Source organism: Aequorivita xiaoshiensis (genome assembly GCF_022008395.1).
Lineage (GTDB): Bacteria > Bacteroidota > Bacteroidia > Flavobacteriales > Flavobacteriaceae > Aequorivita > Aequorivita xiaoshiensis.
Window position 1 is genome coordinate 1 of the sequence record NZ_JAIRBB010000009.1, and the last position, 113,583, is coordinate 113,583.

The window sequence follows — 113,583 nt, forward strand, 5'->3', positions numbered from 1 at the left end:
TGCTTTTACGCACCAAAAAAAATCAGTTTCTTTTCGGCCTTCCATTTCGCCTAATTTTCAGGTTTTCACGATTTTTCTTAAATGCACCACAACGGCTCGTATAAGAAACGTAAGTGAATTCGACGCACTTACCTGTCAATATGCACTGAGCCAAATATGCGATTAGACACAAATTTAGTGTTATAAAACAAACCGTCAAATCGCAGATTTGGCGGAGCTGATTAAATGCACAAATGTTACGTAAACCGCTGAACCACTTATGTTTTTTATACATTGTTACCACACGTTATTCCTTTCCACGTCATATTTATAAGGATTTTCAGAGTCTTGTTGTCCATCGTGATAAATTAGAAATTCAGCGTGTTTGTCGTCAAGCTTAACTGTCTCAATTCTGTTAATTCCTATTAAGCATAAATTGTTAATATGGAAAACTTGTTTGTCAAAAATACCCAATCTTGTTTGTGTGATATTAATGATTTCTCCGCACGCTAAAAATCCACCTGTCGTAACAGATATTTTATTGGTTTCATCAATTTTCTTTTCATATACAACTTGTCCGAGTATAAGTGTCAAAATACTCAAGATAACTAAAGGTGTCAGAAGAAAGCCTGTCAAAATTTTCTTTTTTGTGTTTCTGAATAAGGCAAAAAATAGGATTGTTGAAATTATGAATGTCCAACTGATTGTCGAAAAGGTATGAAGTCCTTTTAGTTTGTATCCGCTAAATTCAAATACAACAAATATCAAAAACAAAATTGTCGTGACGATTAATAATCTAAGAACAATTTTCTCAATTCTCGGAAATGTCATCTTAGTCAGAAGTGGAATGCAATTCAGTCCAATTATAAGTCCTATGAATATTATTATCGCTGTCATTTTTTTAATGTGTGGTAACGGTTTGGCTATGGTTTCGTTGCGTGAAAATCCGCAAGGATTTTCCGCCGTAAACCGAAGATAGCAAATTTGCGAGGATTTTCCGTGAGGAAAATCAGAAGCAATGAACTATAGCCGGTGTTGTACGCTGGCTTTTTATTTTTTTTCCGTGTTTATTGATTCCAATATTTTTTTCATTTCAGAGTCCAATTCGTTCATCACAATTTCTTTGTTCAGTTCAGTTGCGTAATCCGATTTAATTCGACAAAATACTCTGTCATTTTCTTTATAAAAATCAAATTCTAAATGTTCATTTTTCGGGTCAGCTTTGTAAAGAACTAATTCTGTATAAACCAGATTTTCCAAGTAATTAATGACCAATGTGTAAATTCCTTTTTCTTTTGGAAAGTTATTTTCTACAATTTTATTTTCTCGGAATAAGTCATAAAATGTAATATTCCAGCCAAATCCTTCGACAAGTTTTATTGTCAGCTTTTCTGTTTCTATATTTTGGTCAGTCGTAATATTTATCATTTCGCTTTTAAATTCCGTTTGTGTTTGGGCAATCAGATTAAATGTCAAAAATAAAGTCAGAATTATTGTGTTGAGTTTCATTTGTTAGCTTGCGTACAACACGTAAATATACGCAATTTTAAAGACGCCTCTCCAAAATGTAAAAATTTTTAAAAATCCCCGTAAATACAAGGCATAACAGCGTATTCTTATTAATCATTTTGTATATCATTTGGTTGTATATCACTAATTTTTACAATTACTGATATACAAAATGACGAGTGTAATACATCACACTACTAATTATAATTTACACTTATAATTAAAAGGAATCATGCTTTAAAGATAAAATCGTCTTACTAGCTATACACTACAATAGTAACAAAATATTTAGAAGAAAGAGAGCATTATAATTAGTAATATTTTAGAATAGTTTATATTCCTTACTACATCTTTGTTTAGTTGAATAAAAGTATGTTACATAGGATAAGTTGGTTAATTGACTTATCTCATAGTCTTGATGGGGATATAGGCTTATATTGCATCTATAGGTATTAATACTTGCAAATAGAGGGTAAACCCTGAAAAGATTTGATATATTGAATAGAGTTGTTATTTTTAGAAAACGCTCTATTTTAAAGACATATAAATAGATTTAGAATTTTTAAAAGCTAATATAAAAATGAAGGAAATGAAAAATATGGCCAATTTACTCGCAGTTAACACTGAGGTAGATATACTCATTGTGGGTTCAGGAACTGGAATTTCTGCAGCCCTATCTGCGCATGAACAAAAGTTAAAGAGTCTAGTTATAGAAAAAACTGAATACGTGGGTGGTTCTACGGCATTGTCGGGAGGTGCTTTTTGGATTCCTGCAAATCCTGTACTAACCGAAAATGGGTCTACCGATACACTTGAAAAGGCAGAAGAATATCTTAAAACTCTTGTGGGGAATGATGCGCCGCGAGAAGTCTGGCAATCTTTTTTAAACAATGGATCGGAAACTGTAGAAATGCTCCGCCGCACTACGCCAATGAAATTTTTTTGGTCCAAAGGGTATTCCGATTATCATCCAGAGCAAACAGGAGGAGATCCTTTAGGTAGAACGTGCGAGTGCGAACCTTTCGATTTAAACACATTGGGCGAGGAAACCCAAAGATTTAGACCAGGATTGATGGAAGCCTCATTACCCATGCCTGTAACAGGTTATGATTATAAATGGGTAAACTTAATGATGCGTAAGCCTACTAAGGCTTTTCCTATTATTTTTAAAAGACTATTTCAAGGAGTGGGAGGTAAAATAATTGGAAAAAATTTGGTTGCCGGAGGGCAAGCCATCGCTGCAGGTTTATTTGCAGGGGCAATTAAAAATAATATTCCCATAGCAACCAACACCAAGTTAGTGGAATTGCTTATGGATGGTGAGCGTGTCGTGGGTGCAGTAGTAGAACATCAAGGCAAGAATATAGAAATAAATGTTAAAAAAGGAGTGGTATTGGCTGCGGGTGGATTTGATCATAATATGCCCATGCGTCAAAAATACCAATCAAAATCGTTAGGTAATTATAGCCTAGGGGCAGAGGGAAATACAGGAGATGCTATTTTGCTGTCACAAAAAATTGGAGCCAATATAGATCTGATGAAAGAATCTTGGTGGTTCCCCGCGATTGCTCCGGTTAGAAAAGGTGAAAAGCCTATGGTACTCCTAGCAGAGCGCTCCTTGCCAGGAAGCTTTATGGTTAATTCTAAAGGGAAAAGATTTATAAACGAAGCTACCGATTATATGAGTTTTGGACAAAAATTATTAGAAAATGAAGAAAATGGAGATCCTATAGGGGATATGTGGTTGGTGTTCGATCAAACGTATCGCAACAGATATATTTTAGGAGGTTCAGTTTTCCCGAGAGCCAAATTACCGCAAGAATGGTATGATGCAGGAATTGCTTTTACTGCAGATTCGGTTGAAGAACTTGCAAAATTAACAGGCTTACCCGTAAACGATTTTGCAGCCTCATTTAACCGATTTAATATGATGGCCAAGGCTGGGAAGGACGAAGACTTCCATAGAGGAGAAAACGCTTACGACAGGTATTATGGCGATCCAACAGTTAAACCAAACCCTAATTTATCCCCCCTTAACGGTAAACTATACGCCGTAAAAGTTGTGCTTTCAGATCTAGGAACTTGTGGCGGTTTGGTAGCAGATGAACTGGGGAGAGTATTGGGTGAGAATAATACGCCAATAGAAGGGTTGTACGCTATAGGAAATACTTCAGCAAATATTTTTGGAAGAGTATATCCAGGAGCTGGAGGTACTATTTGTCAAGGATTAGTATTTGGCCATATCGTAGCCAAACATGCCGCAAATTCAAAACCTGTAGAGGCCTAAAATTTATTGTGCATGTGGTAGCGACGCTAGTATTATATTAGCGTCGCTATTTATTTTAACAATAGCTACAACCACATTCTCCTTAAAAAAAATTCATTGTGTTATTCTAAGGTGAATTGTTTTTACCTTATTTAAACAGCCTAATGGACTTTTTACAGTATTCTAAAAAATTACGAACTGTTTTTTAAACTCTTTTAATAGTGTGTAATTTCGGGGTTGTATGATTATTGTTATCTTGTTAGCATAACAATGCTAATAGCTGAAGTAAGAAATTCAGAATTTATTTTAATACATTTTTTAATTAAGAAAAAGATTCAACCTACTTCCCAAAAACATCATGCCAGCCAAGTATGGTTGCAACCGATTTAATTGAAGTGCCATCAGCTTTAATCGCAGAAAAAAACTAAAAAAAGCTTTTGGTGCATTATGCAAAAAGAAGAAAGGATATTACACCAATGAAGCCGTACTTCACGCACCAGAAAGTCGAACATTATAAACTATTAGCGTGCCTAGAAGCCAATAATTTTAAAAACACGCCGAGGTTAGATGATAGAACCAAGAATCAAGAGCCAAGAGCCAAGAATCAAGAGCCAAGAGCCAAGAATCAAGAGTCAAGACCTAGAACCTAGACTCTCACCACTCACGTTTAAAAACTTAACATTTGACATTTATCATTCTTAATTAATTACCTAAGGCTTATTTTTGCATTTATAAACAAAAAAATATGAAAACATTATTAGAAAAGTCGATAAATAAAGCAATGGATTATACACAGTATAACCTGCTTTTCAAACAATTGGTGAAAGAAGAAAGAACTACTGGTGAATTCTCCCAAATGAAGGTCGATTACACAAAACTAAACTTCAGCCGAACTAAAAGATTGGATAAAACTGCTAAGGTTTCAGAAGAGGCTATGGAGGTATTTAAAAGTGTTTCTGATAAACAAACTTGGCTGGTTATTTCCGAACCATGGTGTGGAGATGCAGCGCAAACGCTTCCTTTCTTAAATAAAATTGCTCAAGAAGCAGATAATATCGATTTGAAAATTGTGCTTAGAGATGATAATCTTGAATTGATGAATCAGTTTCTTACTAATGGTTCGCAATCTATTCCTATAGTAATTATGATTGATGAGGATATGAATGTGTTGCAAACCTTTGGTCCGCGTTCAAAAGCAGCTACTAAACTTGTTTCAGATTATAAAGAGGAGCACGGAAAAATTGACGATGCTTTTAAAGAAATTATACAAGTTTGGTATAATAAAGATAAAGGTATTTCAATAGTAAACGACCTTGTAAATAGTTTGACTGTTAAAGCTTAAGATAAGTAGGGACATCTTAGAACCAAGAGCCAAGAAACTAGAACCAAGAACCAAGAGCCAAGAAACTAGAACCAAGAAACTAGAGTCTAGAATCTAGAGTCTAGATGGAATGGAATAAGACAAAGTATGCTTTGTCGAATTAATTTAACAGTTAAGCGGTCTAGGATTTTTAGAAAAAAATCTGACCTATATCATATCAAAAATCCATTACATTCTCAATCTTTGTAACAAAATAAAAAACCATGCAAATTGTATCTGCTCAAGAAGCTGTATCCATAGTAAAATCTAATAATCGCGTATTTTTTCAGGGCGCAGCAATGACGCCTAATTTATTGATAGACACTTTATGTGAGCGATACCACGAACTTAATAACGTTGAAATTGTTCAAATTCACACTCACGGTGAGGCAAAATACACCGTTGAACCTTATACGCAAGCCTTTCGCCTTAATAGTTGTTTTGTAGGTGATAATGTTCGCAAAGGAGTAAATACTATGTATGGCGATTATACTCCAGTATTCTTAAGTGAAATACATTTGTTGTTCAGAAGAGGTATTCTTCCTTTAGACGTAGCGTTTATCCAAGTATCTCCTCCAGACAGACATGGGTATTGCTCTTTGGGAGTTTCAGTAGATGTTACCTTACCCGCTATTCAAACTGCAAAACACGTGGTAGCCCTAATTAACCCAAATGTTCCAAGAACTCATGGAGATGGGATTATTCATATTAAAAAAATAGATTATGGCGTAGAGGTAAACACTCCAATTTATGCCGCTACCATAGGCGAGCCCTCTAAAATTGAATCTATTATAGGTAGAAATGTAGCCGAATTGGTGGAAGATGGAGCAACCTTACAGATGGGAATTGGCAATATACCGAATGCTGTGCTGCACAATCTAACCAATCATAAAAGACTAGGAATTCACACCGAAATGTTTAGCGATGGAATACTTCCTCTAGTTGAAAGAGGAATTATTACAGGCGAAGAAAAAGAAATAAAAACAGGCAAGATTGTTACGTGCTTTGCAATGGGGACTAAAAAATTGTACGATTTTATAGACGATAACCCGAATATCCACTTCAAAGAAGCTGCATATACCAACGATACAGCTATTATTAGAAGGAATCCAAAAGTGACAGCTATTAATAGCGCGATTGAAATTGATTTAACAGGTCAAGTTTGTGCCGATAGTATTGGGATGTATCAGTATTCTGGAGTTGGAGGACAAATGGATTTTATTCGCGGGGCATCACTCTCGGAAGGAGGGAAGCCAATTATAGCTATGCCTTCAATTACTACCAAAGGAATTTCAAAAATTACTCCATTTTTAAAAGAAGGCGCTAGTGTAACAACCACTCGGGCCCACGTGCATTATGTAGTCACCGAGTACGGGGTAGTTAATTTATTCGGAAAAGGTATCGAACAACGCGCCAAAGAACTTATTTCAATTGCTCACCCAGAGCATAGAGAAGCTTTAGAAAGAGAAGCTAGAAAAAGATTTAATCATTAAGAATGAGATGATTAAATAAATTTAATTTAATATTTTTAATATATTTTTATAGAATAATCAGTTTATATTAACTAAATTAGGGGAAATAATAAAAAATATGTTTTCCAAGGCTTGTGAATATGGAATTCGTTCGGTTCTTTTTATCGCTGAGCAATCTGAACAGGATAAAAGATCGAATGTTACTGAAATATCCAAAGCAGTAGACTCCCCAGAACCATTTACTGCAAAGATATGTCAGCAAATGGCGCGCTCTGGAATCATCCTTTCCAAAAAGGGGCCTAGAGGTGGGTTTTATATTGAAAAAGATTCTAAACTTACTCTAGCCGACATTGTGAGTTGTATTGATGGAGACAAAATTTTTAATGGCTGTTGCTTAGGTTTGCAATTTTGTTCATCTGAAAATCCTTGCCCAGTTCACGATGAATATTTGGTGATTCGCGAGGGTTTAACCAGTATGTGTAAAAATAATACCGTTATTGAACTTGCTAGCAAAATACGAAATGGCGAAACTTTCTTAAAGATGTAACTTTCTACTTCCCATACATCAACCGCAAATAAGAGATATTATATTTAAATTCTGATAGCTTTATCAGAATTTAATTTTTTCTATACCTTTGCATTTCTAAAAATCAACAATGTTTTCAAAAGCCTGTCAATACGGAATTAAAGCATCAGTTTTTATTGCTTCACAATCTGCCATTGGTAATCGTGTAAGTTTAAAAGAAATAGCGGCTGAAATTGATTCTCCAGAAGCATTTACAGCAAAAATTTTGCATCAATTAGCTAAAAATAATATTCTTCAATCCCTTAAAGGTCCTACAGGTGGCTTTGAAATTCCAGAGGGGAAAGTACAGACTATTAAATTGAGTGATGTGGTTTCAGCGATAGATGGAGATTCAATATATAAAGGTTGTGCGCTTGGTTTTGAACAGTGCGATGCACTTCAACCATGCCCAATTCATGATAAATTTGTTGATATTAGAGACAACCTTAAAGACATGCTCGAAACCACCAGCCTGCACGAACTGGCAAATGGAGTAGACGTAGGGTTGTCGTTTTTAAAACGTTAGCTTTTTTAAAAAACTTGGTTGAAAAAAGCATTTGTTTATTTAAAATAAAATCGGTTTTACACCTATCAAATATTGATTACCTGAGGGTTGTAGCCGACTGTAACTATTAAAAAATTTTGGTAAAGACGTTATTGTCTTTAAACTCCTTAATTATATGGAAAAGAAAAAACCTATAAAACGTCATATTGCTTTGCAACCTTTAAGTAGACAACATCATTTTGGCTTGTTGTTTAGTTGGAAAATTCGAAAAGGATTTCAAAAAAATATTGAAATTGAACGGATGCAGGAATATGCAAAATGGTTTTATAAACACGAGATAACACCACATTTTAATGATGAAGAAAAATACGTTTTTCCTATTCTAGATAAAGAAAATGAACTTGTTGAACGGGCTTTAAAAGAACACAGACGAATTAAACGTTTGTTTAATGATACAGAAGATCCTGAAAAATCACTCAGTAAATTAGAGGAAGAGCTAGATGCTCATATTCGTTTTGAAGAACGAATTCTATTTAACGAAATTCAAAAAGTGGCGACAGAAGCTCAACTTGCTAAAATTGAAGAAATCCATAGCGATTTAGAAAAATCACGCGACTATCACGACCCCTTCTGGGAGTAAAAAATCACCCAGTAACTATCAATGATACAAGAAATTATAGCTTTATTTTATATTCTGATAAATTTGTCATAATTATGATTTAAGTCATACTTTCTTCATTTTATTCTACTGAAATTTGTTTTATTAAATAAACATAAATAACAATGCCATGACAACACTTCAAGATAAAACAGTAGCAGATGTAGTTACGGAAAATATTAAAGCCGCTCACGTTTTCAAAAAGTATGGAATAGACTTTTGCTGCGGTGGAGGAGTAAGTATTAAAAAAGCATGTGAAAAAGCTGAAATTGATCCTGTTTTAGTAGAAACAGAAATACTTAACCTAGAAAATATAAAAGACCGTGCATTAGATTTTAACAGTTGGAAACTTGACTTTCTAACCGATCATATTATAAATGTTCATCACGGTTATGTGGAAGAAAATAGTCCTTTATTACTTCAGTATTCGCAAAGAGTAAACCACGTACACGGGCATCATTACACCGAATTGGCCGAAATAGAATCCTTGGTAAAACAAGTGGTTCAAGAATTGGCAGCACATATGAAGAAGGAAGAATTAATTTTATTCCCATTTATTAAAAAACTTGTAAAAGCAGAACGTGAGGGTACAGTAGTTCCTCCAATACATTTTGGAACTGTTGAAAACCCGATTAAAATGATGGAGGCAGAACACGAAGAAGCAGGTGAAATTCTGCGTAAAATAGCTAAACTGAGTAACAATTTTACCCCGCCGCAAGGGGCTTGTAATACCTATAAAGCGTTTTATTCAAAACTTGAAGAATTTGAACAAGACTTACACCAACACGTACATTTAGAAAATAATATCCTTTTCCCAAAAGCCTTAAAATTGGAAAAGACATTAAAAAATTGATTGAGAAATTAGTAAAATAGAACTATCACTAAAAAATAATTAGTTTGTTTTTAATACAGTTCGGAAGATTGACAAATAAGAATACTTAACGTCAAACTCCGAACTGTTTTTTCTTAATTTTACAGCTTGATAAATTTAAAAAAACATATTAGCGTTGCGCTTGCTTATTTCCTACTGGTAGCTCTAATGGGAGTATTGTTGCGGCTATTCTTTGTTACCCCTGTTCAGCTTAATTTTAAGTACATACTTCACGCACATTCTCATACAGCTCTGTTAGGTTGGATTTATTTAGGATTAACAACTTTAATCTATAAAATTTTTCTTTCCGAAGCCGATAAATCTAAATTGTATAAGCGCATTTTTATTTTTACCAATACTTGCATTTTAGGGATGCTTGTAACCTTTCCCTATCAAGGCTATGCATTGTATTCAATTATATTCTCAACACTATTTTTGTTTGCTTCCTATTGGTTTACCTGGTTTGCGATAAAAAACATCCCCGAACATTTTAAGCATCGTTTTTCTTGGAAACTTGTTAAAGCTTCCCTTTGGTATTTGGTGTTTTCAAGTGTAGGTCCATGGGCTATCGGTGGCGTTATGGCAACCTTAGGTACAGAATCTATATGGTATAAAACATCCATTTATTTCTACCTCCATTTTCAATATAACGGTTGGTTTATCCTAGCCCTTTTGGGAATTTTATTCTATATACTTGAAAAAAATGGTGTCGTATTTAGAAGGGAACAGTTGAGATCATTTTTTTTCCTCCTGAATTTTGCTGTGATATTTACCTTATTCCTTTCAGTACTTTGGTTTGGGCCGCCTACAATTATTTACGTGTTGGGCTTAATTGGTGCTGTGGCCCAAATCCTAGCCTTTTATGAGTTGTATATACTTCTTAAAAAGCCGTGGAGTTTCTTAATTAAAAGCATTTCTCCTCGAGGTCTGTTGCTTTTTAAAATTGCAGGAGTTTTATTAGTTGCAAAAGTATTAATGCAATTCTTTTCTGCTTTTCCCTATATGGCAGATTTGGCTTATCGGCTTAAGGATTTTGTAATCGGCTATTTACACTTAGTTTTCTTGGGGATCGTAGTTCCTCTGATGCTCGCTTTTTTAAATTACTTCCGTCTGCTTACTATTCCTAAAAGCTTTTTGTGGTTTTTCCTCTTGGCTTTTATCACAACAGAGGCTTTAATATTTTATAAAGCTTTTGCATTTTGGCTGGGCTTACCTTTTTTTCAGAATTATTATATTCTACTAGCCGCCTTCAGTTGTCTTTTTCCAATAGCCGTTGGGATTTTATTTTATAATCAAATTAAAAATTTTTATCTTTCTACCTAAATCTTTCAAAATTGAATGATAATATGTATCAAGCCATAATTATTAAGCTGATAATTATCATTTAAAGAGAGATAAGGCTTTGCGATATTTGCACCTATAATTAATTCGTAAATTTTTATCCTAATGGTTAACTGTTTCCACTGTGGCGATGCGTGTCGCGACGACGTGATTACATACGACGAAAAGCCCTTTTGTTGCCACGGATGTAAGACGGTTTACGACATTCTACACGAAAGCGACTTAGGTTACTACTACGATCTTGAAAAAACTCCAGGAATTTCTCCCAACGAAATCGCGGGAAAATTCGATTTTTTAGACAACGAAACCATTGTTGAAAAACTACTGGAATTTAACGATGGTAACATGCAAATTGTCTCATTTGTAATTCCTTCAATACACTGTAGTAGCTGTATCTGGATACTGGAAAATTTAAATAAACTCAGCCCATCTGTAATTTCATCTCAGGTTAATTTCCCTGAAAAAACAGTGCGAATTTCTTTCTCTTCTGGGGAAGATGCCCTTAAAAATCTGGTGATTTTATTAAGCCGAATTGGCTATGAACCCTATATCTCTTTAGACGATTCGGATAAAAAAGATAAAAACGTAGACCGCAGTTTAATTTTTAAACTCACAGTGGCTGGTTTCGCATTTGGAAATATAATGTTTCTTTCACTTCCTGAATATTTTGAAGGATCTGAATTTTGGTTAGACAGATTTAAACCCTTCTTTCGATGGTTGATGTTCGCTTTCTCGCTTCCAGTAGTCTTTTACTCAGCAAGCGGATACTTTATTTCAGCTTATAAAGGACTTCGATCTAAAATCTTAAATATCGATGTACCCATTGCTCTAGGTGTTGCCGTGCTTTTTATTAGAAGTACTATAGATATTGTAATGGACTGGGGAACTGGTTTCTTCGATAGCTTGGCAGGACTTCTTTTCTTTTTATTACTAGGGAAATTCTTTCAGCAAAAAACCTATAGCTACCTTTCCTTTGAACGTGATTATAAATCGTACTTTCCAATAGCAGTTACCCGATTGTTTAAAAACTCAAAAGGGAGTACTGTTGAAGAACAAGCCGAAGTATATAAAGTTGAAAAAGGGGATCGCTTGTTGATTAGAAACAATGAAATTATCCCTGTAGATGCCATTTTAATAAAAGGAAATGCCCTAATTGATTATAGTTTTGTTACGGGCGAAGCCGAACCAATTTCCAAACAAAGTGGCGACAAGCTTTTCGCTGGAGGAAAACAACAGGCAGGAATTATTGAAGTTGAGGTTTTAAAACCTGTTTCTCAAAGCTACCTAACGCAATTGTGGAGTAACGATGTTTTTAGTAAGGATAGAACAGGAGTTTTTGAATCGCTTACAGACAGTATAAGTAAACGCTTTACAGTAACGCTATTAACTATTGCATTTATTGCAACCATTTTCTGGATGGTTGTAGATCCTTCAAAGGCGTTTAATGTGTTTACTGCTGTGCTAATTGTAGCTTGTCCTTGTGCTATTGCCCTGGCTGCACCATTTACATTAGGGAATGTGTTGCGTATCTTCGGAAGAGAAAAACTGTATTTAAAAGAAGCTTCAGTAATCGAACAAATGGCAAAGTTGGATACCGTAGTATTCGATAAAACGGGTACGCTAACTACCAATCAAAAAAACTTAATCACCTATGAAGGTGTAGCGCTCACTGAGGAAGAACAAAAATTACTTACAAGTACACTTCGAGCTTCTAGTCATCCCTTAAGTCGTTCCCTATACAGCATTCTAGATAAAAACGATATTCAAACCTTAGAAGAATTTGAAGAAGAAGTAGGCAAGGGAATTTCAGCGTCGTATAATGACAATTCTATAAAAGTAGGCTCTTATGAATTTGTTGGTGATTCTAGCGATTCTATAGACGAGATTAAAAATAAAACTACTGTTCATATAAGCACAAACAAAGTCTATAAAGGCTGCTATGTTTTTAATAGTGAATACAGAACTGGAGTAGCCGATGTATTTAAGCAAATAGGAAGGGATAAAGAAGTGATTGTTCTTTCTGGGGATAATGAAGGTGAACGTGAACGTTTGGAAGCCATGTTGCCGCAAGGTGTTAAGTTGTATTTTAACCAAAAACCGAACGATAAATTAAATTTTATAAAAGCATTACAACACCAAGGCAAACGAGTGTTAATGATTGGCGATGGATTGAATGATGCTGGAGCGTTAAAACAGAGTGATGTAGGCTTTGTAATATCCGAAAATACCAACGTTTTTTCACCCGCTTGTGATGGTATCATCGATGCATCTAAATTCGATAAAATTCCAGACTATCTTAATTTTTCGAAAAAAGGAGTGCAAGTGATTAAATGGGCCTTCGTGCTCTCCTTGTTTTACAACCTTATAGGAATTTCATTTGCAGTAACCGGACATTTGCTTCCCGTTGTTGCAGCTATTTTGATGCCTTTAAGCTCTATTAGTGTGGTAGTTTTTACAACCGTTACCACCCAATCTATAGGGAAGAAATTAAGAATGAGTATAAATAAGAAAAGCTGACGATTGTCATATTTTCGTGATGATTGTGATAATATTTTTGAATTTGATAGTTAAAAAATGACGATAATTTACATGCTCTTGGCGCTCAGTCTTTTAGTTGCGATTATCTTTTTTGTACTGTTTATTTTTTCAGTAAGAAAAGGGCAATACGACGATACCTATACGCCATCTGTACGAATGCTTTTTGACGATGAACTTGTAAAAGAAGATGCCGAACTAACAGGAGATAATACCGGAAAAAAACTGAATAAAACTAAAGTAAATTTAACCAATCCAGAAAAATAATTCTTTTACCATTATGCAAACAGAACAGTTTTACTATGACAATCAGATTGTCAAAAAGTTTATCTATGCTACCATCTTTTGGGGGCTTATAGGTATGAGCGTTGGCTTACTACTGGCTTATATGTTTATGTTTCCGAATATGACAGACGGAATTTCTTGGCTAAGTTTTGGTCGTTTAAGACCATTGCATACCAATGCCGTAATTTTCGCTTTCGTAGGAAATGCAATCTTTGCAGGGGTTTATTATTCCTCTCAACGTTTGCTTAAAGCTAGAATGTGGAGCGATTTTTTAAGTAACCTTAACTTTTGGGGATGGCAGGCAATTATAGTTGCAGCAGCCATTACCTTACCTTTAGGGTATACCACTTCAAAAGAATACGCAGAGCTAGAGTGGCCAATTGATGTTGCAATTGCAATAATTTGGGTGGCTTTTGGTGTAAACTTAATTATGACCATGGTAAAAAGACGTCAACGTCACTTGTACGTTGCACTTTGGTTCTATTTAGGAACATGGGTAACTGTGGCAGTATTGCATATTGTAAATAGTATGGCAATTCCTGTAACAGCATTAAAGAGTTATTCAATGTATTCTGGAGTGCAAGATGCCCTGGTACAATGGTGGTATGGACACAACGCAGTAGCGTTTTTCTTAACTACACCTTTCCTTGGATTGATGTACTACTTTGTTCCTAAAGCTGCAAATAGACCTGTGTATTCATACAGACTTTCTATTGTTCACTTCTGGTCTTTAATTTTCATTTATATATGGGCAGGACCTCACCATTTGTTGTACACATCACTTCCAGAATGGGCGCAAAACTTAGGAGTTGCATTCTCTGTAATGCTACTTGCTCCATCTTGGGGAGGTATGATTAACGGGCTTCTAACCTTGCGTGGTGCTTGGGATAAAGTACGAGTTGATCCTGTACTAAAATTTATGGTAGTGGCAATTACCGGTTACGGGATGGCGACTTTTGAAGGACCAATGCTTTCACTTAAAAACGTGAATGCTATTGCTCACTTTACCGATTGGATTGTAGCGCACGTTCACGTAGGTGCACTAGCGTGGAATGGGTTCTTAGCCTTTGGTATGATTTATTGGTTGGTACCACGACTGTTTAAAACCAAACTTTTCTCAGTTCAATTGGCAAACGCGCATTTCTGGATAGGTACCTTAGGTATCATTATGTATGCGTTACCTATGTATGTAGCTGGATTTATGCAAGCTTCTATGTGGAACCAGTTTAACCCCGATGGAACGCTTACTTATGGTAACTTCCTTGAAACTGTTACCCAAATCATGCCAATGTATTGGATGAGAGCAATAGGGGGTAGCTTATATATTACAGGGGCTTTCATTTTGCTTTACAATATTATAATGACTGCGAGAAAAGGTAGTAAGGTTACAGACGAACTTGCTGAAGCGGCTCCATTAACTCCAGTTACTAAAAGACAAACTTCAGGTGAAGGATGGCATACTTGGTTGGAGCGTCGCCCAATTAAATTGACGATTTATGCAACAATTGCAATTTTAATTGGTGGAATGGTGCAGATTATTCCTTCATTAATGGTAGACGATTATGTTCCTGCAATTTCTAGTGTAAAACCGTATACACCTTTAGAGTTAGAAGGTCGTGACATTTACATCCGCGAAGGTTGTGTGAACTGCCATACACAAATGATTAGACCATTTAGAAGTGAAGTAGAACGTTATGGTGAATATTCAAAATCTGGTGAATTTGTTTACGACCATCCATTCCTTTGGGGAAGTAAGCGTACGGGGCCAGACCTTCACAGAGTAGGAGGTAAGTATTCTGATAACTGGCACTTAAACCACATGTACGACCCGCAGAGTACTTCATCAGGATCTATTATGCCTTCGTATAAATGGTTGATTACATCAGAACTAGATAAATCTGATACCGAATCAAAAATGCGTGCCCTATCTAAAATAGGTGTTCCGTATACAGACGAAGAAATAGCAAGAGCACAAGAGTGGATGACGGAACAAGGAACTCAAATAGAAAAGAACCTATATAGCGACCCAGATTTTGCTTCATCATATGAGGCAGATATGAAGTATGCTCAAGAAAACGGGGAAGAATTTATTGAGATGAAAGACCGAGAAATTGTTGCGATAATTGCTTATCTACAACGATTAGGAACCGATATTAAAGTACAAAACGCCGAAGATGCATCGGCATTAAACGACTAGTTATGTTGAAATTTGTAAAAGGAAACCTAGAGAACATAGACGATGTTCAAATATATCCATTGATATCACTATTAATATTCTTTTTCTTCTTTGTTGGGCTCTTTTATTGGGTGATTACAGCTAAGAAAGAGCACATTACCGAAGTGAGTAATATTCCATTGGAAGACGATACTAATAACCAAAACGACCAAATACTATGAAAAACGTAATGTCATATTTAAGAGTCATAGGCTTTATGATTCTCGCCTTTTTCCTACTAGAGTTTATAGTAGATTCTGGAGAGGAATGGGCAATCGTAAAATATCCAATTATCTGGGCTGTTTTAGGCGTGGTGTTTTTCTTTGCTGTTGCTTTCGAAATAGTTGCAGCTGCGCTACAGCGTGTTTTATACACAGGGTTAGACGATGAGGCTAAAAAGCGATATGCAACTATAGAAGAAAACCAATTCGGTTGGATTAAGAAAAAGTATAAGGAAATGCTCGATTCTAAACCGATAGAAAAAGAGCAAGAAATAGTTTTAGATCATAACTATGATGGCATTCGCGAGTTGGATAATAACCTTCCGCCATGGTGGAAATACTTGTTCTATGCAACAATTGTTTTTGCAGGTGTATATCTAGTTTATTATGAAATCTTTGATGGTCCAAATCAAATTGATGAACTTGAAACTGAAATAGCACAGGCTAAAATTGATATTGCGAAATATAAAGAAAACAACAAAGACCTTATCGATGCTAGTACCGTAGAGTTTTTAGATTCTCCTTCAGATCTTGCTGCGGGTAAAGCTATATACACCGATAACTGTGTGGCTTGTCATAAAGACAGTGGAGGTGGCGGTATTGGCCCCAACCTAACCGACGATTATTGGATTTTAGGCGGAGGTATTAAAAACATTTACAATACCATTAGCGAAGGAGGTCGTGCAGGAAAGGGAATGATTGCTTGGAAAACAGATTTAAAACCAAGTGAAATTGCCCAAGTATCAAGTTATGTAATGACCCTTCACGGTACAAATCCAGCAGATGGAAAAGAACCTGAAGGTGAAATTTGGAAAGAAGAAGACACATTGGAAGAGGCTGTTAAAGAGAATGAAACAGCAGACAATACTGAAGTCTAATTAGAGAAATTACTTGTGTCTATAGCTAGTAACTTAGGGGTAGCATTTAACCTAAACTCTAAGTTACTAGTAGCAATATTACGTTTCACATTAAAATATAATACCATTGGAAACTCCAGAGAACGAAAGCTTTAGAGACAGCATCGGTACGATGAATGAAGAAGGGAAAAGAGCTTGGGTGTATCCTAAAAAACCTTCCGGTAAGTATTACGATTACAGAAAGTATGTAAGTTATGTTTTGCTTGCCTTTCTATTTGCTGCCCCGTTTATAAAAATTAATGGCAACCAGTTTTTACTTTTTAATGTATTAGAACGACGCTTTAATATATTTGGTTTTCCATTTTGGCCACAAGACTTTTACCTGTTTGTTATAATGATGGTAATTGGGGTAGTTTTTATCCTATTGTTTACCGCCGCTTTCGGCCGAATATTTTGTGGGTGGATTTGCCCACAAACTATTTTTATGGAAATGGTTTTCCGCAGAATTGAATACTGGATTGATGGCGATAGAGGGGCTCAAATACGTTTGGATAAACAAAAGTGGGATGCCGAAAAAATTAGAAAGCGCGTTTTAAAGTGGACTATATTCTTTATTATTTCATTCTTAATAGCCAACATATTTCTAGCCTATCTAATAGGAAGCGATCGATTAATACAATACATTTTTGAAGGACCTTTTGAACATTTAAGTACCCTAATTTCGTTATTAATTTTCACAGGTGTTTTCTACTTTATATTCGCTTGGTTCCGGGAACAGGTTTGTATTATTGCTTGTCCGTATGGAAGACTTCAGGGTGTTTTACTAGATAACAAGTCTATAGTAGTAGCCTACGACCACAAACGTGGGGAAAAAGAAAAAGGCCGTGCTAAATTCAGAAAAAATGAAGATCGCGAAGCCTCTGGAAAAGGTGATTGTATAGACTGTTTTCAATGTGTTCATGTGTGCCCAACTGGAATTGACATCCGTAACGGTACACAGCTCGAATGCGTGAACTGTACCGCTTGTATGGATGCTTGCGACAGTATGATGGAAGCAGTTAATCTTCCAAAAGGATTAATTAGATATGCTAGTGAAGAAAATATTGAAAAGAAAGCTCCTTTTAAATTCACACCCAGACTAAAAGGATATACAGCTGTTTTAGTAATTCTTATAGGTGTTCTTACAGGGATGTTATTCTTAAGAAGTGATGTAGAAGCAAATATTTTACGATTGCCAGGACAGCTCTATGAGCATAAAGACAACAATATTATTAGCAATGTATTTACATACAAATTGTTGAATAAAACTACCAGAGATATTGAAGACATTCACTTTAAACTAAAATCGCCTAAAGGGGAAATTAAGAGTGTAAAACAAGGGGAAATTATAGTTCCTGCTCAAGATTTAGCTGAGGGCACATTGTTTATCGAAATTAATGGCTCAGCCCTAAGCGGTGATAAAAACCGAGCAGTGATTGAAGTGTATAGTGGTGACAAATTGATAGAAACAACAAGTGTTACCTTTTTAGGCCCGCGTAGTTATAAGTAGTTCTTTTATTAGAAAAGGAAATTGAAATATAGAATTAATCATTAAATAATAATCGTAATGAAGATAAATTGGGGTACAGGATTGGTGATTGGGATGGTGCTTTTTATATCATTCATACTGTTTTTCGTTATAAAAATCAGTACTCAAAATAAATACGATTTTGATTTGGTAACTGAAGATTACTATCAAAAAGAATTGGTATTCCAAAAAGAAATGGACGATCAAACCAATTCACATACTTTAAAGTCTAAAGTTAAAGGAAAAAGAACAGCCGAAGGATGGTTAATTACCTTTCCCGAGGAAGTTGATTATTCAAAGGTTTCTGGAACAGTATTGATGTATAGACCTTCCAACAAGAAATTAGATTTTAAGATGCCATTAAAGCTATCGAGTTCAACCCTACTTATTCCGGATGAAAAGTTGGTAGGAGGCCGATGGAACACTATCGTACATTGGAGTATCGATGGTGAAGATTATCTGTTTAAAGATGAAATTATTTATTAATAAGGATTGATTTTTTAAATAGTAAACCCTATTTAAATTGATTTATAAACTCAGAATCGAGTTCTTAAAATGTTATACACCGCACTTTTATTTGGATTATTAGGTAGCTTCCACTGCGTGGGAATGTGCGGCCCTATTGCATTTTTATTACCTGTAGATAGAACTAACAACTTCAAGAAAATTGGGCAGATTTTTCTGTATCACTTTGGAAGGATACTAGCATATAGTATTATAGGCTTGGTCTTTGGGCTAGTAGGAAAAAGTTTAAACTTATTTGGGTTTCAGCAACAACTTTCAATTTTGATTGGAGTATTAATGATTGCTGTTATCTTCATTCCTATAAAAACCTTTAATAAATACAACTTCTCAAAACCTATATATAAAGCTGTTTCAAAAGTAAAATCTGCATTAGGGAAAGAATTAAAAAAGAAAACCCCTGATACGTTTTTAACTATTGGGTTTTTAAATGGCTTTTTACCTTGTGGTTTAGTATATATGGCTGTTTTCGGAGCAATTGCTTCAGGAAACCCGCTTCAAGGAAGTTTGTATATGGCAATATTTGGGCTGGGTACAATCCCGCTAATGACCTCTGCTATATATCTTGGTAATTTCTTAAATGGGCAAGTGCGCCAACGAATTCGTAAAGCAATTCCTGTATTGGTAGTTATTATAGGATGTCTCTTTATCGTTAGAGGATTGGGCTTAGGAATACCCTATATTTCACCAAAACCAATGACAGATACTGTAGATTCAAATATAGACTGCGCGCCTACGCTATCAGAAAATAAACTAATTAATAACCAAAATAATATTTAAGCAATGACAAATTCAATCTTACCATTAGCTAATTGGGGCATGGGTACCGCAATCATCATTTTCTTTGCAGTACTATGTGTTGTAATGGCTGCTATTGTACTAAACTTTGTTCTTAGAGGTAAAGGCAGTGGTGACCATAATAACAATACACACTCAGATAAAGAATAACAGCAGTAGGTAAATCTGCTTGCCGACGCATTTAAAATTTCTGGTTTCTTCTTTTGAAAATTACTACCTCGCTAATTCAATTATAGCTTGGATAGTTTCTTTGTTATCTACACCAAGACCTTCTTGTTGATGTACAAGTTCACCCCCTTGATTAAAAACACTTATAATATTTGAGTGCGAAAAATCTATAGGGGAAATTTGTTTGTAATTAACTGCTAAAACTGCAGCAAATTCACGAGTATCTTCTTCGCTACCACGCAGGAAAAGCCATTTGTCATCTTCCATCTGGTTTTCTTTTGCGAAAGCTTTTAATCGCTCAGGAGTATCAGTTTCTGGATCTATACTTACAAATACATATTGAACATCATCCTTTTTATCATTAGGAATTTGTTTTTCAATATTTCTCATATCGGCAACCAACCTGGGGCAAGCAGCTTGACACGAGGTATAAATCATAACCATAGCCAATACTTTTCCTTCGAGCTCCTTTAGTTCAATGCCTGCACCGTCTTGCGTTGTCCAATGGGAAGGAAGGTTATAGATAGACATATCTGAAATAACATTACGCTTAGATTCTTCGGCGTTGTTTTCAGAAATATCTTTAGAATCATTAACTGCATTATTACAGGACATTGCAACAAGTGAAATTGCAATTAAAATATATTTTAAGTTTTTCATAATCATGTTTAATTTTTATCATGATGAATTAAGAAGTAGAGCCTATTCTTCTATATCCTTAACACATCTAAATCCAAGGTTTTGTGAACTGTAACGGGCCTTCATACTTCCGCGAAATGCATATCGCATAAATGCAGCATAATTCATTAAATCTGAAGCGCCAATAGCTGCACTACCGCAGAAAAGATTAGAGTCTTTATCCTGATCTTTTCGTGATTCTCCCGAAATTAGAACCGTATTAAAATCTTGTGTCCACTCCCATACTAGGCCGTGTAAATCGTATATTCCATAATAGTTTTTATAGGATTCTCCTATTGGATTTACATAGGTTTTAGGGGTTTCGTACCAACTTAAAATATATTGATTATAAGATTCAATTCTTCTAGCGTCGGGAACGTCTTCATTTGCCATGGCGGCAAACTCCCATTCGTCTACTGTTGGTAATCGTTTTCCTTGGCATTCGCAATATTTTTTTGCTGCAAACCAAGAAACACTTGTTATTGGAGCATTAGGAAGACCACTATAAGTAACATCATCCTCCCATTTATTAAGATAGCTTTTATCTGCAAACAGACTTATAACGTTGCTTTTTTTCCATTTTGGATTTTCCTTTACAAAATTTAAGTATTCCTCATTTGTAACAGGATATACGTCCATCATAAACGGATCAACTTTTACCAATTGGTCTGCCGTTCCATAGAGCGGTAAAAAAACACCGCCCTTTACTTTGGCCATTTTATCATTTTGAGCAGTAACCTTAACAAATAATAGTGAACAGAATAAGAAAAGGGCGATGTGATATAATTTCATTTTATATAACTTTATTATCTATTTCTTACAGCTTTTACCATCTCTGGAGTTACATCTGTCTTATTATTGCCCCAGCTGTTATATACATAGGTCAACACATTTGCAACATCTTCATCACTAAGAGCCTGAGCCGTCATCACACTATTGTATTTTTTTCCATTAACTGTAATTTCACCAGACTTACCATTTAATACGATATCAATTGCGCGATCTACGTCTTCGTTTAAGTAGTCTGCTTTAGCTAAAGGAGGGAAGGCACCTTCAATTCCCTGCCCATTGGCTTGGTGACAAGCAACACAAGTAGCCATATATTTATCTTTACCAAACTTCATTTTTTCCTCAAAGCTCAAGGCTTTAACTTCTTCTTTTTTATCATCTTTTTTACCTAAACTAGGCATGGATTGGATTACACTCCCTTCTGGAAGGTAAATTCCTTCGTAAATCTCTCCTGCAAATACTTTTTCATTTTCTTCGCCCTCAACGTTTAATACGGCAAGCGCTCCTTTGTTGAATGCTCTAAAAATAGAGTGATCTACCAATATAAATGAACCTGGAACATCTACTTTAAATTCAACGATTGCTGCACCTCCGGCAGGAATTAAAGTGGTTTGAACATTGTCGTTTACCAAATCGCCACCCTCAACGTGAACTTTGTCAAAAATTTCTCCAATTACGTGAAAGGATGAAACTAGGTTAGGACCCCCATTCCCTACGAATAATCTTACAGTTTCACCTACCTTTGCAGTAAGCGCATTATCGCCTGTCATTGCTCCTACGTGACCGTTAAACACTACATAATCTGCTTTTTCATCGATTGCTTTCTGCATATCGAATGCTTGTAAACCACGCTCACCGTACTTTCCTTCGGTGTAAAAATCACCCTGCATTATGTAATACTCTCTGTCTACAGGTTCTAAACCACCTTCTGGCTCAACTAGAATTAAACCATACATCCCGTTCGCGATATGCATCCCCACTGGAGCGGTCGCACAATGGTAAACATATAACCCCGGGTTGAGGGTTTTAAATGAAAAGATTTTTTCGTGACCTGGAGCAACAAATGAAGATTCTGCTCCACCTCCTGGACCATTCACCGCATGAAGGTCGATGTTATGAGGAAGCTTATTGTCTGGGTGATTTTTTAGTTTAAACTCAATTTCGTCACCTACACGAGTTCTAATAAAACTTCCAGGTACAGTACCCCCAAACGTCCAATAAACGTATTTTACTCCGTTTACCATTTCGCCTTCTCTTTCTTGAATTTCAAGATCGACGATTAGCTTTTTAGCTTTACGTTTTCCCACTGGAGTAGGAACAAATGGTGGGTCTGTTAATTCAGCTATCATTTCTTGACTCACAGGGATATCCAAGGCATTTTCATAAGTTTTGCTGGATTGATCGTTAACGCATGCAGTTAGGAAAGCTGCAGCTCCAAAACTAAATAACAGTTTTACTACATTTTTTCTCTTAAACTTAATAATCATAATGGTTGGTTTTTAAAAATTGATTTATAATTTGGTTGTTTCATTTTTATTATAAGTGAACAGTGTAGGATTTATTGTAACCATTGCCCAAGCCCAATAATTCGAATTGCCATCAAAGTTGTTTTTTACAATTTCGATACCTTTCGTAGCGAAATATTGAGAATAACCAAGATTTAACCCTACAAATTCATTCAATTTGTACGAAGTTAACAAATCCAATTCAAATCCTAAATTATTTGAATCATAGTTATTTATGTCTGCAGCAGCATAAAATTGATGAAGTGCTAAACTAAAATTTGTTGTAGTATTTAGGATGTACTTTACATTTCCGTAAATGTCTAATAGCCCTACATTATTTATGTGGTTTCCTACGTAATAGTAATCCATGAGCCCATTAAACTTATGATTTGTTCCATAAAGAGGGGTAAAGGCTTTATTCTCCCCATTTGCTGGCGCACCATAAGTATTTCCACTTTGTAACTCGCTGCCTAATCCCAGATTTAGATTTGAAGTCGCAGCATAATTCGCTTCCAATGAGAATAAATATGCGCTTAAATCATTATCGGCTACATCTTTACCAAATTGATAGTAGAGATTTGAAGAAAAGTTGAAGTTATCAATTCTAGTTTTTAAGTGCATTCCAACAGTTTGGCTGTATCGAGTGTCATTATTAGCCGCATCAATTTCATCAATATATTGAAGTCCGTTGTTCAAAAACATAAAACTTGCAGATAGCTGTTCCCAATTCTTATTTACCCAAATATATTGAAGGCTTTTATAGGTATTTACTGTAAGGAAGTTTCCAGTAAGGCTTTCATTGTCCTGATTATAAGCTGCACCAAAATGAAGTTTAAAATAACTTGGTTCATATTTCAAAATTGCAGCGTCGTGACTTCTTCCTTGTTGGGCCCAGCCAACATTCCCAAAGAAACGCTGATCGTCGTATACTATCTCCTGACGTCCAATTTTAAAATTAAAATCTTTAACCAAAAGTATTTCTGCCCAGGCCTGATGTAGTGAAAAGCCATTATTGTCTGCTACATTAAGTTGTGGCACATCTCCCCAAACTCGTACATCTTGCGGACTTAAATACAAGTGAAGTTTTTGAGTTTTATATTCAAAATTTAATCGTGTACGTTGTGAAACAAAGGCCGCAGGATCAACATTATTTGGGTAAAGTGTTTTATAACCGTGTCTAAGCTCAAATCTAGGACGTAGCTCTGCATCTAAAGTGAATTGCGAATAAACATTTACAACCCCCAACATCAGGATAACAAATAATAGCTTTTTAGCAATACTCATAACCGATAAAATTATTTTCTGACACAAATGTCTGAATATAAAATAAAAAGAAATATGACGGTTGTCACAAAAACCTTATTAATAACTACTTTAAACAGTCATTGAAAACAGTTGTCTATCTGGTTGATTCCGTTGCAATAATACATCAAATGCCATGCAGATATTACGCACAAAAGGACGGCCTTTTTCTGTTATATGTAGTTCTTTAGCGCCAATTTTCAACAAACCATCAGTCTCCATTTCCTTTAGGTTGTGAAGTACTTCTGGTAATTCTGGAAATTGAAGTGAGATGGCTTCCCAAGAAGTTTCTAAACTACACATCATATTTAAAATGTGTTTTCTAATAATTAGATCTTCTTCATTTAACATATGACCTCGATATACAGGAAGAACACCTTGTTCAACCAAATGTTGGTATTCCTCTACGTTTTTAGCATTTTGGGCAAAACTGTACCAGCTATCACCAATGGCAGAAATTCCAAGCCCAACCATTAACTGAGTTTTACTTTCGGTATATCCCATAAAATTTCTATGCAATTCTTTTTCTTCCACTGCTTTGTATAAGCTATCCGATTTTAAAGCGAAATGGTCCATACCTATTTCAATATATCCAGCTTCTTCTAGCATTTTCTTACCAGCTTCATACATATCTCTTTTTTCTGCAGGAGTAGGTAAGTCTGCTTCTTTAAAACCTCTTTGTCCGTTTCCCTTTATCCACGGCACGTGAGCATAGCTGTAAAACGCTATACGGTCTGGCATTAATTCTTTTGTTTTTTCTATTGAATAAATTACGTGCTCTTTTTTCTGAAATGGGAGTCCAAATATAATGTCGTGTCCTACCGAGGTATAACCAATTTCCCGAGCACTTTCGGTTACTCGTTTTACATTCACAAAGGGTTGAAGTCTGTTAATCGCCACTTGAACCGTAGGATTATAATCTTGAACCCCATAGCTCACTCTTGTAAAACCACAGTCGTAAAGAGTTTGTAAATGATCGCCTTTGGTGTTGTTTGGATGACCTTCAAAGCTGAATGATGGATTTTCTGCCATTGTTGCATCTCGAAAAATACCTCTAATTAGAATTTTTAAGTTTTCTGCTGAAAAAAAAGTAGGTGTTCCTCCTCCTAAATGCAATTCCTTAATAATTGGTCTCTCATTAAATAGCGCAAGGTAAAGACGCCATTCTTTTAAAACAGATTCTAAATATGGGGTTTCAACAGCGTGATTTTTGGTGATGCGTTTATTACATCCACAAAAAGTACACAAGCTTTCACAAAAAGGCAGGTGTATATACACACTTATTCCTTCTTTCGAATTGCTTTCAGAAAAACTTTGTGATACATTTTTTTTCCATTCTTTTAATGAGAAGTTAGCCTCATTCCAATATGGAACAGTTGGATAACTTGTGTATCTAGGACCAGGAACATTATATTTTGAAACTAAATTGGAGGTCATAATTATTGTATTTGAGTTCAAAATTAGAGCTGTTTGTTTGTTTCCTAAATGATTAATATCAGTTTTTATTTTTTTAAACCTTTTATCTTTAATTCTGTAAACCTAAAGTTCTACGTAACATTTGTTACTATATGAAATAATTTATTATTTTAATTTTGGTTTTAGCGATTTAAGAATCATAGGTTATGAAATTATCACTATTATTTATTGCCATACTTTTATTATCGGCTTGTAAAAACAATCGAGACGAGTATTTAGGAACAGCACAAATGCATGCTGTGGAAGGTATGCCTACACAGGAACATCCTGGAAAGAAGTTGATGGAGAATAACTGTAATATCTGTCATAATCCAAAAACTGCAGAAGAAAGCATCATTGCTCCACCAATGGTAGCCGTGAAAATGCATTATATTTCTGAAGAAACTACCAAAGCGGAATTTGTAGATGCGATGGTAGCGTGGACAAAAGAACCTTCGGTAGCGAAGTCGAAAATGCCTGGTGCTATTAAAAAATTTGGTTTAATGCCTTATCAATTTTATCCCGAAAAAACCATTAGGCAAATTGCTGATTATATGTTTGATAATGAAATTGAAAAACCCGTTTGGTTTGATGCACATTATAAGAAAATGCACGGTGACCGACCGAAAATGAAAGGTAAAAAAAGTAATAGTAGGGGTAAAGGGAAGCAAAAAGGAATAGGAGAAAACAATCTATTTGAACAACATTCTTCCAAAGAGCGAGGTATGCAAATTGCGCAAACCACTAAAGCTGAGTTAGGTAAAAATCTCATGGGACAAATACAAAAAAATGGCGTAATAGAAGCCTTAAATTTTTGCAACGTGCAAGCTATGCCCATTACAGATAGTATGGCAACAATACACAAAGCAACGATAAAGCGTGTAACAGATAAACCTCGAAATCCTAAAAACACAGCAAACTCACAAGAACTAGAATTTATTAATCAATTTAAGACTCAAATTGCAACAGGGAGGGAAGTTGAGCCTATACTTGTGAAAAAAGGTAACAATACAGAATTTTATTTACCAATTGTTACTAATACTATGTGCCTTCAATGTCATGGTACTCCAGGAAAAGAATTAGAAACTATTACATTAGCTAAAATAAAACAATTGTATCCTTTAGATATGGCCACAGGTTATTCCGAAAATGAGGTGCGCGGTATCTGGAGTATAAACTTTAATAATTAAAATATGAATAACAATCAGTCGTATTGGGATGAACGCTATAAACAAGGTAAAACAGGTTGGGATATAGGTTATGTTTCCACTCCGATGGAAGATTATATCGACCAACTTACCGATAAAAATTTAAAAATATTGATTCCCGGCGGAGGGAATAGTTATGAGGCGGAATACTTATTTGAAAATGGTTTTAGAAATGTTTATATAGCAGACATTTCCTCAATTCCACTTAACAATTTGGCTGAGCGCGTTCCATCATTTCCAAAAGAAAATTTACTACACATAGATTTCTTTGATTTAGACGATTCGTTCGATTTAATATTAGAACAAACATTTTTCTGTGCGTTAGAGCCCATTTTAAGGAATCGATACGTCGATAAAGTATACGATTTGCTTAAACCTAATGGAAAAATAGTGGGATTGCTTTTTAATATTCCATTAAACAGTGACGAGCCACCATTTGGTGGAAATAAAGATGCCTATATTCCTTTGTTTGAAGATAAGTTTATAATCGATAAAATGGAGATGGCGTACAATTCTATCCCTCCCAGAGAAGGAAACGAACTGTTTATTAAATTGCAGAAAAAGTAAATTTAAAAGCTATAACTTTTCGCCATAAGCTAAATCTCCTGCATCACCTAAACCTGGAATAATATAGCCACGACTGTCTAAACTGTCATCTACAGCAGCTATCCATAGATGTGTATCGGCCGGGAAAATTTTTTCAACGTATTCAATCCCTGGTTTAGCACCTATAACAGATAATATGTGTATTTGCTTAGGTTTTCCGTGATTTTTTAAAGCTTCTAATACATTTTCCAAGGTTTTTCCAGTTGCAAGCATAGGATCTACAAGTATCAAGGTTTTTCCTTCTATAGAGGGTGAAGCTAAATAACTTACGATAACTTCAAAGTCGTCGTCATCATCATTTGGATGTTCTCTGTAAGCAGAAATAAAAGCGTTTTCAACCGAATCGAAATAATTTAAAACTCCGTTGTGAAGTGGAAGTCCGGCACGTAGAATTGAGCATAATACTATTTTGTTGTCAGGAACATATACTTCTTTTTCACCTAGTGGAGTAGTGACCTTAACGGTTTCATAGTTTAAAGTTTTACTAATTTCATAACTCATTATTTCCCCAATACGCTCTATATTCCGTCTAAAACGCATTGAATCTTTCTGAATTGAAACATCGCGAAGCTCAAAAATGTATTTACTGATTAAAGAATTCTCTTTGCTGAAATCGTTTATTATCATAATAATTTAGATATGAGTACTAAGATAAAGCATCTCAAAAAAACAAAGATACTAATCTAAGAAAAAGACCATCTACTTTTACGCGGATGGTCTTTTAAATTGGATGAATAATAAATGGTTTAAAGGCTATTCAAGAAATCCTTAAAATCTTGCCTATCGTAGTCGGCCATTCCTTTATGCGTAAACACCAATTCTCCTTTTGAATTTATAATATAGGTAGTAGGGATGCTTTGTGACTCATACATTCTTGGCATTGCGGCTATTGGAGCATAAACTTCAAAGTCAAAATTGTTTCTCTTTTTGTAAGCTATTGCCTTTTCAAACTTACGATCAAAAGAAATCATAAGCACTTCAACTTTATCCTTATCGATGTCGTTGTACATTTTGTTTATGCTAGGCATTTCTGCTACACATGGCGGACACCAAGTAGCCCATAGGTTTATAAATATTACCTTCCCACGAAATTGTTCCATAGAAACCTTTTCCCCTTTAGAATTTACCAACTGTAAATTGAAATCGGCTTTGGTTGCCGTAGGGCCATTGTCTGTAATAGCTTCCTCTACTTTTTCAATATCTGGATTCATTGCGCCTGTAGCTAATAAACCGCGTTGAGCGAAACCGATAATTTCAGTGTGAATCCCAGAAAAGTAAATTCCAAGTATTACCACTGCAAATACTCCGTATTCGATTAAATTTTTCTTTATTTTTTTGTTCATATTCAATTTCTTTAAAAGGTTGTATTTTATTTAAAAATGTAGTCTGTACCTGGCACTGTAGAAAACGAATTCACACCCAAATACTCACAATAGGCGCGACCGTCCATTTTAGGTGTGATAGGGGAGTGAAGCTTTAAGTATTCTTCTACCACTTCGTGAATGGTATAATCCTTAGTTTCAACATCAATCACATTAGGCATTCTACACAGTACGTGGTCTGGATCTCCAGGACGCTCACATGCAGAAATTGTGTAATATCTATTTTCATCAAGTGGTTCGCCATTTACTTCTATAGATATTATTCGTTCATTTTTATCATTCTGACTGTTAAACTCAACTTTCATCCCTGAAAATCGCACCAGCCATCCGCCAAATCGTTCAATAGCATTTTGTGCAAAAGCATTATGCATCTCTTTTTCCAACCACATTTTAATTTGCTTCCCTGTGGCTTTCCCTGTTTTTACCGGTTCGTTAACAGGCATTAAATTCCAAAGGTTTGCACGAGTTATCGCTGCTGGTTTACCATCTTTTGGAACGATAGGATTTCCAAATCTAAATCCGTTAGAAATTGAAATATCTGCCCCAGTTTTCCATCGTGCCGCGTCGGTTATTAAATTATCCATAGGATTTTCAACTGTAAGATATCGATACAATGGCTCCGTTGTGTACCCTACAATAGTTTCGAGATTTTCTTGATACGGAGCTTTGTTTTTGTTAATTATAGCTTGTAGTTCAGGATCTGCTTTATATACTTCAGGATCTACATCTATAAGTTCATAATCGTCTTTTACCAACTTATTATTTACAAAATATAAGTTTAGCTTTCCTACAAACGATCCAAAAGCTCCCGGCTCGGTAACTTTTGCATAAGTACCTTGTATGGGCTGCCTAACGCGTTCGTGGGTGTCATTTCCTAGAATATAATCTACGTTTTCAGCAATTGGGCTATTGGCCAAGGTAACCTGCTTATAGATACCGATATGCGTAACTAAAAACATTACGTCAATTTTCTCATCTACCTTTACCTTGTCTATAAACTTTTTTACACTGTCGTCTATTTGACTAAAATTAATTCCTTTACTGAAAATAGGGTTCTGTCTTATAGGAACATCTGGGTCGTTTATGCCGATAAAGCCAAGACGAACGCCATCAATTTCCTTTACTAAATATGAAGGGTAAAGATTTTCATTACTCTCCTCATGTTTCATATTCTGAACAATGGTAGGGGTTTCAAATTTTTCATAAACTTCAAGCATTTTTTGCTTGCCGTAAATTACTTCCCAATTGCCAGGAATTAACACATCGTAGTTCATGTTTTTAATTACTTCAGACATTACTTCACCCTCAGAGAAAGCCACATAACCACTTCCTTGTATTAAATCACCGCCATCAACAATAACAGTCTTTCCTGGGTTTTTCTTTCTTTCTTCGTCAAAAAGCGTTTTTATATGCGCTAAACCGCCACGCTTTTTAAAGACAATCTCATTGTTTTCCCAAAATAACTCAGGGTGTGGGTCCAATTGCCCGTGAATATCTGCAGTTTGTAAAATTGTGATTTTTAAAGTGTCTTGGATGTCACTGTTTGCTTGGGGACTTTTGTTAAAAGTAGGGCTGTTCCACGCTATAAAAGTTGCAATACCCACAATTAAAGTTATATATGTATAAAAACGATTTGGTTTCATTTTAGATATTTTAAAGGCTTAATAATTTATATCCTTTTTTCTGAAGTTGAAAAGCAGTTAAAAAGGCATTATCTACAACTTCCACTTCTTCAGGTAAATCTTTAGGGTCTACTTTTAGACGGTCTAAAGACATTTGGCACACATTCAGACTTACGTTTTGCTTTATTGCCTGTATGCGGCTTTCTTCAGTTTCGGAAGTGGCTATCGGCAATACATTATTTCCGTAAAGAACAATTTTAAAGTCGCCAGAGGTATTTAATTCTTTAGCTGCGAGTAAGATGGGTTTTAGCTGTTCAGGGTTTGAAGTGAGCACCACAAAATCATCTGTAATTTGCTTTTGTTGAGCTGATACACTAAAACTTACTAGGGCGACAAGTACTATAAATATATTTTTCATAATTTAAATTTTTAAAGTCCTAAGCTTAAATATCCTTTTTGTTGAAGCTTTAGGTTGTGTAAAATTCCATTATCTATTATTTCCACTTTCTTCGGAAGCTTTTTCGGATCGACATTAAATTTCTTTAATGAAAATCCACAGGCAACGATGTTTGCACCTACCTTTTTTGCTTCTTTCAGATGAGGTTTCATAGTTTCCAAATCGGTTAAATTGCCAATTTCCTTTCCACAAACAATTATTTCAAAATTCCCGAAGTTTTTCCCGTCTTCTTTTGAAAGTTCTTTCGCAGCCAAAAGGATTGGCTTGAGTTGTTGTACTTTTTTTGTGAGTACTACATAGTTTTGTTTTTCAGTTTCTTGTGCTATTGTGTTTTGTATATTCCCCAAAAGCATAAATAGGGAAAGCATAAAAGTTGAAAAGAGTGTTTTCATAGTTGTTGTATTTTGTTGTTATTAAAGTCGTTTAGAATAAAAAAGAGTAGGCCTCCAGCAATTGCTATATTTTTAAAAAGTGGCCCTAAACTGTTTATTTGTCCTATCTGAATGGTAATAGTTATAGGAATAAGCACAGCGAGCAATACTATTGCTGCCCATCGGGTTTTAAAGCCAATTAAAAAGCTAATCCCCGCCGCCAACATTACAATTCCTGATAGAATCACTAATAGTTCAAGGTGGCCAAAAAACTCGGCAAATCCCTTAAATTTAGCCATCTGAATGCGGTTTACTGTTTTTTCAATTTCAATTAAGTGATTGGCTCCCGCCATTAAAAATATTCCGCTTACCATAATGCGTAATATCTGCACAGAGCGTTTGCCAACAGTTAGCGTTGGATTCATAAATATGTATGTTAAAGATTGATAGATGTTTTATCGATAGCAAAATCTATTCACCTATAGAATCGGGTTTTCCTAAATCGATAAAAAATAAAATGCCTGAATATAATTATGAAAGGCGAGGAGGAAGGTAGTTTCGTTCGTCAAACAAATTTAATTTGAGGAACTCTTTAAAAGTAATATTTTCATAATTGTCTTCACTGTAAACCAAGGTAAATTCAGGGTTTATAAAATCGACAAATGATGTGCACATAAGTGAAATTTGAGCCTGTTGTTCGTGCTGATGGTCGATAACTTCAGCCTTTGAATCGGCAGCAGTAGAAATTTTGTTTTTACAATAAGGCTTTACAAAAGTGATGTTATCGGTAACGAAATGCGCGAAACCACTATAACTATTAAAAACCAGACTCATCAAGATAAGTCCGGCGAAGATATATGCTATTGTGCTCTTAGGTTTCATTACAAGCAAATCTAAATATTACTTTATAATTAGAGTGTAACTTGGGTTACATTGATTAGTGAAAGTTCAGATTAATCGACGGAATTTTATAATCCCCACCCAAATAACTCATAACTCTTAACTCATAACTCAAAACTCTGAACTCATAACTCACAACTCATAACTCCCAACTAATCACCCGCCACTTCCGAAGTTTTGTTTTTCTTAAAAACAGGAATTAAATAGGAAATAGAATAGCCATAACCTACGCCAAACTCGCTATAATCGTAGGTTCTGTTGTAACCTGGGATGTACAAATTGTCGAAGTTGCTGGGCTTGTCTTCGGCTACTTTTCTTTTTAGCTGAAGGTTTATAGACAGGTAGAGGTTGTTTAACACTTCGGTTTTTACTCCTACAATTAATTCTGCCCAATGTGCTGTTAGGCCAGTAAATTCTTGAGGGTCGTAAATAGTTTCGTTGGGGTATGCTGGATTGTCGGTATAGATTCTGTAGCTGATTAACTTCTGCTTAAATGTTGAAAATCCGTAGCGTAAACCAATAGTAATAGCGTTTTCCATTCCAAGCCAATTTTCGTAGGCGTTGTAATCGAACCCAAGTTTGGCATAGCTACCGCTTGTTTTGGAAGATACATAAGGTTCTACCCAATCTTTCTTTTCGTTTCCTAATTCTGCGGCTGCATAGAATTTATCCGTAACCCTAAAATCTCCTATAATTTCAAAGCCAGAATATCCGTCTTCGAGTAAAGTTCTTATAGGTTTAGATAAATCTGCGCCAACACGCAATCCGTATTTTTCAATTTTCGGAATAGTATCGTTAGCATTTTTATTTTTCTGCGCCACCATAGATTGAGTGCCGCAAAATAGACTAATGCAGCAAAGTAAGGTGAGCGCTATTTTCATCTTTTACAGTTTCTCGTTTTGGTATTACTTGTTCAATCCAATTCTCGTTGCCTTCTTCTTCTAAAGTAGCATTCAAATTATCGAATTCTGTTCTAAAGCCACAAGCACGATTTACGTAGCCATTCTCTCTACTATACGTAAACATCATTCTGTCAATGTTTACAATAGTATCTGTTTCAGTAATTGTGGTATTTATAAAAAGGTATTTTGTGGTATCTCGGTTTGTATTAAGCGGTAGTACTATAGAATCTGTACTGCTTCGCGGAATAACTTCGATGGAATCTGAATTATTTGTTTTTACAGTCAAAAACTTAACTTTCTTAAGCACCGTAGGGTTTGCGATATCGTTAAACGTGATCACTAAATTTGCCGTTGTCGCTGTGTCTGGTGGGCAGATATCATCTTTTGTACACCCTTTAAAGGCATATATTATAAGAAAGAGAAGTATAATTCTTTTAAACATAGTTTTTTAAAATTGTCCTAAACACTTTTTTTGACACAGAATCTAAAATTAAAGTAATCAAAATAGAAATCGAAAGTTTAAAATTGTTCTGCGTCTAATTTATTTAGCGTTTCTCCAAAAGTACAACATTTTCTACGTGATGTGTTTGCGGGAACATATCTACTGGCTGTACTTTAATTACTTTATACTTTTCATCTAAAAGTGCCAAATCGCGAGCTTGAGTTGCGCTATTACAGCTTACATATACTATTCGCTGCGCTTCTAAATTCAATAACTGCTGTACTACATCGGCGTGCATTCCGTCTCGTGGTGGATCGGTAATTACAACGTCTGGCTTGCCGTGAGTATTAATAAACGCTTCATTGAATACCTTTTTCATATCGCCTACATAAAACTCGGCGTTATCGATATTATTTAAAAGTGCGTTTTCTTTAGCAGCTTCAATAGCATCAGGTACAGCTTCAACTCCAACAACTTTCTTAGCTTTTTTTGCCACAAATTGCGCTATAGTTCCCGTTCCAGTATATAAATCGTAAACCAATTCATTCCCGCTTAATCCAGCAAAATCGCGGGTAATTTTATACAATTCGTAAGCTTGTTCGCTATTCGTTTGGTAAAAAGACTTTGCATTAATCTTAAACTTTAAGCCTTCCATCTCTTCAAATATATGGTCTCTACCGTAGAAGAGTCCAATTTCTTGATCGTAAATGGTATCGTTTCCTTTTGAATTGATAACGTATAAAAGAGAGGTAATTTCGGGGAATTCTTCAGCAATTGCTTTTAGTAATAACTCCCTGTTTTCCTTATCCTCGTAGTAAAACTGAATCAAAACCATTACTTCTTGCGTAGAAGAAGTACGAATCATCAAGGTTCGTAATAGCCCTTCTTGATTTCTGGTGTTGAAGAAAGGCAGATTTAACTCTTCGGCCTTTTCCTTAACAAAATCTCGAATAGCATTACTTGGGTCGGCTTGTAAAAAACACTTATCTAAATCTAAAATCTTATCCCACATTCCAGGAATATGGAAGCCTAAAGCATTGCGGTTTTCAATTATTTCGCCACTTCGTATTTGATCGAGGGTAAGCCATTTGCTATCACTAAATGAAAATTCCATTTTATTGCGATAGAAATATTGCTTTTCTGAACCTAAAATTGGTTCAAATTCGGGGAGCTCAATTTTGCCAATGCGCTTAAGGTTTTGTTCTACTTCTTTATGTTTGTAAAACAACTGATGCTCGTAGCCCATATTTTGCCATTTACACCCTCCACAAGTACCGAAATGCGGACAAACGGGTTCAACTCTTTTTTCAGAATATTTTGAAAAAGAAATTGCCGAACCTTCAAAAAAGCCTTTTCTCTTTTTGGTAGTTTGCACATCTACAATATCGCCGGGAACTGCATTGTTAATAAAAACGATTCTGCCGTCCTCTGCCTTAGCAATTGCCTTGCCTTTAGCGCCAGCGTCTGTCACCTCTAAATTCTCAAGGATTACCCTTTTATTTTTTCTCGCCATAGGCGCAAAAATAGCACAATTGTAAGGTTTAAATCCTGTTAAGGCACTAAAAAAAGTGGTAATTATTTAGTAATTTGCGCTCCAAGGATGATTTCTCTCCATTAAGTAGGAATCAAATCTATTTTATTTCAAAATATTACAAATTTATGTCAGTTTTAGAACAAACAGCTTCACAGAAAGCAATCGAATTAGAAAACAAATATGGAGCCCATAACTACCACCCACTTCCAGTAGTTTTAAACAAGGGAGAAGGTGTTTATGTTTGGGATGTAGAAGGCAAGAAATACTACGATTTTCTTTCGGCTTATTCTGCAGTAAACCAAGGACATTGCCATCCAAAAATTGTTGGTGCAATGGACGAGCAGGCTAGAACTCTTACACTTACATCACGTGCATTTCACAATGATATGCTAGGTAAATATGAAAAATTTGCTTGTGAGTATTTTAACTTCGACAAATTATTGCCGATGAATACAGGTGCCGAAGCAGTGGAGACAGCTTTGAAAATTTGTAGAAAATGGGCTTACGAAAAGAAAGGCATCGATGAAAATGAAGCCGAAATAATAGTTTGTGAAAACAACTTCCACGGAAGAACAACTACAATTATTTCGTTTAGTAACGACCCAGTAGCTCGTGAAAATTTCGGTCCTTATACTAAAGGATTTATAAAAATTGAATACGACAATCTTGAAGCACTAGAAAAGCATTTAGAAAGCAATAAAAATATTGCTGGTTTCTTAGTAGAGCCAATTCAAGGTGAAGCAGGAGTTTATGTGCCTTCAGAAGGATATTTAAGCAAGGCGAAAGCTCTTTGCGAAAAGCACAATGTACTGTTTATTGCCGATGAGGTACAAACAGGAATTGCACGTACAGGAAAACTTTTGGCTGTAGATCACGAAAATGTTAAACCAGATCTGTTAATCTTAGGGAAAGCGTTAAGTGGTGGAGCTTATCCAGTATCGGCTGTTTTGGCAAACGATGAAATTATGAATGTAATTCAGCCAGGAAACCACGGGTCTACGTTTGGTGGAAACCCTGTAGCTGCTGCTGTAGCAATGGCCGCCCTAACCGTTGTAAAAGAAGAAAACCTTGCCGAAAATGCTGAAAAACTTGGAAAACTATTCCGTGACGAATTAAACAAGTTTATTGAAAACAGTAATATCTGTAAACTAGTACGCGGAAAAGGATTGCTTAATGCTATCGTAATTAACGATTCTGAAGATGGTGATACGGCTTGGAATATCTGCTTAAAGCTTCGCGATAACGGACTTCTAGCAAAACCAACCCACGGAAACATCATCCGTTTTGCACCGCCACTTGTTATGAACGAAGAGCAATTACTAGACTGTGTGTCAATTATTACTGAAACTTTAAAAGAGTTTGAAAAATAATATACAACCTTAATAGGATTAAAAGTAAACCTAAACGGCTCCGGTATTTATCGGGGCCGTTTTTTTATGGGGTTAATTTGAGAGATTAAGAGGCTTGATAACGTAGCACCCAATGTCGGAAATGGTTTTAAACCCGACAGGTTTTGGAAACCTGTCGGGTTTGAGTAATGAATCAAAAATCAAAAACCTGTCAAGTTTTAAGGGTAAATTAAAACTAGCTTGATATTCAAGAGCTTATCTAGTTGTGGCATAAAATTTAAATAATTGACTTGTAATACTTTTAGTTTTTGTTGAATATTATGGCTAAGTTTAGAAATTATTAATAACATTATCGTTAAAAATGAAATGATTAAATAGGTATTGTTTAATTTCTAAATGTATCTATTAGTATCGTGTTATTGATGTAATTGGATTGTTACAGTAGCAAGCCATCGCTTACTTAACTTAATTTTTAAATAAATTTTAATTTTAAACTAGTTTCTTATGAGAAAAAAATTACCCTTCTATCAATTATGGCTTTTTTCCTTGGCATTAGTCTTTGGGACATCCACCGCTGTTACAGCGCAGAGCCCATTTAAAACGCTAACTCAACTTAGAGCGGAACAAGCCTTACAGTCGAGTAGAAGTATGACCCAACAACCTAAAAGTAATCCAATCTCTATTAACGAGAGCAATGTTATCACTGCCCATAACGCTACTGTACAAGGTTGTGACCAAGGTGACGACAGTAACGGATTTGAAAATGGATTTAATATTACTGCAGAAAGTGGCTATAGAAGTGCAGACGACTTTTATGTAGAGGCAAATGAAAGTTTGAATGTTCGCTCTATAGTATTCAACATATTTGCCAACTACCCTGTTTCCTCTGTAGATTTCAATTTTTATGAAGACGATGGCGGGAAGCCGGGGGCGACCGTAGTAGCTTCTGAAACTGATCTTATCCCTTATGCTCAAGTACCAATTGGTGCGTCTTTCGGATATACAGTTTATGCAATTTACGTTGAAGTTGATCTCAATTTTGATGGCGGAGCAACGGGTACATCGTACTGGATGCAACCTGAAGTTGCTTCACCTATGGCATTCTGGGAAGGAACTTCGGCAGGAACGCTGGGAGAAGTAATTCATATGAGTGAGTTTTCAGGACCATGGTTACCAGATGATGATGGCGGAATTCACCACGGAGTGTTTAAACTACATTGTGATGTAGTGGTAGCTGTAGATCCAATTTGCTTTGATATTTCTGATACTGTTGAACCTATAACGCGTGTTGTACTTGCAGATATCGATAATACATCTAGTTCAACAATCGATGGTTCGCCAGCGCTTGAAGATTTTACAAATATTGAAGGGGTAATGGCTCAAGGAATATCCTACGATATTGCTCTGGAAGGAAATACGAATGGATTTGTTTCGTATTTTACTGTATGGATAGATTGGAATCAGAATGATGAGTTTGAAGCTGAAGAAATGTATGAAATTGGGTACATTGAATACTCTACGGGTACCGATGGGCTACAAACTACCGGAACAATTACAGTTCCAACCGATGCCGTTCTTGGAGAAACTACTATGCGAGTGATTAAAAACTGGGATACTTCGCCAACAGACCCATGCGATGTGTACCTGTATGGACAGGGAGAAGACTATACTATTATAGTTGAAGATGAATTAGGAGTCGAGAGTCAAACGGCTACGACATTTTCATATTACCCGAACCCAAGCAGTGGCATTGTTAAGATTACAGCAAACAAGGAAATTAATTCAGTATCAGTTGTAAATATTCTTGGCCAACAAGTATCGGTAAAAGAAAACCTTGAAAACGGATTGGTTGATTTGTCTAACCTAGAAGCTGGTACTTATATTTTCCAAGTAGCATTCGAAGATGGAAGTATAGAAAACTTTAAAATTCTTAAGGAATAAGCAAATAATAAACTATCGCCTATAGTTTGAAAAAGCCGCCTATTTGGGCGGCTTTTTTTATAGTAGTTGGTTAAACTTGACAGGTTTGAGTGATGAATCAAAATCTAAAACCTGAAAGGTTTTGCTATAAATCAAAATGGCCCCGATTTTCATCGCAGCCATTTCTTTATTGGTTAGCTTGAAAGATTACAATCCGTATTCTCTCATAAGTTCTTCGTTCATATTCATAATACCTTCCATTCCAAATGTTGAAAATAGATAGATAACGTAGATTAGGTAAATTACACTTAACGCAATTCCTATATACGACAGTATCTTTCCAGTTTTTACGTTTTGGTATCCGGTGTAAAGCTCTGGATTTTCCATATACAACTTAGTTGCAGTGCCAGCCATTACAATAGCTACAATTCCGAAAACTAGACCTAGACCATAGCAACAACAAGTGACTATAGAAATAATTCCGAATACGAGAATTAAGGTTGAATTGGGTAATTTTTGTTGTTCCATAAAAATTTTGTTTTTGGTTGGTTGTTTAAAAATACCAATTTTTTTTAAGCCAAAATATTTTAGCTAGATAAATTGATTCATTTTAATAAAATAACTGACCACTATTACAATGGCATTCAGTGCGATAAGGCCAATCTTAATTTGATAATCGAATTTAAACTTCACGAAAAAATTCACAAAAATCACGGCTAAAAGTAAGATTATGGTGTAAATAGCAGGATAAACTTTAAAGGCTGCAGCAAATTCACCTGTAAAAACATGAACAAATGAACGTTGCATGCCACACCCCAAACATTCCACTCCAAAGATTTTCTTGTTTACACAAGGAATCATGTAGTCTTCAAATCCGGTTGATAACACAGACAACATTTTTTACTTGTTGTGAACTATCGCCTTATAATCTATTGTAATATCGTCTTTGGTAGTGAGTTTTACCAAATACACCCCATCGCTTAAGCTGCCAGTATAGAAACTATAGCTATTGTTGGTTCCTAAGTTTTGCTTTTGAATTACCATTTTCCCGTTCATATCGTAAACAATGGCAGATTTAATGGTATGGCCTTCAGGATTGCTAATTTCTAGTTGTTTTTGCGGATTGTTTTGGAACATCGCTACACTGCTAATAATTCTTTCCTGATCTTCGATAGAAGCGGTAGATGAATTATTGCGGTACTCTGCTTTCTTAAAGACAATAAAAAATCTGTTGTCGTAATGTCCTGCATCCAATGTTAAACTAAAAGGGAAGGTAAGGCGTGTACCTATACGTCTAAAAGAATTGTCTTGACGGTCGTACAGGTATATTTTCTCGTATGGCTTTTTAACTTCCTCAGCGATTAAAAGTTTAATTTCGGTAGTCTTGTTTAATTTGAAGTTAATAGGAATTTGCTTGTTTTCCTCGTAGTTAACTGCGTTAATTACATAAGGTAAACGCCCGCTATCGTTGCCAATCGGGAAATAAGCATCGGTATTTACTCCCATAGGACTCAAGCCATCATATCCACGGTCGTACCCATCGGTTGCTAAATCGGAAAACACTAATAACATATCTCTTGTTAAGGCATCATCAAATACTGCATAAATACGGGTTTGAGGGTCACGGGTATCTAATTCTGAAGGTAGGGAAGCTGTAAGTTCTCCTATATCTCTTGTGTTACTAATTGAAACATCATCTGATGGTCTTTGAAATTCAGAACCAGGTGCTCCTTCCTTTACAAATATTCTATGCGAATTTTTAATAGTGACATTCCCATCACTTTGCCCAACAAACATAATTCCTTGTCCGATTGGTGCATATCGCTTATTTTGATTACTCCCACCATTTCCAGCAGTTGTGCCAGTATGAGTTCCTCCTGCATTCCAAATGTAAAAAGATGCTTGAACATAATTACCTGCAGGGTTGTTATCAGCTAAATCTCCATCTGGGTCTTCTAATCCTGGAGTATAGACCCCATAACCGAATGGTTTATCCGTGTATAAATGTGAGGCTACCCCTCTATCTTCATCGTAATACCAAAATGCTCCTAATTCATTATTTCCAGTATCGTAAAAAAGCTGATTTAAATCTAATGCAGAAGGATATGGATTTCCGGATAAGGTCATTTGTGATACTCCATCAACGGGTGCTGCTACAGGAATGGTAAAACTACCGCTGTTAGGGCGTCCTCTAAACTCATAAACTTGGTCATGGTTACTTCCAGTACCGGTTATTATATTACCAGGGTTACCTCCAGTGTTTACACCTTTCATGGTAAAGCCTAATCCTGCGCTAACAGTATTATCAGCGTTTATTCTCACATAGTTTCCTTCAGCTTCCGAACCGGGGGTGGGGTGGGTATAAATCCAACGCCTTGAAATAGTTAGTTGTGGAATTGTAAAACCATTTCTGGAACCTACATTGGCAGCCATTTGGGCATCTGTACCTAAAGCTCCATCTAACTCTTCGTAAATGCTATTTATTCCAAAATGTGAATTATTTCCTACTGAAGTTGCGGCTGCTGGATTTCCTACTGGAGAGCACCAGTAATAATATGCAAAAGTATTGGTAGGGTTTGTGTTTTGTTTTACAGAAAGAAAACCGTCTCCTGTGTTGGTAGAAGTTGTACCACCCTGTATTAACTGCCCGTTATCGCGTAAGTAGATACTAGCTTCAGTACCATTGGCGGTTGAGTTTCTCGTTAGGTTTATGTCGTTTTCAACATAAACTATTTGGTCTTTCACATAAATATAGGAGTCAGCAGTTCCATTCGGTTTTACTGTTAATTGTGCAAAAACCCCAGTAGCTATTAAAAGGAATGAAAGTAAGAGTAGTTGTTTTTTCATTGGGATATATTGATTGTGAAACTGTTGCCTTGCTTTAGTACAGTTGCTTTTAGGTGTCTAATCGATTTTATATGCATGAATAGTAATTAGTTAAAACGCATTTTATATTTTTACATTTTAAAGCTTTTAACATGTGAAAATCAACGCATTTTTAAAAGGTTAAATTTAAAAAGAAAATTCTATATATTAACGCATATCCTACAAAATACCTAATTTTTTAGTTTATAGGTAGTTAAGATAAGAAAAAAGTAGGATTTTTTTGAGTATTTTTTTAAAAAACATCCCGCTTTAATGCAAATAGGAGATACAGTTTCGGTATTAGATGATGATATTTCAGGGGTTGTTACGGCCATCCGTGGCAATACGGTAACGCTTGAAACCACTGACGGTTTTGAATTGATCTATCAAAAAAACGAACTTATTGTGTTGGATGGATCGATTTCTAATAGAGATTTAATTCCTGAGGATGTTTTGGCTATCATTTCGGAGAAGGAAGAGAAAAAACCCGGAAAATCGAAACGTGTAAAACCCAAAGAACGCAATGCTCCAGCCATGGAGGTGGATCTTCACATCCATCAACTCGTTCCCAATACTAGAGGAATGGATAATTACGATATGCTCACCATTCAGCTAGATACTGCAAAACGCCAATTGGAGTTTGCCATTTCAAAAAGAATTCAAAAAGTAGTTTTTATTCACGGAGTAGGCGCTGGTGTACTTCGCACCGAACTCGAATACCTTTTTAGACAATACGATAACATAAAGTACTACGATGCCGATTTCCAAAAATACGGAAGAGGCGCAACCGAGATTTATATTTATCAGAATGTTTGATTGTAGTATGGGTAGACGTGAGATTTGAGAATCTAGAATCTAGAATCTAGAGTCTAGACACTTCTCTTCTCTCTTGCCTCTTGTCTCTTGTCTCTCGCCTCTTGTCTCTCGCAGTGAGTTTTGCTTTAAAATTGTACCGACGACTAGGGCTGTGGGGTGATTGTTTTGGTTATAACTTCTACATTTTCAATGGTTCCCATGTCTAGAGTTTCAATTATAATTTGTTCGTCGCCTCTTACTAAAACCAAATCTTTTAGCGTGATTTGAACACTTTTAAAAATTTGATATTCGTGGGGTTGATGTTGAAAAACTTCGTAGGCGTTAGCTACTTCAGGGTTTAAATAGTCAGGACCCACAGTAGGGTCGGTGATATCGTTTCTCGGATCTAAGTCTAAGTTTTCATCTTCAAAACGAGTAAGTACGCCATCGTTATCATCGTCATTGTCTAAAAAGTCTGGAATTCCATCTCCATCTGTATCTTTCGGATTGGTAAAAGGATCTTCATCGTCATCTTCTAAATTGAGTTCAAAGACGGTTGGCACATTGTCGCCATCGTCGTCAAAATCGTACATATCGTCTAAGCCATCGCCATCGGTATCCCCGGCAAACTCAAATTCTCTTGGCACCCCATCGTTGTCTTCAATTAAGAAGGTAGTAGTAAACACGGCAGTTCCCGAACTCGCTACATATTCTACAGTAACATTTGGGGAAGTAGGGGGAATACTACTGCAAAAATAATTGTTACCTAATGCTGCGTCGTAGGTTCTATAATCAACTACTATAGATGTTCCATTAAGGGCGTAATTTACGATTCCTTCTTCGCGATAAAGACTATCTAAAACTTCCATTTTAAGCGATAAGCTTTCTTTTGAATCTGGATTTACTTTATAAAACACATAGTTCCCTACGTCACCGCAAGTTTTAAGCTCCGCATTGTCAAAGTTAAAAGACCTAACAATGATATCACCGTCATCACAACTTTGAAAAAATATAGTAGAAAATATAAGAAGAAATAAAAACCGATTCATTTTATGATTTTTGGTAACATTTTTAACAACAGTAAGTTATCGGGATTAATCGCGATGCTTTAATGTACTATCAATTAATTCTAATAAAGCGATAAAGATAAAAAAATTGAGTGGTAATTGTAATGAATCATTACTTTAAATAACGGTCTAATTTACGTCAAAAAAAGGGGAAGGTATAACTATTACAATTTATTAATTGAGCATATAAAAGGAAGAGGTTATCCTTTTAAATAAATGGTTAGAATCAGTTGGAATTTTTGACTGTGTTTTAACAAAAAAAATCCTGACAAGTAAAACTTGCCAGGACCTCTAAAAATCCTAATTATAAAAAAAACTACTTAGAACGGATATGTGTTCTCCGCAATTACCTTATTAGAGATTGTCTTTCTAAGCTCAGCGATGTTTGGCATGTTTTGGTACTTAGTGAATCTCTTAAGTCCCATAAGCATTGCACGTTGTTCGTCACCTTCAGAGAAAGAAAGAATTGCTTCTTTTGCTTTTACAGTAATAATATCTACAGCGTGGTATAAGTATAGCTGAGACATTGCAATTTGTTCTTTTTGAGTGTCTTCCCCAAAGCGATTTACGTTCTTCTCAGTACGTAAAATAGCACTTTCAGCCATGTAGATTTCAATTAAGATATCTGCAGCAGCTATAAGTGTTTGTTGGTGTTCTTCAAGTTCAGTTCCATATTTTTGAGCTGCACTTCCTGCTACCATTAAGAATACTTTCTTCAACTTAGCAATCATTGCTTTTTCTTCTGAAAGTAGTTCAGAGTAGTCTGGAGTGTCGAAAGATGGGATTCCCATTAATTCGTCGGCTACTGCTTGGGCTGGGTTTAAAAGATCTACGTGACCTTTCATGGCTTTTTTCACAAGCATTCCAACCGAAAGCATTCTGTTTATCTCGTTTGTTCCTTCGTAAATACGAGTGATACGAGCATCACGCCAAGCCGATTCCATTGGTGCATCTGCACTGTATCCCATTCCTCCATAAATCTGGATTCCTTCGTCTGTACAGTTTTGAATGTCTTCTGAAACAGCTACTTTTAAAATTGAGCACTCAATAGCGTATTCTTCTACACCTTTAAGCTCAGCTTCTTGATGGCTATTTCCAGCTTCCAAACGAAGTGCAATTCTATCTTCGATATCTTTGGCAGCTCTATACGAAGCACTTTCATCTACATAGGCATTGGTTGCCATTTCAGCCAACTTAAGTTTTATAGCGCCAAACGATGAAATAGGCACGTCAAACTGAATTCTTTCATTAGCGTATTCTACCGCTTTTGAAATCACTCTACGCTGTCCGTCAAGTCCTGCCCCGGCAAGTTTAATACGGCCTACGTTTAGGGCGTTCATCGCAATTTTGAAACCTTCGCCTCTTTCGCCTAACATATTTTCTACTGGAACTTTAGTTTCGTTAAAGAAAACCTGGCGAGTAGAAGAGGAGTGGATACCTAATTTCTTTTCTTCTTCACCTAGTGAAATTCCGTTTGAAGGATCGTTTTCTACGATAAATCCAGTAATATTTTTGTCGTCTTCAATTCTAGCAAATACAATAAAGGTATTACAGAATCCAGCATTCGAAATCCACATTTTCTGTCCTGAGATCGCGTAGTATTTTCCATCATCAGAAAGAACTGCTTTAGTTTTTCCGCTGTTTGCATCACTACCAGCACCTGGTTCAGTAAGTGCATAAGCCCCAAACCACTCACCAGTAGCTAATTTAGGAACGTATTTTTTCTTTTGTTCTTCAGTACCGTAAAGGGTAATAGGCATGGTTCCGATACCAGTATGGGCTCCAAAGGCTGTTGCTACAGAACCACTAGCTCCAGAAATATAGTCGCAAACTAACATAGTAGTTACGAATCCCATTCCCAATCCGCCGTATTCTTCAGGAACTGCTACACCAAGAAGTCCCATTTCACCAGCTTTACGCATAATTTCTTCGGTAAGGGCGTAATCGTGTTGCTCAAAGCGTTCTTTTTTCGGCCATATTTCGCGATCTACAAATTCTTTCACAGAATCGCGCATCATTTTTTGCTCTTCCGTAAAATCTTCAGGAGTGAAGACGTCTTCGGCTTTTGTTTCTTTAACTATGAATTGACCGCCGCGGAGAAGGTTGTCGTTGTTTTTTTCTGTTGTGCTCATATTTGTTTTGATTTGACTTAGGACGGTAAGACATAAGACGTAGGACTTGCCGTCACCAATAATGTTTTTGTATATATTAAAATTAAATTTTACGAAATATTCTTTTCTAAATTTTCCATAAAACGTGTAATCATTCCTTGAATTGATTGAATTTTTATTTCCAAATGTTTAAATCTTTCATTAGAAATATAACCAACTTCTAACGCAATTATAAGTTGAGTTTCCCATTCGAAAGCTGAACCTAGAGCATTGCCCAAATATCGTAGGAAATGTTTATCAGTTCTTTTTGCTGTTCCTTCCGCAATATTTGAAGGAATGGAAATCGCTGCTCTTTGCAATTGACTAGTTAATGAATAAGTTTCGGACTTTGGAAATGTATTTGTAGTTAAATAAGTTTCTTTTGTTAATTCAATACCTTCTTTCCAAATTGTAAGTTTTCTAAAATTATGCTTCGCTGCCATATTGTATTGGTATTAAAGTTTTAGTCTTATGTCTTACGTCCTATTGTCTTAAGTCATTATTTAAGAAACTCATAAACCCCAGCAGCTCCTTGTCCAGTTCCTACACACATAGTAACCATTCCGTATTTGCCTTGTAGGTCACGTTTGCGCATTTCATCGAACAATTGCACCGAAAGCTTGGCTCCAGTACAACCTAGTGGGTGCCCTAAAGCAATTGCTCCCCCATTTACGTTTACAATTTCTTTGTCTAAATCTAGACCGCGAATTACTGCTAACGATTGTGAAGCAAAGGCTTCGTTTAATTCGATTAGCGCTAATTGATCTTGTTTTAGTCCAGCTTGTTCTAAAGCCTTTGGGATTGCGTATAATGGTCCGATACCCATAATACTAGGTTCTACACCTACAGCGGTATAACTCACCATTCTAGCAATTGGCTCAAGGTTTAATTCTTTCACCATTTCTTCGCTCATAACTACTGCGAAAGCAGCACCATCACTCATTTGCGACGAGTTACCAGCGGTTACACTACCGCCTTGAGCAAATACAGGACGCAATTTTGAGAGGGCTTCTACATTGGTGCCTTTTCTAGGTCCTTCATCTTTATTAACGGTATACGATTCAGTAACTTTTTTTCCTTCGTCATTTACATAAGTGCGTTCTACATCGATAGGAACTATCTGATCTTGAAAACGATTTTCCTCTTGAGCCTTTAAAGCACGCATCTGACTCGTGTAGGCAAATTCATCTTGGTCTTCACGAGAAACATCGTATTTTTTAGCAACAGCTTCTGCCGTTAGTCCCATATTCCAGTAGTAATCTTCGTTGCCTTCTTTGGCTACTTTATAATCTGGAACAGGTTTGTAACCTCCCATTGGGATATAGCTCATGCTTTCTGCACCACCAGCGATAATACAATCTGCCATCCCGTTTTGGATTTTAGCAGCTGCAATAGAAATAGTTTCCAATCCCGAGGCACAATATCTATTTACTGTCATTCCAGGAATATCCACGATATCCAATCCCATTAACGAAATTAACCGACCTACATTAAGGCCTTGTTCGGCTTCTGGCATTGCGTTACCCACAATTACATCGTCAATTCGTTTTTTGTCGAGTTGCGGTAATTCGTTCATAATATACTTAATGGTTTCCGCCGCCAGTTCGTCTGGTCGCTTAAAGCGGAATACCCCACGAGGCGCTTTCCCCACCGCGGTTCTGTATGCTTTTACTATATATGCAGTTCGTTGTTTCATAGTTTTAATTTTTGACTTAAGACGGTAAGACGTAGGACGTAAGACTAAACTATACAATCCTTTGTTTTAAGTCTTAAATTTATATTAGTGATTTGACAGACTTTCCATAAAACGCGTTAACATTCCTTGGATTTTCTGAATTTTAGTTTCTAAATGTGTAAATAGTTCCTCCGAAATATACCCGATTTCATAAGATATAATTAGTTGCGTTTCCCATTCAAAGGCTGAGCCCAAAGCTGTTTCTAAATATTTAAGAAAATGTTTATCGGAGCTCTTAGAAGTTCCTTCTGCAATATTTGAAGGTACAGATACTGCGCATCGCTGCATCTGATTAGACAATCCATAAGTTTCAGATTTTGGAAATATTTTAGTGGTGGCATATGTTTCTTTTGCCAATTCAATACCTTCTTTCCAAATAGTAAGTTTTCTAAAATTATGTTTTGCAGCCATATTTTCTATATTCAATAACAAATTAAACGTCAGTTTTAAAGGATTCTAAGTCCTATGTCTTACGTCATATAGTCTTATGTCATTTTAATTACGCAACGGTTTTCCCTTCTGAATCATGTGTTGAAGCCTTTCTAAAGTTTTTCTTTCTCCGGTTAAACTTAGGAATGCTTCTCTTTCAAGGTCTAGTAAGTATTGCTCGCTTACATAGCTCGCTTCACTTAAATCGCCACCTGCCATAACGTATGCCAGTTTGTTTGCAATCTTCTTATCGTGTTCACTAATGTAATTTCCAGCGTACATTTGGTCGGTTCCTACTAGGAACATACCCATGGCTTGCTTTCCAAGTACTTTAATATCTGTTCTTTGAATAGGCTTAGTATATCCTTGATCTGCCATAAAACGCGCCGTTGCTTTGGCTGCAGCAATTTGTCGGCTTTGATTTACAATTACAATATCTTTCCCTTTCTGAAGGATACCAGTATCAAAAGCTTCATAAGCCGAAGTAGATACTTTTGCCATTCCGATAGTCAAGAAGTAATCCTGAAGTCGGTTAAGCTCAACATCTCCCTTATGGAAAGTGTCACTTGCTCTAAGTGCCATTTCTTTAGAACCTCCACCGCCAGGAATCACTCCAACTCCAAATTCAACTAATCCCATATAGCTTTCTGCAGCGGCTACAACCTTATCGGCATGCAGTGCAAATTCACATCCACCACCTAATGTCATTCCGTGTGGTGCCACTACTACTGGAATAGAAGAGTAACGCAGGCGCATGCTTGTATCTTGGAAATACTTAACAGCAGCATTCAATTCGTCGTATTCTTGTTCTACAGCCATCATAAAAATCATCCCGATATTGGCACCAACAGAGAAATTTTTCCCTTGATTGGCAATCACCAAACCGTCGAAGTCTTTTTCAGCAATATCTATCGCCTTATTAATTCCAGCTAAAACATCGCCTCCTACGGCGTTCATTTTACTTGTGAATTCCACATTTAAAATACCATCGCCAAGGTCTTCAACTACCACACCGCTGTTTTTGAAAACTTCTGAGGTCTTACGAATGTTGTCTAGAATAATAAATGAATCCTGTCCTGGTACTTTTAAGTGTTTTTTCTGAGGGATATCGTAATAATATGTATTCCCTTCTTTTACGGTATAGAAAGAATCTACCCCAGCTTCTAGCATTTCGTTTACCCAAGCTGCTGGTTCTTTTCCTAAATCTTTAATTAATTCAATTCCTTTTTTAACACCTACGGCATCCCAAATTTCGAAAGGACCGTTATCCCATCCGAAACCTGCTTTCATAGCATCGTCAATCTTGTATAGCTCGTCGGTGATTTCAGGAATTCTTTTTGAAACATAAGCAAACATTGCTGCGAAGTTCTTACGGTAAAATTCACCAGCTTTATCTTCCCCAGCAATAAGAATTGGAAAACGATCGGTTACAGTACCAACCGATTTGGTTTTTTCTAAAGTTGCAAAAGATGCTTTCTTTCTTTTCCTGTATTCGAGAGTATCTAAGTCTAGGGAAAGAATTTCGCTATTCCCTTTATCGTCTTTTACTTTTTTATAAAAACCTTGTCCGCTTTTGCTTCCAAGCCATTTCTTTTCCATCATGGTGTCGATAAAACCTGGAATTTGGAAGATTCCGTGCTCTTCGTCTTCCGGAGCATTCTCGTGAATACCTTTAGCAACGTGTACTAAAGTATCAAGACCAACAACATCCACAGTTCTAAACGTAGCCGACTTTGGACGACCAATCACTGGACCGGTTAGTTTATCAACCTCCTCAACAGTAAGTCCCATTTCCTTCACTTGGTGGAAAAGGCTTTGAATTCCGAAGATTCCAATTCTGTTTCCAATAAAAGCAGGAGTGTCTTTAGCGACTACTGTAGTTTTTCCAAGGAATTTTTCACCGTAACCATTTAAGAATTCTAATACTTCAGGAGAAGTTTTAGGGCCAGGGATGATTTCGAAGAGTTTTAAGTAACGCGGTGGGTTAAAGAAATGCGTTCCGCAGAAGTGCTTTTGGAAATCTTCACTACGACCTTCGCTCATAAACTTAATAGGAATACCAGAAGTGTTTGAAGTAATAAGAGTACCTGGTTTTCTGTGCTTATCTAGATTTTCGAAAACTTGTTTCTTAATATCTAGACGTTCTACTACTACTTCAATAATCCAATCGGCAGTTTTTACCTTAGCAATATCATCTTCTAAGTTTCCTGTAGTAATACGTTTTGCAAAATCTTTGTGGTAGAGTGGGGCAGGCTTGCTTTTAATAGCTTTTTGTAAATCTGTGTTTACAATTCTGTTTCTTACCACCTTATCTTCTAGAGTAAGCCCTTTCTTCTTTTCGGCATCATTAAGTTCACGCGGAACAATATCGAGCAATAGCACCTCTACACCAATATTGGCGAAATGGCAAGCTATACCGCTTCCCATAATTCCGGAACCGATTACCGCTACTTTGTTAATTCTTCTTTTTGACATCTCTTTAAATTATGAGTTATGAATTATGATTTCTGAATTAAGAAAACTGAAATCCTAATTCGGAATTATTTATATTTTTAATTTTAAACTGAATCATAGACCTTTTTAGAGCTGATTAAGTCGTTAATGGTTTTTGCTACTTTCCTAAAAGTCTGTAAATCTTCTTCTGAAACATTTTCTCTTACAGCTTTGTCAAAGCCAAAGACTACATCTTTTGAAAAACTTCGCATTTCTTTACCAAATGGCGTTAGATGAATTAAAACCCCACGGCCATCTTCTGGATTTGGTTTTCGTTCAATTAGTCCTTTTGTTTCCATTGCTTTTAAAGTGCGTGACAGACTTGTAGCTTCCATTCCCATCTTTGGCCCTAAAGCAGTACTAGGTGTGCCATTCTCAGGATCTATACTAATTAAAGCAAACCCGGTTGCCATAGTACTCCCTTTTTTTCCTGCTTCCTCATTGTACATTTTAGTAACATTCATCCATGTGGAACGCAATACATAATCTATGGTTTTCTCTTTTGTTTTTTCTTGCATTGAGGATATTGAAAAAAGTATAGTACCAAAGATACAAAAAATTTATTATGCACGCATAGTATATTTAGTAGTTTTTTTATAATAAGTTGAGAGTGAGAGTCTCGGTACAATTTTGCAGATTATTTTGTATAAATATCTTAAAAAAGTAGTAGCTAAAAAATCACTCGGCTGCCGCTTTTGGGGCTTATTTCTTTATGCCTTAGTACAGTTTTGTAGCTTATAATGTATCATTTTTACTTATAACATAGCTCCTGCAAAACCTCTTGGTAGCCATTTTAGGGTTTTTAAACGCTTTGCCTAATTCCAATTACATTTAAAAAGTACTTATATATAGGTGAGTCAAAAATCACAAAAGGATTTTTACCAATCCTTATTCGAGCTTGATATCCATAATCACATAATACAGGATTCAATTAAGTTCAATTGAAATTATTCGGCAATAACATTATAGCCTAATTAGTGTGTTAAGATTTAACAAAGAGCTAAAAAGGGTTGAGACAAATGATATAACTTTGAATTTTAATTAATAAATGGATATTATATACACTTTAAGTGTTAACGCAAATCGATTAAGAATTATGAAAAAAATAATGTACGTATTCATGCTTTCTGCATTTATCTTTAGTTGTAAAGACAATTCTAAAAAGGATGAAACTCAAAAACCTTCAACCGTTACCCTAGAAGAAAGCGTAGAGAACTTAACAGATAGTATTCAAGTAAAAAATATTCAGATAGGCTCGGATACTGCAAACGATAAAAATAAGTTTCACTTATCTTATCCTAGTACGGTGTATGATTTCATCAATAAAAATGAAGATGAATTTGCGCAATCGTATTTATCCGAATTCAAAGACGCAGCAAAGAAGGTTAATGATGAAGCAGTAGCAGGCCTAGATTTTGGTCAGCATTTTGAAATTATTGAAAGCACACCTTCTATTATTGCTTTTTTAATTGAGCGTTACACTTCATACGGAAACAATTATAATTCTCAATACTTCACTCATATATATGACATAAAAGAAAAAAAGAAACTTGAATTCTCAACAATCTTTTCTCCACAAGATAATTTTGATAAACTAGCTGAAGTTGTGAAATCTAAAACAAGTGAAATTTTAAGAGAGAAAATAAGCGCATTGCAAGAGCTTACTGATGATGATAAAAAAGTACTTTGGAAAAACAGCCAAGAAATGATTGACGCCGGTACAAAAGCAAACGATAAAAACTATCACGCATTTAGTTGGGATAAATCCGGAAACTTGACAATATATTTTGATAAGTACCAGGTTGCATCAGGAAATCACGGAAATATTGAAATTAAACTTGCTCCGGAATCCTATAAGCACTTAGTAGCTAAGAAGTATCAGTTTATTTTTCACATTCAACCGCAAACACAAGAAGAAGATACCTCCACTACAGCATTTGAACCAGACCAATCTTCTACAAAAACATATAAGATTGATTGTAGTAAAGAGCCTTGTGTAGCACTTACTTTCGACGACGGACCAGCAACGCATACAACGCAACTTTTAGATATTCTTAAAAAGCACGATGTGAAGGCCACATTTTTTGTGTTGGGGAAATCGGCAAAAGTTCAAAAAAACACCTTGTTAAGAGCGTATAAGGAAGGACATCAGATAGGAAATCACAGTTGGGATCATAAGGATTTAAAAAAACTGTCTGATGAAGAAATAGTAAATCAGATATTTAAAACCAATGATGTAATTTCAAATATCACTGGAGAGGAAGTGAATGTTATGCGTCCGCCTTACGGTTCGTTTAACGACATTGTAAAAAACAAAGCGAATATGCCAATAATCTTGTGGAATTTAGATCCACTAGATTGGAAAGACCGCAATGCCGAAACTGTCGCAAAAAGAATAAGTGAAGCCGATATAAATGGAATTGTTTTAGCTCACGATATTCATAAAACAACAGTTGAAGCAATGCCAGAAGTGATTTCTAATCTCAAATCAAAAGGATATCATTTAGTTACTATAGATAACCTCTTTGCAGGGAAAGATCTTGTAAATGGTAAAACCTATAGCCGAAGAAAATAATTAATTACTGATATTTCTTTGCGTAATTTAATTTACCATTTACTATTCTTGCGGGAGCAGTGTAGGGATGTTCAGTAGCTTTTTTTTCACTCATTATATGTAGTACTTTCCATTCATCAACTTTTAAGATATCTGAAATTAATGAGCGATGACAGCTCCACCACACAGCTTCGGCACACATTATTGCTGTTTGCTGTTCTGTGGCAATTTCTTTTAGAGTGTTAAGAGCTTGTTTAAATGCTTCGGTAGCCATGTAATCTGCATATCCTTTAAAAGAATCTAATCGCCAAGCGTCGTTTTTGGAATTGGGATTTGGTTTTCTGCGTCCGCCTAAATCTATAAGATGGGTGTATATTATGTTGTTTTCGTGAAGTGATTTTTCTAAACTGTCCTTATTAAATTGTGGAAATTTTCGAGAACCAGGATAATGCCGAACATCGACGAGAGATTTTATATTGAAGGCGTGTAACAATTTTAAAAATTCGTCGAGGGTACGGGTTGAGTGTCCGATGGTCCAAATAGTATTCATTCTTATAACAATATATTACTACTAAATGTAAGAAATAGAGAGGGAGGGAAGAAGGAAAGCAATCGGTTTAACGTAACTTTATTAGGGTAGAGCTAATGGTTTTGTAAGTTGATAAGGAGTAAATATTGCGTGTTTTTTGTGTTTAAGTGACAATAGACCTACAAGGAAACCTCCGGTGATGTTTTGCATGTCAGGTTTTCGAAGACCTTGGCAAATTGTTGCCATTGTTAATATAGGTGTAAGGTTAATTCGTTACAAACTTTAATCCCACAATAGATAATATTAAGGTAGAAAGGAAGAATACACGCCAGAATGTAGCAGGTTCGTTAAAATAGAAGATGCCGACAAGTACAGTTCCTACTGCTCCAATTCCAGTCCAAACGGCATAGGCTGTTCCAATAGGTAAGGTTTTGGTTGCTTGAATAAGTAGAAACATACTTATGGCTAAGCTAACTAAAAAGCCAAGAAACCAAAGCCTAGATTCTAGGCCTGTAGTTTCATTTACTTTTCCTAAGCAAGCCGCAAAACCGACCTCAAATAGACCACCTATGATAAGTAGGATCCAATTCATATTACGATGAGTTAATAATATAAAATGTATTAAAAAAAGTCTGACAAAGTTTATCAATCATTACTCTCCCTAATGAGTTACGATAAACTTTGTCAGATTTAGAGCGTGTTTAAACTCGAATTTTTAGAAAATAAAATTATGAAGTATGCTCATAAATTTTATCATAAAGATCTTTATACTGCGCCTTAATAACTTTACGCTTCATCTTCATGGTAGGTGTTAGCTGTCCGTCCTCTATGCTCCATACATCAGGAGTCATTTCAAACCTTTTTACTCTTTCCCACTTTCCGAAACGCTCATTATAAAGATCTACTTCTTCTTGAATACGAGCAATTACTTCTTTATTCTTCACCAATTCTTTATTATCGGCAGGAAGGTCGTGGTTTTTCAATTTCCCCCAATCTCGAATAAAATCAAAGTCGGGCTGAATTAAGGCTGCAGGCATTTTTTCACCTTCACCTATTACCATTATTTGCTCAATGAAACGAGATTGTTTCATTTCGTTTTCAATAATTTGTGGAGCGATATATTTCCCACCACTTGTTTTAAACATTTCCTTTTTACGGTCGGTAATCTTGAGGAATCCTTCGCTATCAATTTCGCCTATATCCCCTGTATGAAAGTACCCGCCTTCCATTACTTTTTTAGTTTCATCTTCATTTTTAAAATACCCCAACATTACTTGAGGACCCTTAACAAGTATTTCACCGTCTTCGGCGATTTTCACTTCGGTTTCTCGTAAAGGTTTTCCAACGGTTCCAATTTTAAACCCCTTATTTCGCATATCGTTTACTGCTATTACAGGTGAAGTTTCGGTAAGACCGTAACCCTCCATTACCGGAATTTGAGCAGCGTTAAACACACGGGCAAGTCTTGGTTGTAATGGAGCACTACCTGAAGCAATAGCTTTGATGTTGCCTCCTAAGGCTTCTCTCCATTTACTAAAGATTAACTTGTTGGCAAGTTTAAGTTGTGATTCGTACCACCAGCCATTCTCGCCGTATGGTTCATATTTTAACCCTAGGTCTATAGCCCAGAAGAATAATTTCTTTTTAATTCCCGTTAGTTCAGTTCCTTTGGTGTAAATTTTATCGTAAACTTTTTCAAGTACACGAGGAACAGCCGTCATTACCTCTGGCTTTACTTCATTTAAATTTTCACTAATCGTATCAAGCGATTCCGCAAAATACAGTTCTACACCACAATACTGATACATATAGTGTAACATTCTTTCGTACACGTGACATACGGGTAAAAAGCTAAGTCCTTTAGATTTTCCCATTACAATAGGAAGGCGTTCCGAACTAAATTTAGCGTTACTCGCAATATTTTTGTGAGAAAGCATTACACCTTTAGGTTTTCCTGTAGTTCCAGAAGTATATATTAAAGTAGCAAGATCATTTTCATCAATTGCTGCTTTTCTTTTATCTAATTCATCTTGATTGCTTTCATCTTTTCCTGCTTCAAGTACTTCCGACCAATTTTTTGCTCCTTTTATCTCATTAAAAGTATAGACTTCTTTCAGTTTAGGAACATTGTTTTTGATGGCCATCACCTTGTTGTATACCTCTTCATCGGAAACAAAACAATAAACAGATTCACTATGATTTAAAACGTATTCATATTCGTCTTCAGAAATAGTTGGGTAAATTGGAACATCTTGCGCTCCAGTTTGCATAATACCGATGTCGCATATATTCCATTCGGTTCTGTTGGTAGAAGAAATAAGCGCAACCTTGTCATTTGGTTGAACTCCCATTTTTATTAAAGCACGGCTTATTGCATTTGCTTTATCGATATACTCTTGCGTAGAAGTTGATTTCCATACTCCATTATACTTAGTAACAAGAGCGTTTTCTTGTGGGTATTGTTTAAGTTGATAATATGGGAAATCAAAAAGTCTTTTTGGATCAGTCATAGTGTAGAATTATTGTATGTGCAAAATAGTGAAATTATTCGAAATTCCATATTTACTATTTTCAAAGTAAAAATAATTATAAAAAAAATCTATAAATCGAAGCAGAGGGTTTATTACTATCTTAGCAGATTCTTTGTTTGCTAAGTTATTTCAAATTTTTACAACATAAAAACTGAATCTTTTATAATACTAATAGCCGAGATAATTTAACGAACTACAATTAATATCTCACAAATTCTAATTTACTGAACTATGAAGCTTTTTAAATATTTAGCTCTTAATTTATTTTGTTTAACTCTTTTAATATCCTGCGATAATTCTCAAGAAAAAGTTTCTGAAGACAAGGAATTTAAAGTCGATTTCGAAACGTACACGTTGGATAACGGTTTGCAAGTTATCTTTCATGTAGACCGTTCAGACCCTGTGGTTGCAGTAGCCTTAACAAGTCACGTAGGTTCAGCTAGAGAAAAAGAAGGTAGAACTGGTTTTGCACATTTATTCGAACATTTACTTTTCCTAGAATCAGAAAACCTAGGAAAAGGTGGACTGGATAAGTTGAGTGCTCGTATTGGAGGTTCTGGTGCAAATGGTTCTACCAGTAGAGATAGAACAAATTATTTCCAAACCGTGCCGAAAGATGCTTTAGAAAAAATGATTTGGGCAGAAGCTGATAAACTTGGTTACTTTATTAATACCGTTACAGAACAAGTCTTAGCAAAAGAAAAGCAAGTGGTGAAAAATGAAAAACGCCAAAGAGTAGACAACGCGCCATATGGTCATAATTTTTACGTGATTCATAAAAACCTTTATCCAGAAGGGCATCCTTATAGTTGGGAGGTAATCGGATCTTTAGAAGACTTACAAAATGCAACCCTTCAGGATGTAAAAGATTTCTATAACCGCTGGTATGTTCCTAACAACGTAACACTTACCATTGCTGGAGATATTGATGTTGATCAAGCAAAAAAATGGGTAGACAAATATTTTGGTGAAATTAAACGTGGCGAGGATATTCCTAAAATGGAAAAGCAAGCTGTTACGCTTTCTAAAACTAAAAAGTTATATTACGAAGATAACTTTGCCCGTGTACCGCAATTAACGCTTACATGGCCAGGGGTTTACCAATATCATCCAGATTCATATGCCTTAGAGGTTTTGGCGACGTATTTGGCAAAAGGTAAAAAAGCACCTTTATACCAAACGTTAGTGGAAAATAAGAAGCTAACCGACAAAGTGGAAAGTTACCAATACAACTCTGAAATTGCGGGTCAGTTTATGATGCAGGTTACAGCGTTTCCAGATACAAACTTGCAAGAGGTTTTAAATGGAATTGAAGAAGGATTTAGAAAGTTTGAAGCTGAAGGAATTTCTGAAACGGATTTAGATAGAATTAAAGCGGGGCAGGAAACTGCTTTTTATCAAGGACTTTCAAGTGTATTAGGTAAGGGGTTCCAGTTAGCGCAATATGAGATATTTGCTGGAGACCCTGGATTTGTAAACCAAGATGTAAAAAACATTCTTGCAGTTACGCCTGATGATGTAATGCGCGTTTACAACCAATATATTAAAGGTAAGAATTACGTAGCAACGAGCTTTGTTCCTAAAAATCAGAAGGCACTAGCGATTGCTGATTCAAAATTGGCAGAGGTAGTGGAAGAGCCAATTGTTGAAGGTGCTGAAGAAAGTTTTGATGCAAGCGTGGTTGCGGAATATGAAAAAACACCTTCAAGTTTTGACAGAAGTGTAGAGCCGCCTTACGGTGAAAGTCCAGATGTGAAAGTACCAGAAGTATGGAAAGACGAATTGTCTTCAGGTATTAAAATATTTGGAATAGAAAACAATGAAGTGCCTTTGGTGCAATACAGAATTCAACTCGATGGCGGAATGCTTTTAGAAAATTCAGAAAAAATTGGTGTTTCAAATTTACTAGCAGGTCTAATGACGCAAGGAACTGCTACCAAAACTCCCGAAGAACTAGAAAATGCAATTGAAAGTCTCGGGGCAACTATAAATACTGTAGCTACAAAAGAAGCTATTATGATTTATGGAAATACATTGGCTAAGAACTATGATAAAACGATGAGCCTTATTGAAGAAATTCTACTTCAGCCAAGATGGGATGAAAAGGAATTTGAACTTCAAAAGCAAAGTGTTTTAAGTCAAATTGAACGTAAGAAGGCCAATCCAAATAGTATTGCAGGTATTGAATTTGACAAGTTGATTTACGGTGAAAACAATATCTTATCGCACGACAATTTTGGAACTAAGGAGTCTGTAGCGGCTATTACTTTAGATGATTTAAAAACTTATTACAACAACTATTTCTCACCGAGCATTACTAAATTTCACGTAGTGGGTGCTGTGTCACAAGCTGAGGTTTCACGCTCGTTAACTTCATTAAATAATAAATGGCCGTCAAAAGAAGTATCGTTTCCTGAAATAGCTGAAATTAAATACCCAGAAACTTCAAAAATTTACTTTTATGATTTCCCTGGTGCGAAACAATCTATTCTTAAATTTGGTTATCCAGCTATAGCGGCTACACACACCGATTTTTATCCAGCTAGTTTAATGAACTACCGATTAGGCGGCGGTGGTTTTGCGTCGCAACTTACTCAAGAATTACGCGAAGGAAAGGGTTACACCTATGGTGTTCGCTCTGGATTTACGGGTAGCAGTATTGAAGGGACCTTTATGATAAGCAGTGGCGTTCGCTCTAATGTTACCTATGAGTCTACAGCCTTAATAAAAGAGATTTTAGAAAAATATGGTGAGCGTTTCAATGAAAATGATTTGGAAATTACCAAAGGCTATATGCTAAAAAGTGGGGCAAGAGCTTTTGAAACATTAAATAGCAAGCTGTCTATGCTTTCAAATATTAGCAATTACAATTACCCAGTTGATTATGCAAAACAACGCGAAGCAACAGTAAAAGCCTTAACCGTAGAAGAAGTTAAAGCATTAGCACAAAAATATATTCGTCCAGATAAAATGATATATGTGATAGTAGGCGATGCAGCAACTCAATTGGATAAACTAGACCAACTAGGGTTGGGAAAACCAGTGCTGTTGAATAAGTAATTAGAAACTCTTAACCATGATAAAAAAACTCGTACTTACTTGTGTCAATAAAAAAACCGTTTACAAATTTTATGTAAACGGTTTTCTATTATTTATAGAATAGATCTACTTCTTTTCAATCCATTTTCTTGCATTAACTAAGGCTTCAACCCAAGGAGAAACTTTGTCATCCTTTCTATCTTGTGGGTAGTATGCCCAGTTCCAAGGGAACGTAGAACGCTCTAAGTGAGGCATCATTACTAAATGGCGACCTGTTTTATCAGTCATCATTGCAGTGTTGAAATCACTTCCGTTTGGGTTTGATGGCAATTTATCATAACCGTATTTTGCAACAATATTGTAGTGGCTTTCCGCTTTTGGGAAACTGAATTTTCCTTCTCCGTGAGCCGACCAAATTCCTAATGTACTTCCTGCCATTGAAGATAGCATCACAGAATTATTCTCCTGAATTTTTACCGAAGTAAACACACATTCAAATTTATTGGTATCGTTATGAAGCATTTTTGGTTTTTCTTCATCTTCAGGATTAAGTAATCCTAACTCCACAAATAACTGGCATCCGTTACAAACACCTAAGGATAATGTATCGTCTTTAGCAAAGAAATTCTTTAATGCTTTATTCGCTTTTTCGTTGTAAAGAAAAGCTCCAGCCCAACCTTTAGCACTTCCTAAAACATCACTGTTACTAAATCCACCAACAGCAACTAAGAATTTTATATCCTCAAGATCTTCACGACCTTCAATAAGGTCGGTCATATGCACATCTTTTACATCAAATCCTGCCAGGTGCATCATATAAGCCATTTCGCGCTCACTGTTACTTCCCTTTTCACGGATAACAGCTGCCTTAGGGCGTTGGCCACCGAGCGGAGCCGATGGTTGGTCACCGAGCGGAGCCGAGGTGGAGAGGTTGCCTGTGAAATTCTTGGGAAACACAAATTTTAATGGCTGGTTTTTATAATTGTCAAAACGTTCTTTAGCTAGTTTTGAACCGCTTTGATTTCTGTCTAATAAATATGAAGTTTCATACCAAGCATCACGCATTTCAGGAATGCTGAATGAAAGTTCTTCACCGTTATTTTTAATGGCTAGTGTTTCATTAGAAGTAACCGTTCCAATCTTTTTGAAATCGATATTGTTTTCAGATAGAAGTTTTTCAACGGAAGTATCTTCAGAAGCTTGAATTACTATTCCTGAGTTTTCAGCAAAAAGAACTTTTACCATATCACTTTCACCTAAGTTTGAAAGATCTAAATCTGCGCCAAGATTAACGTTGGCAAAGCACATTTCTAATAAAGTAGTAATCAATCCACCTGATGCAACATCGTGCCCAGCAAGAATTTTACCGTCTTTAATGAGTTCTTGTAATGTATTGAAAACTATTTTTACGTATTCCGCACTTTTAACATTTGGCGCTTCGTTTCCGATAGCATTTAAAATTTGTCCAAAAGAAGATCCGCCTAGTTTAAAGTTGTCTTGAGAAACATTGATGTAGTAAATACTACCACCACCGGTCTGAAGAACAGGCTCAACTACTTTTTGAATGTCGTTACAGTTTCCTGCAGCCGAAATAATTACTGTTCCTGGAGAAATAACTTCTTCATTTTTGTATTTCTGTTTCATTGAAAGGGAATCTTTTCCGGTTGGAACGTTGATTCCTAAATCAATTGAAAAATCTGAAACAGCTTTAACAGCTTCGTATAGTCTTGCGTCTTCACCTTCGTTATTACAAGGCCACATCCAGTTGGCTGAAAGAGAAACACTTTTTAAACCATCTTTTAATGGAGCCCAAACAATATTGGTTAGAGACTCGGTAATAGCATTGCGCGATCCTGCCGCTGGGTTTATTAAGGCTGTTAATGGTGAATGCCCAATAGAAGTGGCTACACCCTCTTTTCCTTGATAATCCAAAGCCATTACACCGCAGTTATTTAATGGTAATTGTAATTGCCCTACAGTTTGTTGTATTGCAACACGACCTGTTACACAACGGTCAACTTTATTGGTAAGCCAATCTTTACAAGCTACAGCTTCTAATTGTAACACCTGTGTTACGTATTCCTTAATTTTTAAAGTATCGTAAACAGCGTTATTATAGTTTCTATTTACGGTTTTGTCTTTCATTATTGTTTTTGGTGAACTACCAAACATATCTTCAAGCGCAAAATCCATAGGTTTTTTGCCGTCTTTGTTTTCAAAACAGAAGCGTTGGTCGCCTGTAACTTTCCCTACTTCGTACATAGGAGAGCGTTCGCGGTCTGCAACTCTTTTAAGGTTTTGGATGTCTTTATCCCCAATAACCAAGCCCATTCGCTCCTGGCTTTCATTCCCCATTATTTCTTTGTCGGATAGGGTAGGGTCGCCAATAGGAAGTTTGTTTATTTCTATATGTCCTCCAGTTTCTTCAACTAATTCACTTAAACAGTTTAAGTGTCCACCTGCACCGTGATCGTGAATAGAAACAATTGGGTTGTGGTCGCTTTCTACCATTGCTCGAATGGCATTGGCAGCGCGTTTTTGCATTTCTGGGTTACTACGTTGAATTGCGTTAAGTTCAATTCCGCTGCTAAATTCACCTGTATCTGCCGATGAAACTGCAGCACCACCCATTCCAATTCGGTAGTTATCACCACCTAAAATTACAATATTATCACCTTCTTGAGGTTTGTCTTTGATGGCCTGACTTGCTTTTCCGTAACCGATACCACCAGCAAGCATAATCACTTTATCGAAACCTAATTTACGAGCCTCTTCTTCGTGTTCGAATGTAAGAACAGATCCAGCGATTAATGGTTGTCCGAATTTGTTTCCAAAATCGGAAGCTCCATTACTAGCTTTAATTAAAATATCTAAAGGCGTTTGGTAAAGCCAATCGCGTTCTTTCATTCCTTTTTCCCAAGGCCTGTCCTGAGCAGAGTCGAAGGACCCTTCGTTTAAACGTGAATAAGAAGTCATATAAACCGCTGTTCCAGCAAGCGGTAATGAACCTTTTCCTCCTGCCAAGCGATCGCGGATTTCACCACCACTACCAGTTGCAGCACCGTTAAAAGGCTCTACTGTAGTTGGGAAGTTGTGCGTTTCAGCTTTTAATGAAATAACACTGTCGAAATCTTTTTCTTCGTACCAATCTGGTTTATCGGCACTTTTTGGAGCCCACTGTTTTACTTTAGGTCCTTTTACAAAGGCTACGTTATCCTTGTATGCCGAAACAATATCGTTCGGATTTTCTGATGATGTCTTTTTAATAAGTTTGAATAGGGAAGAAGGCATTTCTTTTCCGTCTATTTCAAATACACCGTTAAAAATTTTATGACGGCAATGTTCACTGTTTACCTGACTAAAGCCAAAAACTTCACTATCGGTAAGCTTTCTCCCTATCTTTTTTGATAAGTTTTCAAGGTATTCAACTTCTTCAGCATTTAGCGCTAAACCTTCTTTTTCATTATATTCAGAAATGTTTTCGATTTCTAAAATTGGTTCAGGTTGTACATCAATATCAAATATGTCTTGATTTAATTCCTGAAATTTCTGAGAAATCATAGGGTCGAAAGCCTCTTTTACAACTGAGCTGTTGTGAAACTCCTCGATACGAATTACGCCTTCAATCCCCATGTTTTGAGTGATTTCAACGGCATTAGTACTCCAAGGAGTAATCATAGCTGCGCGAGGACCAATAAAAAAATCCGACGTGTTTGTGGACAGGACGGATTCCTCTAACTTAACCTGATTGCCAAAAAGCCATTCCAGTTTTTTCGTGTTTTCTTCTGAAATTATTCCGTGGGTTTGAACTGCAAAAACAGTGTTTTCTACGTTACCAAAAAAGTGAATCATCTAATTTTATTTTGAAGCTGCAAAGTTAACTATTTTAAAGGATAATCTATTTATCTAAAAAGCTTCAAAATGCTCTAATTATCATTTTTAATTAACAACAATTCGATTTTTTGAAGTTCTAGAGGTGTAAAACAGAAAAGAGCAGACATTTGCCTGCTCTTTTCTTATATATATTCAGTCTTTTTTATGCCTTCTTTTGTAATAAAGAGATGTAAAAACCATCAAAACCACTTTTGCTTGGCAAGATTCTCTCTTCATTTAATAACGTAAAATCCTTGCCAGCTTCACTAGCTAAAAATGCTTTTACTTGTAGTTCATTTTCTGAAGGCAGGATAGAGCAAGTAGCATATACTAAATCACCACCTGGTTTTACCATTCTAGAGTAGCTTTCTAATAAATCCTTTTGTGTAGCTCTAATCTTATCTAAAAACTCAGGCTGAAGTTTCCACTTAGCATCAGGGTTTCTTCTTAAAACACCCAATCCAGAACAAGGAGCGTCAATTAAAACCTTATCGGCCTTTTCTATCAACTTCTTTATAACTTTAGTGGAATCAATTACTCGAGTTTCAATATTAAAAATATCATTTCTTCGAGCTCTACGCTTAAGTTCGTTAAGTTTATTCTCGTAAATATCCATTGCGATCAGCTGGCCTTTATTTTCCATCATTGTTGCAATATGAAGGCTTTTTCCGCCTGCCCCTGCACAAGCGTCAATAACGCGCATTCCAGGTTTTGGGTCTAGCATAGCCGCTACTTTTTGTGAAGAAGCATCTTGTACTTCAAACAAACCATTTTTAAAAGCATCGGTAATAAATACGTTTGAACGCTCTTTGAGTTTTAATGCATCTGGATATCCTTTTATTGTTTCTGTTTCAATTTCAAGGTCCGCTAATTCATTTTGTAACGCGTCAACCGTAGTTTTTAAAGTATTTACCCGTAAAACAACGTCGGCCTGTTCGTTTAAAGCTGCAATTTCCTTATCCCACTTCTTACCCAATTCTTTTACACCTAACTCATCCATCCAATCTGGAATAGATTCACGGTATTTTCTAATTTTAGAAAGTTCGTCGAATCTTCCTTTGATTCGGCGGGTAGGAGTATCTTCAAATTGTTTCCATTCTGGAATTTTAATTCCGTTTAAGGTTGCCCAAACCGTAAATAATCTAAATAGATTAGGACGATCAAAAGGTTCGCGTACATCAGCAATTTCTGAATATAGGCGTTTCCACCTTACAATGTCGTAAGTGGTTTCTGCAATAAATGCTCTGTCTCGTGCACCCCAACGCTTATCACGTTTTAAGGTGCTTCTCAACACTTTATCGGCTTGTTTATTTTCGTTGAAAATAAGGTGAAGGGAATCAATAGTAGCGAATACTAGGTTTCGGTGTAATTTCATTTAAAAGGGTATTCAATTTATATAACACAAAACCAGAGAAAAAAATAAAATTACTCCTGATTTTTGTGCTTGACTTTAAGGCTTTCAATTAGTTGAAAACTTTTGCGAGTGCAAAGGTATCTCTTTGAAACTGAAATTGAAACTTAAATCGAAATCAAAAAAAATATTTTATAAATTATTTTTTACACTTAACTCGCATAAGAGGTAAAAGTTGAAAAATGTTTTGAATTTACCTGATGTTCCCAAGCATTTATAAATAGTATATGATATTTGATATTTTAGATTGTTTACTTTTGCCAAAAATTTTAAAAATGCGATTTCTTTTTATTCTATTAGCTGCATTAACACTAATTTCTTGTAACTCTAAACCTGAAGTAGAATTTAATTCTGTAGAAATTACACCAGTTTTTATAGACAGTTTGAGTATTCGCGCTATTCAACCCCTAGATGAAAACAGAGTTTGGTTTGCAGCCGATCAAGGAAAGGTTGGTTTAATTGACGGCGACATTCCAAAGTTAGCTGTAATTAAGTACGAAGATACCTTACTTCACTTTAGATCTATAGCATCAACAAACGAAGCGGTATTTGTCTTGAGTATCGCTAATCCTGCAGTGCTTTATAAAATTGGTTTTGACGGAAAAGAGGCAACTAACATAGAGGAGGTTTATTCAGAGAAAAACGAGAATGTATTCTACGACTCGATGAAGTTTTGGAATGATATGGAAGGGATTGCAATTGGCGACCCTACAGCAGACTGTATGTCGGTAATAATTACCCGCGATGGTGGAAATACTTGGCAAAAGTTATCTTGTGAAAATCTTCCGAAAGTAGAAAAAGGGGAAGCAGCATTTGCGGCGAGTAATAGTAATATTGCCATTTTTGGAGATAATGCATGGATAGCAACAGGAGGTAAAAAAGCTCGAATTATGCATACTTCTGATAAGGGAGAAACTTGGGAAGTATATAAAACACCAATTATTCAAGGAAAAGCGATGACTGGAATTTACTCTGTTGATTTCTTAGATGAGAAGAACGGCGTTATTTTCGGTGGAAATTGGGAAGACAAAAAGTTTAATGAAGGGAACAAGGCGATAACTAAAGATGGCGGTAAAACTTGGAAATTGATTGCAAATGGAAAGGAGCCAGGGTATCGCTCTTCTGTAAAATATGTACCTGGCACAAGGGGGCAAGGGCTTGTTGCGGTAGGCTCACCCGGAATTTCGTTTAGCGGTGATGGCGGTAAAAACTGGAAGGAACTATCACAAGTTGGTTTCTTCGCTATTGAATTTGTAAACGATAGTGTGGCTTTCGCATCAGGCAATAAAAGAATTTCGAAATTAGTATTTAAAAAGTAGCGTTATAAATTCTTTACTTTTTAGCTTCATTTCCAAAAAAGATATAATGTATTGACAGTCTGAGCTCATGAAGGTTTAAGTTTGAAAAGTCTTTATACCTATTAACACTTGCTTAGTACTAATTTAAGAATAATTTAGGGCATTTTAAATATCATTTTAGAATATTGGCCGTTCTAGAAGTTATAAGTCAAACTAATTCTAAAACCTAAAACTTATGAATTTGATTAAAAAATTTAAAAAACCTTTATTCGCCATTGCGTTAGCGGGCGCATTTACAGCGTGTTCAGACGATGACGATTCGTTGCCTGTTGAAGATGGAAATGGAAAACTTGGCATTTACGCTTCAGCTAACTATTCGTCAAACGCAGGTAAAAACACCGTTTTGGATGGTCCAGTAGTTGATCTGTCTAAGTTCTTAATTAATTTAGAAGAAATTGAGTTGGAGTACGATGATATTATCGGCGATGACAACTTCTATAATAGTGAAGAAGAGATTGAATTAAAAGGTCCTTTTGAATTGGATTTATTATCCCCAACTCCAGTGGTAATTACCGTAGTAGATGCACCTAATGGTCGTCTTGAAGAAATTGAATTTGAATTTGATAAAAACGAAAATCCTGATAGCGAAATTTATGAGCAGAGTATAAGGATGGAAGGAACTATAGACGGAGTACCCTTTGTATTTTGGCACGACTTTGAAGAAGAACTAGAGGTAGAGTTCGAAGAAGGAGAAACAAACACTGTTATATCAAACGATCAAAATAGTGTTGTTATTAATTTCGACTTAAATAGTGTTTTTGATGCTACTACAGGTGTAGATCTTTCAAACGCAGTTGATGGAAACGGTGATGGGATAATTGAAATTAGTCCTAACGACGAGGATGGAAACCGCGATATTGCAGAAGCAATGAAAGAACACATAAAAGATAAAATTGATTTACTTGACGATTAATCTAATAAGTAAATAATTCCACATTTATCGCCGGCTCCAATTTTGGAGCCGGTTTTTTTTTGATTATCACTTTCATAAATAATTGACTTTTTCCATCACAGTTTACTAATTTTTCATTTTTTATTTAAAATTTCATTTTTAAAAATGACATAATAATTTTTTTACAAATTTTATAGCCTAATAATTTGATTGTTTGTTCATTATCACAATTATCAAATAGAAAAACAGGACTATTTAATCTTTTAAAACACTTCAAAAGCCTTTAATTAGCCCGTAAATCTTAAAGTCTTCATTTTGGATTCTGATATATTAATGACATATTTGGTGAAATTTTAATAATTAAACCAATATAATGAAGAACAAATTACTTAAAAAAGGGTCAATTTTATTAGCGTTGATGATTTCATTCGCTATGACCCAAACAATGAATGCCCAATACTGTGTTCCAGAAGGAACTAACGCTGATCGGTATATCGATAATTTTTCAACTACAAATGGGGTTGACAATATTTCAAACCTAGGCAGTGGATTTTCAACCGACGGATATGGCGATTTTTTTGATACTCATACCTTATCACAAACTGCAGGTGGTTCAGTTGACTTTTCTGTAGATATTGAAAATGAAACTGCTGGATTTAGAATTTGGGTTGATTGGAATCAAGATGGAGTTTTTGATGTAGCTAACGAGGTAGCATACACATCGTCTTCATACGATACAAACCATACTGGAACTATTAGCGTACCTGCTAGTGCCTTAGAAGGTGAAACTAGAATGAGAGTGGTAAGCCACTGGTTGAGTTCATCTGGGGATGTTGATCCTTGTGTTACAGGTTTTACATATGGTGAGTTTGAGGACTATAAATTTGTAGTAACTGCCTTAAGTGCATGTACAGGAACACCAGATGGTGGTGTTACAGCAGTAGATCCAACATCTGGAAACCCAGGTTCTACGTATATTGTATCAGCCCAAAACTATACAGTTGCTGGTGATATGACATACTTATGGCAGTCTAATACAAACAACGCAGGTTGGGAAGATCACGGTACAGCCTCTGCTTTTTACGAAGATTATACAGCAACAGCATCTAGCGAGGTTGGTGATGTAACAGAATGGAGATTAGAAGTAACTTGTACTGCATCTGGTGAAACTTCTTACTCTGATGTATCGTCTTTCTCTACAGAAATTTCATATTGCGATGCTAGTAGTAGTACTGTTGAAGCAATATCTAAAGTTGTATTTGCAGGAATCGATAACGATTCGCCAGTGTCTAGTACTGAGGGATATGAAGATTTTACCGCTATTGTAGCACAAGTTGAAGCTAATGGAACTTATAGTTTTGCAGCAGAAGGTAATACAGGTGGAAATTTCACTAATTATTTTTCAGTGTGGATTGACTGGAACCAAAATGGTGAGTTCGAAACCACAGAATATGTTGAAATAGGTTCAATTGTAAATTCTGATGGAACAGATGGACAACAAGCAGTTAATGATATTGTTGTTCCTAGCGATGCGGTTGAAGGTGAAACTCGCATGCGTATCAGAAAAAACTTTAATACTCCTTCTTCAAACCCTTGTGGGACAAACTCATATGGTCAAGTAGAAGATTATACGGTAAACGTTGTTGGGGCTGCGCCTTTCCCAAGTCCATACTGCGATATTGTAGATGCTGCTGATGTAATTGTTGAAGAAATTACTAAAGTTGAATTTGCAGGAACAACTATTACAAACGAAGATACAACTTCTGTATTGGTAGATAAAACTGATGTTGTTGTGAATGTTACAGCAGGTGAAACGTATACACTTAGCGTAGAAGGAAACACTTACGGTGACTTTGAAACCAATATTGTTGCATTTATAGACTGGAACCAAAATGATATATTAGACGATTCTGGTGAGGTTTATGAATTAGGAACTTTACAAAATTCAAATGGTGGCGATGGAATTGCAGTAAGTATGGACATTTTAGTGCCTTCAGATGCTGTAGTTGGAGCTACAAGAGTTAGAATTACAAAAACTTATTTTGATGATCTTTCTGAAGCAATTGTTACGCCTTGTGGTATTCAATTTGATCCATTCGGAATGGGAATTGAATCAGGTTATGGACAAGCTTTAGATTTCTCATTAGAAATTGAAGAAGCTAGTACCGTAGATTGTTCAGGAACTCCTGAAGCTGGTATCGCAACTGTTACTCCAGAAGAGGGTGAGGTGGATACTGAATACACAGTTGCTGCTGCTGGATTTACAACTGGAAACGGATTGGAATACCAATGGCAATCTAATACTGACGGCGCTGGATGGGTAAATGAAGGAGCTGTATCTGATACTTTCGCTACATATTTAGCAACTGCACCATCAGTGAGTGGAGTTATTGTTGAGTGGAGATTAGAGGTTACTTGTACTTTATCGTCTGAAACAGCATATTCTGAAATTGCTACGTTTACTACTATTGAGACTTCGCTTTATTGTATTCCTACATTAGATTGTAGTGATGGAGATAATATTGTAAATGTTACTTTCCAAGAGATAGATAATACTACAGACTGTAGTGCTGGTGGATATGGCGATTATACTTCAATGGCTGCAACCGTTGAAGCTGGAGGAACTTATCCAATTTCTGTTACTGTAGGAGGCGGATGGGATGTTGAATCGGCTTCAGTTTGGATTGACTTTGACAATAGTGGAAGTTTTGAAGAAAATGAATTCTTTTACATTGGAACAGGAAGCGGAGAAACTCTAACCGAGAATATTGCTATTCCTGCAGATGCTGCAGATGGAAACTACAGAATGAGAGTTCGTGTGGCAGCAGTTCCAGATACCGATGCTACTTGGGATATGGCATGTGATGAAGATCAAGGATATGGTGAAACTGAAGATTACACAGTTACTGTTGATGGGGTAGCAGGAGTTAATGACTACACAAGTTCTAATTTCACATACTTCCCTAACCCAATGGAAAATGAGTTAAACATTTCTTCTAATAAAAATATTGAATCTATTTCAGTATATAACTTATTAGGACAAGTTGTGATGAACAAAGTAAACTTTGCAGCTGGTAAAGTGGATGTTTCTTCACTTGCTACCGGTACTTTCTTATTCCGTGTTACTTTTGAAGACGGAGTAGTTGAGAACTTTAAAGTTTTGAAGAAGTAAGAAATACTTTCAAACTGTATTTTGTAAAGCTGCCCTATTTAGGGCAGCTTTTTTTTGTTGAAAATATTAATTAACCCTATATAATTCCGTCCTCATTATTTCTAAACATTCTAATTGTGCTACGTATATATAATGAATATATTTGGTAATATTTTAACAACAAAACCTAAACAATGAAGATTAAACTACTCAAAAATCAATCATTAATACTGTTTTTAGCTTTCCTGATATCGATTCCTAATTTCGGCTATGGGCAAGCTCTATCCAACTTTAAACATTTAAACAAAACAGTAATTCTGGATTGTGGACAAGGAGATGACAGCAATAATTTTGAGAATGGAAAAGAAATAGCAGGTGCAGAAATTATAAGGCATGCAGACGATTTTGACGTTGCTCCAAACAGCACTTTAAATATCCGTTCTGTAGAGTTAAATATAATAACGCTCCAACCTATTAATACGTTAGACTTGACATTTTATAACGATAACAATGGTTCTCCTGCCAGTACAGTTTTGGAAACAATTACTGGCCTTGAGCCATATGCACAAGTACCAATAGGATTTGCATTTAACGCCTATAGTGTTTATACAGTTATGGTAGAAGTTGATTTAACTTTTGAAGGAGGTGCATCGGGAGCTAAATATTGGATGGAACCCGTAGGACAAAATAACAGCATTGAGGTTTATTGGGAGGTTAATACCTCAGGAACTTTAGGAAAACCAATACACGGTAGAGCTGGAGGTCCATGGATTGAAAGTACAGACGGAGCGCAAGGAGTTTTTAAATTACACTGCGAGGTTGCTACCCCACCACCATTCGAGTGTATGTTTGATATTAATGGCATTGTAGAGCCAATAACCAGAGTTGCAATGGCTGATGTTGACAATACATCATCTCCAACCAGTACAGTAGCCTTAGAAGATTTTACTAGTACCGTAATTAATGCTGAAGTAGGAGCTTCACTCGATGTTGCATTGGAAGGAAATACTGAAGGACCTTATGAAAACTTTTTCACGGTTTTTATCAATACTGGCAGTACAGGTGAAGAGTGGAGTACATTTGAAGCTTTTGAGATTGGTTCTATTACTGGATCTACAGGGACAGATGGACAGCAGGCAACTGCAACAATTACTTTGCCTAATAGTTTAGAAGAAGGGGAATATCTGTTACGGGTAGTAAAGAATTTTGATGTTTCACCATTAGACCCTTGTGTGAATTACGCTTATGGACAGGCTGAAGACTATACCCTTAATATAGGTGGCACCGCTGGAATTAATGATTTCTCAAATGTAAAATTTACTTATTACCCTAATCCAATGGGGGACGAGTTAATTATAAATTCTAAGGAAAATATTAAAACTATCTCAGCTTTTAACCTACTAGGGCAAGAGGTGATAAATAATCATAAGTATACTAATAGTAAATTAAATGTTGCTGAGCTTTCGGCTGGAACTTATATTTTCAAGATTACCTTTGAAAACGAAATGACCGAGAACTTTAAAGTTGTAAAGAAGTAATTTCTATTTGAATGCTTTAATTAATTCAAGCTGCCCGAGTTAAAGGGCAGCTTTTTTATTGAATGAGTTTTGATATATAAAACAACTAATAGCCGATTATTGTAATAAAACCGAATTCTTCATATCAAAGGCTAAACTGATATAAATGTTGTTGTTGAATTCAAACTCATCTATAATTACCCAACCTAATTTTTTAGTATGTGCCTTAATTGAAATTTTATTCACTTTGTTGATAAAGGTAATAGAGATAGGATATTTTTTATAAAACTCAATTCTCATTTCTTCAAATAATTGATTGAGTAAGCCAGTTCCTCTGTATTTTTTATCAATACAGATAGGTCCGTATTGGAAAGTGTTTTCGGTTGTAATTTTGTTTTCATTGAATGAAAGTTGAGGCATTCGGGCAATCATTATCTTGAAAATATCCCATTGCTCAAAATACTTCCAACTTCCAGCGAAAGCATAGGCAACAACTTCGTTAGTATCATTTTCGGCGATAAACAATCCGTTAAGACTGATTATTTCTTTCAATTGAGAAATTGTAAAAGGAGTGGTTACAAAACCTTGTTTCCGTTCCTCTTCACTTAAATTGCGATATAAATATTTCTCCTGAAGTAAAAGAACCCCTTCAATGTCTTGTTTATAAGCCAATCTCGTATTTATCACAATTTCAGAATTTAGAATGAGAACTATTATCCAGCTATTTCTTCTTCTTTCTTATTGTTCGGTAAAACAGTTTGAAGGATTACAGCTATAGTCATTACAATAACACAACCAACTAAGTTAAGCCATAAATAAGGCATCAAATCGATATACCAGAAGTAAATTATTATTATTTGAGTAATTAGGGCTGCAATAAAAACTGCTTTGCTACGCACATATTTTATAAAGAAGGCTAGTAGGAATATTCCTAAAACGTTTCCATAGAAAATAGATCCGATAATATTTACCAACTGAATAAGATTGTCAAATAAATTTGCGGTACAGGCTACCCCAATAGCAATTACGCCCCAAAGAAGCGTAAAGCCTCGCGAAGCGGCAACGTAATGCTTTTCACGTTTCCCTGGTACATTTCTCTTGTAGAGATCTATGGTGGTCGTACTTCCTAAAGCATTCAGCTCTGAAGCCGTCGACGACATTGCCGCACTTAAAATTACAGCAAGCAATAAACCAATAAGTCCGCGTGGTAGGTTTGTTAAAATAAAATGTATAAAAACGTAATCCTTATCGTTAGTTTCAGCATTTGGATTAGCTTTCTTTATAAGTGATACCGATTGATTGCGAAGTTGTTGTTCACTTTTGTTTAAATCTTTTATCTCTTGTGCGATGCTTTGTTTTTCGGCATCTGTTTCTGCTTTTGCATAATTTAACTGAGCTGAGTTTAGTTGTAAATCTAGCGCACTTTTCTCCGCCTCTAACGCAGTGTATTCACTTGAATATTTCGATTGCTTTACATCTTTAACTGCGGAGGGATTAAAGTGAAGGGGAGAGCTGTTGAATTGATAAAACACAAAAACCATTATCCCTACAAGCAGAATAAAAAACTGCATTGGTACCTTTAGCATCCCATTCATAATTAGCCCCATTTGGCTTTGCTTTACACTTTTTCCAGAAAGATATCGCTGCACCTGACTTTGATCAGTACCAAAGTAGGAGAGGGCTAAAAAGGAACCTCCAATAATTCCACTCCAAAATGTATAGCGATTATCAAAATCGAATGAAAAATCAAGAATGTTCATTTTTCCGTTGGTACCTGCAATTTCTAATGCTTTAGTAAAAGTAATGTCTAGTGGAAGGTAGTTTAGAATTAGAAGGAAAGCAATCAGCATTCCGAAGAAAATCACAGCCATTTGTTGCTTTTGAGTAACACTTACGGCTTTTGTGCCTCCACTTACCGTATAGATTATTACTAATACTCCAATTATAACATTTAAGTAAATAAGGTTCCATCCAAGTACAGCGGAAAGAATAATAGAAGGAGCAAAAATGGTAATTCCACACGCCAAACCGCGTTGTATCAAAAACAGAATTGCCGTTAAGGTTCGCGTCTTTTTGTCGAAGCGATTTTCGAGGTATTCGTAGGCTGTATAAACATTTAGCTTGTGATAAATAGGAATAAATACCAAGCAAATAATTACCATAGCTATGGGTAATCCAAAATAAAATTGCACAAAGCCCATCCCGTCGTGAAAAGCTTGTCCCGGAGTAGAAAGAAAAGTAATCGCACTAGCTTGGGTAGCCATTACACTTAACCCTATTGTCCACCAATGAGCGTTATTTCCACCTTTTAAATAATCACCCGTATCTTTTTGTTGCCGCGATTTCCATGTGCCATAAAGCACGATAAATACTAACGTTCCAATTAAAACAATCCAATCTATCTGCTGCATTTAGGCGAAGTTTTGCATTAGTAAATAAAACAAATAGATGTATACAGCATTTAAAAGAAGTACTATTGTAAAGCTTCTTTTCCAAACAAATTTTTGTTTTTCCTCATTCATAATTTTATAAATTACTTTCCTATTGATAACATATTAGCAAACAATCTAAAAGCTCCTGGAACCCCTGCAGGAAGTTCTCTGAAAAAACTTAAACCTGTATAAATATAGTGTCCTTTGCCATATTTGGCAACTAAGAGAGAGCCTTTTGTTTGAGCTTCCCCACTGTCTTTCATACCCAGAAGTGGTGTAAATTCTTTAGCCCATTCATCAGGGAAATACAAACCTCGTTCTTGTACCCAACCTTCAAAATCTGCTTCAGTGATTTTGTTTGGAGTATTCATTATGGGGTGTTTTGGTGCTAGAAACTTTACATCAGAAAACTCATCAGTAACTCTGTCTCTTGAAAGTTTTAAGGAGTAGGGTGCAAGATCTTTAGTAACCAAGGCGTGGCTTGTGTTGTATTGTACAATGATTGTCCCACCATTTTCAACGTATTTGTTCAAAATAGGTTGTGCAAAAGCTAAGTCTGAAACCACGTTATAAGCGCGAATTCCAACTACAATTGCATCAAAATCTTTTAATGATTGTTCTGAAATGTTTGAAGGATTTATAGTTGTAACCGAATATCCAATTTGCCTCAGGCTTTCTGGAATAGCATCGCCAGCTCCGTTTATATATCCAATACTTTGTCCTTTCTTTTGAATATCAATTTTTGCGACCTTTGCTTCCGAAGGTAATAATACACTTTGAAAAGGAATATGGTCGTAATCGATAAGCACTAATTCCTTATCAAAAATTTCATTTTCGGCATTTATACTTGCTTCTAAATACCCTTCGCTTTGATTATTTGGTGGAGTAACCTTAAAAGTAAAAGCTTTTGTTGCTCCTTTTCGGCTCAGCTCAAAGGCTTGCCAACTTGGTTCAATTTTCCAACCTTCAGGATGTTTTAAACTTACACTCCCTGAAATATTATCTTTTCCAGCTCTAACGATTACCGAAACATTTCTTGAACTATTATCTGCGAAAATTAAAACCTTCTCAGGAATTGAAGCGGTGACCTTTGGTAGAATTTCAAGTGGACGATATACTTCTCCTTTAACGGGGTCGTTGAATTTATATATGATATCCTTAGTAAATGGAATTACAGTATTTCCAAATTGAAGTTCAAAAATTATTTGTTCAAATACAGGGGTCTCTCCAAGGCCGATTAAGTTTTTTGGTGCAGCATACATACCCACTGTTCCTTTTTCATTTAACCAATACGGTGAGGAGTAAGATGGATTGTTTTTTTCTGAATGAAGTGTAAGTTCTATATTTTTTTTGTTATTAAATGGAAGCGATTCAGTAGTATTCCAAAGTACTTTACCCTTAGCATTTTTAATCGATTTTAACGCCACGCTATTCCCTCCACGATTAACTGCTTCAACTGTTACATTAAGGTTGTCGTTAGGATTGATTTCATTTTCTTCGGAAACTGCTTCCAGGAAAATTCCGCCACAATCTAAAATGAGTTGTTTTAGTTGCGCTAATTTAATTTTTCTCCAATGCTTGTTTTCTAAGTTTGATATTAGTGGATAGACTTCTAATAATTGCGGAAGCATTTGAGAAGGATTTTCGAAGTTGAAGTTTTCTTCTAATGGCTTTAGAATAGCTGCAATTTCATTTCCTCCTTCAAGTCTCGACCAATCTGTATTTATTCCTTCAAAAAGATTGTTATCTGAAGGTTTTGAACCTTTAAGAATTTCTAGATATTCAGTTTCAGAACCGCGAGAGCCCGTACTTCCAAATCCTTGCGATTTGTGCATGCTTCTACTCAGCGAGGCTATTTCTCCATTGGATAATCCGAGTGAAGGAAAGTAATTGCCAATTTCTACTTTTACGTGATCTGATTTATCTGCTTTTTCAAATTTTTCTTTACTGCCATAAAACCAATACGAGGTATTAAAAAACAAACGTTGAGGTTTCCAAACTCCGTGTTCTTTTGCAGATTCAGGGAATTTTTTTTCATCATTAGCCAAGTCGAAACTTTCTAAACTCAGCATGGCCGAAGCTGTGTGATGTCCGTGTGTGCTACCAGGACTACGATGATCGAAACGGTTTATAATAATGTCTGGTTTAAACTTTCGGATGGTCATTACTACATCGCTTAAAACATCCTCTTTTTTCCAAAACTCAAATGTTTCATCTGGATTTTTGCTATATCCAAAGTCATTGGCGCGCGTAAAAAATTGCTGTCCGCCGTCAATTTTACGAGCTTCAAGAAGTTCTTGCGTACGAATAACGCCAAGTAATTCTCTAAGTTCTGGGCCTATTAAATTTTGCCCGCCATCCCCTCTTGTTAACGAAAGATAGGCGGTATTTGCGTGGACATCATTTACCAAATACGAAATAAGCCTTGTGTTTTCATCATCGGGATGGGCAGCAATATATAATGCCGACCCTACAAAATTTAGTTTTTGGAGGTTGTGATATATTTCGGATGCGGTTGGTTTTTTCGGGGCTTGTGCAGTAGCAGCTAGTGTAAATAATAAAAGCAGAAAGCTATAAATCGATGTTTTTTGCATAAAAATAGTACTGTTTTATTCGATAATTTTTCAAAGATACCTATTTGAGAAAATTATATGGGAGGCAACTCTTCCTTATTTTTCTCGAGATTTTGTAAGTGCTCTTGAATTTCTTCTGGGCGAATAATACTCACACCTTTCTGAAGCATCATACTATTTGGATAAGTTACAATTTCATTTTCTGGGGTATGCAGGATAATATGAAATGTTTTAATATCTTCAATGGTTCCTTCGCAAGGGACTTCCTTATCGTGAATTTTTATATAATCCCCAATTTTATATGGGAAAGTAAAAAACATTATTACCCCACTAGTAACATTGCTAAGGATAGACCATTGTGCAAAAAAAGCAATCCCGATTACAGCAAATACCGACGACATTACTAAGCCTAAGTTTTCAAAATCAAGCCCCCAAATAATGAAAAGTCCTAGCGCTACTAAAAAATAGATAGAATAATCTATGTGTTTTAAAATTAAACCAGTTCGGTGCTCTAAACGTTCAATTTTATCGGCGAAATTTCGAACTGTTCTTTTTAAAATTATTCTTATCAAGATTAGTACTACTATTAGAATGATAGATTCTAATAGTTCTGGATATATTTCTTTAAGGTTTATCATATTAGTATGTTTTCAACCCCAATGAATCCCGAAGGTGCAAAAACTCATTTTTGTTTTCTTTCCAATAAGCGCTTTGTAAACGCTTAGATTTTATGGCAGTTGTTTTAAGATGACTTGTGTCCGTTGTGTTTTGAGCATTTACCTCTTCCCATTTTTCAATTTCATATGGAAAATCACTTTGAAAAAATAGTCTTAGTTCTCTTTGTAATTCGGGATAGTTTAAGGTGTAAATTGAAATGGAATCTCCTTGTCTTAAATTTGCTGTAGCATTGTAAGCTTTTGCTCCTCTATGATAAAACCTCAAGTATTCAAATGAAGGAATTAGCATTAAATTACCCGTAGGTAATTCTTCTGGATTGATACGGATGAGATTCCAAAGTTCATTTTCTAACCAAGTTTTAGGCAAACTAAAGTTTTTATCGCCTTCATCAGCAAAGTAAGAGTGACTTCTAATTTCGTAATTATTTCTATTGTTGAGTTGCATGTAAATCTGCCCACACCATTCCTGCACACTAGTACTAATCTTTATTGCATTTTCTCGAGTAGAAATCGGACTAAATGTGCTCGTCATTACAGAATAGGGATAGATACCAGTATTGAAGTTCTTAGTTTGATTTAATTTTAATACTGAAATGTTTTCCTTGGCATCGTTATCTGCTTTTACTTGTTCCTTAGGTAAGAAATTTTCTGAAACAAAAATGTTTACCGTTTTCCCTTTTCTAATTTCACTGTAGCGTTCTTGCGATAAATCGTACGAAGTAATTTCCGCCTTTCCGCTGTACCAATAATCTTCAAACTCCTGTGATACGTTTCTGTAGGCAACATCATTTTCCTTGATGGTTTCATTTGTATTTTTAGAGAACTCTTTTTTTTCTTCGGAAGAATTACAACTAAATAAAAATAGCGAAAGGAAAAGTAGTGCAAAAAGTCTGAAGAGATACATGAGCGAAGGTTTTACGTAAAAATAGCAAAAAATCAGCGCTCGGCAATCTCGGTTAACGTTTTATAAACAAGGCGAGTAGGTAAACCCATTACATTAAAATAGCAACCTTCAATTTTCTCGATTCCTATATATCCTATCCATTCTTGAATTCCATAGCTTCCTGCTTTGTCAAAGGGTTTGTAAGTTTTTATATAGTAATCAATTTCCTCTTCAGTGAGCGCTTTAAACCATACCTTTGTAGTGTCGTTTACCCTTATTTGAAACTCTTTGGATGTAAAACAAACCGATGTTATAACCTCGTGAAACTTGCCGCTTAAGCTTTTCAGCATTTCTTTGGCTTCTCGACTATCTTTTGGTTTGCCAAGAGCACTGTTTTCTTTCCAAACAATAGTGTCGCTAGTAATTAAAATATCGTTTGTTTCAAGTGATTTAAATGCAGATGCTTTAAGTTGAGAGAGGAAATCTGTAATCTCTTCTCGATTTAAATCTGAATTATATTTTTCATCAACCTCTTTTACTTGAATGGTATAATCTATATCCAAATCCTTAAAAAAAGCTTGTCTTCGTGGCGAGCCTGAAGCAAGGATGATGTTGTAGTTTTTTAATTTTTCTTTTAGCATTTTTAATTCAAGGTTTCTTTGTGTAGTGGCTTTATAGATTTATCTGTGAAACCAATAATTTAAGATTTAAATTGTTTACTCCAAAACTACATATTGAAAAAGCGGAATTGAACAAACTCCCAAAAACATTACAACTTTTAATACTTTGGAAAGTATTGCGTAGTGTTTAATTGTTTTTGCGTCCCAAATTTTTACACAGAAAAAGAGTAGGGGGCCTACAATTGCAAAAAGGAAGTAAAGAGATAAAATTTGATAATTGTAAAGGTATTCGTACATATAATAAATAACCCCGAAAACCATTAGGGCTGCTAATACAAAAACAATTTTACTTGTTCTTTTTCTACCAATAGCAATTGGCAACGTGTTAATTCCTCCTTTTTTATCACCGTTTATATCTTGTAAATCCTTAACTATCTCACGAATAAAATTAAGTGCTAGCGCAAAAATTGAAAAATAAAGCACTACTCTAAAAACCGACGATTGTATTTCTTTGTTTTCGACTGTTATTGCAGGTAGCAAATCAAAAAGCGTTACAATTATAAGACTCATTGCAACTAAAAAGGAGACTACTAAATTTCCTATGAGAATAATTCCCTTTAAATAAGACGAATACAAATACAGCAAAGCAGAGAAAACGATGAAAAGCGCAGCAAAACCGGGTTTACCGATGCTGTTGGCGAGATAAAACCCTATACCTACACCTAAAACATTTAGGGCGATAAATAAATTGTTCGCGGTTTGTTCCGAAATCTTTTTACCGATTAAAACTTTCTGTGGCTTGTTGATTCTATCAATTTCGACATCGTATATATCATTGATAATATTTCCGGCTGCAGCTAGGCAAAGTGTTGCTATCACTAATAAGGCAAAATTGAAATCACTTAGTGTAATATCAACTTCAAAAGGTATAAAAAGCCCATACCTAATGAGTATTTGCACCAAGGCGATAAAAAGCAGATTTTGGTATCGAACTAGATTGAGGTAATTCAAGAGTTAGATTTTAAATTCAGCATTTTTGTTAAGTGTCAAACTTCAACTAAAATTAATCGTATTTAGCACTAACTTTTTCAGTGATTAGCCATTTTCCGTGTACTTTTAGCACTTGCTCGATAACATCTCGAACGCATCCTTTTCCACCGTTTTTATGTGAAACGTATTTAGAGATGTTTTTTATTTCTGGTACTGCATCTTGTGGGCATGTAGGCAAACCAACTTCTTGCATAACTTCATAATCAGGTAAGTCATCTCCCATATAGAGAATGTTATCCTTCTTTAAATTATGTGTTTTTAAGTAGTTGTCTAAAATTTCAGTTTTATTATGAGCTCCCAGAAAAACATCTTTTATTCCAAGATTTTGTAGCCTCACTCTCACGCCTTCATTAGATCCACCTGAAATAACACATACATTAAAACCCTTGTCTACAGCAGTTTTAAGTGCGTAACCATCTTTCACATTCATTGTGCGAAACATTTCACCTTGGGTGTTAACTTGGATGCTTCCGTCAGTAAGAACACCATCAACATCAAAAATAAAAGTGTTTATATTTTTTAAATATTCTTTATAACTCATTTTCTAATTTTTCTATGAATACTCTGTTTTTTTAGTTGAAATTGTTTTTTAAGGCATCAGTAAAAAGTTCATAAACGTTTCTGTAGTTACTGTCATCCAACAAATTTAAATGTTTTTCAATGGTTTTAACGTCATTTCGTTTTGCTGGGCCTGTTTGTGCTTCTTTTGGGGATAGGGTTTCAATTTTTAATGCTGTTTCCTGAATTAATGGTTTAAGCAAATCAAATGAAAGGTTTTCCTTATTTAAAATATCACCACCTATATGGTATAGGTAATTGGTAAAGTTATTTACAAAAACTGCTGCTAAATGTAATTTAGCCCGTTCCTCGGAAGAAATTTCTGAAACATTTTCAGAAATGGTCTTTCCTAAATTTTGAAGTATTTCCAAGTCTGAAGCGTTTTCGGCTTCTATGCATATTGGGATATTCTTAAAACTAACTTCTCGTTGTTTTGAAAAGGTTTGTAATGGATAAAAAATTCCACGTCTGTTGTTTTTAGAAAGTACATTCATAGCTGCACCACCTGAAGTGTGCACAACCAATTTATTTCGAAGGATCAAGCTTTCAGAAAAAGATGAAATAGCATCGTCTGGAATCCCAATAATATAGACATCGGCTTCTTTAATTTCCGAAATTTTATCAGTAAATGAAATTGATTGAGATGAAGAATCTAAGTCTATTTTACTTCTGTTAAACACTTGTTTTACAGTTGCTTGACTGCTGTTGTTAAAAGCTTTAAATAAGTGGCTGTTTACGTTGCCAAATCCTAAAAGAATCACATTTATCATAACGCGAAGTTAGCCTTTTTATAAATTTCAAAATTGATTTTATTATTAATTATAATCTTCATAAAAAGTTGAATAATAAATTTTAATTTTCTAGTCTCTAGTCTCTAGTCTCTAGTCTCTAGTCTCTAGTCTCTAGTCTCTAGTCTCTAGTCTCTAGTCTCTAGTCTCTAGCCTCTAGTCTCTAGTCTCTAGCCTCTAGATTAATTCTCACCTAAACACCTTATGCCTAATAATTTTCACTTCACCATCTTGTTCAAGTTGTTTGATGGCTCGAATTACGGTTTCAACGCGTTGACCTGTTAAATCTGCAATTTGCTGTCGAGTGAGTTCTACTTGAAATAATTCGTCGCCTCCATATTTCTTTTTTAGAAAATCTATCAACGTCAAAATGCGATGCTCTGGAGAGTGAACAGATATTTCTTTTAAAATTGTGGCTTTATAGTACAGCCGTTTGGCTAGAGCTTTTGTGAAATTTAAATTAATTTCAGGATTGTGAGTGAGTAATTCAAACAATTTTGTTTTCGGCAATTTATAAAATTCGGATCGCTTTACTGCGGCTGCTGATGCAGGGTATTTAAACGCTCCAAATAATGGTGGTTCGGCGAAGCTTTCCCCTTTATAAAAAAATGCTTGTACAAATTCCTTCCCGTCGTCGTTTACATTAAACATTTTTACCGCTCCGGATTTTATTTGAAAATAGAAATCTGCGCGAGTATTCTCGCGAACGATTATTTCTGAAGCTTCTGTGTGTTCGAGTGTTGCTTCATAATCTAATAATAAATCTTCAGGAATCATCTCTTTATGATTTGCCTCATAAAATAAGGCTTGGTTCGCTTTGTAAATTTACTCCAAATTATACAAAACCCTAATGTTATGAGACATCTATCTATAAAAGAAATGCAGCACGAATTTTCAAAGGACTATTATATGTATATTCCCTTAACCATCATTCTAAATAGTTGCGTGGGTTCTATCGCGGCGATGGCAATTTTGGCTCAAGGTACAAGTTTGTTGTCGGGAATAGAACTGACCATTGTTGTCTCCCTTTGTATGGGCTATAATGCAGCACTTTTGGCAGGCACTAATAAAAAATTCGCCTTTTGGCTTTTAACAGTAAGTATGGTTGTAAACATATTGCTGATTTTGATAACTTTGCTGTAAAAATAATGAAAAAGAAAATTGAATCTCGGGAAGATGTATCCTTACTTGTAAATACTTTTTATTCGAAAGTCAGGAAAAACGAACTTCTCGGACCTATTTTCAATGGAATTATAGAAGATTGGCCTTCGCATCTGGAACTCCTTACAGATTTTTGGGAGACCAATCTTTTCTTTCAACGAAAATACTTCGGAAACCCAATGCATGCTCACGTTGAAGTTGACAAAAAAGTGGGCGGTACAATCAACGAACTTCATTTTGGAACCTGGATTAATCTTTGGCACGAAACTATAAATGAACTTTTTGAAGGTGAAACAGCCGAAATAGCCAAAAATAGAGCTAGAAATATGGGTACATTTCTGAATTTAAACATATTCAATTCTCGAAATAATTAACTGCAATAATTACTTAGTTTAATAGGTAAAAATCAATGTGTTTAACGAAAATATTGAATTAAATTCAAGAATTTATAACATTAAATAAACGAGTGTTTTAGCAGTGTAAGTACGATGTGTTTTTAATAGATTAAATGAACGCAATTACTTATTTTTGCTGCAAAATTTATCGAAATGCAAAAAAAGATTGCTTCCGTCCTTTTCTCTACCAAATTAACAGCAGTTTTATTTATCGTTTACGCCATTGCAATGGCAGCGGGTACCTTTATGGATGCAGACTCCCAAAGTCCGCCAACGCCATATACTCGTGAGCTTATTTACAATGCTTGGTGGTTTGAAGCTATTATGGTATTGTTTGCCATAAACTTTGTAGGAAATATTTTTAGATATAATCTTCATAAACCTAAAATGTGGGCCACTTTATTGCTTCACGTTTCTCTAATTTTAGTTATAGTTGGAGCTGCGGTAACAAGATATATCGGCTTTGAAGGGGTGATGCATATTCGTGAAGGTCAGACAGAAAACGCTATTCTTTCTGAAGAAACTTACCTAGACGTATTTATCGATGGCGATTACATGGTTAATGGAGTAGCACAACGCCGAAAAGTAAAACCAAAAAAACTTCGTCTTTCTGAAAAGTTAAATAACAACTTCACGATAAACACTGATTATAACGGCAAGGATGTTACAATCAAGTATAAAAATTTCATCAAAGGCGCTAAGCAAGATTTAAGAGAAACTGAAGAAGGCGAAGAATATATAAAGATAGTTGAGTCTGGAGATGGAGAACGCCACGAACACTGGGCAAAAGTGGGCGATGTTTCTAATATTCACAATATTCTTTTTGCTATTAATAAACCTACTGATGGGGCGATAAATATTACTTTTTCTGAAGACGGAAATCACACGATTTCTAGTCCGTTTGCCGGAAACTTTATGCGAATGGCAGACCAAATGGAAGGGGAGGTTGTAGCCGACAGCGTTCAACCGTTTAATATGCGATCGCTTTATCGTATGGCAGGAACATCATTTGTAATTCCTGATCCAATTACTAAAGGGGAGTTTGGAATGGTTAAAGCTCCAGCAGACGAACCTAGCAACCAAGATGCACTTATCGTTGAAGTTGCTACAGATAATGAAACCAAAACAGTTGAACTGCTTGGAGGAAGAGGAACTTCGCCAAATCCAAAGGAAGTACAAATCGATGGCTTAAAAGTTTATTTGTCCTACGGTTCTGAAAGTATTGAACTTCCTTTTTCTATAACACTAAACGATTTTATTGCTGAAAAATATCCTGGTACTGAAAAAGGGTATTCTTCATTTATGAGTAAGGTTACGGTTATCAATGAGGATAAAACACATTTTGACGCCGATATCTTTATGAATAATGTACTAGACCATGAAGGTTATCGTTTCTTCCAATCTGGATTCGATCCTGATGAAGGCGGTACAATTCTTTCTGTAAACCACGACTGGTGGGGAACTTGGATTACATACATCGGTTACTTTTTACTGTATGTGGGATTAATGGCAATTCTTTTTACTAAACACAGTCGTTTTGGTAAACTTGAAAAAACACTGACTAAAATTAAAAAGAAGAAGAAAAACATGATTACTGTCCTGGTATTACTACTTTCTTTTAGTGGTATGGCACAACACAGTGAGCACGCAACGCATCGACCTGTTGATAAAGCAAAGATAGATTCGTTAATCGTTGCTAATGCGGTAAGCAAAGAACACGCAGCCGAATTTGGACACTTGATTATTCAGGACAATGGGCGAATGAAGCCTATCAACACTTTCTCAAGTGAATTATTAAGAAAAATAAGCCGAAGCGACCACTATCAAGGATTGGATGCTAACCAGGTGTTTATTTCGATGACGGAATTTCCTAGACTTTGGGTTGAAGTGCCTTTAATTGCACTTAAACGCGGAAACGATAGTATCCGTCACGTAGCGGGAGTTTCTGAAGATCAAAAAAATATTTCGCTATTAGATCTTTTTGACGACAAAGGAAATTACAAGTTAGAACCATTTTTAGCGGCTGCAACAAGCACTAATACTCCTAACCAATACCAAAAGGATTTTATAAAAGCTCACGAAAATTTTTCGCTTTTAAACTCAGCCTTAAGTGGAGGGATTTTAAAAATCTTCCCAATTCCAAATGATGAGAGTAAGAAATGGGTTTCATACCCAGAATTGAATGAAGCCAACCTAACAGGAATGGACTCGTTGTATGCTAAAAATATACTTCCGTTGTATTTTGATAGCCTTAAAAAAGCACGTGAAAACGGTGATTACTCCAAATCTGATGAGCTATTAGAGAGTATTACCAATTTTCAGAAAAAATACAGCGCCGATATAATGCCTTCTGAAAATAAACTGAGAGCGGAAACTTTTTACAATAAAGTTGATATCTTCAATCGTTTGTACAAATACTTCGCAGTATTTGGAATTATAATGATTGTATTTATTGTAGCTCAGCTTATAAAAGATCGAAAAGTACTTAGAGTTTTAATAAAATCTACCAAAGTTATTATGTGGGTTTTATTTATAGCAATGACGCTAGGGCTTGCTTTACGCTGGTATGTAAGTGGACATGCACCTTGGAGTGATGCTTATGAATCTGTAATCTATGTAGCTTGGGCAACAATTTTCTTTGGACTTTCTTTTGGTAATCGAAGTGATTTAACTGTGGCAGCTACATCGTTTGCGGGTGCAATTATTCTTTGGGTTGCACACCAGAGTTGGTTAGACCCTTCTATTGCAAATCTTCAACCGGTACTTGATAGTTATTGGTTAATGATTCACGTAGCAGTAATTGTAATGAGTTACGGTCCGTTTACACTTGGAATGATGCTAGCAGTAGTTTCTATGTTCCTTATGATTTTCACTACCAAGAAAAACTTTAAGCGAATGGAATTAAACATTACCGAGCTTACTGTAGTGACGGAGTTAGCACTGACTGTTGGATTGGTTTTACTTACCATCGGAAACTTTTTAGGTGGACAATGGGCTAACGAAAGCTGGGGTAGATACTGGGGCTGGGACCCAAAAGAAACTTGGGCACTTATTAGTATTATGGTTTATGCTTTCGTAATTCACGCTAGATTAGTACCAGGATTACGCGGAAAATGGACCTTCAACATGTTGGCGTTGTTTTCATACGCTTCAATTATGATGACTTATTTCGGAGTAAACTTCTACTTAAGTGGTCTTCATTCTTACGCGAGTGGTGATGCACCTGCAACCCCAACGTTTGTATGGTGGATTACCTTATTTGCAGTAGTGTTAAGTGCAGTGTCTTATTTCAGATACAAGAAGTTTTATATAAAGAAGAAGAAAAAATCCAAACGAGTTAAATAGCGGTTTGTTTTAGAGAAATGAGGTAACTTCCAGGAAGAAAGAATAAAGATTAAAAATTAGTCTTGTCCGACTAGGATGAAAGACCGCTACGCTGAAAGATATAAGACGTAAGACTCACTCCTTAATAGGTTGAAAGCTAGATAAAGTGGATTAAACATATTATTGATTTATAAATTTCAATGCCAAGTCTAATAGCAAGCGGTTTTTTGGTAAAAAATGTTTGAATCACTTGTAATCTTTGACGCTACAGAGTTTCTAATTATTTTACTCGGACATTAATAATTAAAAAACCCTCTTAGAAGCTAGATTAAAAAAAAACAAGAGTAAAACCTTTTGCATTCTTAATTTAATTTAAAACCTAATAAAGTAATTCAGTTTTTTTAAAAGTAATTAAAGCGGTCAAAGGTAACTATAGATTTTAAAGCCTTTGGAAAACCAACTATTTTAAATAATAGTTGCGGCTAATCCGCTATTCACCATTAAATAACTCATAATTTAAAATCCAATCGCTGCATCATCTCCACGGTGGTCTGCACCGCCTTGCAATTTGCCATTTTCTAATTTTAAAATTGCATCAACTTTTCCAATAATTGGATCAGTTTCGAGGTTTTCAGGATATCCTTTTTGTTTTAATTCTTCAATAATTTCACGAGGGAATCTTTCAAATTCGTATCGAACAGCATCGGGTAACCATTGATGATGGAAACGAGGTGCATCAACGGCTTCTTGCATATTCATATTAAACTCATAAACATTTAAAATTGTTTGTGCTACCGAGGTGATAATTGTAGAACCTCCAGGCGTTCCAACTACCATAAATAGTTCATCATTCTTTTCAACAATTGTTGGTGTCATAGAGCTTAACATTCGCTTTTGAGGGGCTATAGCATTTGCTTCGCCTCCTACGAGTCCGTAAACATTAGGCTCTCCTGGTTTTGCGCTAAAATCGTCCATTTCATTGTTTAGGAAAAAGCCAAGTTCACTAGCATAAAGTTTAGAACCATAAGCTGAATTTAATGTTGTAGTAGCCGAAACTGCATTTCCAAAGGAATCTACGATAGAATAATGTGTTGTTTCTGTACTTTCATACCCCATAATTACTCCTGGTTTAACTTCTGTAGAAGGCGTAGCAGCATCAAAAGAAAAATTTTGCATTCGCTGTGATAAATAGGCTTCATTGAGAAGTGAATCTGTTGGAATTTCTACATAGTCGGGATCACCAAGGTAAAAACTTCTGTCGGCATACGCACGACGTTCAGCTTCAGCAAGCACCTGAATGTACTTTGCACTGTTGTGCCCATAGCTAGAAAGAGGGAAGGGTTCAACCATTTTTAAGATCTGTGATAAACAAATTCCACCGCTAGATGGAGGAGCCATCGAAATTATTTTTAAATCTTTATAGTTAAAAACAATTGGCTCACGCCACTGTGCTTCATAGGCTGCTAGATCTTCTAGGGTTATAATTCCTCCCTTTTCATTTAAAAAGGAAACTAATTTTTTAGCTGTTTCTCCTTCATAGAATTCAGAACGTCCGTTTTGCGCAATTAATGTCAAGGTGTTTGCTAAAGCTTCGTTTTTAAGTGTGTCACCTTTCTTATATGTTTCAGTAAATAGATTTTTTTCACCGCTTACTTCTTCAAATATAGTTTTGTAATGTTCCAGTCTTTCTGCCTGTTGTTCGGTAATAATATATCCGTTTTTAGCAAGGTCGATAACAGGTTTTAAAATTACTTCTATTGGTAAACTTCCCAATTTCTCATGTACTGCAAACACTCCTGCTACTGTACCAGGCACGCCCACAGCAAGCGCTCCAACAGAGCTTTTTTCGGATATAAAGTTTCCTTCTTCATCCAAATACATATTTTTTGTAGCGGCCATAGGCGCTTTTTCACGATAGTCTAAAGACCCTATTTCACCGTATTCGCTGCGGTAAACCATAAAGCCACCGCCACCTAAATTACCAGCATAGGGGAAACAAACAGCTAATGCCAATTCGGTAGCAATCATAGCATCAAAAGCATTTCCGCCCATTTTTAGAATTTCTGTGCCAATGCGAGAAGCTTCTTCTCTAGCTGAAACGACCATGGCACTATCAGCTACTACAGCTTCTTTGCTTTCGGTTTTAGGTTTTTCGAAACTGTTTTGGGTGGTAACTTTTTCTTTGCAGGCAAATACTAATAAAACAATTAAAACTAATGAGTAATGTTTCATAATTCAATAAGTTTTTGGTTAGCGTGTATTATTAATTCATCAAAAAATGAGGTAAATTCATATTCAAATTCTTCGTAATATTCTTCGAGTTCAACCACTGCTAAGTTCATTTTTGCAACTCCTTTAGTGCGTACATTCATTTGGGCTAGTATCTTACCTATACCTTCAACAGTGGCGTAGCTAAGCAACCAGTTATCAGCTATCATATACGGCATCATTCGCTGAATTCTAGCGGGAAGTATGGTAAAGTTATTTCGAAGCAACTCATAAAATTCTTCTACATACTCATCCAAAGGTTGGTTGGAATATTTTTTCCAATTTTTTGCAAGATAATGGTCGTATAGGATATCTACAATTACACCACTGTAATGACTGTAGTTTTTGTGAAGTCTCTTAGTACTTTTATGAACAGTGGGGTGAGAATCGGTAAAGGAATCGATCGCCCGATGCAGTAAAATTCCTTTTGCAATTTTAGGTGGATATTTAAGGTACCGCTTTCCTTTTATGCCATCTGCAATAAAATTTCCAATTGTAATTTCGTCGTCATCTCCGGAGAGATAAATATGTGCTAAAAAGTTCATTCAATAAATATATGTATTTTTGAATTGTAAATATTGAATATTGAATAGATTACCGAATTTAGATCCACTACGGTTTTTCCTGGCTTCCATCGTGTTGCTATTCCATTTACCTCAGCTTTCGCACAACCAAGGGCTTCCGTCATTTGATGGGCTTCCCATTTATCATCGTGGCGTGGAAGCAGTTTATATGTTTTTTATTTTAAGTGGATTTCTTATTATTCGTCTTATTTATCGCGCCAAAATTAGAGGTGTATTTTCAATAAAAGACTTTTATATTCGTCGCGTTCTTCGAATCTTCCCGCTTTATTATCTAGTTTTAATATTTGGTCTCTTTTTTTATAACGTGATTTTGCCTTTTGCAAATATTCCTTTTGATATAAATTACACTTGGAAAGAAGCATTTTTTTATAATGTATTTTTTCTTCCTAATGTGTTTGCACAAAAATTTGAACCAGGAGGTATTATTGAAGTTCTATGGTCCATTGGTATTGAAGAGCAATTTTATCTTGTTATTGCACCACTGCTGTTTTTTATAAATGTTAAATGGGTATTACGCGTTTTAATAGGCCTTATGATTGGGTATTTCATCATTTATTGGTCTGATGCTTTTGAATTTCTTCGGAAGTATATCTTCGTGTTTTTCTATTTATTTTTTGGTGGCATAATTGCAATATTAGAAGAAAACAAAAAACTTGAGTTTTTAAAACGTACGGTTATCTTTCCAATACTTATTTGCTCGTTCACATTGCTTTATTTTATTACCGATTGGTTGCAAATAGAACCATTATGGGCTCGGTCTATGTTAACTTGTTTATTGTTCGGGTTTTTTATCCATACTTTAGCCTTCAATAATAGAGGTGTAGCGTTAAAGAGTTCTATTTTTAATCATCTGGGGAGTATTTCGTATGGTATTTATATGTATCATGTTATAGTATTGAATGCTGTGGTGTTTTTGTTTTTAAAAGTGGACTTTTTACAAAACCTTAATGAAACTTTAACCATAATTTTAATGCACCTGCTTATCTTCGTAGGAACAATTTTAATAGCTCATATATCATACACTTATTTTGAGTTATATTTTTTAAAACTGAAAAATAAATTTAGAAAATGACATTAATAAAATCTATATCAGGCATCCGCGGAACCATTGGCGGTTTGCAAAGTGAAAACTTAACTCCAATCGATGCTGTAAAATACGCAGCTGCATACGGTAGTTGGGTAAAGAAGCAACGCAACAAAGAAACACATAGAGTAGTGGTGGGGCGTGATGCCAGGATTTCTGGTGAAATGATTCAGCAATTGGTTATGAACACATTAGTTGGGATGGGTATAACGGTAATAGACCTAGATCTTTCTACCACTCCTACAGTTGAAATGGCGGTAATGATGGAACACGCCGACGGGGGAATTATCCTTACAGCTAGTCACAATCCAAAGCAATGGAATGCTCTTAAATTATTGAACAATAAAGGTGAGTTTTTAAATGCTGCAGCGGGACAAGAAATTCTTGATATTGCTGAAGCTGGAAATATAGAATTTGCTGAGGTTGATGACTTAGGCGAAATTCATAAAAACGATGCCTATATAGACTTACACATCGATGAAATTTTAGATTTACCTCTAGTAAATGTCGATGCTATTAAAGCTTGTAAATTTAAGGTAGTGGTTGATGGTGTTAATTCAACAGGAGGAATAGCGATACCGTTGTTATTAGAAGCTTTAGGAGTAGAGCCAGTAAAATTATATTGTACTCCAAATGGCCATTTTCCTCACAACCCAGAACCTTTAAAAGAGCATTTGGGCGATTTAATGAAAATGGTGGTAGATGAAAATGCCGATTTCGGAATTGTAGTAGATCCCGACGTAGATCGTTTAGCATTTGTTGATGAAAAAGGTGAAATGTTTGGGGAAGAATATACCTTAGTAGCTGTTGCTGATTATGTGCTAAAGCATACACCAGGAAATACTGTTAGCAATATGTCTTCGTCTAGAGCCTTACGCGATGTTACCGAAAAACACAACGGAACTTATACAGCTAGTGCAGTTGGTGAAGTGAATGTAGTTGAAATGATGAAAGAAACCAACGCAGTAATTGGTGGTGAAGGTAATGGTGGAATTATCTATCCAGAATTACATTACGGCCGAGATAGCTTGGTAGGAGTAGCTTTATTTTTAAGTCATTTAGCAGAACAAAAAATGGCCGTTAGCGAACTTCGTGAAACATACACCTCATATTTTATGAGTAAGAAGAAAATTGAGCTTACTCCAACATTGGATGTAGATGCAATTTTAAAAGCAATGGAAGCCAAGTATGCATCAGAAGATATCAATACCGTGGATGGCGTTAAAATAGATTTTCCTGAAAATTGGGTACACTTACGTAAATCCAATACAGAGCCTATTATTAGAATATATACCGAAGCCAAATCGCAAGAAGAGGCAGATAGCTTAGCCGATAAAATTATTGCTGAAATTAAGGCAATAGCTAATATATAGTAAGCAATATATATTAAATATTAATGGCCCCAAGTGGGGCCATTTTTTGTAAATATTAATTTTCAAGTATAACATATTGAAGACCTTCCAACAAGTAGAAACGGGGTTTTAACCTTATTTCTTTGTGAAAGGTATAAGCATGGGCACTTCATTTTGATAGGTTTCATACTGTTTGCCAAGCGCTTTTTTTAAGTGTTTTCCTAGCCTCCCAAATTTTCTAAAGCCCATTTCAAATTTTATCATTCAGCTCTTTATCTTTTTTCCTAATTCTAACCTACTCCTATATTCTGAAATAACGTACTAACGTAATACTTCAGGCTTAACAAATTCATCGAAAATTTCTTCTAAAACATTACTATATGCCTTTCCTATTCCAATTTTAAAATCAGCCTTTTTCAGAAAATATTGAAGGGTAAGTTTATTTTAATTTATTTCTTCAGGTTATGTTAATTTTCAATATTTGTAGACACAACTATTTTGTATCTATTATGAAATTCACTGCTATATGTCTTTTTATCTTTTTTATTGCTCTTGTAGAAAACACCCATGCACGATTTATTAGTGGTGTTTATCAAGGGGAACAGACTAGTGGAAATTATGGAGCTAAGGCAGTTAAAACCGTGCCGAATGACGGTTACATTATGGTAGGAATTAACACGATGAGAATTCCTGAAAACAAAGATGAAGTTTATGTCCTTAGAATTTCAGACAGTCTCGAACCAAAATGGTCTAAGACCATTAAGATAGAAGGAAAGGTGTGGGGAAATTCTGTAGAGCTTACACCAGACGGTGGCTTTATCGTTGCTGGAACTTCAGAGGCTAAATTTACCGAAAAAAAATCTATTTATCTGTTGAAGTTAAGTTCCGCTGGAGAAATTGAATGGTCGAAAAACTTGAGTGAGATAGAAGGAAATCAAGAAGGTAATGCAATTAAAGCAACCGAAGATGATGGGTTTGTTATAGTGGGTTCTACTCAAATAGTAGGTGAAGGTAAAAATGTATATATCGTTAAGTTGGACAGTGAGGGAGAGGTTGAGTGGAGTAATAGTATTGGAGGGCTTGGCAATGATATAGCACATGCAGTTGATACCACCTTAGATGGACAAGGAGGCTATATAATAGCTGGAGAAACAGACTCTTTTGATGTAAATCAAGGTTCAGCCGATAGTTATATTGTTAAGTTAGATTCTTAAGGAAATCTTGAATGGTCTTCGCTAATTTCCCCTGTTACTTGGAGTAAAGCTTATGGTGTAGTTGCTATTCCTGGAGATGGATATGCTGTAGCAGGGAAATTACTTGCAAATGGTTATATTGTGAAATTGGATGCCTATGGAAATTTAGAATGGAGCAATGAGTACGTTGATCAAACTCATTATTCAGGTTTTCACGATATTGACTTAATCGGTAATGGCAATTTGGTTGCTAGTGGAGTTGCGTCAGGAGGAGTGAGTTTCTTAATGGTAGAATCTAATGTAAATGGCGAGTTTGTGCAAGGAAATCAATATTGGGGGCAAGAGAAATTTGCAGCCTTCGCCTCAGCGCCAACCGATGATGGGGGCCTTATTACTGTTGGAACTAAAAATGCTAGATATAACGAGTGGGGGGATCGGGTTTTTTATATAAAACAAACACCATCTCTCCTTACATGCGAATCTTTAATTCCAGTTTATACTTATGACGATATACCTGGTGTTGCGAGACGTTCGGGAGGAGTTGTAACCAAAGGGGGAGCGAGTTTAACAGAGGTGATGTCTATAGATGGTGAAGGATTCGATATATTTCGTCGTTGTAATTCGTTAGGGAAGTTAGATCACTCTAAAATGGAGTATTCTATATATCCCAATCCTGCATATGATTTCTTTTTTATTAATTCAAAAACTCTAATATACCGAATTGAAATAACAGCCCTAGATGGAAAGAAAATTTATTCGTCCGACGTGCGGAACCATTCAATTTCTGTTAGCACGCGAGATTTTTCAGCGGGTATGTATCTCGTAACTATTCATTCTGAAACTGGAAGCAGCACAAAGAAAGTGATGGTTTCTAAATAAGGCATCGGATCCTTTAGTTGATGTATTTAGAATCTTGTTATTTGTCTGCCGCGTGGAAGTGTCACATTAACCGAATATCTAGAAATGTTATTTGTTGTTTTTAGATTAATACTAAACTTGTAATCAAAAGCCATGAAAAGTCTAAGCACTAAAGATATTTACGGATTAGATTTACTATTATCACTATGAAAGAGGATAAATAGAATTATGTATTTGTAATATGGTTGATGTGGGTACACCTAAACCTTAACCATTCCTTCGAAAACCTATTCTACAGGATTTTGAATTTAAATGAGAGCCTTAGATTTTAATATCATTAATTCACATTCAATTATTTCTTGATTTTTGCTAGTATTTCCCTAAGTTCTGTTTCTTTCTGCGTTCCGATCAGAAATTTTTTTCCATTAAGTAGTTCTATAGCTAAACCTCTATTTCCTTTAGTATTGTAGACAGTTCCATATTTTGTACCAAGCCGTAAGCCCCATCCCCCTACAAATCCGTAATTTACTAATTGAGCACTTTTAACATCTTTCCAATTTACTTGTTTCTTGACAAAGGGGAAGAAACTCATTCGGATTTCATTTTGGTCAATATTAGTTTTAAGTCGCATAAACCAAAACAAAGCAATTAAACCAAAAATGAACAGAGAAAAAACAATAAGCCCTAAGGCGGAGATAGGACTATCACCCAATTTTGGTGCATTAAATATTTGCTGATAAATTGCTATTATGGGTAATGCTCCAATTCCGATTAAAATTAGCCACAACCACCATTGTGAAAATCTTTGTTCCTCTTTAAAAACAGCCTTCATATTTAGTTAACTGATAAGGTTAGAGTGAAAACACTTAAGTCTATATGGAATTAAATGTAAGGAATTTTCGAATGAAATGGATTGCTTTAAACCTTAAATTAGCGTAAATAAATTTTGATATATTATATCTAGCTAATTTTATTAAATGTCTTATGAATTTCTTTTTTCCAATTCTTGAACTGCTAATTTCAGAATTTTTATTTGTCCATAAATATTGTTCCACGGTTCAGCATTAATTTGAAAAGTATCTGTATTTTTTCCGAAAGAATTTTTATACTTAACGACAAATCCTTTAAAGTGATCCAATTCAATAATTTCACTGGTTTTGAGTTTTAGTTCTTTTCTACCACCTAAAATGGAATAACTTTTTAGGCTTATCTGATCTCCATTAATATCTATCTCAAGTAATATTTTCTGTTCTTTTATTGTTAAATACATCGGATAAATCAATAATATCAACCAGGTATGCCATTCAATTGGCTTAACGGTATTGAATAAATATATAATCAAGCCAACCATTATAATATTGCCTAGAAATTTCCAAAGTATTGATATTTTAAGGTTATGAATTAAGTGATCATTCATATCTAAATTCCTGAGTGTTAATTAGGGCCAAAATATAGAATAAGGGGCGTTTGAAGGATTATATTAGCATTTCTACATCCCTTTCAAACTTTATAGGTTTATAATATGGAGGCCATACTGATTAAAATGTTCAATTAAATAAGCTCTTTCTTCTGGGGATTTGAAATAAAACGGAATTGAAAACTCGATGTAATTCGGATAAAGCTTACCATTGAAATTTGTAAATGAAGTCTCTCCATCTCTGATTTTGACTTCGAAATTAATGTAGTTCTCTTCTTGCTTTAGCCAGATACCGATTTCTTCGCTAAACTCTCTTTTTTTAATAACGCCATAGTTGTATTGATGATTGTAATCAATGGCTGTGTAGGTGATTTCTTTTGTGATTTGAGCCTTATTATTCACCCATACAAGCGGTTGAAAAGGGAATGTCCAAGGACCTACATGGGAATAAAATCCACTGCTTAACATTTCAAATGTTTTCTTAAAGAAGTTAGGGTGTGACAGTTCTTCCTCCTCCCAACTACCTGAAATGTTTAGCTCGTCTGGCCATAGATAATGTACTAATTCGGGAATAAATTGTACGCATTCTTGCTTTACTTCTTGTTCTCGTTTTTGCATCCGCAGGGACTTTTCATAATAAGGAGATTCCTTATCCTTGATAATTGAATAACTATATAAACGCAATTTCTTTCTTTCTTCGAGAAATGTGAATAAATAACTCTTATGATACTTTGATAACGAGAAGTAGTTTTCATTGTAAAAATAAAAAACCGTAGTTTCAATAAAAGATTCTCTGATACCTGGACCATTTTTAGTGACTAACGCAAATGAATAATCACCTGGCGGAGGAAACTTACCTTTTTCCCATGCATCTGGAGCGGTTAAAACAAAACTGCGTCTATTTTCTTGAAAGGGAGCTACAAACTTATTCTCCTCCTTTTTTGAGTTCGCCCAGAAACCGCACTCCTCCCATATTTCTTGCATGGCTTTAATATCTTCGGGCTGGTCGGAATCTTTCAAAATATGGAGCAAGTCGTATATATGATTGGAATTTTTTGTTTCTTCCTTTGTTTTCATGACCGATAGATCGAATTAATTAAATAGAATATTTCAATAAATTAATTTTCAATTTTTATTTACTATTTCATTATCATTTTCACGGGCAAAAATTGATTTACCTTCTTTTATCGTTTCCATTATTTTAATATTCTTAATTTCCATGGCTTCTACAGTCAATGGGTTTTTATCTAAAATCACAAAATCGGCTAATTTACCTGTTGATAATGTGCCTTTTATGTCCTCTTCAAAAAATTCATAAGCTGCGTTAGCAGTTATCGCCTTTATAGCATGAAATGGCGAAACTTTTTCTGCTTCTCCAATGGTTGCTCCCGAACGTGAAACTCTGTTAACGGCAGTCCAAATAGTAAATATTGGGTCGATTGGTGTAACAGTAGCGTCTGAATGATTGGTGGGTTTTAATCCTAATTTTATAGAACTTGCCATTGGACTTAAAAAATCAGCTCGTTCTTTCCCTAAATTTTCTACATGTACATCTCCCCAAAAATAGGCGTGGTTTGTGAAAAATGAAGGCTCCATGTTATACTTTTTGAAGGTTTCAAGCTGGTCTGGTCTCGAAAATTGTGCGTGAATAATTATCGTTCTTCTGTCTTTGTCTAATGGCTGATTTAAAACTTTACAAGCATTTTCATGAGCTGTAATTATCATATCTACTGTGGCGTCTCCGTTGCAATGAATAAATAATTGATTGTCTTTTTCATAAGCCATTACAAACAGCGTATTGATGGTTTCCTGTGTTAAACTTGGCAAACCTCTGCAATCGTGATTACATCCAGGAACTTCAGTCAAAAACGGTTTTGTGAAGAAAGCTGTTTTACCTTGTGGCGAACCATCTGCAACTAATTTTGTTCCTTGTATTTTAAATCCATTTTTATAAGTTTTAAACAATAGCGTAGTGTCTTTTAAATTGCTTTCTAATTCTGCATATCCTGCCAAAGAAATTAAATCTATTTTAAATTTTCCTTCATCTGCTTGCGATTGAAAAAAGCGAATTGTATTTCTGTCTGTCATACCATCTTGTGCTGTGGTAATTCCGTTTGAAGCATAGTATTCTTGCGTAGTTTCAAAAAATTCTTCTTGTTTTGAAGCTAACTTTTCCAACATTAATCTCACGAAAGGATACATAGCAGTTTCTTGTACCAAACCCGTTGGATCTTGTGTGTTAGGAAAACGGTCGATATTTCCGCCTTTGGGATTTTTGGTTTCGGAATTTACCTTTAGTTCTTCTAAACCCAAAGAATTCGCAACGCCCATATGTCCGCTTGTATGTTGTAAATAAACAGGATTGTTTGGCAGTACTTTATCTATGTCTTTTTTTGTGGGGTGTCGTTTTTCTGCTAACTCACCATCATCATAACCCCAACCATAAATCCATTCACCATCAGGAATATTATTTTCTTCCTTGTAATTTTTAAGCTTAATTAAAATATCATCAATATTCTCTACTGTTCCCACAGGTTCAGGGTTCAAATCTACTTGTCCCATGGTATTAGAAACCATTCCGAAATGACTGTGTGGGTCGATAAATCCAGGCAGAAGTGTTTTACCATTCAAGTCAATTTTATTTAGATTAGAAAATTGTTTTTCGGCTTCTTCTAAAGTCCCTACAAATGCAATTTTCCCATCTTGCTCAACGATGACATCGGCATAGGTTGGATCTTCGGTGTCCATTGTAATAATGTGGCCATTGAAATATAGATTTGCAGTGGCAGTTTCCATTTGTTTGCTTTTGTTTTCACAACCCAAAAGCAGAACTATGGCTAAAGTTGTTATTAAAATTTTGTCTATCATTCTCCTGTTTTTTATTCTACAATATGATTTACCGCGGCTTTAGAACCAGCATACCCATTCATATTTGGACTTTTATTAATACTTGACACAAAAATATCTAATTAAAACTGGCTGTGGAAAATCCGCTCCCGATTGCTATGGTTTCGTAGGTAGGCGAGAACTAGCCACTAATTATACACGGCTTACGTTAGCCGCAGTTATTTTTGCTTTACAATTTTTAAGGTTTTAATGCCACCATTTGCTAAGTCATAAATTTTAAGAATAGAAATCCCATTTGCTATGGGTAAATTTTTAAGCTCTATAATACTTTTTCCTAAAACCTTTTCTTGATGTAATATTTGACCAAGACTATTTATTAGTTCTATTCTAACCTTAGAAGAATTCATATTCAGTTCGATTACGGAATCTTCTGAAATCGGATTAGGATATACTATTGCGTTTTTTATTTGTTCGTGATTAGTTATATCAAGAACAGGCTCTTCAAGACATTCGTGGTGTTCAATAGAATTATTTAATTCGTCTAAAATTTGAAATAGTTCCGATGTAGCTTCTATACTGACAACCCTTTGAAGAAAAGGAGATTGAAAGGTTGGAAAAGCTTTGTAAACTGAAGTTATATGTGTATTTAGTGTTGCCAGGTCTTCATTAGAGATGGTGTCAAGTCCAACAATTAAGTTTATAAAATCATCCTTATTAAAGTCAAGTGGAACTTCAAGGAGAGTAAGTAGGGCATAATAATGAAACGTTCCATCGCTCCTAGGGCAACTATTTAATACACAATATTGGAATTCGATCGAATTATCCAACGAATCCAAAATTGGATATATTTCTGTTGTTGAAAAAACAGTGACTGTTCTATGAGGATTTTGTGAAGGAAATGTTTTGTAAACTAATGTGATATGTTCAACAAGCGTATTTAAATCAGTATTAGAGATATTGTCAAGTGCAACAATGTGGTCTATTAGATCATCTTTATCGAAGTCGGTTATTACGTTTGCGATATACAGCTTGACTTCATACCGAAATGTACCATCTCTCTGTGAGCAGTTATACTGACTATATGAAGAAGATATTACTAAAATTAAAGTAAGAAGAAGTAATATTTTTTTCATTATTAATAGTTTTAATTGTGTCTAACCTTAGGGATACACCCAGTAGCGGAATTAAAACACTTAAATATCGGTCTATAACTGACTTTAAATTTATAAAATTATTTTTGGGTATGCACTAACTCCGCCATTGTATTTAAACTCGTGTTATGTGCTTTTTATACCAGTTAATTATCAGACGATTTCAAATATACAATTAGCTTATTTCCATTATATTCTTTTTAAAATTAGATGGCTTTTTATAGAATTGCAGTCTACCACACGAGAGAACTCGTGCGGTAGTGGGGTTATCTTAGGATACATTTATCTTATTTTCTTACTCAATTCTTCCATTTTGTCAGATAATTCACGCAAATCTGTGAGGAGCATATGTACAGCATCCTCGCTCAAAACGCCTCGTTTAAGATCTTGAGGGACTTCTTTTCTTTTGTCTGCCATAACATCTTTCATATATTGAGATTCATAATATTTCTTTAAGGTGTTTAAATTTATCAATGAATCTTCAAGTTCATTCATTGCTTTATCAGATTTTTCAACTACAATAGTGAGTTCGTCTAATATGTTTTCCATTTTCGTAATACGTTCTATTCTATTTTTCATAGGTAGATGTTTTTTTTATTTTTATTTCACAAATCTGTGACTTTAGATTTGTTAAGTTATAGAATGCGCAGGATTTATTGGTAATGTTCCTGTTCACAAGCAATTGCACCGCGCACTTCTTAAGGCTTTAATTTAGTAATATTTTATTTACTATCTTCTCCTTAATTTATTTCCGCTTTTGTTTTTGGTATTTTGGTCGGGTAGTTGGGCTTTTTATTGAACTGCAAAAGAGGACTCGTGCGGTAGGGGGGAAGAAGATAAAATTAAGGGCTGAATCTTACTTGTAAAAATTCAACCCTTACTACACTTATCTTTGCAATTTATTGGATTTTTACTTTTTAACGATTTTATGAGTTTCAGTAACCCCTTCTGCGAATAATATTTTTAATAAATAACTTCCTGATCCTAAATTTGAAAGATCCAATTGATTAAGATTGTGAAACTCTTTTATCTTTCTACCTGTTAAATCGAATAGCACACTCTGGGTAATTTTTTTATTTATGTGTAAATTAATGCTTGAGGTGGCAGGATTTGGAAAAATATTGGTTGCATTTGTTTTCTTTACAAAATCAGATGTGCTTAAAATAGACTCATTTGTTGCGGCTACAGAAATATTATCAATTCCCAAATTTGATTCGATTATGGAAGTAAAGTCAAAAACATTCGGTTCTAGTCCTATACTCCCAAAGCCCGTAATTACGTGTTGATTGTTTGTTTGAGCCATGATTTCGCCAGTAACTGAATTATAGGTTATTGTAAAATGATACCATGTATTTGGGCTTCTATTTTCGACCAAGGCCTCATCCATATTCTCAGCAAATAGTACTATTGAATTGTTTTCTGACGGCATAATAATTGAGAAGATTTCTTCAAAATTATCGGTAGCAATTACTATTTGACCAAGGCCTTCAGTAACTTGTTGCCCCGTATATAGTTCAAAATTTATTTCAAGAACGTCATTATTAACTTCACGACCGGCCCAGTCATTATAATGGGTTACAAAAATACCTGAAGTATTGGCGTTGTCTGTATTGAGCTGAATACTTTTTCCGTGTTCAGAATCAATATTAACAATTTGAACCCAATCATCAATTCCACCTTCTCGAATCCAACCGTTTTCTCCAAGAAAATCACCTAATGTATACGATTCAAAATTGTCCTCCCATAGTGTTTGGGAGTAAATTATCGAGTGAGTAAAAAAGAGCGCGAGAAGTAAGAAATAATGTTTTTTCATTTTGAGGTTTTTATAAATATTTATGCTTTGGCGAATTTAACCTATCCTTAGATGTTACCCAAATTTCGGCTTATGATTAAACCTACAGCAGAAATATCTTGAATACCACTGTTTCTGCCTTTCACAATTTCAATGAATTCAGCATTTGCACCTATGATATACTTTACCTTTCTTATAATGAATTCTACATATTAGTTTCAAATTTAACCTAATAGTGAATTTAAGTTTTAGAAAAAACTGTTTAAAGATGGTATGTAAATATGGGTTTCCATATTCATATTGGTCATAATTAATTATAATTATTCATGAATTAGATACTGAAGTTAGGTTTTTTAAATTGCTAATGAAATTTAAATTTTGGAGAATAAAAACGCGTAATTTTCAGATAGAAATAGCAGAAAGATAGTGATAGTTATAAATTAAGGGAAAGTATTTTTTAGTTGCTGTATCTAAAATTTTATTATAAGTCTGGTGCCTTGAAGTTTCACTCTAATCGCTCAATATCTAGAAATGCCATTTCACGGCCTGCTGTTTTATCAAAACCACTATTAAAATCTGGTGCCTTGAAGTTTCACTCTAATCGCTCAATATCTAGAAATGCCATTTCACGGCCTGCTGTTTTATCAAAACCACTATTAAAATTTGTCTTTAAAAAGCATGAAATATTTAAATCACCACAGATACTTATGGTCCCAATTTGGTATTATCATGACGAACGGAGAAATATAGAATTCTGTATTAGTAATTTCAATACCGCCAATGCATATGGGTACAATGAAAAACCAAAAAATTCGAAACTCATTATTATGTGCAGTTTTAATGCCTGCAAATACAATAAAGCCTGTAGGGATATTTACGAGCGATTAGTTGCTAAAGGAAAAAGTAAAAAATTAGCATTAATTGCAGTATGCAATAAGCTTATATACAAGCTTTTACTATTGCTAAATCTGGATTAATATATGAGGATAGTTACAGAAGTACCATGGTGAAAAATTAATGCTATTTTACTTGTTTATTACCACAGTACTTTGTTGTGTAACGTTTTTTTTGTCAGTCAGTTTATCAATTTCTTCGGTCAATTTTTCAATCAGAATAAAGATATTCGACAAACTATATTTATCTTGGCGACCAATTCTACAACTATAAATCAGATATTTTCCATTCAGTTCAAAACTTGCTTTTTCGCCTTTTAATAAGTTAAGCGACAGGGGACTGATAAGTAGAAAATCAGAAATAATGCTTTTCTTTCCTGATAAGTTGTAATTATTATATCGAGCGATTAAACTTATCAATGAGTCTTTCTTAATTGAGCATTTAGTGAAATCAGAGTAAAGATTTGATTTTCGAGATTTTATAGTCAGATCAATTCGTTTAGAGTTCCAATTTGCCGTAATTTCTAAAGTCCAGTTTTCAGAATTTTCAATGATTCCTTTATTCCCTTTTGGAAACAAAATCATTTCTTTTGTTATTAATTCAGACAGTTTATGAAATTCGTTCAAATTTTAGTTTTTCAAATGTTACACAACGTTTTTGTGTATGCTTTGTTTCGTGATCTAAGCACTAAATTTAGCAAATAAAAACCGAATAGAAAATCCGCGTCCCGATAACTATCGGGATTCGTAAGTAGGCTAAAACTAAGCAATAAAATATACACGGTGTTGCCAGTAGTTTTTTACTCATCAGTTCCTATATATTGTAATTCGTTTTCTGTCTTTGAAAGTTGAAAATGAAAGTGAATAGTTCCATCTTCCATAGGTTCTTTTAGATAATATTCTCGATTAAGATAATTCTCCGTTTCAAAATTCAATTTTTCAAAAGTGTCATAATCCGCTGAAGGAAAATTATTTTTAAAATCTACACCTTCTAAAAAACCTTTAGATTCTCTTATTTCCTTTGCAATTCTCGATTTGTCAGAATCCGAAATTTGAATTTTTAGAGTGTGTGCGTAGTCCATAAATCCGCCACTTTCATTTTTCAGGATTTTAAAATCGTCTTTCAATTCAATATTATGTTTCGATAATAATTTTCGTGCATCATTTTTGCTAAAAGTCCAATCACTTATCCAAGGTGACATACATAATAGGATAAAACCTAAAGTCAAAAATGACGAGACATATTTTCCAATTTTCGGTCTTTTAAATTTTCTAAAAGTCCAATAAGTCAGGAATATGATTTGAAAGACTAAAATAAATGGCCAAATAAAAATCACAAGAAATTCCAATTCCGCTAAAATTGTCCAGGCTATAATTATGCATAAAATAATCCCAGTTATAATTCCAGTTCGTTTATTTCCTTCTTTAAATGGAAGCCAAAAACAAAGGACTGTTAATCCTAATAAAACTAAACTTGTTATGAGATTGAAGTGGTTCATTTAAATTACTAGTAACGGCAGTCTGCCTCGAAACTACACTAATTTTCCTTTAACTTCAGTTGCAGGGTTAAGATTTCTGTATTTTATGAATTTATAGAATTTCTCGGGAATGTGATTTTTAAGGCTTCCTGACTGGATAATTGGGCTATAGCAAGCAAAATAACTTTTAAAAATATATAAGATGTGCCAAATTGAAAATTAGAAAAATCAATTTCTAAAAATTCCATTTCAAACTAGAACAATTCCCATAAAGACAAACCGATATACACCGGTTCAGTCAACACTGCATTCATGTTGTGTCGTACCGACCACACGAATGCTTAGTTATTGTGTGCAGTATTTTATTCAATCTTTGTTATTTCACTTTTGTATACAAAATCATTATCAATGTCAAATTTTGATTCCTGCGTATATTTATTTCCATTAACATTTGTGATTTCCACAATCAAATCAGGTGTCGGCTTATCTTTTAGTCTCGATTTCCAAAACGCTTCATTCCCGTCCAAAAATTTCAGTCTATAACTACAATCATCAATCCAAATTATTTTTAGCGTTATTTTCAATTCTCCATATTGTTCAGTTTGGATAGAGTCATTTCTTTGAATTTCAGCTTTTAAAATTCCGTTTTCAATATTCTGAAAACCCCCTGTTTTAAATTTATTACAATTTTCTTGCGAGTAAGAAAGTCCGCAAATCAATATTAAAATAGATAGTGAGATTATTTTTTTCATAAGTTTCGTTTTCATATTGCACACAACCTTTAGTATACCCGCAGTTACAGGATTAAATTTAATGTTTTTCGGATTAACACAGACGGTAGCAATTACGCGTGGATTCGGACGTAGTCGAATCCGCCGTAATTGCGGTTATATATTTTTGTACACAGTGTTTTAATCTATAACATTAATTCGAAGATCAGCTGGAATAATCCATTCAACTCCGTCGACATTCATAGCGACTTCGAGTTGAATTCTATCTTCACCAATATTTTCGGGTGTAAATTCAAATTCAAATTCACTTAATTTTTGATTTTTTAAAATCAATTCTCTTTCGTCATAATTTTCACCGTATAATCTGTAAACGTTGTATTCTGGAACATAATTTTTGTATCCGAAATCGAAATGAATTTTACTGGTTTCATTTACTTTAATATTTTCTTTACCTGAATTCTCTATTAGATAAAAGGAAGATATGTTTTTTTCCTGCAACGTTTGAATCGAGTCTATTAATTTTGAGTTCAGTTTGGTTAATTTCGATACTGAGTTTTTCAATTCGGTTATTCTGCTATTTTCGCAAGAATACAGAAAAATTGAAAAGGCTATAATTGTTAATGTCAGTGTTTTTCTCATATTGTGTGGAACGTGTGTGTATTGCTTATTGCGTAAAAACACGCACTAATTTTTCGGTTGAAAACCAAATTTAGCAAAATTTGACAAAACCCGGATTAAGAACTTTCGTAGCAATGAGCTCTATACGGCTTAAGTTTACAATTCATTAAAATTTTATATAAATCAGAAAGAACAAAAGAGCGGAGGAAGGTTACTATATACGATGAAGTTTTAGACTTCGACAACATTGAAAATCCCCTCTCTTTTACAACTTAAATTACGTTCTTCCAATAGTTATTGGGACTATGAGGCTTTTAGACCTAGTTTTCAAGCGATGTCCTGAGTCTGTCGATGGATTATTGTGACCCAAGTAGCTGGTTCTTTCATAAATTTAATTTCTATGAATAAATATATGGAAACTTTAGGAGTTGACATTAGCAAGGATGTCTTTGACGTGCACGGTATTATAAGCGGCTACAACCAATTCAAATGATAAAAGGGGATTTGCTTGCTTTCAAAAAATTCTTTCACAAGATACTTTGGTGGCAAAGGAAACCACAGAATATTACCATTACAGTTGCCCAGTTTCTTTATGCTTTCAATGCCTGTAAATACAATAAAGCCTATCGTGAATTGTACGAACCAATAAATTATAAAGGCAAGAAGTAAGAAGCTATCGCTCATACCTGTTGCTAATGAGTTCCTCAAACAGTGTTTTGCCATTGCAAAACAAGGGCTTTTTTATAACGAGAAATTTGTTTTGAATCTTGCAGAAAAATAATCGAAAATCTAAAAAAAATAGCTTACAGATTCATTATTTAATATGTAAGCGTAGCATACTTATGTAAAAAAATTAAAGAAGTAAAAATTTGTTTCTCACCTAAGTTCTTGGTTAGGCCATTTTTTTTAGTTATATTAAAATGAATAACCAGCATTAAAAAATACTCCATTCATCGTGGGAGTTATTTCAGTTAGGATAAAATTTGAGTTGACCTTTATTTTGGCACCTAAACCAACATTCACAGTAGGTAAAAACACAAAATCTTTTCGACTTCCATCAATTTTGTAATCTTCAATAATATAGTCGCTCATCATTAATACAGCTGCTCCTGCGCCAAAATAGCCATAGAGAATTATATCTTTTGAATTAGTCTGAAACTTAATTCCTACTGGAATGATATTTAACATTTGCCATCTATAATTTGATGTTCCACTTTTATATTGGTTATTCCATTTTTTATCATTGTAACTCCCATGATGATATACAATTCCATTTAAATATGAGAATCTATTTGATTTCTCAATAAAAGTTTTATTTCTATATACCCCAATTCTAAAATGTAATTCTTCCGATTTCAGACTTATTGGAATACCCACTAAAATATCGTAATTATATTCAAAGGGTTCCTGATATATTTCAATTGGATATTCATCCTGAAAATTTCTGTTAAATGAGATGATGTCCTTACTTATCGATTTTTCGCCAAATCTTAAACTATTATTTTTTTCTACTTTTAAGTTTTCGTCTTTTTTTACAAATGATATATAGTGCTTATATTTACTATCCTTTTTTGAATAATTTTTACCATCTAATTTTATCTCATTTTTTTTAGGTTTTATTAATTGTGCTTCTCTTTTTGAATTATTATTTGTTATGAAAAAATCTTTTGAATTATTTTTTTTATGGCGCCAAACAAAAAGATCAATTTTACCTTTTACAATTCTTTTTGCAAAAATATATAAACTGTCTTTGGGGGTTTGATTATCGTTCAATATTTTCTTTCTCTCAAAAACTCGTCCAGAGCTGAAACTAAAACTCAATAGCTCATTAGGGGTATATTCTATATTAGTTTCATCCAATAAATTTCTTTTAAACCTAATCTTATAAGCTAATTCAGAGTCAATTTTGTTAAGAATAAAACCATAGATGGTATCTTTCTTTGTAGTTAATACATATCCTGAATCATATTTATCTTGAGAATATACAGAATGTCCTAGCAGTATAATCAGAATTAATAAGTTTATTTTTTTATTTTTCATAAAATATATGAGTATTTTATTTCGATTTTTATTCACCGTATCCAAATTAAAGCTAATTGGTCTAGTATAAAAGAAGTAAGGCTTGTAAATAAACGATTAATTTTCGGGTTATCCACAAGTCCAAACTTTTGCATTTTGCCCGTCCGTACCGAAATGGTAACATTTGGACGGGTTTTATATTAATTTTCTAAAACCCTACCGAAGAACTACGACTTCCTAAATATAAGGTAATACAGTAGTCGTAAAAGAAGGGGTTTGGGAACTTCGCAAATACGCCAAAACTCTTTTATTAAGAATTATCCGACCTATTTTTTGTATACATTATTGTGGGTTGTTATTTAAAATAACGAATACCCAAATATTACTGATAATGTATTATAATCAGAACTCCAAGCAATATAATCGCCTAAAATTTCTCTACTTGTTTGATATCTCAATTCCAAACTATACTTATCATTATATTTATAACCCATACCAAAAGCTAGGTTATTCCTCGTATTAATTTCTAAATCTACTTCAGAACTAAAATCAATAATTGAATTACTACTTAAATCAAGAATGTATGAGCCATTAATAAAAATTTTTGAATTCTCACTTAGAAAAAAATAATGTCTTATTCCAACTGGTATTTCAATTGATTTATAGTCAGCTATAACAGTCTGTTTATTTATTTCTTTTTCCGATTTAAAATATTGATAAGTTGGCTCAATTATTAATGACCATTTATTAGCATTAAATGGCATAATGAATTCTGCCTCAATACCAAATCTAAATCCGATTTCATTATCAAAATCCGTATCTCTAGAGCTAGAAACACTATTTTGTATTGAAAGGGAAGAACTATTAAAACCAGGTCGAATACTTAAATTAAACAAGTCTTTTTTCTGCTTTTTTTCATAAATGATACTTTTTTCACCGTTACATTCATTATATTCAACAAAAAATTTAATTAGGTCATTTTTCTGATAATCTAGATTCTCAACTTTACTTATTTTGAAATCCGGACATTTTAGGTTATTCCAAAGTTGATTTTTAAAACTATTATTCTTACCGATTTTATAATTCGAAGTTTTGTAGGACTTGAAAACTAATTGCTCAATAACAGTATCCTCTGTGTTGTAAAAATATCTTATTAAATTTCCATCTTCAAATAGATACAAATTTGCTTTACCTTCAACTAATACTTTTAAAAATAGTTCCTCTTCTTTAAATATAGGTTTCCTATGATTACTCAATTGATTAAATTTCTCGCTTGACCTATCAATATTTACATTACTTCTGATGTATTTTGAAACATTATCAATGCCAAATTCTTTAATTAATTTTATGCTTGCCTTTTTTGACTCACTATTTTCGGATAATTTATATTCAAATTCGGTTGGATTATTTTTCCAATCAATGTTTTTAATTAAACAATTTGTCTTTTGATTAGAGTTATCAATGTAATATCCTTTCTCAAAAGAAATCTGTGAATAGCAATTAAAGCTTAAAACTGTTATTAAAAGAAATAAAAGTTGTTTTTTCATTATTATTTTAATTTGTTAATATTTGGCTTGTAAATGACTTTTAATAACCCAAAACGGCAGTCTGTCCCAAAACTACACTAATTTTGCTTTAAATTCAGTTGCAGGGTTAAGATTTCTGTATTTTATGAATTTTATAGAATTTCTCGGGAATGTGATTTTTAAGGCTTCCTGACTGGATAATTGGGCTATAGCAAGCATAACAACTTTTATAAATATATAAGATGTGCTAAAATGAAAATAGAAAAATCAATTTCTAAAAACCCATCCCAAACTAGACCAATTCCCATAAAGACAAACGGACATACACCGGTTCCGTCAACCCTGCATTCATGTTATGTCGTACCGACCACACGAATGCTTAGTTATTGGCAGCTGGCTTTTTATTCGGCTATTTTTATTTCTCCAAGATAGTATTCGGTACCACCCTCTTGCTTGTAAATGTACTTATAACCATTATCATCAGATTCGTAAATCGTGACTAATAATGGTACTTTATCCGAGTAATCATTATTATCTTGATATTCCCAAATTTGGTATTTACAATCTCCTGCCCATTTAATTTTTGATTTGTATATTTTACCATTTACGGTTTCTAACTGAAAATCTTTTTCACGTTTAATTTTTATCAGATTATTTTGGTTGTCATAATATTTGAAATTACCGATCCTAAAATTTGAACATCCTGTATGGGGCGATTCGAATTTTTTTTCTTGTGACGCTTTAATTTCTTTTTCTATCTGTTTTAACATTTGTTCTCCCCAAGCCGCACCAACTTGCATTGATTCAGTTGATATTAATGGAAATTTTTTAACCATAGCTTGTCCAGAAGGACTACTGTAAAATTCGATAATAGATTTTACTTCTTCTTCAGTCAGATGTTTTTTGTAAATCGGAATTAGAGAATCAATCAAATTCTCGAAGCTGTACTCATAGATATTTGATTTGATTTTTTGCCAATATTCTGAGTTTTTCAAAATTGGATTTTGTTGCTCTTGTAATTCAATAACATTATTGGCTACAGTTTTCATTCTTTCCGTTGAGCCCATAACCTCAATCATATCTCGAATTTTGGAATCAATAGAATCCGTTTGAGAATATAAAATATTAGTAACTAAAATCGAAAGTGCAATTGTTATTATTTTACTCATAAAGTCTCTTCTAAGGTTGCTACCAACGGCAGTCTGTCTCAAAACTACACTAATTTTGCTTTAAATTCAGTTGCAGGGTTAAGATTTCCGTATTTCATGAATTTTATAAAATTTCTCGGGAATGCGATTTTTAAAGCTTCCTGAGTGGATAATTGGGCTATAGCAAGCAGAATAATATTTAAAAATGTATAAGATGTGCCAAAATGAAAATAGAAAAATCAATTTCTAAAAACCCATCCCAAACTAGACCAATTCCCATAAAGACAAACCGACAACACTAGTTCAGTCAACACTGCATTCATGTTGTGTCGTACCGACCACACGAATGCTTAGTTATTGTAAGCAGTTTTTTATATTTCAGTTATTAATCTTTCAAAGATTTCGAAATGATGCTTATCTGTTCTCATTTCAATTTTCAATTTGTCATTCCGATGGTCAATTTTATATATTTCTTCTGATAAGAAAAGATCTTTTAATATTTCAGTCAGTTTAAAAATCAATTGAGATGTACTGTTCTTCGTTTCCAGGATATATTTTTCAGACAAATTCAAGTTGGATACAGAATTATTTACAAATTTTTTCAAACAATCAGTATGTGTTTTTTTCCTTATTAGGAATTCAGAATTATGCGTTCCTTTTCTTTCAGTTTCCCATTCTGCCACTACTAATAGACTTTGATGTTTGGATGATAGCAATAAATTACCGCTTGATGTATAAGTTGCTTTCTTATACATCAAATTCCAGTTTTTGGGTGCGTATATTTTTCCAAAAATTTGATAAGACCAAGCGTTGTAATTACCTTTTACTTTTCCGTTTTTTTTAGCTATATAATTTTCGAAATCAGCACAAAAATTTTCATTCATTTTATAAAATGGTGAAGACATTTCATTAGAAGATGCATTAGGTTTTATTTTCATATATTCATTTTTGGGAAATTGCTTACGTCTCAGCTATGAGTAGTTGCGTGGTTTAGTACTTAACTTTGCAAGTACGCACCAAACTGAAAATCCGCGTCCCGATAGCTATCGGGATTCAGAAGTAGGCGAGAACCAGCCATTAATTATACACGTTGTTGCCAGTAGTGCTTATGCTACTTTAAATTCCGATTCATTCATTTCGACACTAAATCGAACGTTTGCTTTCAAAGCTCTAAACACTTTTAAAATCGTTTCTATAGTTACATTTTTAGTGTTTCTTTCCAATTTCGAGATTTGCGATTTTTGAACTCCGATTAATTCTCCGAGTTGCTCTTGAGTCAAATTCCGTTCTTTTCGAACAGACTTTATCATATCTCCAAGCACTTCCATTCGCAAGTCAAATTCGTATTTGTCACGTTCTGGTGTTCCAACTTTTCCAATGTCCTTGTCCTTCATTTGGTCAAGTGTCATCATTTTCATTTTTTTATTTTTCGTTGCCATAATTTCAAGTTTATTCGTCAAAATATTCAGCTCTAATTTTCAATGCTTTCTCAATTTCTGATTTTGGAACTTTACTAACCTTTTTTACCATTCCGTGTGTCGATAGCACAAGCGTTTCGGTTTTATCTGTTTTGTCCCAAAAGGCAAAGAGTCTGTATTGAATTCCTTGATAAAGTGTTCTAAATTCCCAAATGTCGTCTGTTAGTTTTTTAAACAGTTTTGGGTCATTTTCGAGTTTCGCTTTATCCAAATTGTAATAGATTTTCTTTTTTGCTTTAGCGTCTAATTTGGACATAAAGTCAATAGCTTGTTCAAGAAAAACTACCTCAAATTTTGGTTTCATTCAGTTTATTTGTCGCTATACTTTAGCAAAGATAACAAAAAAGTTGAATTATATGGAAACTTTTGGCGGTTTCGTCTGCATTACTGGCAACGGTTTTGTGTATGATTTCGTTGCGTGTTTAAGCACTAAAGTTAGCAAATAAATCACAGATAGAAAGTCCGCGTCCCGATAGCTATCGGGATTCGTAAGTAGGCTAAAACCAGCAATGAATTATACACGTCTAAAGTTTACAATTCATTAAATTTAGATATAAATCAGAAAGAACAAAAGAGAGGAATAAGGTTATTATATACGCAGAGACTTAGATCTCGTCAACATTGAAAATTCCCTCTCTTTTTTGTTCATTTTTTTATATGTCTTTTAAAGTTGTTCAAGAACCTCATTCTTCGGTTTCTACACAGATTTCGTACTCCCGATAGCTATCGGGACTATGAGGCTTTTAGACCTCGCTTTTAGCCTGTGCTGAGCGCAGTCGAAGTATTGAAACTCGCGTAGATGTCCTTTCAAAAATCATTTTCTTATGAATAAAGATATTAAATTTTTTGAACTGCGAAGCACATCATGAATACCATATTAAAAAATAATAACGCCATGAATAAATTGACATTAGCCACTTAGTTTTTGATGTTGCGGATTCTAATGGCAACTTTTACCAGTTTAAAAACACACTTTCTGGCTTTAAAAAGTTTGCAAAAATATTAGATATAGATAGCCATTGTGTCATGGAAGCTACAGGATATTATCATTACCAATTAGCTTATTATTTGTTAGAATCAGGTATTAGAGTTTCTGTAGAAAACCCATTAGCAGTTAAACGTTTTATACAGATGAAATTATCTAAAATCAAAACAGATAAGAGCGATGCTAAACAGATCTGTGAATATGCCAAACAAGTCGAATTAAAACTCTGGAAAGGTAACTCTAAGCACCAAACAGAGTGTCTTCAAATCACCAGACTCCTTGCTATTTATACAAAACAAAGCACTATGATTAAAAATAAATTACACGGTGAATCTGTTTTAAGAAATCCAAGTAAAGCAGTTGTAAGCTCTTTAAAACGTAGTTTGAAGCAAGTGCAAAAAGAAATAAAAATGCTGGAAGACAAGCTTTTAATTTTGGTTAAACAAGAACATCAAGAAGTACTAACTCGATTAAAAAGCATTCCAGGTATTGGAAACAAAACAGCCCTAATGTTGGTAGTTCTCACAGATGGTTTTGAACGATTTACAAGTGGTAGCGAATTGTGCAGTTATGCAGGATTGACTCCCGTAATAAAAAGAAGCGGTAGCAGTGTAACTGGCCGAAGTAAAATAAGTAAAATGGGAAACCAAAAACTTCGAAACTTATTATTTATGTGCAGTTTTAATGCTTGCAAATACAATAAAGCCTGTAGGGATATTTATGAGCGATTAGTTGCTAAAGGAAAAAGTAAAAAATTAGCTTTAATTGCAGTATGCAATAAGCTCTTAAAACAAGCTTTTGCTATTGCTAAATCTGGATTAATATATGAGGATAGTTATAGAAGTACCATGGTGAAAAATTAATACATTTTTACTTGTTTTTTACCACAGTACATGGTTGGCAATAGTTATTTTACTTTTTGTTCAAATTTAAAAGACTGTTTTTCATTTGTAACTACAATTTCATAAACTCCCTTTTTCAATCCGAGATTACAATTATCTTTTTTACTTTCAACTTCTGTAATATCAATTGGAACAGCTAAATTTACATCTTCCCCTTTTTTAAAAGCTAAAACCATAATTGGAAAATCAATTTGAATATCAGTTAGTGAAATAGAAACGTTTTTATTTCCATTTTCGAATAACCAATTAGGTCTATCATCAATATATTTTGTATTTGGATGAAGCACAGCTATATCAGTCCAAGCCTCTCCACGTTGATAGTTCAATGGCTTATTATCTTTGTCAATCAATACTGACGATTCTTTAATATCTAATGCTTTTAAAAGAGGATGATTGTATTCAGGTTTACTTTTTTCACTATAAACTACTTGATTAATAGTCAAAGGATTTATGTTTGTATATTCAGTTAATCTTCCAGCCATTGCTTTTTCCCAAGAGCTATGATTTCCCTCTAAGGCGTGGTCATAACCGCAATGGATTAAGAATTTTTCATTTGGTTTGGAATTGATTACATTCTCAATATTTTTTGCTTGTTCAATCTCTCTTGGTTTCCCACTTCCTTTCCCCATATTTTCATAGGCAAATAGTTCATATCCAATTTCAAGAGCATCTCTAACTAAATTGCCAAATTGAGGGTCTTTGATATACAAACCCGTTTGTTGAGTTGGGTATTTTCTTTGATTAAGAGCTGAAATTAAACTATCATTATTTTTTAATGCCTCAAGTCCTAAATTTTTATACCCATTTTCAAATAGCTTTTGAAGAAGTGACTTTGTAAATACTCGATGAAACGAATTGTGGTGAGCTTCATTGATAATTATTACTTGATTCTCCTTTGCTTTTTCTATAATATACTCACTTGCTTTAATTTTCGAATACTTCTGATTAATAGAATCTATTTGGGATTTTGAAAAATTTTTTTCTCTCGTTCCCATTGCCAAATCCCATTGAATTAAAGCATTTTTATAATCTCCTTTTAAAGCATAGTTGGAAGCTGAAATTTGATTTTTCCAGGGAACAGTATCTTTTTTAACATCATTCTCTATTTCAGATGAAAATTTATATTTTTTTTCAAAATCAATTTTTTCAATCACTCTTTTTTCTTCTTTACAAGAGGTGAATAAAATGATAATTGCAAATATGTAAAATGTGTTTTTCATAATTATTGCTAACAGTCTTGTATATGATTAGTTGGATGGTTAAGCTCTAAATTTAGCAAATAAATCACAGATACAAAGACCGCGTCCCGATAGCTATCGGGATTTGTAAGTAATCTAGAACCAAGCAATTAACTTTATCCGGTGTTACCTGCTGGCTTTTATTATTTCAGTTGTTTGGTCTGTTATACTTTTGGTTTGTAATTCAATGCTAAATGCTTCTAATTCCGTTTTTAAATTCATTTCCATTTCCAGATAGAATTTGGTAAAGAATTGTTTTTCGATGTCATAGTTTATTTGTCCTTTTCCAGTTCCGTCCAATTCCATTTCGTAATCTTTAGTAGCGGATTTTATAGTATAAACTTGGTCAAGGTCAAAATATCCAATTCCATTTTCCACTTTTCTCAAGGTGTAAATTGAATTAATTTCCATTTCAATTGTCATATCTGCAATTGGCATTGACATTGGGTTTTTCTGCTCAAAACTTTCTCCAATTTTAATTTTTCTATTAGAATACTTGATTTGATTCATCATTGATTCCATTGCCGGAAGTAAAGTTCTCTTTTTTTCTTCTGTCATTGTCGAAGAATAAATAGAATCAATTTTAGTCTTTCCGTTAACTGATTTTCCGAAAAACTTGGTTCCGCTTGTTAAAGATGGATTATTGGATTCTAACAATTCTATGTTAATCGGAAATTCGTTTCCTTTCAGTTTTCCTGTTTTAGAAACACTTTTTAAAAGACTCGTGTCTTTCGTTATTGTTGGGTTTTCAATTCCGTTATTTTTTAAATTTTGCAGTATTTCGTCTGATGCAATATATTTTACATTGTTTTCCGAAATCTGTTTTTGGGTTAACGTGTAATTGTAATTTGGTAAGTAACCAACTTTAAAATCAATTTCCTCTTGACTTTTGCAAGATGTAATTGATATTGTCAATAAAATAAGTAGGATTGTTTTCTTCATTCGGTTTTTTCAGCTGTTTCGTCCTGAAATATGGCTACAGGTTAAAAATTGATTTACGCTGTTAATTTATATACCATTTCAGGTGTTTTAAAATCTAAAGATAAGTGTAATCT

The 113,583-nt window shown here is 34.8% G+C and carries 100 protein-coding genes and 2 pseudogenes; 38 read left to right on the forward strand and 64 right to left on the reverse strand.

Annotation, left to right across the window (positions count from 1 at the left end):
* Positions 1-276: 276 nt before the first annotated feature.
* Positions 277-615: a hypothetical protein gene (locus tag K8344_RS10290; RefSeq protein WP_237608609.1), complete on the reverse strand. Its 339-nt coding sequence runs from the start codon at positions 613-615 to the stop codon at positions 277-279.
* 414 nt (positions 616-1,029) lie between these two features.
* Positions 1,030-1,488, reverse strand: a complete 459-nt coding sequence (locus tag K8344_RS10295) for a hypothetical protein (protein WP_237608610.1) — start codon at positions 1,486-1,488, stop codon at positions 1,030-1,032.
* A gap of 598 nt (positions 1,489-2,086) precedes the next feature.
* Here K8344_RS10295 and K8344_RS10300 point away from each other — a divergent pair.
* The 17 genes from K8344_RS10300 to K8344_RS10380 all read left to right on the forward strand — a co-directional run bounded on the left by K8344_RS10300 (position 2,087) and on the right by K8344_RS10380 (position 19,676).
* Entirely contained in the window at positions 2,087-3,775 is a 1,689-nt protein-coding gene (locus K8344_RS10300; protein WP_237608611.1) for a 3-ketosteroid-delta-1-dehydrogenase, read from the forward strand.
* A 724-nt stretch (positions 3,776-4,499) separates the two neighbouring features.
* Positions 4,500-5,096 (forward strand): thioredoxin family protein, encoded by a 597-nt coding sequence (locus K8344_RS10305; RefSeq protein WP_237608612.1) that lies wholly within the window; start codon positions 4,500-4,502, stop codon positions 5,094-5,096.
* 242 nt (positions 5,097-5,338) lie between these two features.
* Positions 5,339-6,607, forward strand: coding sequence for an acetyl-CoA hydrolase/transferase family protein (locus K8344_RS10310; RefSeq protein ID WP_237608613.1), 1,269 nt, complete (start codon positions 5,339-5,341; stop codon positions 6,605-6,607).
* 97 nt (positions 6,608-6,704) lie between these two features.
* Complete coding sequence (locus K8344_RS10315; RefSeq protein WP_237608614.1) at positions 6,705-7,133, forward strand: RrF2 family transcriptional regulator; 429 nt, start codon at positions 6,705-6,707, stop codon at positions 7,131-7,133.
* 109 nt (positions 7,134-7,242) lie between these two features.
* The gene (locus K8344_RS10320) at positions 7,243-7,677 is read left to right on the forward strand and encodes an RrF2 family transcriptional regulator (RefSeq protein ID WP_237608615.1); all 435 of its coding nucleotides are present in this window, start codon (positions 7,243-7,245) and stop codon (positions 7,675-7,677) included.
* 154 nt (positions 7,678-7,831) lie between these two features.
* Entirely contained in the window at positions 7,832-8,296 is a 465-nt protein-coding gene (locus K8344_RS10325) for a hemerythrin domain-containing protein (RefSeq protein ID WP_237608616.1), read from the forward strand.
* 148 nt (positions 8,297-8,444) lie between these two features.
* Positions 8,445-9,167: an iron-sulfur cluster repair di-iron protein gene (gene ric, locus K8344_RS10330; protein WP_237608617.1), complete on the forward strand. Its 723-nt coding sequence runs from the start codon at positions 8,445-8,447 to the stop codon at positions 9,165-9,167.
* 126 nt (positions 9,168-9,293) lie between these two features.
* Positions 9,294-10,508, forward strand: coding sequence for a hypothetical protein (locus K8344_RS10335; RefSeq protein WP_237608618.1), 1,215 nt, complete (start codon positions 9,294-9,296; stop codon positions 10,506-10,508).
* Positions 10,509-10,631: 123 nt separating this feature from the next.
* Positions 10,632-13,043, forward strand: a complete 2,412-nt coding sequence (locus tag K8344_RS10340) for a heavy metal translocating P-type ATPase (protein ID WP_237608619.1) — start codon at positions 10,632-10,634, stop codon at positions 13,041-13,043.
* 57 nt (positions 13,044-13,100) lie between these two features.
* Positions 13,101-13,328, forward strand: coding sequence for a cbb3-type cytochrome oxidase assembly protein CcoS (gene ccoS, locus K8344_RS10345; RefSeq protein WP_237608620.1), 228 nt, complete (start codon positions 13,101-13,103; stop codon positions 13,326-13,328).
* Positions 13,329-13,341: 13 nt separating this feature from the next.
* A complete protein-coding gene (gene ccoN, locus K8344_RS10350; RefSeq protein WP_237608621.1) occupies positions 13,342-15,543 on the forward strand; it encodes a cytochrome-c oxidase, cbb3-type subunit I in 2,202 nt (733 codons plus the stop codon).
* A 2-nt stretch (positions 15,544-15,545) separates the two neighbouring features.
* Positions 15,546-15,743 (forward strand): CcoQ/FixQ family Cbb3-type cytochrome c oxidase assembly chaperone, encoded by a 198-nt coding sequence (locus tag K8344_RS10355; RefSeq protein ID WP_139856585.1) that lies wholly within the window; start codon positions 15,546-15,548, stop codon positions 15,741-15,743.
* On the forward strand, positions 15,740-16,660 hold the full coding sequence (locus K8344_RS10360; protein WP_237608622.1) for a cbb3-type cytochrome c oxidase N-terminal domain-containing protein: 921 nt from the start codon (positions 15,740-15,742) through the stop codon (positions 16,658-16,660). The genes K8344_RS10355 and K8344_RS10360 overlap by 4 nt, the downstream gene beginning before the upstream one ends.
* A 106-nt stretch (positions 16,661-16,766) precedes the next feature.
* Positions 16,767-18,188 (forward strand): cytochrome c oxidase accessory protein CcoG, encoded by a 1,422-nt coding sequence (ccoG, locus tag K8344_RS10365; protein WP_237608623.1) that lies wholly within the window; start codon positions 16,767-16,769, stop codon positions 18,186-18,188.
* Positions 18,189-18,245: 57 nt separating this feature from the next.
* Positions 18,246-18,692: a FixH family protein gene (locus K8344_RS10370; RefSeq protein WP_237608624.1), complete on the forward strand. Its 447-nt coding sequence runs from the start codon at positions 18,246-18,248 to the stop codon at positions 18,690-18,692.
* 69 nt (positions 18,693-18,761) lie between these two features.
* Positions 18,762-19,508, forward strand: a complete 747-nt coding sequence (locus K8344_RS10375) for a sulfite exporter TauE/SafE family protein (protein WP_237608625.1) — start codon at positions 18,762-18,764, stop codon at positions 19,506-19,508.
* A gap of 3 nt (positions 19,509-19,511) precedes the next feature.
* Entirely contained in the window at positions 19,512-19,676 is a 165-nt protein-coding gene (locus K8344_RS10380; RefSeq protein ID WP_237608626.1) for a hypothetical protein, read from the forward strand.
* Positions 19,677-19,739: 63 nt separating this feature from the next.
* Here K8344_RS10380 and K8344_RS10385 read toward each other — a convergent pair whose 3' ends face one another.
* From K8344_RS10385 to hemN, 5 genes are all read right to left on the reverse strand, one after another.
* On the reverse strand, positions 19,740-20,354 hold the full coding sequence (locus K8344_RS10385; RefSeq protein WP_237608627.1) for an SCO family protein: 615 nt from the start codon (positions 20,352-20,354) through the stop codon (positions 19,740-19,742).
* 42 nt (positions 20,355-20,396) lie between these two features.
* On the reverse strand, positions 20,397-21,164 hold the full coding sequence (locus K8344_RS10390) for a formylglycine-generating enzyme family protein (protein WP_237608628.1): 768 nt from the start codon (positions 21,162-21,164) through the stop codon (positions 20,397-20,399).
* A gap of 14 nt (positions 21,165-21,178) precedes the next feature.
* Positions 21,179-22,648: a copper-containing nitrite reductase gene (gene nirK, locus K8344_RS10395; RefSeq protein WP_237608629.1), complete on the reverse strand. Its 1,470-nt coding sequence runs from the start codon at positions 22,646-22,648 to the stop codon at positions 21,179-21,181.
* A gap of 24 nt (positions 22,649-22,672) precedes the next feature.
* Positions 22,673-23,950, reverse strand: coding sequence for an alginate export family protein (locus K8344_RS10400; protein WP_237608630.1), 1,278 nt, complete (start codon positions 23,948-23,950; stop codon positions 22,673-22,675).
* A 90-nt stretch (positions 23,951-24,040) separates the two neighbouring features.
* Entirely contained in the window at positions 24,041-25,405 is a 1,365-nt protein-coding gene (gene hemN, locus K8344_RS10405; RefSeq protein WP_237608631.1) for an oxygen-independent coproporphyrinogen III oxidase, read from the reverse strand.
* Positions 25,406-25,590: 185 nt separating this feature from the next.
* On the opposite strand from hemN, the gene K8344_RS10410 reads away from it, so the two are divergent.
* Both K8344_RS10410 and K8344_RS10415 read left to right on the forward strand, forming a co-directional pair.
* On the forward strand, positions 25,591-26,613 hold the full coding sequence (locus tag K8344_RS10410; protein ID WP_237608632.1) for a Tll0287-like domain-containing protein: 1,023 nt from the start codon (positions 25,591-25,593) through the stop codon (positions 26,611-26,613).
* A 3-nt stretch (positions 26,614-26,616) separates the two neighbouring features.
* Positions 26,617-27,198, forward strand: coding sequence for a methyltransferase (locus tag K8344_RS10415; protein WP_237608633.1), 582 nt, complete (start codon positions 26,617-26,619; stop codon positions 27,196-27,198).
* A gap of 9 nt (positions 27,199-27,207) precedes the next feature.
* Here K8344_RS10415 and upp read toward each other — a convergent pair whose 3' ends face one another.
* The 10 genes from upp to rlmD all read right to left on the reverse strand — a co-directional run bounded on the left by upp (position 27,208) and on the right by rlmD (position 34,826).
* Entirely contained in the window at positions 27,208-27,864 is a 657-nt protein-coding gene (gene upp, locus K8344_RS10420) for a uracil phosphoribosyltransferase (protein WP_237608634.1), read from the reverse strand.
* Positions 27,865-27,983: 119 nt separating this feature from the next.
* Positions 27,984-28,580: a TlpA family protein disulfide reductase gene (locus K8344_RS10425; RefSeq protein WP_237608635.1), complete on the reverse strand. Its 597-nt coding sequence runs from the start codon at positions 28,578-28,580 to the stop codon at positions 27,984-27,986.
* Between the two features lie 26 nt (positions 28,581-28,606).
* Positions 28,607-30,262 (reverse strand): bifunctional metallophosphatase/5'-nucleotidase, encoded by a 1,656-nt coding sequence (locus K8344_RS10430; RefSeq protein WP_237608636.1) that lies wholly within the window; start codon positions 30,260-30,262, stop codon positions 28,607-28,609.
* A 10-nt stretch (positions 30,263-30,272) separates the two neighbouring features.
* Entirely contained in the window at positions 30,273-30,659 is a 387-nt protein-coding gene (locus K8344_RS10435; RefSeq protein ID WP_237608637.1) for a DsrE family protein, read from the reverse strand.
* An 11-nt stretch (positions 30,660-30,670) separates the two neighbouring features.
* Positions 30,671-31,090: a DsrE family protein gene (locus K8344_RS10440; RefSeq protein WP_237608638.1), complete on the reverse strand. Its 420-nt coding sequence runs from the start codon at positions 31,088-31,090 to the stop codon at positions 30,671-30,673.
* Entirely contained in the window at positions 31,087-31,494 is a 408-nt protein-coding gene (locus tag K8344_RS10445; RefSeq protein ID WP_237608639.1) for a DoxX family protein, read from the reverse strand. The genes K8344_RS10440 and K8344_RS10445 overlap by 4 nt, the downstream gene beginning before the upstream one ends.
* Positions 31,495-31,600: 106 nt before the next feature.
* Entirely contained in the window at positions 31,601-31,951 is a 351-nt protein-coding gene (locus tag K8344_RS10450) for a hypothetical protein (protein ID WP_237608640.1), read from the reverse strand.
* Between the two features lie 170 nt (positions 31,952-32,121).
* Positions 32,122-32,850, reverse strand: coding sequence for a DUF6048 family protein (locus K8344_RS10455; protein ID WP_237608641.1), 729 nt, complete (start codon positions 32,848-32,850; stop codon positions 32,122-32,124).
* Positions 32,816-33,313: a DUF6452 family protein gene (locus K8344_RS10460; protein ID WP_237608642.1), complete on the reverse strand. Its 498-nt coding sequence runs from the start codon at positions 33,311-33,313 to the stop codon at positions 32,816-32,818. Before K8344_RS10460 ends, K8344_RS10455 begins: the two co-directional genes overlap by 35 nt.
* Positions 33,314-33,416: 103 nt before the next feature.
* Complete coding sequence (rlmD, locus tag K8344_RS10465) at positions 33,417-34,826, reverse strand: 23S rRNA (uracil(1939)-C(5))-methyltransferase RlmD (protein ID WP_237608643.1); 1,410 nt, start codon at positions 34,824-34,826, stop codon at positions 33,417-33,419.
* Between the two features lie 146 nt (positions 34,827-34,972).
* On the opposite strand from rlmD, the gene rocD reads away from it, so the two are divergent.
* Both rocD and K8344_RS10475 read left to right on the forward strand, forming a co-directional pair.
* The gene (gene rocD, locus K8344_RS10470; RefSeq protein WP_237608644.1) at positions 34,973-36,217 is read left to right on the forward strand and encodes an ornithine--oxo-acid transaminase; all 1,245 of its coding nucleotides are present in this window, start codon (positions 34,973-34,975) and stop codon (positions 36,215-36,217) included.
* A 483-nt stretch (positions 36,218-36,700) separates the two neighbouring features.
* A complete protein-coding gene (locus K8344_RS10475) occupies positions 36,701-38,137 on the forward strand; it encodes a GEVED domain-containing protein (RefSeq protein WP_237608645.1) in 1,437 nt (478 codons plus the stop codon).
* Positions 38,138-38,323: 186 nt separating this feature from the next.
* On the opposite strand, the gene K8344_RS10480 is transcribed toward K8344_RS10475, so the two are convergent.
* The 3 genes from K8344_RS10480 to K8344_RS10490 all read right to left on the reverse strand — a co-directional run bounded on the left by K8344_RS10480 (position 38,324) and on the right by K8344_RS10490 (position 40,963).
* Entirely contained in the window at positions 38,324-38,644 is a 321-nt protein-coding gene (locus tag K8344_RS10480; RefSeq protein ID WP_237608646.1) for a CCC motif membrane protein, read from the reverse strand.
* Positions 38,645-38,707: 63 nt separating this feature from the next.
* Positions 38,708-39,004: a DUF2752 domain-containing protein gene (locus tag K8344_RS10485; RefSeq protein WP_420908353.1), complete on the reverse strand. Its 297-nt coding sequence runs from the start codon at positions 39,002-39,004 to the stop codon at positions 38,708-38,710.
* Positions 39,005-39,016: 12 nt separating this feature from the next.
* On the reverse strand, positions 39,017-40,963 hold the full coding sequence (locus K8344_RS10490; RefSeq protein WP_237608648.1) for a T9SS type A sorting domain-containing protein: 1,947 nt from the start codon (positions 40,961-40,963) through the stop codon (positions 39,017-39,019).
* Between the two features lie 291 nt (positions 40,964-41,254).
* Here K8344_RS10490 and K8344_RS10495 point away from each other — a divergent pair, with 291 nt between their 5' ends.
* The gene (locus K8344_RS10495) at positions 41,255-41,797 is read left to right on the forward strand and encodes a Smr/MutS family protein (protein WP_237608649.1); all 543 of its coding nucleotides are present in this window, start codon (positions 41,255-41,257) and stop codon (positions 41,795-41,797) included.
* Positions 41,798-41,940: 143 nt separating this feature from the next.
* Here the strand turns inward: K8344_RS10495 and K8344_RS10500 are convergent, their stop codons facing one another.
* The 7 genes from K8344_RS10500 to K8344_RS10530 form a co-directional block, all read right to left on the reverse strand.
* Positions 41,941-42,825 carry a hypothetical protein gene (locus tag K8344_RS10500; protein ID WP_237608650.1) on the reverse strand — a complete coding sequence of 295 codons (885 nt, stop codon included), beginning with the start codon at positions 42,823-42,825 and terminating at the stop codon, positions 41,941-41,943.
* Positions 42,826-43,163: 338 nt separating this feature from the next.
* A complete protein-coding gene (locus K8344_RS10505) occupies positions 43,164-44,975 on the reverse strand; it encodes an acyl-CoA dehydrogenase family protein (RefSeq protein WP_237608651.1) in 1,812 nt (603 codons plus the stop codon).
* Positions 44,976-45,064: 89 nt separating this feature from the next.
* Entirely contained in the window at positions 45,065-45,436 is a 372-nt protein-coding gene (locus tag K8344_RS10510; RefSeq protein ID WP_237608652.1) for a four helix bundle protein, read from the reverse strand.
* Between the two features lie 56 nt (positions 45,437-45,492).
* A complete protein-coding gene (locus K8344_RS10515) occupies positions 45,493-46,689 on the reverse strand; it encodes an acetyl-CoA C-acyltransferase (protein ID WP_237608653.1) in 1,197 nt (398 codons plus the stop codon).
* 84 nt (positions 46,690-46,773) lie between these two features.
* Positions 46,774-47,139: a four helix bundle protein gene (locus tag K8344_RS10520; protein WP_237608654.1), complete on the reverse strand. Its 366-nt coding sequence runs from the start codon at positions 47,137-47,139 to the stop codon at positions 46,774-46,776.
* An 84-nt stretch (positions 47,140-47,223) separates the two neighbouring features.
* The gene (locus K8344_RS10525) at positions 47,224-49,632 is read right to left on the reverse strand and encodes a 3-hydroxyacyl-CoA dehydrogenase/enoyl-CoA hydratase family protein (RefSeq protein ID WP_237608655.1); all 2,409 of its coding nucleotides are present in this window, start codon (positions 49,630-49,632) and stop codon (positions 47,224-47,226) included.
* Between the two features lie 83 nt (positions 49,633-49,715).
* Entirely contained in the window at positions 49,716-50,168 is a 453-nt protein-coding gene (locus K8344_RS10530) for a MarR family winged helix-turn-helix transcriptional regulator (RefSeq protein WP_237608656.1), read from the reverse strand.
* 578 nt (positions 50,169-50,746) lie between these two features.
* Here K8344_RS10530 and K8344_RS10535 point away from each other — a divergent pair.
* Positions 50,747-52,225: a polysaccharide deacetylase family protein gene (locus K8344_RS10535; RefSeq protein WP_237608657.1), complete on the forward strand. Its 1,479-nt coding sequence runs from the start codon at positions 50,747-50,749 to the stop codon at positions 52,223-52,225.
* A 4-nt stretch (positions 52,226-52,229) separates the two neighbouring features.
* Here the strand turns inward: K8344_RS10535 and K8344_RS10540 are convergent, their stop codons facing one another.
* The 4 genes from K8344_RS10540 to K8344_RS10555 all read right to left on the reverse strand — a co-directional run bounded on the left by K8344_RS10540 (position 52,230) and on the right by K8344_RS10555 (position 55,243).
* Positions 52,230-52,754, reverse strand: coding sequence for a DUF488 domain-containing protein (locus tag K8344_RS10540; protein WP_237608658.1), 525 nt, complete (start codon positions 52,752-52,754; stop codon positions 52,230-52,232).
* 81 nt (positions 52,755-52,835) lie between these two features.
* A complete protein-coding gene (locus K8344_RS10545; RefSeq protein ID WP_237608659.1) occupies positions 52,836-52,979 on the reverse strand; it encodes a hypothetical protein in 144 nt (47 codons plus the stop codon).
* Between the two features lie 19 nt (positions 52,980-52,998).
* Positions 52,999-53,325: a DMT family transporter gene (locus K8344_RS10550; RefSeq protein WP_185099434.1), complete on the reverse strand. Its 327-nt coding sequence runs from the start codon at positions 53,323-53,325 to the stop codon at positions 52,999-53,001.
* Between the two features lie 136 nt (positions 53,326-53,461).
* Positions 53,462-55,243 carry an AMP-dependent synthetase/ligase gene (locus K8344_RS10555; protein WP_237608660.1) on the reverse strand — a complete coding sequence of 594 codons (1,782 nt, stop codon included), beginning with the start codon at positions 55,241-55,243 and terminating at the stop codon, positions 53,462-53,464.
* A gap of 252 nt (positions 55,244-55,495) precedes the next feature.
* Here K8344_RS10555 and K8344_RS10560 point away from each other — a divergent pair, with 252 nt between their 5' ends.
* Positions 55,496-58,324, forward strand: a complete 2,829-nt coding sequence (locus K8344_RS10560) for a M16 family metallopeptidase (protein ID WP_237608661.1) — start codon at positions 55,496-55,498, stop codon at positions 58,322-58,324.
* Positions 58,325-58,429: 105 nt separating this feature from the next.
* On the opposite strand, the gene purL is transcribed toward K8344_RS10560, so the two are convergent.
* Complete coding sequence (purL, locus tag K8344_RS10565) at positions 58,430-62,155, reverse strand: phosphoribosylformylglycinamidine synthase (protein ID WP_237608662.1); 3,726 nt, start codon at positions 62,153-62,155, stop codon at positions 58,430-58,432.
* A gap of 184 nt (positions 62,156-62,339) precedes the next feature.
* Complete coding sequence (locus tag K8344_RS10570) at positions 62,340-63,551, reverse strand: RsmB/NOP family class I SAM-dependent RNA methyltransferase (RefSeq protein ID WP_237608663.1); 1,212 nt, start codon at positions 63,549-63,551, stop codon at positions 62,340-62,342.
* A gap of 311 nt (positions 63,552-63,862) precedes the next feature.
* On the opposite strand from K8344_RS10570, the gene K8344_RS10575 reads away from it, so the two are divergent.
* The 4 genes from K8344_RS10575 to K8344_RS10590 all read left to right on the forward strand — a co-directional run bounded on the left by K8344_RS10575 (position 63,863) and on the right by K8344_RS10590 (position 70,526).
* Positions 63,863-64,906 carry a WD40/YVTN/BNR-like repeat-containing protein gene (locus tag K8344_RS10575; RefSeq protein ID WP_237608664.1) on the forward strand — a complete coding sequence of 348 codons (1,044 nt, stop codon included), beginning with the start codon at positions 63,863-63,865 and terminating at the stop codon, positions 64,904-64,906.
* A 214-nt stretch (positions 64,907-65,120) separates the two neighbouring features.
* On the forward strand, positions 65,121-65,858 hold the full coding sequence (locus K8344_RS10580) for a hypothetical protein (protein ID WP_237608665.1): 738 nt from the start codon (positions 65,121-65,123) through the stop codon (positions 65,856-65,858).
* A gap of 352 nt (positions 65,859-66,210) precedes the next feature.
* The gene (locus K8344_RS10585) at positions 66,211-69,009 is read left to right on the forward strand and encodes a GEVED domain-containing protein (RefSeq protein ID WP_237608666.1); all 2,799 of its coding nucleotides are present in this window, start codon (positions 66,211-66,213) and stop codon (positions 69,007-69,009) included.
* Positions 69,010-69,182: 173 nt separating this feature from the next.
* Positions 69,183-70,526: a T9SS type A sorting domain-containing protein gene (locus K8344_RS10590; protein ID WP_237608667.1), complete on the forward strand. Its 1,344-nt coding sequence runs from the start codon at positions 69,183-69,185 to the stop codon at positions 70,524-70,526.
* A gap of 96 nt (positions 70,527-70,622) precedes the next feature.
* On the opposite strand, the gene K8344_RS10595 is transcribed toward K8344_RS10590, so the two are convergent.
* From K8344_RS10595 to K8344_RS10640, 10 genes are all read right to left on the reverse strand, one after another.
* Complete coding sequence (locus tag K8344_RS10595) at positions 70,623-71,192, reverse strand: GNAT family N-acetyltransferase (RefSeq protein ID WP_237608668.1); 570 nt, start codon at positions 71,190-71,192, stop codon at positions 70,623-70,625.
* Between the two features lie 26 nt (positions 71,193-71,218).
* Entirely contained in the window at positions 71,219-72,916 is a 1,698-nt protein-coding gene (locus K8344_RS10600) for a sodium:solute symporter family protein (protein WP_237608669.1), read from the reverse strand.
* 122 nt (positions 72,917-73,038) lie between these two features.
* Positions 73,039-75,531, reverse strand: coding sequence for a PIG-L family deacetylase (locus K8344_RS10605; protein ID WP_237608670.1), 2,493 nt, complete (start codon positions 75,529-75,531; stop codon positions 73,039-73,041).
* 53 nt (positions 75,532-75,584) lie between these two features.
* Positions 75,585-76,148, reverse strand: coding sequence for a mechanosensitive ion channel domain-containing protein (locus K8344_RS10610; RefSeq protein ID WP_237608671.1), 564 nt, complete (start codon positions 76,146-76,148; stop codon positions 75,585-75,587).
* 1 nt (position 76,149) lies between these two features.
* Complete coding sequence (locus tag K8344_RS10615) at positions 76,150-77,091, reverse strand: septum formation inhibitor Maf (RefSeq protein WP_237608672.1); 942 nt, start codon at positions 77,089-77,091, stop codon at positions 76,150-76,152.
* Positions 77,092-77,123: 32 nt separating this feature from the next.
* Positions 77,124-77,711, reverse strand: a complete 588-nt coding sequence (locus tag K8344_RS10620) for a Maf-like protein (protein WP_237608673.1) — start codon at positions 77,709-77,711, stop codon at positions 77,124-77,126.
* A 75-nt stretch (positions 77,712-77,786) separates the two neighbouring features.
* Positions 77,787-78,701, reverse strand: coding sequence for a geranylgeranylglycerol-phosphate geranylgeranyltransferase (locus K8344_RS10625; protein WP_237608674.1), 915 nt, complete (start codon positions 78,699-78,701; stop codon positions 77,787-77,789).
* A 52-nt stretch (positions 78,702-78,753) separates the two neighbouring features.
* Entirely contained in the window at positions 78,754-79,281 is a 528-nt protein-coding gene (locus tag K8344_RS10630) for a KdsC family phosphatase (protein ID WP_237608675.1), read from the reverse strand.
* A 31-nt stretch (positions 79,282-79,312) separates the two neighbouring features.
* The gene (locus tag K8344_RS10635; RefSeq protein WP_237608676.1) at positions 79,313-80,068 is read right to left on the reverse strand and encodes a Rossmann-like and DUF2520 domain-containing protein; all 756 of its coding nucleotides are present in this window, start codon (positions 80,066-80,068) and stop codon (positions 79,313-79,315) included.
* 207 nt (positions 80,069-80,275) lie between these two features.
* Positions 80,276-80,863, reverse strand: coding sequence for a Crp/Fnr family transcriptional regulator (locus tag K8344_RS10640; RefSeq protein WP_237608677.1), 588 nt, complete (start codon positions 80,861-80,863; stop codon positions 80,276-80,278).
* A gap of 78 nt (positions 80,864-80,941) precedes the next feature.
* On the opposite strand from K8344_RS10640, the gene K8344_RS10645 reads away from it, so the two are divergent.
* From K8344_RS10645 to K8344_RS10655, 3 genes are all read left to right on the forward strand, one after another.
* Positions 80,942-81,229 carry a hypothetical protein gene (locus tag K8344_RS10645; RefSeq protein WP_237608678.1) on the forward strand — a complete coding sequence of 96 codons (288 nt, stop codon included), beginning with the start codon at positions 80,942-80,944 and terminating at the stop codon, positions 81,227-81,229.
* Positions 81,230-81,234: 5 nt separating this feature from the next.
* Positions 81,235-81,621 (forward strand): group III truncated hemoglobin, encoded by a 387-nt coding sequence (locus K8344_RS10650; RefSeq protein WP_237608679.1) that lies wholly within the window; start codon positions 81,235-81,237, stop codon positions 81,619-81,621.
* Positions 81,622-81,795: 174 nt separating this feature from the next.
* The gene (locus K8344_RS10655; protein ID WP_237608680.1) at positions 81,796-84,987 is read left to right on the forward strand and encodes a cytochrome c biogenesis protein CcsA; all 3,192 of its coding nucleotides are present in this window, start codon (positions 81,796-81,798) and stop codon (positions 84,985-84,987) included.
* Positions 84,988-85,482: 495 nt separating this feature from the next.
* Here the strand turns inward: K8344_RS10655 and ggt are convergent, their stop codons facing one another.
* Together ggt and K8344_RS10665 are read right to left on the reverse strand one after the other, a co-directional pair.
* Positions 85,483-87,198 (reverse strand): gamma-glutamyltransferase, encoded by a 1,716-nt coding sequence (ggt, locus tag K8344_RS10660; protein WP_237608681.1) that lies wholly within the window; start codon positions 87,196-87,198, stop codon positions 85,483-85,485.
* Positions 87,195-87,779: an acyl carrier protein phosphodiesterase gene (locus tag K8344_RS10665; protein ID WP_237608682.1), complete on the reverse strand. Its 585-nt coding sequence runs from the start codon at positions 87,777-87,779 to the stop codon at positions 87,195-87,197. The genes ggt and K8344_RS10665 overlap by 4 nt, the downstream gene beginning before the upstream one ends.
* 40 nt (positions 87,780-87,819) lie before the next feature.
* Between K8344_RS10665 and K8344_RS10670 the strand changes: the two genes are divergently transcribed.
* From K8344_RS10670 to K8344_RS10685, 4 genes are all read left to right on the forward strand, one after another.
* The gene (locus tag K8344_RS10670; protein WP_237608683.1) at positions 87,820-88,890 is read left to right on the forward strand and encodes an acyltransferase family protein; all 1,071 of its coding nucleotides are present in this window, start codon (positions 87,820-87,822) and stop codon (positions 88,888-88,890) included.
* Positions 88,887-90,275: a phosphoglucosamine mutase gene (glmM, locus tag K8344_RS10675; protein WP_237608684.1), complete on the forward strand. Its 1,389-nt coding sequence runs from the start codon at positions 88,887-88,889 to the stop codon at positions 90,273-90,275. The genes K8344_RS10670 and glmM overlap by 4 nt, the downstream gene beginning before the upstream one ends.
* Positions 90,276-90,763: 488 nt before the next feature.
* Positions 90,764-91,468: a hypothetical protein gene (locus tag K8344_RS10680; protein ID WP_237608685.1), complete on the forward strand. Its 705-nt coding sequence runs from the start codon at positions 90,764-90,766 to the stop codon at positions 91,466-91,468.
* Between the two features lie 120 nt (positions 91,469-91,588).
* Entirely contained in the window at positions 91,589-92,326 is a 738-nt protein-coding gene (locus K8344_RS10685) for a T9SS type A sorting domain-containing protein (protein ID WP_237608686.1), read from the forward strand.
* Between the two features lie 331 nt (positions 92,327-92,657).
* On the opposite strand, the gene K8344_RS10690 is transcribed toward K8344_RS10685, so the two are convergent.
* From K8344_RS10690 to K8344_RS10720, 7 genes are all read right to left on the reverse strand, one after another.
* Positions 92,658-93,137, reverse strand: a complete 480-nt coding sequence (locus tag K8344_RS10690) for a hypothetical protein (RefSeq protein ID WP_237608687.1) — start codon at positions 93,135-93,137, stop codon at positions 92,658-92,660.
* Positions 93,138-93,287: 150 nt separating this feature from the next.
* Positions 93,288-93,722 (reverse strand): hypothetical protein, encoded by a 435-nt coding sequence (locus K8344_RS10695; protein ID WP_237608688.1) that lies wholly within the window; start codon positions 93,720-93,722, stop codon positions 93,288-93,290.
* Between the two features lie 90 nt (positions 93,723-93,812).
* Positions 93,813-94,799, reverse strand: coding sequence for a hypothetical protein (locus tag K8344_RS10700; RefSeq protein ID WP_237608689.1), 987 nt, complete (start codon positions 94,797-94,799; stop codon positions 93,813-93,815).
* 48 nt (positions 94,800-94,847) lie between these two features.
* Entirely contained in the window at positions 94,848-96,590 is a 1,743-nt protein-coding gene (locus tag K8344_RS10705) for an amidohydrolase (protein WP_237608690.1), read from the reverse strand.
* A 197-nt stretch (positions 96,591-96,787) separates the two neighbouring features.
* Positions 96,788-97,702 carry a T9SS type A sorting domain-containing protein gene (locus tag K8344_RS10710; protein ID WP_237608691.1) on the reverse strand — a complete coding sequence of 305 codons (915 nt, stop codon included), beginning with the start codon at positions 97,700-97,702 and terminating at the stop codon, positions 96,788-96,790.
* 300 nt (positions 97,703-98,002) lie between these two features.
* Positions 98,003-98,299, reverse strand: coding sequence for a DUF4298 domain-containing protein (locus K8344_RS10715; protein WP_237608692.1), 297 nt, complete (start codon positions 98,297-98,299; stop codon positions 98,003-98,005).
* Positions 98,300-98,630: 331 nt separating this feature from the next.
* Entirely contained in the window at positions 98,631-99,533 is a 903-nt protein-coding gene (locus K8344_RS10720; RefSeq protein ID WP_237608693.1) for a T9SS type A sorting domain-containing protein, read from the reverse strand.
* A 797-nt stretch (positions 99,534-100,330) separates the two neighbouring features.
* Here K8344_RS10720 and K8344_RS14335 point away from each other — a divergent pair.
* Positions 100,331-100,530, forward strand: a pseudogene (locus K8344_RS14335) (IS110 family transposase); the annotation flags it as partial.
* Between the two features lie 7 nt (positions 100,531-100,537).
* Here K8344_RS14335 and K8344_RS10730 read toward each other — a convergent pair.
* The 4 genes from K8344_RS10730 to K8344_RS10745 form a co-directional block, all read right to left on the reverse strand.
* Complete coding sequence (locus K8344_RS10730; protein ID WP_237608694.1) at positions 100,538-101,032, reverse strand: hypothetical protein; 495 nt, start codon at positions 101,030-101,032, stop codon at positions 100,538-100,540.
* A gap of 173 nt (positions 101,033-101,205) precedes the next feature.
* Positions 101,206-101,904, reverse strand: a complete 699-nt coding sequence (locus K8344_RS10735; RefSeq protein ID WP_237608695.1) for a hypothetical protein — start codon at positions 101,902-101,904, stop codon at positions 101,206-101,208.
* Between the two features lie 341 nt (positions 101,905-102,245).
* Complete coding sequence (locus K8344_RS10740; RefSeq protein WP_237608696.1) at positions 102,246-102,635, reverse strand: hypothetical protein; 390 nt, start codon at positions 102,633-102,635, stop codon at positions 102,246-102,248.
* A gap of 159 nt (positions 102,636-102,794) precedes the next feature.
* Positions 102,795-103,253, reverse strand: coding sequence for a hypothetical protein (locus tag K8344_RS10745; RefSeq protein ID WP_237608697.1), 459 nt, complete (start codon positions 103,251-103,253; stop codon positions 102,795-102,797).
* Positions 103,254-103,817: 564 nt separating this feature from the next.
* On the opposite strand from K8344_RS10745, the pseudogene K8344_RS14340 reads away from it, so the two are divergent.
* Positions 103,818-104,013 (forward strand): annotated as a pseudogene (locus tag K8344_RS14340) (IS110 family transposase); the annotation flags it as partial.
* Positions 104,014-104,147: 134 nt separating this feature from the next.
* Here K8344_RS14340 and K8344_RS10750 read toward each other — a convergent pair.
* The 6 genes from K8344_RS10750 to K8344_RS10775 form a co-directional block, all read right to left on the reverse strand.
* Positions 104,148-105,272 (reverse strand): hypothetical protein, encoded by a 1,125-nt coding sequence (locus K8344_RS10750; protein WP_237608698.1) that lies wholly within the window; start codon positions 105,270-105,272, stop codon positions 104,148-104,150.
* A 338-nt stretch (positions 105,273-105,610) separates the two neighbouring features.
* Positions 105,611-106,798, reverse strand: a complete 1,188-nt coding sequence (locus K8344_RS10755; RefSeq protein WP_237608699.1) for a PorT family protein — start codon at positions 106,796-106,798, stop codon at positions 105,611-105,613.
* Positions 106,799-107,178: 380 nt separating this feature from the next.
* The gene (locus K8344_RS10760; RefSeq protein WP_237608700.1) at positions 107,179-107,946 is read right to left on the reverse strand and encodes a DUF2059 domain-containing protein; all 768 of its coding nucleotides are present in this window, start codon (positions 107,944-107,946) and stop codon (positions 107,179-107,181) included.
* A 350-nt stretch (positions 107,947-108,296) separates the two neighbouring features.
* Positions 108,297-108,863 (reverse strand): hypothetical protein, encoded by a 567-nt coding sequence (locus tag K8344_RS10765; protein WP_237608701.1) that lies wholly within the window; start codon positions 108,861-108,863, stop codon positions 108,297-108,299.
* 168 nt (positions 108,864-109,031) lie between these two features.
* A complete protein-coding gene (locus K8344_RS10770) occupies positions 109,032-109,364 on the reverse strand; it encodes a helix-turn-helix domain-containing protein (protein ID WP_092210206.1) in 333 nt (110 codons plus the stop codon).
* Positions 109,365-109,374: 10 nt separating this feature from the next.
* A complete protein-coding gene (locus K8344_RS10775; protein WP_040492771.1) occupies positions 109,375-109,707 on the reverse strand; it encodes a type II toxin-antitoxin system RelE/ParE family toxin in 333 nt (110 codons plus the stop codon).
* A gap of 599 nt (positions 109,708-110,306) precedes the next feature.
* Here K8344_RS10775 and K8344_RS10780 point away from each other — a divergent pair.
* Positions 110,307-111,251: an IS110 family RNA-guided transposase gene (locus K8344_RS10780; RefSeq protein ID WP_237608704.1), complete on the forward strand. Its 945-nt coding sequence runs from the start codon at positions 110,307-110,309 to the stop codon at positions 111,249-111,251.
* A 44-nt stretch (positions 111,252-111,295) separates the two neighbouring features.
* Here K8344_RS10780 and K8344_RS10785 read toward each other — a convergent pair whose 3' ends face one another.
* The gene (locus tag K8344_RS10785; RefSeq protein WP_237608702.1) at positions 111,296-112,444 is read right to left on the reverse strand and encodes a hypothetical protein; all 1,149 of its coding nucleotides are present in this window, start codon (positions 112,442-112,444) and stop codon (positions 111,296-111,298) included.
* 210 nt (positions 112,445-112,654) lie between these two features.
* The gene (locus K8344_RS10790; protein WP_237608703.1) at positions 112,655-113,470 is read right to left on the reverse strand and encodes a hypothetical protein; all 816 of its coding nucleotides are present in this window, start codon (positions 113,468-113,470) and stop codon (positions 112,655-112,657) included.
* Positions 113,471-113,583: the final 113 nt, after the last annotated feature.

Excerpts from the sequence above, each read along its gene's own strand:
- K8344_RS10295 (WP_237608610.1), bottom strand. The coding sequence starts at position 1,488 with ATGAAACTCAACACAATAATTCTGACTTTATTTTTGACATTTAATCTG.
- K8344_RS10300 (WP_237608611.1), top strand. The coding sequence starts at position 2,087 with ATGGCCAATTTACTCGCAGTTAACACTGAGGTAGATATACTCATTGTG.
- K8344_RS10305 (WP_237608612.1), top strand. The coding sequence starts at position 4,500 with ATGAAAACATTATTAGAAAAGTCGATAAATAAAGCAATGGATTATACA.
- K8344_RS10310 (WP_237608613.1), top strand. The coding sequence starts at position 5,339 with ATGCAAATTGTATCTGCTCAAGAAGCTGTATCCATAGTAAAATCTAAT.
- K8344_RS10315 (WP_237608614.1), top strand. The coding sequence starts at position 6,705 with ATGTTTTCCAAGGCTTGTGAATATGGAATTCGTTCGGTTCTTTTTATC.
- K8344_RS10320 (WP_237608615.1), top strand. The coding sequence starts at position 7,243 with ATGTTTTCAAAAGCCTGTCAATACGGAATTAAAGCATCAGTTTTTATT.
- K8344_RS10325 (WP_237608616.1), top strand. The coding sequence starts at position 7,832 with ATGGAAAAGAAAAAACCTATAAAACGTCATATTGCTTTGCAACCTTTA.
- ric (WP_237608617.1), top strand. The coding sequence starts at position 8,445 with ATGACAACACTTCAAGATAAAACAGTAGCAGATGTAGTTACGGAAAAT.
- K8344_RS10340 (WP_237608619.1), top strand. The coding sequence starts at position 10,632 with ATGGTTAACTGTTTCCACTGTGGCGATGCGTGTCGCGACGACGTGATT.
- ccoS (WP_237608620.1), top strand. The coding sequence starts at position 13,101 with ATGACGATAATTTACATGCTCTTGGCGCTCAGTCTTTTAGTTGCGATT.
- ccoN (WP_237608621.1), top strand. The coding sequence starts at position 13,342 with ATGCAAACAGAACAGTTTTACTATGACAATCAGATTGTCAAAAAGTTT.
- K8344_RS10355 (WP_139856585.1), top strand. The coding sequence starts at position 15,546 with ATGTTGAAATTTGTAAAAGGAAACCTAGAGAACATAGACGATGTTCAA.
- K8344_RS10360 (WP_237608622.1), top strand. The coding sequence starts at position 15,740 with ATGAAAAACGTAATGTCATATTTAAGAGTCATAGGCTTTATGATTCTC.
- K8344_RS10370 (WP_237608624.1), top strand. The coding sequence starts at position 18,246 with ATGAAGATAAATTGGGGTACAGGATTGGTGATTGGGATGGTGCTTTTT.
- K8344_RS10375 (WP_237608625.1), top strand. The coding sequence starts at position 18,762 with ATGTTATACACCGCACTTTTATTTGGATTATTAGGTAGCTTCCACTGC.
- K8344_RS10380 (WP_237608626.1), top strand. The coding sequence starts at position 19,512 with ATGACAAATTCAATCTTACCATTAGCTAATTGGGGCATGGGTACCGCA.
- K8344_RS10385 (WP_237608627.1), bottom strand. The coding sequence starts at position 20,354 with ATGAAAAACTTAAAATATATTTTAATTGCAATTTCACTTGTTGCAATG.
- K8344_RS10390 (WP_237608628.1), bottom strand. The coding sequence starts at position 21,164 with ATGAAATTATATCACATCGCCCTTTTCTTATTCTGTTCACTATTATTT.
- nirK (WP_237608629.1), bottom strand. The coding sequence starts at position 22,648 with ATGATTATTAAGTTTAAGAGAAAAAATGTAGTAAAACTGTTATTTAGT.
- K8344_RS10400 (WP_237608630.1), bottom strand. The coding sequence starts at position 23,950 with ATGAGTATTGCTAAAAAGCTATTATTTGTTATCCTGATGTTGGGGGTT.
- hemN (WP_237608631.1), bottom strand. The coding sequence starts at position 25,405 with ATGACCTCCAATTTAGTTTCAAAATATAATGTTCCTGGTCCTAGATAC.
- K8344_RS10410 (WP_237608632.1), top strand. The coding sequence starts at position 25,591 with ATGAAATTATCACTATTATTTATTGCCATACTTTTATTATCGGCTTGT.
- K8344_RS10415 (WP_237608633.1), top strand. The coding sequence starts at position 26,617 with ATGAATAACAATCAGTCGTATTGGGATGAACGCTATAAACAAGGTAAA.
- upp (WP_237608634.1), bottom strand. The coding sequence starts at position 27,864 with ATGATAATAAACGATTTCAGCAAAGAGAATTCTTTAATCAGTAAATAC.
- K8344_RS10425 (WP_237608635.1), bottom strand. The coding sequence starts at position 28,580 with ATGAACAAAAAAATAAAGAAAAATTTAATCGAATACGGAGTATTTGCA.
- K8344_RS10430 (WP_237608636.1), bottom strand. The coding sequence starts at position 30,262 with ATGAAACCAAATCGTTTTTATACATATATAACTTTAATTGTGGGTATT.
- K8344_RS10435 (WP_237608637.1), bottom strand. The coding sequence starts at position 30,659 with ATGAAAAATATATTTATAGTACTTGTCGCCCTAGTAAGTTTTAGTGTA.
- K8344_RS10440 (WP_237608638.1), bottom strand. The coding sequence starts at position 31,090 with ATGAAAACACTCTTTTCAACTTTTATGCTTTCCCTATTTATGCTTTTG.
- K8344_RS10445 (WP_237608639.1), bottom strand. The coding sequence starts at position 31,494 with ATGAATCCAACGCTAACTGTTGGCAAACGCTCTGTGCAGATATTACGC.
- K8344_RS10450 (WP_237608640.1), bottom strand. The coding sequence starts at position 31,951 with ATGAAACCTAAGAGCACAATAGCATATATCTTCGCCGGACTTATCTTG.
- K8344_RS10455 (WP_237608641.1), bottom strand. The coding sequence starts at position 32,850 with ATGAAAATAGCGCTCACCTTACTTTGCTGCATTAGTCTATTTTGCGGC.
- K8344_RS10460 (WP_237608642.1), bottom strand. The coding sequence starts at position 33,313 with ATGTTTAAAAGAATTATACTTCTCTTTCTTATAATATATGCCTTTAAA.
- rlmD (WP_237608643.1), bottom strand. The coding sequence starts at position 34,826 with ATGGCGAGAAAAAATAAAAGGGTAATCCTTGAGAATTTAGAGGTGACA.
- rocD (WP_237608644.1), top strand. The coding sequence starts at position 34,973 with ATGTCAGTTTTAGAACAAACAGCTTCACAGAAAGCAATCGAATTAGAA.
- K8344_RS10475 (WP_237608645.1), top strand. The coding sequence starts at position 36,701 with ATGAGAAAAAAATTACCCTTCTATCAATTATGGCTTTTTTCCTTGGCA.
- K8344_RS10480 (WP_237608646.1), bottom strand. The coding sequence starts at position 38,644 with ATGGAACAACAAAAATTACCCAATTCAACCTTAATTCTCGTATTCGGA.
- K8344_RS10490 (WP_237608648.1), bottom strand. The coding sequence starts at position 40,963 with ATGAAAAAACAACTACTCTTACTTTCATTCCTTTTAATAGCTACTGGG.
- K8344_RS10495 (WP_237608649.1), top strand. The coding sequence starts at position 41,255 with ATGCAAATAGGAGATACAGTTTCGGTATTAGATGATGATATTTCAGGG.
- K8344_RS10500 (WP_237608650.1), bottom strand. The coding sequence starts at position 42,825 with ATGAATCGGTTTTTATTTCTTCTTATATTTTCTACTATATTTTTTCAA.
- K8344_RS10505 (WP_237608651.1), bottom strand. The coding sequence starts at position 44,975 with ATGAGCACAACAGAAAAAAACAACGACAACCTTCTCCGCGGCGGTCAA.
- K8344_RS10510 (WP_237608652.1), bottom strand. The coding sequence starts at position 45,436 with ATGGCAGCGAAGCATAATTTTAGAAAACTTACAATTTGGAAAGAAGGT.
- K8344_RS10515 (WP_237608653.1), bottom strand. The coding sequence starts at position 46,689 with ATGAAACAACGAACTGCATATATAGTAAAAGCATACAGAACCGCGGTG.
- K8344_RS10520 (WP_237608654.1), bottom strand. The coding sequence starts at position 47,139 with ATGGCTGCAAAACATAATTTTAGAAAACTTACTATTTGGAAAGAAGGT.
- K8344_RS10525 (WP_237608655.1), bottom strand. The coding sequence starts at position 49,632 with ATGTCAAAAAGAAGAATTAACAAAGTAGCGGTAATCGGTTCCGGAATT.
- K8344_RS10530 (WP_237608656.1), bottom strand. The coding sequence starts at position 50,168 with ATGCAAGAAAAAACAAAAGAGAAAACCATAGATTATGTATTGCGTTCC.
- K8344_RS10535 (WP_237608657.1), top strand. The coding sequence starts at position 50,747 with ATGAAAAAAATAATGTACGTATTCATGCTTTCTGCATTTATCTTTAGT.
- K8344_RS10540 (WP_237608658.1), bottom strand. The coding sequence starts at position 52,754 with ATGAATACTATTTGGACCATCGGACACTCAACCCGTACCCTCGACGAA.
- K8344_RS10545 (WP_237608659.1), bottom strand. The coding sequence starts at position 52,979 with ATGGCAACAATTTGCCAAGGTCTTCGAAAACCTGACATGCAAAACATC.
- K8344_RS10550 (WP_185099434.1), bottom strand. The coding sequence starts at position 53,325 with ATGAATTGGATCCTACTTATCATAGGTGGTCTATTTGAGGTCGGTTTT.
- K8344_RS10555 (WP_237608660.1), bottom strand. The coding sequence starts at position 55,243 with ATGACTGATCCAAAAAGACTTTTTGATTTCCCATATTATCAACTTAAA.
- K8344_RS10560 (WP_237608661.1), top strand. The coding sequence starts at position 55,496 with ATGAAGCTTTTTAAATATTTAGCTCTTAATTTATTTTGTTTAACTCTT.
- purL (WP_237608662.1), bottom strand. The coding sequence starts at position 62,155 with ATGATTCACTTTTTTGGTAACGTAGAAAACACTGTTTTTGCAGTTCAA.
- K8344_RS10570 (WP_237608663.1), bottom strand. The coding sequence starts at position 63,551 with ATGAAATTACACCGAAACCTAGTATTCGCTACTATTGATTCCCTTCAC.
- K8344_RS10575 (WP_237608664.1), top strand. The coding sequence starts at position 63,863 with ATGCGATTTCTTTTTATTCTATTAGCTGCATTAACACTAATTTCTTGT.
- K8344_RS10580 (WP_237608665.1), top strand. The coding sequence starts at position 65,121 with ATGAATTTGATTAAAAAATTTAAAAAACCTTTATTCGCCATTGCGTTA.
- K8344_RS10585 (WP_237608666.1), top strand. The coding sequence starts at position 66,211 with ATGAAGAACAAATTACTTAAAAAAGGGTCAATTTTATTAGCGTTGATG.
- K8344_RS10590 (WP_237608667.1), top strand. The coding sequence starts at position 69,183 with ATGAAGATTAAACTACTCAAAAATCAATCATTAATACTGTTTTTAGCT.
- K8344_RS10600 (WP_237608669.1), bottom strand. The coding sequence starts at position 72,916 with ATGCAGCAGATAGATTGGATTGTTTTAATTGGAACGTTAGTATTTATC.
- K8344_RS10605 (WP_237608670.1), bottom strand. The coding sequence starts at position 75,531 with ATGCAAAAAACATCGATTTATAGCTTTCTGCTTTTATTATTTACACTA.
- K8344_RS10610 (WP_237608671.1), bottom strand. The coding sequence starts at position 76,148 with ATGATAAACCTTAAAGAAATATATCCAGAACTATTAGAATCTATCATT.
- K8344_RS10615 (WP_237608672.1), bottom strand. The coding sequence starts at position 77,091 with ATGTATCTCTTCAGACTTTTTGCACTACTTTTCCTTTCGCTATTTTTA.
- K8344_RS10620 (WP_237608673.1), bottom strand. The coding sequence starts at position 77,711 with ATGCTAAAAGAAAAATTAAAAAACTACAACATCATCCTTGCTTCAGGC.
- K8344_RS10630 (WP_237608675.1), bottom strand. The coding sequence starts at position 79,281 with ATGAGTTATAAAGAATATTTAAAAAATATAAACACTTTTATTTTTGAT.
- K8344_RS10635 (WP_237608676.1), bottom strand. The coding sequence starts at position 80,068 with ATGATAAATGTGATTCTTTTAGGATTTGGCAACGTAAACAGCCACTTA.
- K8344_RS10640 (WP_237608677.1), bottom strand. The coding sequence starts at position 80,863 with ATGATTCCTGAAGATTTATTATTAGATTATGAAGCAACACTCGAACAC.
- K8344_RS10645 (WP_237608678.1), top strand. The coding sequence starts at position 80,942 with ATGAGACATCTATCTATAAAAGAAATGCAGCACGAATTTTCAAAGGAC.
- K8344_RS10650 (WP_237608679.1), top strand. The coding sequence starts at position 81,235 with ATGAAAAAGAAAATTGAATCTCGGGAAGATGTATCCTTACTTGTAAAT.
- K8344_RS10655 (WP_237608680.1), top strand. The coding sequence starts at position 81,796 with ATGCAAAAAAAGATTGCTTCCGTCCTTTTCTCTACCAAATTAACAGCA.
- ggt (WP_237608681.1), bottom strand. The coding sequence starts at position 87,198 with ATGAAACATTACTCATTAGTTTTAATTGTTTTATTAGTATTTGCCTGC.
- K8344_RS10665 (WP_237608682.1), bottom strand. The coding sequence starts at position 87,779 with ATGAACTTTTTAGCACATATTTATCTCTCCGGAGATGACGACGAAATT.
- glmM (WP_237608684.1), top strand. The coding sequence starts at position 88,887 with ATGACATTAATAAAATCTATATCAGGCATCCGCGGAACCATTGGCGGT.
- K8344_RS10680 (WP_237608685.1), top strand. The coding sequence starts at position 90,764 with ATGAAATTCACTGCTATATGTCTTTTTATCTTTTTTATTGCTCTTGTA.
- K8344_RS10690 (WP_237608687.1), bottom strand. The coding sequence starts at position 93,137 with ATGAAGGCTGTTTTTAAAGAGGAACAAAGATTTTCACAATGGTGGTTG.
- K8344_RS10695 (WP_237608688.1), bottom strand. The coding sequence starts at position 93,722 with ATGAATGATCACTTAATTCATAACCTTAAAATATCAATACTTTGGAAA.
- K8344_RS10700 (WP_237608689.1), bottom strand. The coding sequence starts at position 94,799 with ATGAAAACAAAGGAAGAAACAAAAAATTCCAATCATATATACGACTTG.
- K8344_RS10705 (WP_237608690.1), bottom strand. The coding sequence starts at position 96,590 with ATGATAGACAAAATTTTAATAACAACTTTAGCCATAGTTCTGCTTTTG.
- K8344_RS10710 (WP_237608691.1), bottom strand. The coding sequence starts at position 97,702 with ATGAAAAAAATATTACTTCTTCTTACTTTAATTTTAGTAATATCTTCT.
- K8344_RS10715 (WP_237608692.1), bottom strand. The coding sequence starts at position 98,299 with ATGAAAAATAGAATAGAACGTATTACGAAAATGGAAAACATATTAGAC.
- K8344_RS10720 (WP_237608693.1), bottom strand. The coding sequence starts at position 99,533 with ATGAAAAAACATTATTTCTTACTTCTCGCGCTCTTTTTTACTCACTCG.
- K8344_RS10735 (WP_237608695.1), bottom strand. The coding sequence starts at position 101,904 with ATGAACCACTTCAATCTCATAACAAGTTTAGTTTTATTAGGATTAACA.
- K8344_RS10740 (WP_237608696.1), bottom strand. The coding sequence starts at position 102,635 with ATGAAAAAAATAATCTCACTATCTATTTTAATATTGATTTGCGGACTT.
- K8344_RS10745 (WP_237608697.1), bottom strand. The coding sequence starts at position 103,253 with ATGAGAAAAACACTGACATTAACAATTATAGCCTTTTCAATTTTTCTG.
- K8344_RS10750 (WP_237608698.1), bottom strand. The coding sequence starts at position 105,272 with ATGAAAAATAAAAAAATAAACTTATTAATTCTGATTATACTGCTAGGA.
- K8344_RS10755 (WP_237608699.1), bottom strand. The coding sequence starts at position 106,798 with ATGAAAAAACAACTTTTATTTCTTTTAATAACAGTTTTAAGCTTTAAT.
- K8344_RS10760 (WP_237608700.1), bottom strand. The coding sequence starts at position 107,946 with ATGAGTAAAATAATAACAATTGCACTTTCGATTTTAGTTACTAATATT.
- K8344_RS10765 (WP_237608701.1), bottom strand. The coding sequence starts at position 108,863 with ATGAAAATAAAACCTAATGCATCTTCTAATGAAATGTCTTCACCATTT.
- K8344_RS10770 (WP_092210206.1), bottom strand. The coding sequence starts at position 109,364 with ATGGCAACGAAAAATAAAAAAATGAAAATGATGACACTTGACCAAATG.
- K8344_RS10775 (WP_040492771.1), bottom strand. The coding sequence starts at position 109,707 with ATGAAACCAAAATTTGAGGTAGTTTTTCTTGAACAAGCTATTGACTTT.
- K8344_RS10790 (WP_237608703.1), bottom strand. The coding sequence starts at position 113,470 with ATGAAGAAAACAATCCTACTTATTTTATTGACAATATCAATTACATCT.